This is a genomic window from Pontibacter roseus DSM 17521 (genome assembly GCF_000373265.1).
GTDB lineage: Bacteria > Bacteroidota > Bacteroidia > Cytophagales > Hymenobacteraceae > Pontibacter > Pontibacter roseus.
On the sequence record NZ_KB890767.1, the window covers coordinates 1 to 115343 of the forward strand.

A 115343-nucleotide genomic window follows, 5' to 3' on the forward strand; every position below is an offset into this window, starting at 1 on the left:
TGAAAGTAGTTGATTTATTTGCGGGATGCGGTGGAATGTCGTTGGGTTTTCAGAATGCAGGATACACTATAGAGGCGGCATTTGACAACTGGGCTCCCGCCATAGAGGTATACAAGCAGAATTTTACTCATCCCATCTACAACAGGGACTTAGGAAGCAGGGAAGTTATAGAAGAAATAGCCAACTATAGCCCCGACATGATTATTGGTGGGCCTCCATGCCAAGACTTTTCAATAGCAGGAAAAAGAGAGGATAAGGGAATGAGAGCAAACCTAACAATGTCATTTGCAGATATTGTAGAGGAAGTAAGGCCGGAATGGGTAGTAATGGAAAATGTTTACAACATTACAAAGAGTAAAGTCTTACCAAGAGCTTTAAATATTTTGAAGAGTTGTGGTTATGGAATAACTAGTATGGTATTGGATGCTAGTTATTTGGGTGTACCTCAAGCAAGGAAGAGGTTTTTCTTGATAGGTCACCTGCATTCAATGGATGGTTTTATGCATGATGAACTGCTTCGAAACCAGTCTAGTATGCAAATGACGCTGCACGATTATTTGGGTGATAGCTTGGGCACAGATTTTTATTACATGCATCCCAGAAGTTATAATAGAAGAGCTGTGTTTTCGGTATATGAACCAAGTTCTACAATTAGAGGAGTTAATCGTCCTATACCTGATAATTACAAAAAGCATCCGGCAGACAAATCAGAGATTAATAATAATGTAAGAGCTTTAACAACAAAAGAAAGAAGTCTGATACAGACTTTCCCAGATTGGTTCCAATTCAATGGTAGTAAAACTGCGATGGAACAAGTGATAGGCAATGCAGTTCCTGTGAAGATGGCGGAATATGTTGCAAAAGCAATCACAAACTATTCAAGTAGAAGCTTTATAGAGAATACAAACAATCAATGTCTGATAAATTCTGATGTTTGAAGAAACAAGAAGTAAGCTAAAATCAATTGACGTTGGCAGCTCAAATGCAGAATTTCTGTATAGCTTCTTAAGAGCATTCAATTTCCCTAAGGCAACAATTTCTAAGCTACAGCTACATAATAACAGTAACAGCTTTTTATTAAAAAATAAACTCCTGTTCGTAGCAACAGAGAAAGCGAATCCTTTTGCAGAACTTGAAGCTCTAAAGCTAAATGGCTTAGCTAAAATAAAAGCTAGAATAATCCTTATTGCGAACAAAGATTATATCTTAAGCTTTGATAAGTCTACTGAAGACACCTTAAGTGTTAGCAAAAAAGAGCTTTATAACTACTTCGATTTTTTCTTACCTATCGTTGGTATAGAAAAGAAAAATCTCAAAAATGCTAAAACTGCTAATTTAAAGTCAGCAGAAAAGTTTGCCGAACTTTATAATTCCTTAGTCCAAAGTGGGGAATGCAGAAGTGAAGCGGACCGTCGTAGTTTGAATATCATGATGGCTCGTCTATTATTCTGTTTTCTTGCTGAAAGTATAGACGCTATTGAAAAAGGAGCTATTTATAACTTAATTTCTACCTACACTTCTGCCTCTGGTGCAAACTTAAATGTACTGCTCAAAAATATTTTTAATGTAATATCTGGTAGAGATAGAGCAGACTTACCGGACTATTTAGCAAGGTTACCTATTTTAAATATATCCTTGTTTGAAGAAGAAATAGAAGTTCCTAAATTCAATAACCAGTCAAGAAAGTTATTATTAGACATTAGCTCGATTGATTGGACAACTGTAAATCCAGATATACTTGGTTCTTTAGTCCAATCTACTTTTGTACCTGATAATTCCCTAGGACTGTGTAATCATTATACTTCTGTCTCGAATATAATGAAGGTTCTTGGGCCTTTATTTTTGGATGAGCTATATGAAATATTCGAAGCAAAACGAAATGACGTTTATGGTTTACAATGCCTTCTAGCCCGCATTTCCTCAGTTAATGTTTTTGACCCTACCTGTAAAGCGGGCAACTTCTTAATAGTTGCACTCAAAGAACTTAGAAAATTAGAATCCAATATTCATTCTGCTTTACAAATATTATCGGGTGAAATAACCAAGCCCAAGTCCATAATCAATGTATGTCAATTTTATGGTGTTGAACCAAATTACTTCAACACTTTAATAACTAGGATTGGGCTATGGATAACGGATTTTCAAACTAATGACAGTGAACATATAAATCCACTCGACTCGATTGACTCCTTTGATGCTTCAAACATACTCTTTGCAAACCCAACGAGGATTGATTGGAGTAGATTCTGTACTGATAAGGAGGAATCATATATAATCTGTAATCCAACTTATAAAGGTGCGACAAAGCAAACTCCTCAACAGAAGGCTGATGTAGCTTACGTTTTCCGCAATCACACCAATACAAGTAGCTTAGATTATGCTTCATGCTGGGTATATCTTTCTGCACAATACATTAAAAACACCAAGTCACGAGCAGCTTTGGTTGCAACTAATTCGATAACTCAGGGGCAGCAGGTGGGATTGTTATGGCCAAAAATATTTGCGCAAGACGTAGAAATATTTTTTGCACATACATCCTTCAAATGGAAAAACAGTTCTAAAGACAATACAGGTGTAACCGTAGTCATTATAGGTCTAGCCTCTGATGGTGTTGTCAATGTTAAGAGGTTGTACAGTCAATCAACAACAGACGAAACCTCAAACATTAGCCCATATTTAACAACTGGAGATAAGACAATTGTTAAGCGAAGGAGGACACCTTTGAGTAGCTTGCCTCCTATGCCAAAAGGCAACATGCCATATGATGATGGAAACTTAATATTGTCACGCCAGGAGAAGTTAGAGTTAGTCAATGAAAATCCAGCAGCCAAAATCTTTCTAAAAAGATTAATGGGATCTAAAGAGTTTATACATGATATTGAAAGGTGGTGTTTATGGATAACGGATGACAATTTAAGCGAAGCAAATCAGATCCAGCCTATTAAGCACAGGATTGACAAGACAAGAGAGAGTAGGCTTAGTAAAGCGGATCGTGCTGCCAAAAAATTGGCAAATCGCCCCCACCAATTTAGAGAAACAAATATTACAATCACTCAATCTATACTAGTACCTTCCGTCTCTTCCGAAAGGCGGAAATATATTCCTATTGATTTTGTGTTCAGTAAAACTATCATATCCAATCTAGCTTTCGCAGTTTATAATTGCGAACCTTGGATTTTTGGGGTGCTAACCTCAAAAATGCACCTATTATGGATAAAAGCTGTTTGCGGCAGTTTGGAAACCAGGATAAGATACTCTTCAGAACTAGGGTATAACACATTTCCTTTTCCAAATATTACGGAAGAGCAGAAAGAGATGATCACAGCCTGTGTTTATAGTATAATTCAGGAAAGGGAGAAGCATGCGGAGAAATCTTTGGCTCAAATGTATGACCCAACCAATATGAGTGGTGAATTATTACACTCACATGAAGTGATGGATTCTGTAATTGAAAGTTGCTACCGGAAAGAACCTTTTTTGTCAGACCAGCAAAGGCTTGAACATTTGTTCTCAGCCTATAGAGATAAGTTGATTTGTAAATAATGACAAACCTAATAGAAGTAAACTACGATACGAACGGTAATAGCATCAGGCCGAACAATAGTGGAATGAGGGAAATGCAAGCACGCGCTTTTTCTGCACGTGAAGCTCAATACCTTTTATTAAAGGCACCACCTGCTTCTGGTAAATCTAGAGCATTGATGTTTATTGCTCTAGATAAACTTGCAAATCAAGGGATAAAGAAAGTAATAGTTGCTGTGCCCGAAAGATCAATCGCGAGCTCTTTCTGTTCCACAGATTTAAAATCAGGAGGGTTTCACTCAGATTGGAATCCAAATCCAAGATATGATCTCTGTGCTCCAGGAGGAGAGCCGAGAAAAGTGAATACCTTCAAAGAATTCATTGATTCAGAAGACAACATTCTAATTTGTACACATGCAACATTAAGGTTCGCATTTAATGAGTTAGATGTAAATAAATTCAATCAATGCTTGATTGCGATAGATGAGTTCCATCACGTTTCGGCTGATTATGAGAGTAAGCTTGGGGAACTGATAAGAGCGTTAATGAATAGCTCTAATGCCCACATAATAGCCATGACTGGTTCCTATTTTAGAGGAGATTCAGTTCCTGTCCTCATGCCGGAGGACGAAGCAAAGTTCTTCAAGATTACATATAACTATTACGAGCAATTGAATGGGTATAAATATCTGAAATCTCTAGGTATTGGATACCATTTCTATCAAGGAAGGTATACCAATGCTAATGCAATAGGCAAAGTTTTAGATACGGATAAAAAGACAATCCTTCATATACCTAACGTAAATTCAGGTGAGGCACTAAGAGACAAATATCGTGAGGTTGATGCCATAATAGATATAGTAGGCACATATGTGAACACTGACCCTAATACCAAAATAATATCAGTTGAGCGTTCTGATGGTAAAATAATAAAAGTTGCAAATCTAGTAGAAGATGATCCAACACATAGAGAAAAAACGATAACATATTTACGTAATATTTCCTCCGCAGATGATGTGGACCTGATAATCGCTTTAGGTATGGCTAAAGAAGGTTTTGATTGGCCGTACTGCGAGCATGCATTGACAGTCGGTTACAGAGGATCACTGACAGAGATTGTGCAAATTATCGGCAGGTGCACTAGGGATAGCATCAACAAGACACATGCACAGTTTACTAATTTGATTGCGGAGCCAGACGCTGAAAACGAGGAAGTGATTCAATGTGTGAACAATATGTTGAAGGCAATAACTGCTTCTTTATTAATGGAACAGGTCCTAGCTCCTACTTTCAAGTTTAAGTCTAAAAAGTCTTCGGATGATCCCTTAGATAAAAATGAAGTTGTGATTAAAGGCTTAAGGGAGTCTGATTCGGCGCGAGTAAAACATATCTTGGAATCAGATTTAACTGATTTGAAAGCTTCTATTTTGCAAGATTCTGATATTGTAAAAGCGATGCCTGGGAATGTTGATCCAGAAGTCATTAATAAAGTAATGATTCCTAAGGTAGTTAAGTTAAGATATCCTCATTTGAATGATGAGGAGATTGAGGAAGTAAGCCAACATGTTGTGGCGGACTCAGTTATCAAGCATGCCAAAATAAAGCAGGAGGGTAATAGGAGATTCATCCAGCTTGCTAATGACTTTATAAACATAGAAGACATTAACATTGACTTAATAAATCAAGTCAACCCGTTTCAAAACGCATTCGAGGTTCTTTCTAAGGCACTGACTCCTAGAGTACTAAAAGCTGTTCAACAATGTATCGCTGCGTTCAAGATACGTATGACAGACGATGAGGCAATTCAACTTTGGCATAAGATAAATAATTTCGTAAGAGCAACCGGAAGGAAACCAAGTTTAGACGCCCTAGATCCTACTGAGAGAAGAATGGCTGAAGCGATTATTTATCTGCAAAATGCAAGAAGGCAGCAATCAAAAGACGATCATGAATAGGCTCGAGGATATATTTAAAGATGACCCTTTTGGTCTCTTAAAAGTTGATTATATCCAAGCTTCGGGAAGGACATCTGACGAACAAAGATTGATTCAATCCTTTGAAGAAATATCAACTTTTTTTGAAGAGAACGGTAGAGAACCATCTTCAAGCGGTATTTATGAATTCAAACTATATGCAAGATTAAAAGCTATACGAGAGACTCCGGCTAAGGTGAAAGTTCTTCTTCCATTCGATTATTATAGCCTGCTGGATCCTCAAAAATATAAATCAGTAGGAATTGAGGACATTCTTAATGACGATCCGTTCGGTTTATTGGCCGTTGAAGATTTTGATCAAAGCATTTTTAAACTTGAGCATGTCCCTAAGTCCAACCGAATTAGACCTGATTATTTAGCTCGTAGAAAGATATGCAAAGACTTTGATAAATATCAAGAGATATTCGACTGCCTGCATGATGAACTGGCAAGTGGTAAAAGAAAGCTAGCAGAGTTCAATGGAGTAGATGTTGAAGTAGGTAAATTCTATGTTCTAAATGGGGTAGTCCTTTACTTAGAGGACTCCAAGGCTGAAGCAAGACAAAATGACTTTGATAGTGGGGGAAGAGTTCGTCTAGATGGTAGAACGCGTTGTATCTTTGATAACGGAACAGAGTCAACAATGCTTTTTAGATCACTTGTAAAAGCATTAGCTATTGATGGCTTTGAAATTAGTGAATCGATACAATATCATGATGCTGATTCAGTAGTTGATGAGAATGATGAGGAAAACGGGTATATATATATTTTAAAAAGTAAAAGCAACCAGCCTGAGATAACATCAATTAACAATCTTTACAAGATTGGCTATTCAAAGGGGGACGTCACTAAGAGAATTAAAAAAGCTAAACAAGAACCAACTTATTTAATGGCTGATGTTGAATTGATATCTGCATTTAGATGCTTCAACATGAGTACTAAGAAGTTGGAAACAACTATTCATGCATTCTTTGATGAGGTTCGCTTAGATGTGGAGATACTGGACAACTATGGTAAAAAGTGCCGGCCAAAAGAGTGGTTTGTAGCTCCTATCGAAGTAATTGAAGAAGCAGTGCGTCATATTGTTGATGACAACATTGACAAATTTATCTATAATTCTAAAACAGAAAGTATAATATTTAAGAGTAGTAATTAAAATAATCAAGTTATGGCCAAACCATATTCTTGTACTTTGCAGAACCTTAGTATGATCTACCCTACCGTATGATTTAGGTAATTCTTGATAACCACTATAGTTATTTACTATCGGCCACAACAATTTTTGTACTTCTTACCGCTCTTGCATGGACATAAATCGTTACGTCCGATTTCCTTACCAAATTTCTTTTGTACTAATCTTTTTCTACTTATTTCTTTCTGTTCTTTTATAATTACATTTAGTTTATCAGATAGTATATCATCAAGGAAGAAATTTGGGTGCCACCCTTTTAACACTTTATCTAATAAAAAGCTGTCGACAACTGAAACTATAGTACCTGAGATAGGCTCAACCATACCAACAATATTTGGATAGGCCCATCTGATGATCTTAGTTAAAGTTGCATCAGTGATGTTTCTTGTTCTAGATAGTAATTGTCTATATACTTCAGCTTTATTGTAGTTTATACTCTCTAACCAAGTTCTAAATTTTTTACCTGATATATTATCTCTCATTGATAATACATCATCGATAAGCAAATGCTTATCGATATACAAATTTGTTAAATCTGGAATTGCTTTGTCTGTGAGAATTCTATCAAAAAGCTCTATAGGCTGACTCGTCTTCGCACTCAAAAAAGGTCTAATTTTAATATTCACTAGTCCTTGAATAGATGCTTCAGTAGACAAATTATCAATATTTAACTCATTTTGATATACCAAACTTCTATTTGCTTGTAAGAGTCTGGATATTGGGAGAATATCTTCATCTTTTACAATAACATTACTATATGAATTCTGAAATTGTAAAAAGTCTGTAACATTCCGATTTCTCAAATCCAAAAGGGATTCTTGTTCAGCAACATGTCCCAACCATGCTCCGTCAATTTCAACTCTTAATACCTCCGCTTTAAAAAGTATAGCTTTTAAAAGATTGCGGTCGGAATAACTTTGATAATAATCAAAAAGCCTTTTCTGTATTGCATCAATTTGTAGCGAGGAAACAGAGCTAAAATTTAGAAGCAAGTTGCTATCTCCATTCGGCAAGAAAGCCACACTTGTTCCTCCATCATCTATGATTACAATGGTATCAGATACTAAAAGCTTATGAGCATCTACAACCCCAAACAAACCAATAAACTCTTCGATGTGTTGGATCTTGAGGTAGATCTTATCGAAAAGAAGAAGTGAAATCAAGAACTGTCTTAAATATAAAGCTTTTTCATCTGCATGAAAATGGTAAAACTTGTGCCTGCCCTCAGTCCCAAAGTAAAAATATCCATCTTCATACCTCCATCTGTAACTAAGGGTGTCAATTAATATTGAACTCATCTATTTTTGTCTGCTATTGTGTGTGCTACCAATCTTCAGATTGATTATAATTTGATTTAAGCATAATAGCAAAATTAATTAGTCGATGTTTAAATCAGCATCAGGACCTCCATCAAGTACATCATCTATGAAATCGTCACTCAAGCCCTCACATACAATGCAATTGAGTGCATTACTCAGCTAATCGGCGGACAACCCCAGAAGCATTACCATGCTTTTGTTCTTAGTAACTCTGCAATGATATCTGTTGAAGGCAATGTAGTTAAGTTAAGCTCATTCTTAAGATTAAAGAACTTTGTCCCCTGCAAAGGGTATTTTGTCTGCTTTTTGAAATCAGTAGGATGGAATTTTTCCACACAGAAGAAATTGTGCGCTAAGCTTATATCCCAATTATTGTTTTTCTTGGCTGCTACAATTACATCTTTAATATTTTGCTCTTGTTCAGAAGTAATTGAAGCTGTAGAATTCTTTATTTGAAGTTGCCCGTTTATATAATCCGCCTCGATTATGTTCTCAAGCTTACCAATGCCTCTAATGCTCTTGTTTTTATAGATGCCTATATAAGAATGCTCTGAATAGCCATCTTCGACTTTATCGTAATATAGATTATACTGAAAATTTTCAGATAAAGTCCACCCACACGTAACGGCACGCATTCTATATTCATCATCCGTTATCAACCTATCATGAATGCAGTAGTCTTCATAATCATCTATTAGTGAAATCAGCTCAAAATCATAATCTTGGAGAGTACTTTTAAACTTCTCTACAATCTGAGAAAATGTAGTTGGAATGTATTTAATGCTTGTATTATAAGTGATATTAAAAGTTTGTATCTCTGACTCTATTTGATTGAATAGCGCAGGTCTAGGAAGTCTAGGACTTAGAGAAAGTAAAATTTTATGCTCTTCGTTATCAAAGCTCTTAAGATGACTTTTTAGCTGCCTAATGGAGAAGTGCTGATGTAGTTTTGTTTCCACTACTACTTTGAAGCTTGCTTGGCTCAAATGTCCATCTGGAATAGAACCATTTCCTCTCCTCTGCTGATTAAAGGAAACGCCTGCTTCTAAATCATTATCGCCTAACAGCTCATTAAGAAAACCTTTAAATTTATTTGGAGAGTGTTGGTACAGACGTGATAACAGAAGTAAGGTGTTATTAGTAGCTACGTTCTCAGGTTGGGAATACCGTTGGAAATAGTGTATAGAGCTCATTATTAACTATAGTGGGATAATGGTTTCTAGTAAATGATAACTACTAACAACTATACTTGACATACATACTAGTCAAAGATGTTGCCGCAAAAGCCATTGTCATTTTTAGTAAAAATTAAATATTTATCTCTGCTAATATATACATCTTTTCTAGGTATCATAAAATAAACGAATTATTTAATTTATAATACCTTACACTAATTCCTAGGCTTCAGTACTGTTTTTGGGCTAATCCCCGTTTTCAATAATATGAATCTTTACGAATTTAACCTGATGCCATTGTCTAAGCGCGTTGCAGCAATATGGGAGCGTGGCTTATTTTTGGCTGTAAGAAGTGAGGCTCCCTATAGTATCGTGTTATACCACATGGGAAAGTTTTTTGTAGAAGTCTATTATACTCCCAGTAGCAACCAAATAGAGCGCACCAGAAGCTTTAAAAGCAAAAACTGCTTGGAGCCATATTTGAACCTGATCGATATATCAGAACTGCGATAAAAGTAATCAATCCCTTGATTGGTGACTTAAGCTGCCTCTTTTAAACTCTTACTAAAAGAATGCTTTCCGGATAGTAACCAAACTCCCTTTCATATACCTTACAGGCTGACTTAAAAGACTCCATTGGATCCAATCCATTTCTGTTGTTTGGTTCTAAATAGTTAAGGTATCCAAAACCTGCATAGCTTCCAACTTTAGGAGCTGGGCTTACCCATAGTTTAGCCTGGAACGGCTTCACACGCCTAACTGGCCCATCATAAACGAACTCAAAAGGCCTACATGCCATTGCCAGCTTTATTTGTTTCTTCTTTGGGTACATATCCTCAGAGGCCTTACCGCCAATCATAAATAGCCTTGTTGTATTGCTCAGCAAGTATTCCCGTAGTTTTAGCTTATCCATCCTAGTCTATAGCTGTTACTTCCAACGCTTCTTTCTCCTACGAGGTGGGCTATACCCATGCAGGCTACGGCCTATGAACTTCTTTTGCTTATCTAACAGCCACCAACCAGCAACAATTGCCGGCAGAGACAAAATCATATGATACCATTCCATGCAAGGAATACAAAATTAAAGGGCTTGGAGTTCTACATGAAAAGCCCTATCGAACCCACCTTAAAACACTGGCACTTTACCCTATCAATAGATTTCAATCTGTTAGTTATAGTAATTACAATATATTTGCACCTAATCCTAACTAAGCACAACAGATGCAGAGAATTCTACTAACCACTATAATTACATTGTTTCTTGTTGTAACATATGCAGAAGTATCAGCACAGGAATTTCAATGGCTTAAGCAAGCAAATTCAACAGATGGTGAATCCTCAAGCTATATTGGTGGAATAGCTGTCGACAATGTTGGAAATTCATACACGGTGGGTGCCTATAGGGGGAATGCAACTTTCGGAAATACTATCTTAAACAGTGGCAGCTCTGGGAAAGTCTTTATAGCAAAACATGATCAGTATGGAAATGCTATTTGGGCTAAAACAATAATTGATACTAATTATGACGCAAGAAGCTTTGATGTGGCAGTCGACAATAGTGGCAATAGTTATTTTGTCGGAAACTTTAAAGGAACAGTTTCAATAGGTTCATTCACTTTGACAAGTTATGGTGGCTGGGATATTATCATTGTAAAATTTAACCCAGAGGGAAATATCGTGTGGGCAAAACACGCTGGCGGGCCAAAGAATGATGCGCCCTCAGGGGTTGTGATAGATAGCCGTGGCAATCCTATAGTTACTGGCTACTTCTCTGAAAATGCAAACTTTGGGTCAACTACCTTACAAACTGACCGGGACAACGCCAAGCTTTTCGTTGCTAAGTACTCCGGCTCTGGAGACTTAATTTGGGCCAAGCAAGCCTACGGCACTGGAAGAAGCTATGGGAACGGTATTGCCACTGACAAATTTGACAACATTTTTATAACGGGATATTTCTCTAACAATTTAACAATTGGCTCAAAAACAGTAACAAAAACTGGCACCTGGAGCAATGACTTTTTTCTTGCAAAGCTTGATGCAGCAGGTAATACCCAATGGCTGGTGCATAATTCGGGAGATCAATCTAAAGCAGTAGGACATTCTGTAGCAGTTGACGCAAGAGGAAACGTTATGGTAGTAGGGAGCTTTGGCGGTACTCCTACCTTTGGAAATACAACAACTTTGACTGCTAATGGTCTTGATTCCGGATTTATAGCTAAATATCTCCCTGATGGCGGTTTCTCATGGGCTAAAGGTTTTGTCGCTGCCGTAAATAGTCATTCGAGAATGTTAAGCGTGGCTGCTGACAACTTTGGAAATATCTATGCAACCGGCGAGTTTTCCCGTGAGATATTATATGGCACGTCTACTCTAAGAACTGAGGATCTTTCTGGCATCATATTTTGCAGAATAGATACCGATGGCAATTTAATTTGGCTATTAAATCCTGAAAGGGATGGCTGGGGAGGTGGATATGATATAGCAATAGATGCACAGGGTAGTATCTATTTCACGGGATACTTTGGCAGTAAGATGCCCATTGGAAACATATCTATATCAAGTATTGGTCATTCTGACTCTTACATAGCAAAAATCTTAGCAGCTACACCCACTGGAATAAAAGACAATCCGCTCGGGTCTGCCTTTTCAGTATACCCGGTACCTGCACATCGTTATGTATATATGGATCTTTCCTTAAATAGCCTAAAGGATGTTAAAGTCCAAGTTATTGATTTACAAGGGAAAGTTATTTATGAGAAGTTATATGGTCAAATACTGTCCCTAAGCCGGGATCCTTTGAATTTGAGTGAATTGCCCCCAAGTGTTTATTTGCTTCGAATACATATTGGAGATAAAGTGGCATATAAACAGTTGATTTTACAGTAGGATTACATACACCACAAGTAGGGGTTTAACTACCTTGTTACATTTTTCAGGTTTTACTAAACCTAATTTAACAGCTATTAAGTATCCTTCCTGAATCCAATGCCTAAACATAAGCCACTCTACTAAATGTCACTGCTATTAACTTTAATCATCTTCTCCGGGTATTGGATCTCCTAATCGACGGGCTTTTTCTGGCACGATAACATGCGAACACCCCTTTACCCTTTCATTAACCTGCTCCATTGTCTGGTGGCGTTCGTCATCGATCAAATAAGAACCATCATCCTGTACATAGACAACGATAAGATCAAAGCCCCCTTTAGTTCTATTGAGTAGATTAGCCGCTTCCTTACCGGACACACGGCCATTTGCTATTTGCTTGAGTATACTGCGTTTCTGGTCTTTCATATTTGATAAGCCTTACTTTCTTAACTTGTTTAACAGGTCTTCAATAAGCTGATCCAGTCTTTCCGGTGGCAGCTTGTCAATAATATCTGAGGCCGTCACATAGCCGCCCAAATGCTTCATCAGCATATCGATGGCGGACAGCTTAGAATGCAGCTTCACCTTTAGCTTGCCATTGCCCTCACTGATCTCCTGTATTGCGGCCCGTTGCGACTCTGTCAACTCGCTAAGATCCTTTATCTCCATTGTCTTAGGGTTTATCAGGTCAGGCATACTGGCGAAGGCAACTTTGGCAAGTTCCTGCACCAACTGTTTGACCTGTATTCCAGCGGCTTCCGCTATCTCGCCCTGCAGCCTCCTCACCTCCTGCATTACTGAAGTTTTCTGAAGCAGCTGATAGCCCTGCTCCATGGCTGTTTTCTCCGAATAGCCCGCTCTAATGGCAGCTGCCGTAGCGTTGCTATCCTTTATATACTCAAGGCAGAACCTCTGTTGCTTGGGTGTTAAAGTATTGGTTTCCATTTTCTAAATTATTTGTGTTGTTGTCGGTAAGTCATCAATAATGGACAGGTGTGCAGAATGAAGCTTTTACAGCTCTTGTTCTGATCCGCCAAATCCTGATAGTAATTAATCTTCTCCACAGCCCTCGCTCTCCCCAAAGCCGCCTCAAGTTCGCTGTAGGTGTGCAAATAGAATTCTTTCTGCAGTTCTGGCTTAGGCAACTCAGTACTTTCGGGCTCCGTCCCTAACAGCTCCTTGTAGCGTATGCCGTAGACATTGCAGCGGGCAAAGAATGTCCTTAGATCCCCCGGCCCTCCGCAATTCTTCAGGCATTTGTCATATTGCTGATTAGTTTCGTGCTGGTTATATCCTGGATGAAATTGGCTAACCTGATGGAAGTAATTGCGCCCACTCTCGCCAAAGGTGGCGGCAAAGTTGCTCCCTATCGGCAACCAGTCCTGCAGGTATGATGTCGTGATATCTACTCCTCGCCTTACAATTTCGTCAATGCAGGCCTCTACCATGTTTTGGTCACTAGTAGGATCGGCGGCTTTGATCAAACATTGCACCTTTTTGCCCGGTTCGTACTTCGACAATGGCTCGGCTTGGTGATTGAAGTGAGCAACGGGATCGTAGCTGTACCCTCGTAGGCTCGCCACATTCTTTGGTGCAGGATCTATTATTATCCCGTACTGTTTAAAACACCCCTCAACGTAGTCAAAGTGCTGCCTGTGTCTTTCCGGATATGCGATGGGAATCAAGCCCCAGTATCCCGTTCCGCTTACGCTCAGGCCGCAATAGGCCACGTTAGGAATGTTTGCTATCTGCTCTTTCAGCTCGTTATAATTAGCAATGTGTGTGTTCTGTTTGAAGTCTATATCAAACTGTATGAATCCGCTGTGGCTGATCAGGCTTGACTCCGAGCGGTAACTGAATACGCCAGATGGTGTAATGGCAGGCAGTGTCGGCTTGAGCCCCTTTTGCCCGGCTCTAATAGCCTGAACCTTTTTTGCATGCTTGTCTGACTTAAGCCACTTCAAAAGGATTATCTCCTTCGGTTTACTGGCTGTATTGTAATCTCTGAAGCACGAAACCAGAACATTTAGTATACTCTCCATAGGATAGGGGAAAAAATTATCATAATTCATGCTGCACTTTCTACACTTCCTACACCGATGCTAACTGCCCCGTGTAGGAAGTGTAGAAAGTGCAGGTACATAAGAAGTTTTTTTTTCGATCCAGATGACGTTGCCTGTGTTCTGTCTTTCCTTGTGGTAACCTGCGCCTTTGAGTCTGTCGCTAAACACCCTCATTCCGCATTTTATGTATCCGTTGTCTAAACAGAAATCCTTGTATTCGCTGTAAATCTCCTTGAGTGGTCTTGTATTGTTGGCAGATGGAGAATACTGCTCTTCCTGGAGAAACAACTTAACCGTATCGGACTCCAGTTTATAGCATTCCCGCATCTCATCGACTGCACTGCATTCGGAGAACCTACGTTGTGTCAGCAGTCTATCCAAGCCTTGCAGAACCCAGTTGAAAACCCCGGATAATTCGCTGTTGATAATCTTGGTATGCAGCTCCCTATCCTGTTCGGCCTCCGGAATGGTAACATCAAACGGGACAATCAAGAACCGCCTGAAGAAAGCGTTGGTCTGCTCCGTATCCTTTGGAAGTTCGTTGATGTTAAATATCAACCTGGCATAGTTTGTTATCTCAATAGGATCTCTTCTTGGCAGTCTTGCAGATACCGTCTCGCCTGATACCAGTTGTTTAAACATGCCTGACTGAAGCCGCCCACTGATCTCCGAGGCATAGTTTACCAATACATCCGCAATCATAGCCCTATGATAGCCGTTTTCATTGGTGAGGTCTTGGAGGGTGTAGTTGGTTGTATTTTCCTTGCCCAACAGGGCCTGCACAATCTCATAAAACACGGACTTACCGTTTGCGCCTGTACCGTACAGAAATAGAGCTGCCTCAAGTTTTAGGGTATGGTTTCTCACAAAGACGTATCCCAAGTACTCCGATAGAACATACTGTCTTGTTCTGTCAGGCAACACCTTATCCAGATAGCTAGCGAATAGTGGTGACTTTGCTTGAGTGTCGTACTCGAATTGCAGCTGATAGGTCAGGAAATCAGATGGTGAAAACTCCCGTAGCCTTGTGCCTCTCGGAGTGATCTCAAAAGTGCCGTTCTTCAGGTTGATCAACACCATATCCTTGGGCTGTTCCGGCTTTGGCAGATAGGCCGTTGCCATAAATTGCTTAAACAGGTTGTCCCGGAACTTGTGGTCTTCCGCCTTGATGGGATTCACCCCTAACTTGGCGGCAGCTTTGCCCAAAAACACCTTCAGTTTCTCATCCTCAAGCCTCCTCCAGAATGCACCATTGTACAGGTAAACAAATCCCTGATTCCTGCACAGATTCCATTTAAACCGCTTTGCCTGTGCCAAAACAAGACTCACTGTTAGTACATAGTAATGTGTGGTATTGGGTTGCTTCTCCGGATCCTTTATACCTGCGAGCTCCTTGAAGTTTACCTCCTGCAGTGTGTTTAATAAACTTCTAAGTATTTCGTTGTGTGGCTTAATAGAGAGGCCCAATCCGTTTCCATTAAGATTCGTGCCCTTTGGGATGATCACAGTGGATTTATCCATTGTGCCGACCCTCCTTTGCCTGAAATTCTGCAATATGATTTTGCAGTTCTTCTACTGTTATATTGAAGCGTTTGGCAATATTACTTAGACCTTTATCTGTAAAATCCAGATATGGGACTGCTTGCAGGAAGTGGTTTAGTTTAGTATCTTTATCCTGGGTAGAGTATTTGGGGTTGCTTGTGTTAAGCATGGCAACCCCCTTTCTTTTTACGTTTCGCTGAGGCTGCCAGTGCTAGTATACTATCGTTGGAGCTCTTCTCTACTGTTTGCTCCTCTACCCAGTTCGCTAGCTCTTTTCTGCTAAATATAAGCCTGTTCCCATATCTCTTGTGCGGGACTTCTTTCGATGCAGTCAGCTTGTAGAGTTTTGATTTGCTAAGCCCTGTAATTTCTAATGCCTCGTCAAACGAGCAGCGGTCAGGTTTAGGTGGGGTTTGGTTGTTGATGTGTTTAATGTCAAGCAATAAACTCTCGATATTGCTCAATCTTGCGCTGATGTTTTCAAATGGGTTATTCATTTGTATTACTTAATTGATGTAATACAAATGAAACCCATTGCAAGAGGTATAAGGGGGGTTAAGGGGTTACGTAAGGGGCTTACATCTTTAGTTCTACTATTTTCAACTCGTCTTCTGCCAACTTCTTTGCTTCAGGGTATTGCTCCAGCATAGAAATAACTGCTTTTATGTTATGGTAATGCTTAGGTGCTAGACGATCTTTTCTCCTAGTTCCACTTACTTTATTATAGTGTTGCACAAAGCTATTTGGGCTCAAGTTTAAAGGTTTGGTTTTCTCGATTATAGCCTGCTTTTTACTTATTGGGTGCTTTTCGAAATCATCTTCATACCCTGTTTCCTGTAAGTAGCAGAAGTATAATGCATACATTGCTTGTGTGGGCGATGCAACTTCCTTAAACTTCGCCTCTTTACTTTCTGTCTGCTCTATACCTAATATTCCTTTCAACTGCTTTATAGTGCCTCCAACATTATTTGATTTAAACATCAAAGCATCCTCAAAATCATTGATAAACTCTTGGGTTATTATTCCCCATTTATTTTCATCTTCTTTACTGATGATGAAATAGGGGTAGACATATTGTTGAAGGTCTACATGGGTTAACTCTCCCTCCCTGAACTTCCGTAATACCTCCACCAGTTGATTGTAGAGGTGAATAAATTTGTGTTCAACTTGGTTCAATTGATTTAGGAACAGCTTAGCGGTTTCAACCCCACCCAAAAGCACATCGCTTATTGCTTTCTGTTGAAGTGCTTTCAGTATTGCTTCATAGTCACTAACGTCCTGATCGTACTTTGCCAACCATAAAAAATCGGCTTTAGGATAATCTAAATTGGGTGCATCTACGGGCGTAATGTCACTCCAATACCCTTCATCAACTAAATAAAACTCTTTAAGCTCGACTTGTAGGCTTTGCACCTCTTCAAGGTAGGTTTTATAGTCCTGCATAAGTTTTAGAAGTTAGTGAGCAAAGCTGCGTTTTTAACCCGTTCCTCTTGCTCAAAAGAGGCTAAATAGTTTTCTGTTGTCTTCAGGTCATTATGCCCTAGGCTCTCCGATATGAATGCAATATTTGCACCTGATCGCTTCAATACGGTAGCATAACTGTGTCGTGCCGTGTAGGTGCTTATATTAGGAATTCCAAGCTTTTTGCTGATTACCTTCATCTTGGTATTCATAAGCTTTGTGATATTCTTGATCTTTGTACGCTCCAATTCTGGACTCTCTCCACCCTGTAGGAATGGAAATATAAAGGTGTCGGGACTCTCCATTGCATTGCCCCAACGATCAATGATTGTCTGCATTTCAGGCAACAATTGAGCGTGGATTAGCTTCTTCTTCTTTGCCTTAGCCAAAGTCTTCTGTCGATAAAAACAGATCTCTCCATTCCGGATACTGGAGTACCTTAACTTGCAGATGTCAGTAATATTTGCTCCGTTGCACAAGTAAGAAAAAAACCAAAGATCCCGACACATTTCAATAGTATCGGTCTCACATTCATACCTTACAATTTCTCCGATATCTTTGATATTCAGAGCTATGCTACGGCCTTCATGCTGTGGTATTTCGTATTTACCCTTTCCAAATGGGTGTTGGGCTTGCTTGATGACCCCTGAACTTTTAGCTTCATTAACTATTACTTGCAAGGCTCGCATGTACATGGACACGGTAGTATAGCTCTTACCTTCATCAAGCAGGTACTGCTCGTATCGCCTTAGCCAATCAACTGTGATTTGTTTGAACTCAACACTGGTACTAGTCGACTTCTCTTTTGCAAACAGCTCAATGCTCCTCAGAGTGTATTTATACCAATCTGCAGTGCTTACCTTACCCATTTCTTTAAAGTTATCTATTCGAGCCGTGAATGCTGCATTCAGTGTACCGTTAATGTCGGTAGCCTTACCTAATCGCTTATTAAGCTCATTGAATGAAAAAATTTCCTGATCGGCAAGCTCCTCAACATGCTTCTTAATATAGTCTGTAGCCTTTTGCAGATCTTCTTTAAGCCTAGTCATTTTCTGGGCCTTAGCCGTTGGCAGCTTATCCCAGTCTGATACGGACAGTCTTCTATTTGTTGAGTAGTATTTCTGGACTCGTTTATAGGTTATCCTTATCCGGATCGGAAAAGTACCGTCTGCGTTGGGTTTACGGGTATCAAGCAGTGTGGCGAGCTTGATACCACCAATGGCTGTATAATCAAACATGCTGTATGAATCTAAATGTATGTACCCTCAAATGGTACATACAAAGTACATACAAATGTATAAAATAAATGATAATACAGGAAAATATATGTTAAGATAATTTTGCCGTTACGGAGTCATAACCAGCTATTTATGAAACATATACTAAAACATGAATACTAAAGAAAACACCATTCTTTTGCATGGCATGCAAGAGGTCATCGGTTCGACTCCGATATTCTCCACGAAAGGCAACCTATTCAGGTTGCCTTTTTGTTTACCGCCCCTCCTTCTGGTGCCATTGCCGGCAAATCCCCTCCATTCCCAGATATACATAACATGCCTCCGGTACAGCCGTACCTTATAGTTCAACCATTAAAGAAGGAGGGACAGTATGGCATTCAACTTTGAGGACAACAAGAAGGACGCGATTGTGCTATTGCAGACAGTGGCCCAGGAGCTCGGCACCGAGGACATGAACAAGGCGGGTCGCATCTTCAGGGCGGTGTTACAGTCCATACGCGACAGACTGCCTGTAATCGATGCCGTTCAATTCGCGGCACAACTGCCCATCTTCTGGAAGGGCATCTACTTTGACCAGTACGACGTGAGTAAGGTGCCCGTCGAGATTCGGGATGCGCAGGAATGGATAAACTACATCCGAAACAAGAACGCCTTTGCCGCCAACAACGACTTCCAGCAGGACGAAGAGATTTCAGCTGCCTTCCGCAGCGTAGTGCATGCCTTGCAACAACACATGACCGACGGTCAGTTGCAGCAGGTGATAAATTCCCTGAACCAGGATATACAGGAACTCCTGGTTGTTTAACTTATTCAACAAGCGGCCTGTCTCAGAAGAGGCAGGCCGCTTGTTGATTTGGCCCACTTATGAGAAGCTATACAAACAAACCCTCCACAGATAGGTAGCGCTCCCCAGTATCATAGCAGAAGGTGAGAATCCGAGCTCCTTCTTTTATCCCCTCATCCAGCTTCTGTTGCACAGCCGCCAATGAGCCTCCTGACGATATACCTACAAATATACCTTCCTCGGTGGCTGCCCGGCGCGCAAAATCATAGGCATCGTCTGCGTTCACCTGCACCACCCCATCCAGCAAGCTGGTATCCATGATGCTGGGTATGAAACCAGCGCCCACCCCTTGTATAGGATGTGGCCCCGGTTGTCCGCCGCTCAGCACAGGCGATGCGGATGGTTCCACCGCGTATACCTTCAGATTAGGGAAATGCCGCTTCAGTACACGGGCCACCCCGGTGATGTGCCCGCCAGTGCCCACACCTGTTATCATGTAGTCGAAACCTTCCGGAAAGTCGTTGAGTATCTCCTGCGCCGTGGTCTCCATGTGCACCTGGGTATTGGCTTCGTTGTCAAACTGCATGGGCATCCAGGAATGCTGGTGCTCCTCGAGCATCTCCCGGGCACGCTCTATGGCCCCTTTCATTCCCTTCTCACGGGGTGTGAGTTCCAACTTGGCACCGTAGGCAGCCATGAGGCGGCGGCGCTCAATAGACATGGACTCAGGCATGACGAGAACCAGATTGTAGCCTTTCACGGCCGCCACCATCGCCAGGCCCACGCCGGTGTTGCCGGAGGTTGGCTCAATGATGACACTGCCCTTTTTCAGGATGCCTTTGCTCTCAGCGTCCTCCACCATGGCGAGTGCTATCCGGTCTTTGATGCTTCCGGCCGGGTTGGCCCGTTCCAATTTCATCCACACTTCCGCCTTGTTTTGGAACAGCCTGTTGATGCGTACGGCTGGGGTTTTTCCTATTGTTTCTAGTATAGAATGCGCCTTCATGATTATGGTATGTAGTTTAAATAGAGAAATTCAGTATATCTACGGGGTCGTCATAATAGCTCACCTTTATCTGCGGCCGGTGATAGACCCGCGCATAGGGCGGCACGCTTTCGGTCAGCCACACGTTACCGCCAATGATACTGCGCCTGCCCACTACGGTGTTGCCTCCTAAGATGGTAGCTCCTGCATAGATGACCACGCTGTCCTCTATGGTTGGGTGTCTTTTTATGTTCGCCATGGCTTTGTCTACGCTTAAGGCGCCCAATGTCACGCCCTGGTATATCTTCACATCGTTGCCTATAACGGCGGTCTGTCCGATGACCACGCCGGTGCCATGGTCGATACAGAAGCGGGCGCCAATCTGTGCGCCGGGGTGTATGTCTATACCTGTCCGGGTGTGGGCGTAGGCCGACAGCACCCGGGGCAGCAGCGGCACTCCCATTTGGCAGAACTGGTGCGCCAGCCTGTATACCGCCACCGCAAAAAAACCTGGATAGGTACGGATGACCTCATCCACATTCACAGCGGCAGGGTCCCCGGCCTCAATGGCGGCGGCATCGTCCATGAGCTGGCGCTGCAACTGTGGCAAAGCCTCAAAGAAATCCGCCGCCAAGGCGCCTGGCTCTCCGGGAAGCCGCTCCTGAATCCGGATGAGTATGCGTTCCAGGTCTTCCTGCAACTGTATCAGGGAGCGTTCTATCTCCAGGCGGCTGCTGAAAGAGCGCTCCGAGAGGGAGGGGAAAAGAAGCTGCAGTGCACCATCCAAAAACGCGCAACTCATGGAGTGCGGCACCACATGCCGCGCCTGCTGGTGTACAGACGCCAGATGTTCCACAAATGCTTGGTTTACGTACGCCATTTATGTTCTTGAACCAGTTGGTGTATGATAAAGTTTTAACAGCGGACGCCGCCAAGCCGCATCCACAGACCAGATTATCTATACGTGTCAGCGCTGTTCCGTGTGCAGCAGCGCCAAACAATTATACCTCAGCGTCTCTCAGAGCCATGAATTAATACAAAGCTATACCTAAGTGTCGTGCAATCTTCTTATTAGGCATCTGGAAACAAATCCTATACCTGTGCTATACCTGCAAATGCAAAAGGCTCCTTCGGTTGAGGGAGCCTTTTGCATTTGTATAGTAATATTGTCTGTAGTAGCAGCTGTACCGGTTAGTCGCGGCAGAACTCTATGACGTCGATGGCGCCATCACCGGACTTCTTTTTCTTGCCGGTAAAGGTCACGACCAGCTTGTGTACGCCCGGTGTATCGATGCGCAGACGGGTGGCGCCGTTACCGCCCGTTACAGGAAGCGGCATGGTTTTGATGAGCTGCCCCGATTGGCTGTAAAGGGCCAGGGTAGAACCGGCCTCGTCCTCTTCAATGTCGAGCACATGTATGCCTTTGAGGGTGATGCTGCCCATGGCAGAGAAGTCCATCTCGATGCGGCCTCCCTCGCCGTAGAAGTTGGTCTCACCCGCTTCGGCCTGGTTCACCAATAGGATGTTGCCCATAGGGCGCATGGCGTTGTTATTTGGGGTTCTGAAATCCTGAAGGGCGCCAGATGGACTGCTGGTGTCAAACAGCCTCGCTACGTTTTCAGTTCTGTAGGTCCCGTTCGGCAGGCGGCGCTGTGCCGATACTCCCACGGGTGTGCCCTGGCTGTAGGCCATGGCAATGGTACCGCCTGTGCTGTATTCCTGTTCGTCGAATTCAATTATCTCACAGCTGGTGGGGTCGGTGCCGTATCTTTTCACTTCCGACAAAGCCATTGGCTCTGTCATTTGCTCTTCCTTTTCACATCCCATTGATACTATACCCAGCATGGCGAGTGCAATCATGTTCCCAATCATCTTCATTATACCTTTGGCTCCAGTTAAAAATTTACCGCTGTCTGCTTATACCTTTCCCTGATGCCACGTGCTAAGGTTACTGAAGCGAGCATTGAAACAATGCGTGCCTGAGGGACAGAAGCCAGGTTGTTGCAGGAATGAGATAAGTGAAGAACAGCTTTAGAGGCTTTTACGGAGATGTCTTGTTATGGATTGGTCGAAAGCAAGAAAATCAGAATATTATCTTAAATATTAGTGCAATTCAGAATATAACTCCTTGTCTGTCAATGCTAAATAAATCAATAATATTTTTGCCTGAATAGCACTATATTGCTATTGTTCATTTTTAACAAAGAACAACAAGTACAAAAAAGCCACCGCGGCGCAAGCGCCTCCGGTCCAGAAGACGAGCGGGAACCTAGACGGGTCGTTGCTATAAATCCAACCCGAGGAAAGGGCTCCCAATCCTATACCTGCCTCCATGGCAATGTACATGGTGGCCATGGCCCTGCCCCGGCGCTCCGGATGGCTCAGGTCGATGGTCCAGGCGAAGACGGTGGGTGAGTTCATGCCCACGGCTACCCCAAAAACGGCCGCCGCCACCAGCAGGCCTGTGGCAGAGGTGGCAAAGCCTATCATGCCCATCGCCACGACCAGCAGCGCCGAACTCACCCGAAGCACTTTGATGCGGCCATACCTGTCTGACACGCGGCCGGCCAGAAAGCGGATGGCCAGTGAGGAGAGCGTGAAGCTGGAGAAGAAAAGCCCCTTGTTCTGTATACCCAGGTACTCGCTGAAGTCTGGTATGATGGTGAGAATGCCCCCGAAGGAAATGACGGTGAGCAGCATCACCACCGACGGCGACACCACACGAGGTTCAAATATCTCGCTGCGCGATATCTTGAGCAGGCCCATCCGGAAACGGTTCGGGTTGTCCAGCGTCTCGTGCATGCGCGCCACTACGGCCACCGACAGGAAAGCCGCCAACGACGAGGAGTAGAACATGGTGTCGAGCGAGAAGTTGTTGGCGATGGCTGCCCCAAGCGCCGGTCCCGCCGCCATACCCAGGCTTCCGGACAGGCCCAGCAAACCGGTGGCCTCTCCCCTTCGGTCCATCGGGATGATATCAGCCACATAGGCGGCGGTGCCCGTAGGTGTGAAACCAGTCGAGAAGCCATGCACCAGCCGCAGCAGCAGAAACGCCGCCACCGAGCCCGTGACCGGGTAAAGGAACCCGCAGATGATGCAGACTGCACCGCCCACCAACATCACCGGCACACGCCCCACCTTGTCAGCCAGCTGCCCGCTGAACGGCCGCGACAAGCCAGCTGTCAGCGTGAAAAGCGCGATAATCAGACCCTTATATTCGGCGCCGCCCAGCTTGGTGATGTAGTTGGGCAGCTCCGGGATAATCATGTTGAAACTGGAAAAGAACAAAAAGGAGCTTAAACACAGCAATCCGAATTGAAGCCCATACACACGCGTTTTCTGCTCAGCCATAAAATGTAATCAGGCTGCAAATTTGGGGAAACCTTCGCTCCCAAACCAGAGCCAATGCCAATTCTTATAAAGGCTGTTGGCAGATTGAGGCAAAGCGGCATAGCTGACCGAATTAGCTTGATTGACTATAAGGATTGTCCTGCGAAGCAAAGGACTGTGACAGGTATAGGCGCCCTTTGCCGACGCTACAGGTATGGCGTGAAGGCATGGAGAGCGTGTCCAGGCAGGATTAACCGGTGCAGACGCAGGAAGAGGGTGAGGTGAATTTGAACAGTCAGGCGGCTCCGCCAGGAGACTGAGTGAATATGCGCATGCCTGTGAGTTTGACATGGTGCTCAGCGGCCGCCATCTGCACGTGCATGGCCAATTGACTGGCTGCGCTGGGGCTTTGAATCAGTCCCAGGCGCATCAGCACCTGCCTGCCACCATTTAAATCGAACAGGATGTACCGCTCCGACACCTGCACGCTGTGCACCTGCTGCCAGTAGATTTGCCGCTCGCTGCTAAAGAGGCTCAGTTTGTAGCTTATCATGGCTGGAGTCATCGAGAAATAAGCCTCTTTGAGCTGTACTCTGCCTGTGCCTACCGCCACTAATAGTACCCCTGTCACGCAAATCAAAGCAGCAGCCAGTGCCCAGTACCACCGGGTCTCCTCCCGGATAAACACATCGTTGAGGAAAGCAGCCATACCTCCGCTGAAAAAGAACAGCCCCAGCCAAAGCATGTTCCGCTTGATTTGCTCAAGTTGCTTGGCAGAGAAAAGGCTGATGTACATAAAGTCTTACCTATAAATTGTTCACTATATTAGCTTCCGGCGGCAGGGTAAGCGGCCAGTAGCAGTGAGATGCTATACCTTGGTTCTTATCGCGTAACTAATCATACCTGCAACGGCATTGAGTCCCTCAGTTCAGGGTATAGCTGAAGCCGCCATAGCAGTGCCCTAAGCCTGTAGCAGGAATCTTAAATTGCAAAAAACTATTAATAAAATATTATTTTTAATTGTATACGCGCTACCCTCTAATCTGTTTATGAAGTTTCGACTTATTTAAATGCAATATTTTTATTGAGACGGATAGCTGGCAGCAAGAAAAAGAGGGGTCACAGCAAGTAAGGCAGCTAGTTCCTAGGAACAGCACAAAGTCCTTGTTTGCTACTTAGAAATTGAAAGCCTTGGGGAGAAAGTCAGGCGATTTTCTGAGCGTTTGCAGGCACCTTGTTCACCTCCACGTTCTGCTCGATGGCCGCCAGCTGCAGACTCACGCTCACATGATTGGCGGTCCGGCTGCACTGGATATTCCCCAGGCGCATCACGGCCTGTGAGCCATCCTTCAATTCAATCAGCACCGTGTGCTCCGACGCCTGGATGCTGTCGATGCTCTGCCATTGTATTTCGCGTTCCGGCCCGAACAGGCGCAGACGGTATTTGATTCTTTCCGGCGTCATGGAGAAATAGGCATCCCGGAGGGGTATCCTGTCGAGCCCAATGGCGGCGCACACCGCACCAGCCCCCAGCACCAGCCCGGCCGCGATAACCCGTCCCCAATGTGTCGGTTCCTCCAAGGCCACTTCATGCAGCACGGCCAATACGCCCCCGCAAAGCAGGAACACGCCGCTCCAGAGCAGCACGCGCTTCGTGCGCTTCAGTTGTTGAGCCGGGTATAAGTTCACGTACATAGCTAGTGGGTTAGAGTTGCGGGTGTATGATTTCAATCTCTTTTTCAGCGGCAATGTCTAAAATTCCGCTCCTTACCCGATGCAGCACCTCCTCGCTCCGGATGGCCTGCAGGCTCACCTCATGCTGTTCCTCGTTCTTGAGCAAGAAAACCACCTGTCGCGGCTCCAGCCGGATGCTATCCACCTCCTCCCAGTCAAACTCGTGCTCGGGCTGCATAAAGCCTTTGCGGTAGCGCACGCCAGTGGTCAGCAAAGTCAGGTGCCTGTTGTAACCGGGGTTCTTGTCCAGCCACATAGACGCCAGAAACAGGCAGACAGGCAGCAGACTGAACAGGTATAGGAAGGTCATGGCCGAGTGGAAATCCTTGACGGCGATGAGTTGGTAGAGCAGCCAACCGTGCAACGCGATGGAGAGCAGGGCCATCAGGAGCAGAACGCGCTCCAGCCTAGACCTCACACTGTAGGCGCTGGAAAACAAGCGTATGCTGATTTCTTGCATGGATTTCTGTTTATTAAGGATTCAATATACTGAATAAAGCGGATTTCCAAAAGCAGAATCTAGCATAGTCCCAAAAAACCTGCGGCACAGGGGGCTCCTTCTGCCGGCTTTTAGTATATTCAAACTTCCATATCTGATGTACATGAGAAAGCGCTATACCTTGATTTTCGCCTTGGCGGCTCTGGCGGCCTGTCAGCAACAGCCGCAGCAAAGCCAGGCTCCGGAGATCCCGCAGGGCATCAACAAATTTGCAGATGCCACCCTGCAGCAGCTGTATACCTTGCAGGATGAGCGCAAGACGGCTGAGCTGCTCCCCTTCCTGAGCCACCCCAAGGCTCAGTACCGGCAGGAGGCAGCCATCGCTTTTGCCTCTGTGCAGGACACGCTGGCTATTCCGCAGCTGCTCAGCACCCTCTCTGATACAGCCACAGATGTCAGGATAGCGGTGGCCTATGCCCTCGGGCAGACGGGTCACAAAAAAGCACAGAGCGCTATCATCCAGCACTTGAACCAGGAGCGGCGGCCGGAGGTGCAGGCTGAGCTGCTGAAGGCATTGGGAAAGCTGGCAGATGCGGCAGGCGTAGCCTACTTGGCTAATTACCAAGCGTCTAATCCAACGGCGCTGGCTGGTCAGGCCTGGGGCATCTACCGGGCCGGTATGCGGCAGCAACACAGCAGACAGGGCATTGACAGGGCGGTGCAGTGGCTTTCGCCGGACACGCCCTTAGAGGCTCGTCTGGCCGCTGCCCATTTTTTGGCTCGCACCCCAAAGCTGGACCTGTCGGCTTACAGACAGCAGCTCACCACCTCCGCCACCTCCGACGAGTCGGCGGTGGTACGCATGGCGGTGGCTCAGGCATTCGGCAAGGTGGGCGCCCGCGACAAAGCCACTGTGCTGTCAGGTATAGCCCAGAGCGACCCTGATTACCGCGTGCGCCTCAGTGCCATACGCGCCATGACAGGTCTGGAGTTTGAGGAGATTGACGAAGCGATACGCGCCGGATTGACGGACAAGAACATCAACACCGCGGTCGCCACGGCGGAGTTCCTGCAGGCGAACGCCAAAGACATTCCAGCACAGCCCATGCAATCTGCCTTGGAGCAGGTGAAGGATGGGCGCGTTCGGGCTGGGCTCATCTGGGTGATATTGCGCAAGAGCCAGGACAAGGCCCAGTTGAGCAAACAGTACCAGCAGCTCTACCAGAACACCCAGAACCCCTACGACAAGGCCCACCTCCTGAAGGCACTCTCCGCGGATTTCGACAACTACAAGTTCATAGCAGAACAGACCTTTGCCGCTCCGCAGCCCGTTATCGCCACGTATGGCATGGAAGCGCTGGTGGGCATGCGCCAGCAGCCTGATTTCCCGAAGGCACTGGAGCAGGATTTCGCAGCTATATTCAAGCAAGGTATAGGCTCCGGCGATGTGGCCCTGGTGGGAATGGCGGCCGGCGTCATTCGCGACCCGAAACTCAACTACCGCGATTTGTATAAAGACTATACCTTCATTACGCAGGCCCAGCAGAAACTCGTGCTGCCCCGTGACATGGAGACCAACATCGAGCTGCAGAAGACCATTGACTACCTGAGCGGCAACAACAATGTCACTACACCGGAGAACCCGTTCACGCACCCCATTGACTGGGCACTGGTGCAGACCATCGCCCCAGACCAGCAAGTGCGCATCCAGACGGAGAAGGGAGACATTGTGCTGGAATTGTTCGTGGAAGATGCCCCGGGCTCAGTGGCCAACTTTGTGGAGCTGACCAAGAAGCAGTTCTTTGACGGCCTGTACTTCCACCGGGTGGTGCCTAACTTTGTGGCCCAGGGCGGCGACAAGCGCGGCGATGGCTGGGGCAGCTCCGACTATTCCATCCGCTCTGAGTTCGCGCCGTTGCAATACCATGAGGGTTATGTGGGTATGGCCTCCGCCGGAAAGGACACCGAAAGCAACCAATGGTTCATTACGCACTCCCCCGCCCCGCACCTCGATGGCCGCTATACCATCTTCGCGAAGGTAGTGCAGGGTATGGACGTGGTGCATCAACTGGAGGTAGGCGACAAGATAGTTTCGGTGCAGCTGCTTTAAAGCCATACCTTGTAGGCTAGTATAGAATAAGAAGAGGCGGCTCTGGTGAGCCGCCTCTTTCTGGTTTATGCCATTTTCCTAAAGGCGCTCCATTGGCTGTTCCTCGGGGCTCTGCAGGCGTGACCAATTACGAATGAGTTGCTTGAACTCCTCGAGCAGGGTGCGGCTTCGGTCTTTGCCATACCAGCCGTGCAGCTGCTCTACAAACTGTTGGTACGGCACCTCCTGCGCCTTCATCTCATTGAAGAGCTGCTGGGCCGCTGCAGGGCGCGGCCCCCAGGTGCCTATCTCCTCCAAGGTATCGGCGTCCAGCACAATCAGTTTCGGGATGGAGCGGCCCCCGTTAGTCAGGTAGGCATCCATCACATCCAGGTTCTCATCGCGCAGCAGCAGTTTCACCTCAATCAGGGGCGAAGCTTCTGCAATCTTGACCATGGCAGGCACCGTTTGGGCAGCATCGCCGCACCAGGCCTCCGTCAGGATTACCCAAATCATCTTGTTCTGCACGCTCAGCATCAACTCCACAAGCTCATCGTCCAGCACGGTGGTTTTCTCGACGCGCCGCATGCGCTGGGCGTTCATGCGGGTATACTCCACCATGGCCTCAGCATGGTTGGTACCCGTGGTTTTGTTCTCAGCGAGCAACTGGTCGATGAGTTCTCTGTAGTGTGTGTAGGTTATGGCTTTCGCCAGGTGTTCTCTTGTGATTACTGTATCAGACATAGTCTCTTTATTCTTCGTGTATCAAACAATCTGTTGAACGTAAATCCATATAATGTCACTTCCACCCTTATCAATATGGCTGTTTTCCTTCTCTTGGTGCCATGGTTAGCCCCTGTCTATACTACCTTGTTTCTCCTGAATGGTTCTCATTTTATTAGAGCGGGCTGCAGCAGTCTTAGCTAAAAGCCGCCGCACGCCTGCCTTTGTGCTAAGGCAAAATTGGAGCCGTGGCCCATCCTTTTTGAGAATCGTAGGGAGGCGCTTTGGGTAGGGCGCTCTGCAATCATCTGCTACTACAAAGGTAGGCATTAACAGACAGAGGAGCTAAAACAGCATTTCTGAGTAAATGTTTTGCATTTTCAGATTATATTTAGATATTTACCTAAATACCTAAGCGTACCCGTGAACAAAGTCTTCAAAGCGCTCAACGACCAGACCCGCCGGGAGATTCTGAACCTATTGAAGGAGAAGGACCTGACGGCCGGTGAGATTGCGGAGGCTTTCAACATCACCAAACCCAGCATATCGCACCACCTCGACATCCTGAGTCAGGCAGAGCTGGTGACGTCGGAAAAGCAGGGGCAGTTTGTCATCTACTCCCTCAACACCACCGTGCTGGACGACATCATGAAATGGATTATCAACCTGAAAGATGCATAAGATGAAACCGAACAGCCTTCCCAAAGAAATCCTCCTATGGGTAATCGCCCTCCTCCCCTTCCTATACCTGGCGCTGGTATGGAACGAGCTGCCGGAACAGGTGCCAGTGCACTTCAACCTCAAAGGCGAGGCAGACGGCTGGGCGGGAAAGACAGCCCTTATCGGCATCATCTTCTTCACGACGGTTGTCCTTAACATGTTGCTGCTCCTCATCCCCCGCATCGACCCGAAGCGGAAACTGGAGTACATGGGCAGCAAGTATACCCAGTTGCGCTACATCCTGGTGGTGTTCATGGCGGCGCTTTCAGTGTTCCTCATCTACAACGCCACCCACCCCGCCACCTTCCAGTTCAACATCCTGTTCCTGCTGCTGGGTGGGCTATTCGTGGCACTAGGTAACTATTTTCAGGCCATCAAGCCCAACTACTTCATCGGCATCAAAACGCCCTGGACGCTGGAGAGCGAGCAGGTATGGCGCAAGACGCACCGCTTGGGCGGCCGCATCTGGATGGCAGGCGGATTGCTGATGCTTGTGCTGGCCCTGTTCCCGGGCTCCGGTATGCGCCAAGTACTATTCCTGGCTACGGTGGGCGTGATGGTCCTGGTGCCGGTCGTGTACTCGTACCTTGAGTCGCGCAGGGAGCAGCAGCTGGGGCAACAGTCATAGCAGCCAATTCCACGACAGGTGTAGCTTCTTTCAGCATCTCATAAAAAGCAAACATGACACGACCAATCCTTACTCTCCTCTTGGCCCTACTCGCCCCGATAGTAGTTGCTGCGCAACAGACTGTTAAACCAGAGCAAATCAAAGGCACCTGGAACGGTGCCCTGAGCATTGGCGGCACCAGCCTGCCCCTGGTCATCCACCTGACATCTGACGAGAGCGGCTCCCTGACCGCCACCATGGACAGTCCGCAGCAGGGTGCTAAAGGGATACCGGTGCAGGAGGTGAAACTGACGCAGGACAGCCTCTACCTGAACATCCGCGCCATTGGCGGCGTGTATGCCGGCAAAATAACCAACGCTGAAACGATAGACGGTCACTGGAAACAAAGCGGGCAGGCATTCCCGATGCAACTCAAAAAAGGAGCGGCAGAAGCCCCCCGCCGTCCTCAGGAACCGGTAAAGCCCTACCCCTACCAGGAGCAGGAAGTCACCGTAGAGAACAAGGAGGCAGGTATAACGCTGGCCGGAACGCTGACCGTACCGCAGGGCAAGGGCAACCACCCGGCCGTGATTCTCTTTACCGGCTCCGGCCTGCAGGACCGGGACATGACGGTGCTGGGGCACAAGCCTTTCCTGGTTCTGGCCGACCACCTGACCCGTCAGGGCTTTGCCGTGTTGCGCCTCGATGACCGGGGCGCGGGCAAATCGGGAGGCAACCCGGCCACCGCCACTACCGCTGACTTCGCCTCCGATGCCCAGGCCGCCTATACCTTCCTCAAAAGCCGCCAAGAAGTCAACCCAAAAAAGATTGGCCTGCTTGGCCTAAGTGAAGGCGCGTTGATTGCCTCCAAAGTGGCCGCAGCCAACCCGGACGTGGCCTTTGTGGTGCTGATGGCGGGCAATGCCGTACCTGGAACGGAGCTGCTGGTGGCCCAAAACGAAGCCATTTTCAAGGCAGGCGGCGTACCCGATGCTACCTTGCACAAGCTACTGAAGCTGCGCCGCGCCCAGTTTGAGGTAGCCGCCTCAGAGGCCAACGTGCAGACGGCTGCAATTAAAATAAAGGCGCTGGAACAAGAGGCCAAAGCACAGATGACGGAACAGGAGCAGAAGCAACTGGGACTCACACCGCAGAGCGAACAGGCCATCGTGGCCCAACTCAGCAGCCCCTGGATGCGCTACTACCTGGCCTACGACCCGGCTCCTACTTTGCAGAAGCTCCAGATGCCGGTGCTCGCCCTCAATGGCAGCAAGGACTTGCAGGTGCCCGCTCCCCAAAACCTGACCGCCACCGGGAGAGCCCTGAAAGCGGGCGGCAACACGCGCTCCACCTTCAAAATCATGCGTGACCTCAACCACCTCTTCCAGACCGCCAAGACAGGCTTGCACACTGAGTATGGCAGCATAGAAGAGACCATGTCTCCGCTGGCGCTGGAAACCATCAGCACCTGGATGAAGAGTGTGGTGAAATAACGCAGCGTATGGTAATAACTTTGAGAAAAATAACAGAACAGGATGCAGCCGCCATCGCCAGGCTCTCCGGTCAGCTTGGGTATAGCGCATCTGTTGCGGCCACGGCGCAGCGCATCCAGGCAGTCCTAGAAAACCGGGACCACTGTGGCTATGTGGCGGTGGCCGATGAGAAGTTGATAGGCTGGATTCATGGCTTCCATACCTTCCGGCTGGAGTCTGATGCCTTTGTTGAGGTTGGGGGACTGGTGGTGGATGCCGATTACCGTAGCAAAGGCATCGGGTTAATGCTGGTGGAGCAGGTGAAGGCATGGGCCCTGGAAAGGGGCGTGCACAAAATCAGGGTGCGCTGCAACAGCAGCAGAATGGAAGCACATGCCTTCTACAGGCGCATCGGCTTTAGTGAAAGCAAGGAGCAGAAGGTGTTTGATGGGATTTCGTAAACGTTCCGTCTGAACTGAGGAAAGCCAACCCACACTAGATAAAACCTGGGCCAACAGACGCTCCTCGGCAAAATCGTGCTATGCAGCCTGACTCTCCGTTCTACTTTGCCAGCACCAACAAGCTTCTCGTTGCGCCGCTCGTACTGCGCCTGCCTCGGGAAGGCGGGCTTCGGCTTGACGAACAGCATCCTGGCATACCTGTCGGCTGACCTGGTATGTGGCCTGCATCAACTAGTGCTCTGCTTTTTGAGTAATCAGAGTATGAAAGCAATCATTTTACTCGGTACACTCAAAAAAGAAGGCCTCTCCAATACAGAGACTTTATCAGAATTTCTGGCTGAACACTTGCGCAAACAGGATGTTGAGTGCTCTATCATCAAACTGGCGGAGCACCATATTCTTCCGGGCACCTATAGCGACATGGGCGAAGGGGATGATTGGCCAGACATCCTCCGGCAGCTGCTCCATGCAGACATCATCATCATGGCGACCCCTATCTGGTGGAATAATCAGTCGTCAGAGATACAGCGTGTGATTGAGCGGCTCGATGAGCTGCACGACGAGATAATGAAAGGCCAGCAGTCCAGGCTGGAAGGAAAAGTGGGTGGCATTGTGATAACCGGCGACTCGGATGGAGCGCAGCACGTGATTGCTAACCTGAGCAATTTTTACAACGCCATTGGGCTTGCCCTGCCACCTTATGCGACCCTATCTGTGCTGTGGGAAAAGCAGGCGAAGGGAAAAAAACCTACACGCGAAGAGCTCATGGAAAAGTATGAGAAAGATTACGCCAGCACCGCAACAACCATGGTGAAGCAGATGCTCCGGTACACCGCGAGCAAATAGATGCCAAAAGACAGTCTTGGTACTGGCATGATTGAGAAGTACTAAACAAATGCGCCACAACAGAAACTTTGTCTGAATGATGCAAGCCAGAAAATCTACAGCGTTTCTGACTCAAAGAAGCTTGCAGAGGTATGGCTACAGCAAGGCAGCGGGCGCGGCCTGCGGGAATAGCTCAACCGATGCCTCCACAGCCGGTACTCTTCCGGTGTGTTCCTTCTCAAGGAGAGAACAAAGCACCTTCCCGGCCCGCTCCATATTACAGGGGCACCGGTAATTGAAAAGTAGAAAATGTTCTCCTCCCCCGTTTTTCACATACAGGTATAGGTTATAAGCCTGCTTCCCGAAATAACTCAGTGTGTGCGTCTCTACACGATCAATGTCATGGAGAGAAACGGTATGGCTGGTAGAGCCGTCAGGCTCCTTGATTGTAATAAGCATAGCCTACGTTAATTAGCTTTGAAAAACCTAGGCTGCGGCTGAATGCCGGACAGACTGCAGTTTAACGAAATATTGGCAGAAAGCGAAGTTAATCTTCCTAATTCAGGTGTAGCTTCAATCAACCAATGCCTGGTCAGGTATAGGTACGGTTTTCTACGGCACCGGGTCATACCCACTCCCTCCCCAAGGGTGGCAGCGGCCAATGCGCCTGAGCGCCATCCAGCCTCCTTTGAAGGGCCCGTACTTGTTCACGGCTCCCAGAGCATAGGCTGAGCAGGTGGGCGTATAGCGACAGGTGGCTGGCTTGAGGGGCGATAGCATGTTGCGGTATACCCAGATGAGCGCGAGCAGCAGTTTCTTGAAGAGCCAGGTCATGGTATGGTTATGGTACGCATTTATTTGCCGAACAACTGTTAGCTAACGCAATTTTTAGGTAATTTTGACACAGTTTAACTAATCTAAACATAATTTCATGTTAAAAAGAATCCTTTCACTCCTTCTTTTAGTCTCGCTGAGCGCGCCCTTCGCCAAAGCGGACGAAGGCATGTGGCTGCCGATGCTCATCAAGCGCCTGAACCACGCGGATATGCAGAAGAAAGGCCTGCAGCTGACTGCCGAAGAAATCTACAACGTGAACAACTCCAGCCTCAAGGACGCCATTGTACAATTCGGTGGTTTCTGCACAGGCGAGTTCATCTCTGCTGAAGGTCTGCTGCTCACCAACCACCACTGTGGTTACGGCCAGATTCAGTCACACTCCACCCCCGAGAACGATTACCTGACTGACGGCTTCTGGGCCATGGACCGCAAACAGGAGCTTCCAAACGAAGGTCTGTTCGTGGACATCCTAGTGCGCATGGACGATGTAACAGGCAAAGTTTTGGAAGGCATCAACAACAACACGCCGGAGCAGGAGCGCATGCAGCTGACTGCACAGCGTATGCAGGCGATTGCCAAAGAAGCCAGCAGCAATGGCCAGTATGTGACCTATGTGCGCGACTTCTTCAACGGCAACGAATTCTACCTGTTCGTGTACGAGCGCTTCAACGACGTGCGCTTGGTAGGCACGCCTCCGTCTGCGGTTGGCAAGTTTGGTGGCGACACCGACAACTGGATGTGGCCGCGCCACACCGGCGACTTCTCTATGTTCCGCGTGTACATGAGCCCGGACGGAAAGCCTGCCGCCTACTCTGACAAAAACGTACCCTACAAGCCAAAGCACCACCTGCCTATCAACATCGGCGGCGTGGAGCAGGACGACTTCGCGATGGTGTTCGGTTTCCCGGGCCGCACCAAGCGCTTCATGACTTCTGAAGGTCTGAAACTCGACGTGAACCAACTGAACAAATCCCGTATCAAGCTGCGCGACAAGAAGCTGGCCCTGTGGAAAGAAGACATGGACAAGAGCGATGCCACCCGCATCAAGTATGCCTCCAAACATGCTTCCACGGCTAACTACTACAAGTACTCCATCGGCCAGAACGACGGCATCAAGCGCATGAAGACCGTAGAAGGCAAACAGGCGGACGAGAAGAAATTCCAGACCTGGGCAGATGCCAACGCGGAACGCAAAGCGCTTTACGGCACTTCGCTGAAGGAGATGAACGAGGCTTATGCCGAGATAGAGAAGTATAACCTGGGCAGCGTATACCTGAACGAGGCTGTTTTGGGGACTGAGGCCCTGCTTTTCGCTTACCGCATGTCGGCTTTGAACAACGCCCTGAAGTCAGGCAACGCAGAAGCCGCCAAAAAGGCCGCTGAGGACCTGCAGCCAAGAGCCGATGCCTTCTTCAAAGACTACAGCATGCCGACTGACAAGAAGGTGTTCGCCTCTATGATGAAGTTCTACCACGAGGACATCGCCAAAGACCAGCAGCCGGAGGCTTTCAAGCAACTGGTGGCCAAGTACAAAGGCGACTTCAACAAGCTGGCTGACTACATCTACAGCAACTCCTTCGTGGTTGACAAGCAGAAGGTAGACAAGTTCCTGGCCAACCCGACGCAGAAGCAACTGGCCAACGACCCGGCTTTCGCTTTGGTGAACTCCATCATGGAGAACTACCAGACGAACATCGCACCTAAGCTGGCTGCAGCCAACGCCAAACTGGCTAAGGCGAACCGCCTGTACGTGGCTGGTCTGCGCCAGATGAACCCAGACAAGGTATACTACCCTGATGCGAACTCTACCATCCGGTTGAGCTACGGCTCTGTGAAGAACTACAAGCCAGTCGACGGTGTGACGTACGAGACCTTCACCACCATGGAAGGTGTGATGCAGAAAGAGGACCCTAGCAACGAGGAATTCATCGTGCCTGCCAAGCTGAAGCAACTGTACGAGGCGAAGGATTACGGCCGCTATGCCAACAAGGACGGCGACCTGATTGTGAACTTCATCACCGACAACGACATCACAGGCGGTAACTCCGGTTCTCCGGTTATCAACGGCAAAGGAGAACTGATTGGCCTTGCTTTCGACGGCAACTGGGAAGCCATGACCGGTGACCTGGTATACGACCCGGATTACAAGCGTTGCATCAACGTGAGCGCCAACTACGTGCTGTTCATGGTGGACAAATACGCCGGTGCCTCTAACCTCATCAATGAGATGACCATTGTGAGCACCGACAGCCCAGGCGCAACGGAAGCTGGCACCGCGACAGCCGCTACCCCTGCCGATAGTTCTGCTGAACTGCTCAACGCTGCCGTGAAAGAGGCGAAAGCTGATTTGGCCGCTGGCAAGTCAAGCGTGAAAGTGAAGAAAAAGGACGGCAAGAAGTCAGTGAAGCTCGAAGTGAAGAACTAAGCTGCTGCTTTAAGTCATAGCAAAAGGCGCTGGGGATTTCCCCAGCGCCTTTTTTGTTTTGCCGGAATCCTGATTCTGACAACCTACCTCCTACGCCCTCGTAGATAGCATTTTAGCTATAAAACAGGACTCCATGGGATAACGCTACTTCTACGAAACAAACTTACTTTCTTACTCTTCTTCCTGCCATGCATTGCACTGGCACAGGCCGATGTGCCTATGGGTGCGCGGGCAGCGGCACTAGGCAATGCCTCCGTCACCATACCCGACCTGTGGGCGCTCAGCAACAATGTGGCAGGTATAGCAGGACTCAAGCAGCCGCAGGTGGGGGCTTACGTGGAGAACAGGTTTGGCGTGCGGGCCTTCACAACGGTAGCACTCCAGGCGGTATACCCTACGAGCAAGTACGGAAACTATGGCCTCAGCCTGAGTCGGTTCGGTGATGAATTGTACAGTCAGCAGCACATTGGTTTGGGTATAGCGCACAAGCTGGGGCAATTCAGCCTGGGGGCCAAGGCCGATGTATGGCAGGTGTCGGCGCAAGGGTATGGCAGCCATAAAGCGGTTGCCCTCTCGGTGGGCGGGCGGGCTGAAGTGGTACCTGGCCTGTTCTTCGGGGCCAACGCCTACAACATCAACCAGGCTAGGCTGGCGGCCTTCGACGACGAGCGGCTACCTACCATCATGAAGGCTGGCTTAGGCTATCGCCCTTACCAGAAACTCCTGTTGCTCGTGGAGACCGAAAAGCACATCGACTTTCCCGCTGATTTCAAGGCAGGTATAGAGTACCAACTGCTGCAGGACAAACTCGCGATTCGCTCCGGTTTCAGCACCGAGACCAACAGCATCACCTTTGGCCTTGGCTTCCGGGCACGACACCTGCACGTGGACTATGCCTTCGGGTCCACCACGCTGCTGGGCATCAGCAACCACTTTTCCGTCTCCTATACCTTCCAAAGCAGCAGCCGATGATGCGAATTATACGCCTGCTCCTGCTTCTGCTTTGCCTCCAGGTGCCGCTGCAGGCGCAGGATTACCCACGCCAGACCTTCGACTTTGACCTGTTCGTGCAGGAGCTGTTCGCGCAGCAGGAGGACGACGATGTGCCTTATGAAGACTTTTACGAGACGTTGTTCCAGTATTTCCAGCGGCCCATTGACCTGAACCATACCACGCCGGAGGAGCTGGCTTCGCTGTTTATCCTATCACGCCCGCAAATCGCATCCTTTTTCAAGTACACCCAAGAGAATGGTAAATTGCTCAGCATCTACGAGCTGCAGGCTATACCTGATTTCGACCTCCTCACCATCCAGAAGCTGGTATACTTTGTCAGGGTAGACGATGCCGGACTGAACGCGGACCAGCGCCCCTTGTGGCAACGGATTGTGGGTGAAGACAACAACGCGCTCATACTGCGTTACGAGCGCACGCTGCAGGAGCGCCGCGGCTATACCGACATCGACACCTCCAGCCGCTCAAACACCCGCTACCTGGGTTCGCCCGAGAAGCTATACCTGCGCTACCGCGTCAGCCACACCCGCGACTACAGCATGGGCATCACCGCTGAGAAAGACGCCGGCGAGCAGTTCACCTGGGACAACGAAACCCGCCGCTACGGCTTCGATTTTTACTCGGCGCACCTGCAGCTCTACAACAAAGGCAGGTTTAAAACGATTGCCTTAGGCGATTACCAGCTGCAGTTCGGACAGGGACTCTTGCTATCGTCGGGCTACGCCGTGGGCAAAGGCAGCGAGACCATCACGACCGTCAGCCGTGCCAATCTGGGTATAAGGCCTTACAGCTCTGTGCTGGAATACGCCTATTACCGAGGAGCGGCCGCCACCTATACCTTGGGGCGGGTGGACGTGACGGGTTTCTACTCGAACAAACGCGTGGACGCCAACCTGCAGACCCAACTCGACACACTTGACACCTTCGGCGAATCCTTCACCGGCATTCAGACCTCCGGCTTCCACCGCACACCCACCGAGCTGGCCAACAAGGGACAGGCGCGGGAGCAACTGATGGGGGGAAACGTCACCTACCAAAGCCGTGACCGCACCCTGTTGGCAGGTATAACGGCCATGTCCACCATTTACAGCTCCCCCATCCGGAAAGCCGGCGCTCCTTACCAGCGCTTTGAGTTTGGCGGCACCCGCAATTTCAACATGAGCGCGAACTACAGCTATACCTTCCAGAACGTGTACCTGTTCGGCGAGACAGCTCTCTCCAGAAGCGGCGGACTGGGTACGGTGAATGGCGTGATTGCGAACCTATCGAACAAGGTGGAGCTAGCCATGCTCTACCGCTACTACGCCCGCGACTTCCATAGCTTCTATGGCAACGCGTTCGGCGAAGGCACCCGCAACATCAATGAGCGGGGATTCTACACTGGCATCAAACTAAAACCATTTGCCAAGTGGGAACTTACGGCCTACTACGACCGCTTCCGGTTTCCGTGGCTCCGCTACCGCGTGGATGCACCCTCCCATGGCGATGAGTACCTGCTGCGCCTCTACTTCAAGCCCAACCGGCAGACCTCGCTCTACGCACAGTTCCGTGCCGAAAGCAAAGGGCGCAATGTGGCAAACAATAGCACCAGTCTGGACTACGTGGGGCAGGCCGATCGCAAGAATTACCTGCTTTACTATGAGTTCTCACCAACGCCGATTGTCAACCTGCGCTCCCGGGTGCAGTTCAGCAGCTTTGACTTGGAGTCGCCGCAAACTACAGGCTACTTCATTGCGCAGGATGTCAATCTTAATTTCAACCGAGTCCGCCTGAGCACCCGCTACGCAATTTTTGACACCGATGACTATGAAACCCGGCAGTATGCGTTTGAGCGGGATGTGCTGTATGCTTTTTCTGTACCTGCCTTCAGCGGCAGAGGCACCCGGATGTACGTGCTGCTACAGCTGCGCCCCATGCGAAAACTGGATGTGTGGGTGAAATACAGCCTGACGCACTACCGCAATCAGGACACCGTCGGCTCCGGCCTAGAGACGATTGAAGGGCCAAGGCGGTCGGATGTGAAGGCGCAGGTCAGGTATAGGTTCTAAGGTGTTATCTCCTTGTCGTTTTGAGACAGTTAAATTACGAAACGTTATGGGGTTTTCATGAAGCACAGGCCCTGGTCCAATTGCTCTTCCTTGTCTTGTGAACAGGGCATCTACCTCCATGAGGGAAGTCGGTCACTACTGATGTTCAGGTATGGGCAGTGCAGTAGCTGATGCAGCGTGAGCACCAGTCACTGCTGGACACACCCCTGCCCCTCTCAGGAGGGGAATCAGGAACGATTGAACATCCCCCTGCCCCCTTCGAGGGGGACTTTCTGCCATAGCTTTTTCTCAGTTATAGGCGCTGTAGCACAGAACACTGGCAGGTATAGCCTTAACACCCCTCTGACTCCCCTCAAGGGGAGAGTTTTCACGGCAGCCATGGATTGATGGCATCAGCCAGGTGGACCGCTGACGATTTTTTGTTCGAGCGGTCAGCGAGTTCAAAATCGTCTTGATTCTTTTGCCTACTTTGGGGGTAGGGGCCCTCGATTTTCATCAAGGAAAAAAGCAGGTGCCCGCCGCACAGGCGAAGCAATGAAACAACTCAGGTATAGGTATAGAAAAGCCGCAGCCATAAATCAAAAACAGCAGCTACTGAAGCTATTCCGTCTCTCTCCCCAACTGCACCTGCAGCGGTTTGCAGCTCTCTTTGGCGGTGGCGCTGACCAGCCGCCCCTGGTGGTCCAGTTCCAGGTGACAGCACTCCAGGAAGAGTTCTTTGAGTTTCTCGCGGCCGCGCTGCACCCGTGACTTGGCACCCGAATAGGACATACCCAGTCTTTCGGCTATCTCTTTCTGGCTGATGCCTTCCAACTCGCTCAGGCGGAGGGGTTCGGCGTATTCAACGGGCAGTAAGTTAAGGAGGGGCAGCACGAGGTTCTCCATTTCCTGCCTCTCCGACTCCTGGTGCAGTGGCTCCTCCAAGTCGGCCTCGTCCGCGATGGGCACGTTACGGCCCTGCTCCCGATAGTAGTCATAGACGGCGTTCCGTGCAATCTGGTAGAGCCAGGCGCTTACGTTCTGTACCCCCTGCAGCTGCTCGCAGCTTTTGTAGAGCTTGACATACAGCTGTTGCAAAATGTCATGGGCCTCATCCTTGACTTTGATACGCTTTATCACGAAGCTCCTCAGCTTCGCTTCGTATTGCAGAAAAACCGGCGCTACGGCAGCGCAGGTCTCCACGGGCGTGGCAACAGGGGCACCCAAGCAGGTATGGCAGCTTTTGTTTTCCATGGCAGTTTCAATAAGGAAGTGACAAATCAATTACAGCAGTCGCCTCACTCTAAATTTACAAAAAATCTGTCATCAAATTATACCTTGAGAATCTACTTCCAGAAACAGCCAGTCCGCCGCAGGTAAGTAGCATACCTGCAGCGGACTGGCTTTGTGTTTTATTTTGTACTAAATGGCGGCGGGCTGATGTGTTTGGTTCTGACGGGCATTCGTGCCTTCACCATATACAGTGGACTCCCCGAAGGTATAGAAAGCCTCCCAATCCACCCCCTGCGGGTCCGTAATCCAAGACTTCTCTGACTTGGCGTAGCAGCAGGTGCATTTGCCTTCTTCCCGGATGGCGCCTTTGGCCTGCTTGAGCCGTCCGTATACCTCGGCCAGTTCCTCTTCGCTTTCAGCCTGAATGCCCAGATGCTCTATACCTGCGTTTTCCGAGTGCAGCGAGATGGCGAAGTTGATGCGCGGGTCCTCCAGCATCCATTTGGCATAGTCCTCTTTCACAACGGTAGGCTTGGCACCGAACAGGGCGGTGTAGAATGCCAGTGATTCGTGCAGGCTCTTGACGCGTACGTTTACGTGAAATCTTTTCATGGTTAGCTCCTTTTAGGTGTTTCTGTTGATTTACACCCTGATGACGGTGAGCTACCCAAAAAGACGCAGCCATATGAAATTATTTTTCCGAAGGGCTGCAATTACTCTGGCAGCAAAGTTCACTGTACGCTTTTTTGCAGAAGTACATGCCTTTATAGGGAACTGAAGAATATTAACTTAAGATGAATGACGAAAAATAGATGATGCATTGGAAAACTCACTAGGAACAGCAGTGGTTAGTACAAGCGCTACAACAAACCGTTTTATAAATTAAAACATTCAGCTCTATATAGTCAACTACCTATTAAAATATAAACAAGAAACAAATGAATTCTGTGCAACCACAGATACTTATTCCTCTCAAAATCGTTAAAATAATAGCTTGAGCATCCTCTTTGTGCACCGGTGCCTGCCAGCACCCGTGAGCAGTAATTTGAAGTTTGATACGGGTATGTAGGGAAGAACCACTGTTTTGAAGGGTATGAGAAAATCTATTCTTGTGTTGATGTTCCTCCTCTTTCATGCTGTGTTATACGCGCAGCACACAGAGGCAGAAGACAAGGGCGAAACCATCCGAAAAAAGATGGCCTTGGCGTTTGGAGGAGAAAAGAATATCAATAAGCTAAGGCTGCTGGATTATACCGTCATTGACCATACCTTCGTGAGGGGTTCCAGTTACCCCACCCGGACCCACTATAGACTAGACCTCCAGAAAAGGCACATCATCGAGACCACCCACCACGAAGGCGGGACCTCCATCAGGGCGATTGATGATTCAGGTGCCTGGAAAGAAGTGGATGGGGCAAGAGAGCCGTTGGCAGTGGAGGAAAAAGTGCAACTGGAGCACGTTCTCTTCTACAACTTCCTGGCCATGCTCCAAAACAGGGATTTGAAGTTCAGGCACCTCCTGACCTGTCACTACAAAGGCGAGGAGGCAGAGATTGTACAGGTCACCAACCCGCATACCCTGCAAGACATCCATTTAATTATATCCAAGTCCACTTTCACTGTGCTGGCATCCAGCCAGCAGCAGTCGGGCAGCAAGCAGGAAACCATGTCTTACCGGGACGAGAAAGAGTATAGGCGTGTCGGGCGAGGACTCATCTTTCCGCTAGCCTACCACCTGTACGTAGACGGCGAACTAGCCTCGGAAGGAAGGGTGGTGGATATGAAACTGCGGGATAAGTAAAGAAGCGGGCCCAGGGAAAGCGGGCGGACCCGCCTCTTTACACTAGTTATAGGAAGGACGAAAAATTCTTGCTGTCTTGCCAGAACTCACGGCAGGTCTGGCGCTGCTCTTCCAGGAACTCCTGGTTGCGCTTCAAGCTTTTCCAGTCACCGTAGCCTAGTCGCTCACATAGTTTAAAGAAGCTGTCGCCCTGGTTCTGGCGCCCTTTCACGCGCACCAACGCGCTCAGCAGCGGCCTGCCTGCGGCATGCTCTGCTTCTGATATTTCATCTATTACTTCGTTGAGCTGGGATTTTTCGTAGGTGTTCTCCAGGTTCAAGCCGAGTTCGGCCTCCAGAACCAGGTTTTGGAAGGACATCAGGTGCGCTCGTCCACGAGCTACTTGAATCAATTTCTTTCGTACGCGTGTGTTCATCGTTTTTCAAAAAGGTAATTGCAGCAAGTACCACCATACCGACTGTCAATGGTTAGGGGCCTGCTGCAGGTTTCTTCAAAAGCATTACTATATAGATGTTATACTCCAAAAAGGCCATTCGGGTTACCCTGTGTTGCGACCTCAGACTGGAAGCAACAGCTATGCTGCACCCCTTGTTACAGCGGAAAAGCTGAGGCACAATAAGTTAATCAGGATAAATTCTTCAGCTGGCGCGGCTGCTTTTCGGAAAGGTATTTCCAGTAACGCCTGGGGATGTGGCGCAGGTGGAGCTTCGGGTTCTTGCGCTCGGGTATGTTTACGTGGTCGAAGTATACCTGCCACAGCTGCTGGTACTTCGCCTCTTCTGCATCATATTGGTCAGCGGTCAGCACCCCATACCGCTTCGGCGACACCGCCTGCGTCTCCAGGTTGATGAAGGCAGTAGACACCAAATTATAATAGGCGCCATACCTGCGACGGGTATCGTAGATAGCCCAACGCTGGTCGGCATACCGCCTCTCAAAGTGCCGGATGATGAGGGGCAGCACATTGAAGTCTGGTGTGATGGTGGCATAAAACAGGCCATCCGCTGACTTCTGGAAGCGCACGAAGGCCTCCATGCGGTGCTTCTCGCGGTGCACCTGCTTGTGTATCTGCTGCACTTGCAGCACGCAGGTGGCGGTGTAGTTTCCTTCTATACTCTCCTCTGACTCAAAGGCTAGGCGGGCATAGTCAAACACGAGCTGCTCAAAACCGGACTGCTCCCACAAATAGGTATAGTAGAGCGCCTCTAATGCACCCTTTGACAGCCGGCGCTGCAGCCCCTGCCATACCCGGCCTGACTTCTGCTCATCCGTCACCACCCGGATGGTGTCGCCGAACATAGAAGGCTGGGCCACCTGCTCCTGCTCAATGGCAGTAGGCCAGGCTTTGCGCTCGAAGGCTTCGAACACCACAGTCAGGAGGCCCTCGAACGAGCCGTCATAGGTATACAGGTGCATCTGTGTCAAGCTCTTCTATTGGTTGGCGCTGTAGCTCACACGGCCTTTGTCGCGCTTACCATCGGCCTGCATGCGGGAGGAAAGGCTCTTCAGGTGGGGCACCAGCATGTGGAGTTTGCAGCAGCAGGAAACACGGGCGACTTTGGTTGAATTTCTCATCTTTTTTTGAATAGGTTGAAAGGGTGTATGATTGGGTTGGTTACACAAATCTTCTGAATGCTTCTCTCTCGCCTCTTCCATCGTATTGTCTTGTTTTTAGCCTACCTGCCGGAACAGGTCCAACTGCTGCGTGAGCAGGGCGCTGCGGGCCGAGCCATCGCCGAACAGTATCTTGCGCCGCAACTGGTCCGACTCGTAGTCCTGCCGCTGCAGGCTCTTGGTCTGGCAGGTGATGAAGTACTTCGCCCGCTTCAGCACCACGCCCATCTGGCGCAGGTGCTCAAACTGCAGCGGCGCGAACCGCCTGGCCGACACTATCTTCTTCGCTGACTTCACGCCTATACCTGGCACGCGCAGAATCATCTCATAATCTGCTGTGTTCATCTCCACCGGGAAGGCATGCCTGTTACGCAGCGCCCACGACAGCTTTGGGTCTATGTCCAGGTCCAGGTTAGGGTGCTGCTCATCCACTATCTCCTTCACGTCAAAACCATAGAAGCGCATGAGCCAGTCGGCCTGGTAAATGCGGTTCTCCCGGATGATGGGCGGCTCTGTGATAATGGGTAACCTATTATCGGCACTCACTGGCACGTAACCGGAGTAGTAGACGCGCTTCAGACTATACCCTTTGTAGAGCTGGTCCGACAGCTGCAGTATCTGCTGGTCGCTCTCGGCGGAGGCCCCCACGATGAGCTGTGTGCTCTGCCCCGCCGGCGCAAAGACAGGCGCTGACTTGAACAGCTTGCTCTCCTCCTTGGCCTGCACCAGTTGCTGCTTGATGGAGCCCATCGGCACCAGTATCTCAGAATAGTTCTTCTCAGGGGCTAAAGCCTGCAGGCTCTTCTCCGAAGGCAGCTCGATGTTCACACTCAGCCGGTCAGCGTATAGCCCCGCTTCCTTTATCAACTCATCGCTCGCCCCAGGTATGGTCTTGAGGTGGATGTAGCCGTTGAACTTGTGCTCCTGCCGCAGCTTCTTGGCCACCCGCACCAGTCGCTCCATGGTATAGTCGGCGTCTTTGAAAATGCCCGAACTCAGGAACAACCCCTCGATGTAGTTGCGGCGGTAGAAGTTGATGGTCAGGTCCACCACCTCCTGCACCGTGAAGGCAGCCCGCTTGATGTCGTTGCTCTTGCGGGTGACACAGTAGGCGCAGTCGTAAATACAGAAGTTGGTCAGCAGAATCTTGAGCAGGGAAACGCAACGGCCGTCTTCGGTGTAGCTGTGGCAGATGCCCATACCTTCTGCGTTGCCTAAGCCTTTGTTGTCGTTCTTGCGCTTGCCACCGCTGGAGGAGCAGGAAACGTCATACTTGGCTGCATCTGCTAATATCTTTAGCTTATCGTTTATCTTGCTGTCCATCTGCTGCTTTTACTCTCTGTAGTGGATTTAAAATTAGCAACATCTTAGCAAAATACCCAATATATTTAGCATCTTTATTTATCAACAACCTTTCCACACCTTTGTTAACTAATATTATTAGCAACATAAAAAAAGAGGAATATCAGGATGCGTAAATAAAAATGGCTGTTTTGCATCAAAAAAAACAGAATGCACTATATTAGGAGGTTCTACCGTAAACTGGCAGGGGAAGCCCCTGTTAGCGCCCAAACCTCCATGACCTTTCTGCACCCACTCTGCCTGCGTTTGACAATGGTATGCCTCTTGGGGCTGCTATTGCAGGCCAATGTGTGCCAGGCGCAGGAGGTGCCCATTCGGCAGGACTCCGCAGCCGCCCCCATCGACACTATCGTAAAGAAGTTTGATGAGCGCGTCATCAGCAACCTGCGTGAGATGTCGGAGCGCAAGACCATCATGGGCAAGCTGCTCAAGGCTATCTTGGTTTTTGACCGCGAAGACGAAGAGGTGATTGGGCTGGACGCGGAGCTGATTCAGCGGGAGTATGAGCGGCATAATTACAAAGTGGTGCGCCGCATCGACATCATCACCCTCGATGCCCTCGGCTACTCCATCCACGACTCTACCCGGGTGCCGCGCAACTTCCTGGAGAAGGCGGGCAACTCCCTGCATGTCAAGACACGTCGCCACCTGGTGCGCAACAAGCTGCTCTTCGAGAGCATGGAACCGCTGGAGCCGCTGGCGCTGGTCGAGTCGGAGCGTCTGCTGCGCCAGACTGACTATTTGCTGGATGCCCGCATCATTGTGGATGAACGCACCACGTCCGAAGACAGCGTAGATGTGTTCGTTATCACCAAGGACCTCTTCAGCCTAGGAGGTTCCGGCTCCTACTCTCCTTCTTCGGGCGCAGGGCGCGTGGCGCTGCGCGAACTCAACTTCCTGGGCTTCGGACACCAGGTGCGCGGCTCCTACCGCTTCAACATGGACCGGCCTCGTCCCTGGGAAGTGGCCGCCGGGTATAGCATCGAGAACATCAGCAACTCCTATGTGTCGGCAGACCTGACATACATCGACGAGAATTACTACAAGGAAAAAAGCGCCTTCCTCCGCCGCGACTTCTTCTCTACCAACACCAAATATGCCGGTGCCTTCGGGGTGAGCCACGTGGAGGAGCGTCTGCTGTTACCACCTGTACCCGAAGATACGGTGCAGCGTTTCACCGACCTCAGCTATAAGCGCCAGGATTTCTGGCTCGGCCGTTCCTTCAAGTTCAAGAGCTACAACCTAGGGTATGAGCCGCGTGGGCGGGTTATCACGGCGCTGCGCGTCATCAACACCAATTACGATGTGAAGCCCACCGAAACTTACCAGGACAACATACTGGTGATGGGCAGCCTGGGCTACAGCGTGCGCCGTTACTACAAAGACCGTTACCTGTTTGGCTTCGGCCGAACAGAGGACATACCAGCCGGCACCCTCTTTTCCGCCACCTACGGCTATGAGAAAGGCGACCTCTACGACCGGCGCTATCTGGGGCTGGATTTGTCTGTTGCCAAGTACAATACCACGTTCGGGTACCTCTACGGCCGGGCCGGGTATGGCTCCTTTATCCGGGGGAGTAAATGGGAACAGGGTATGCTGCTGCTCGAGTCGCTTTACTTCACCCGGCTGTATGAGCGGGGCAACTGGAAGCTGCGGCATTTCGGGATTGTGCGCAGCACGATTGGCCTGAACCGCAATCCAGAGGAGTTGCTCACCATCAACAATGAGGAGGGGCTACGCGGCTTCCGCTCCGGGCTGCTGCGGGGTAACCGCCGCATCGTGCTCAATTACGAAGCTAACCTCTATACTCCGTTCTCCCTGTTCGGCTTCCGATTGGCCACCGTGGCTTTCGTGGATGTGGGCTGGCTCTCGTACGGAAACAGGAGTTCCCCGCTCCGCAACTCCCCTTACCGGGGCTATGGGGTAGGCGTGCGCTTCCGCAACGAGTACCTCTCTTTCAGCACCATCCAGATACTGGTGGGCTATTATCCGAAAATCCCGAACAACGAGGACTTCAGCAATTTCCGCATCTACGAGTCGTCCCGGCCGTTCTATGACTTCGCCGACTTTCGGTTCGAGCGCCCCGGCGTGGCGGAGTTCCGCTAAATAGTTGTATCCTTTTAGGCTTATTCCGGTAAAAAGGCAGAATACTTTACAAACACCGACATGGAAAAGCTAAGAGAAAAATCAGAATATGAAGGCAACCCGGTAGGCTTGTCTAAAAACACAGCGACAGCCATCGCCACGGAACTGGACCGTCACCTGTCCTCCTTCATCACGCTATACAACCAGTACCACAAGCACCACTGGATGGTGGAGGGCCCTCAGTTCCGGGACCTGCACCTGTTCTTCGAGGAGCACTATACCCAGATACACGAGCAGTATGACGCCATAGCCGAGCGCCTCACCGTGATGGGCTACTGCCCTACCTGCCACCCCGCCCAGCAGCTGGAGCTATCCTACATCCAGCACGAGGAGGAAGGCGTGTTCCGAATCCGGGAGATGCTGCAGAAGGACATGGAAGATGAGAAGACGATAGCCGTAGAGTTACGGAAGTCCATCAAAGTGGCTTTGCAACACGACGACTTCGCCACCAAATCACTTCTGGAAGGCATCCTGCTCCAGACAGAGGACCGCTGCCACCACATCGAGCACTTCCTGGGAGAGGACAGCCTGTCCATCGGACTCATCGCCCGTCCTGAAGACATCATGGAAGGAGAAGACGAGAAGGCAAATGGACAGCAAGCAAAGTCATCGGCTAAGAAGACAAAGGCGAAAGCCTGATAAACGGCAGCGTTTAATTTTTAAAGGCAGCCTGCTCCGGCTGCCTTTCTTTTTGCTCCTATAGTCTGCTAGAGGTATAGACTGCTCTCTTTTCCAGGGGAAGGTGTATCCTTTCAGGCTGATTTTGGTTTATAAGGAGAAAGCACAAACCGAAACCAATAGAACAAGTATAGCAGGCAATTCAGGTATAGCACCTGCATCGCATATACCATTTTAGGTTTCGCTATATTTGCAGCATACTATACTTACAGCACATACGACACATGGTAGACTTAGGCAATTACAACGAACTGGAGATAGCGCGGGAAGTTGATTTTGGTATGTACCTCACCTCTGAGGACGGCGACATCCTGCTGCCCCGCAAGTACATTCCGGAAGGCGCGCGCGTAGGCGACAAGGTGCGCGTGTTCGTGTACCGCGACTCCGAGGACCGTGTGATTGCCACTAACCTGACGCCATACGCCACCGTGCGCGAGTTCGCCTGCCTCACCTGCACCGACAGCACCTCGTTCGGTGCCTTCCTGGACTGGGGACTGGAGAAAGACCTGCTCGTGCCCCTGCACAACCAGAAGGACAAAATGAAGCCGGGCCGCAAGTACTGTGTGTACGTGTACCTTGACGAGACCTCTGACCGCATTGTGGGCACCACCAAATTGGGCAAGTACCTGCACAACGAAGAGGCAGCCACAGACCTGACTGAGAACCAGGAAGTAGACCTGCTGGTGGCGGGCTTCACCGACATCGGCATCAAGGTCATCATCAACAACCGCTACATGGGCATGCTCTACCGCAACGAGGTGTTCCAGGAGCTGGATTTGGGCACGAAACTAAAAGGCTACATCAAAGCTCTGCGTCCGGACGACAAGATAGACGTGACACTGCGCAAACCCGGCACCACCGGCCAGGCGGAGTCATCAGAGGCGGCCGACAGAATACTCGAAGTACTTCAGCAGGCCAAAGGCTACCTGCCCCTGTCCGACAGCAGCAGCCCTGATGAGATTTACCGCCTGATGGGCATGAGCAAAAAGACGTTCAAGAGAGCGATTGGCGGCCTGTACAAGGCGGGCAAAATCGAGATTGGCGACGACAGCATCCGTCTTCCATCTGACGAGGAACAGGTATAGCACCCGGTCTTAGCCATCCCACCGCTATACCTGACTATACAAACGACAAGGGCAACAACGTCGTCTTTTCACTGCTCTGCACTGGCTGTATGTTTTTCACTTCAAAACTGTATATTTTTTAGACTATATAGCAGGTATACTCGTACTCTGAGCGTAACGTATTGTACATGCAAAAGACCCGTACCGCACTCATCGCAGGGGCAAGCGGCCTGGTAGGCAGTCACCTGCTTCGTATACTTCTTCAGAGCAACCGCTATAGCCAGGTCATCTCCATTGGTCGACGGGAACTGCCCATCATCCATCCGAAGCTGGACCAGCAGGTGGTAGACTTCGATGATTTGAAAAAATACAAGGCTGAGCTGGTGGCGGATGATGTTTTCTGCTGCCTGGGCACCACCATCAAGAAGGCGGGCAGCAAGGAGGCTTTCCACAAAGTGGACTATACCTACGTGACAAAACTGGCAGAGGTCACGCTGGAGAAGAAGGCCACGCAGTTCCTCGTCATCACAGCCATGGGCGCCGACGCCGGCTCCATGATTTTCTACAACAAGGTAAAAGGGGAAGTGGAGCGGGATGTACAGCAACTGGGTTTCCCGGCCGTGCATATTTTCAGGCCGTCGCTCCTGCTGGGCAACCGCGAAGAGCACCGGGCGGGCGAGGAGTTCGGTGCCAAAATCATGCGCCCGCTCTCCGGACTGATGCTTGGCCCCCTGCGCAAGTACAGGCCCATACAGGCTGAAACCGTGGCCAAAGCCATGCTGCAGGCTGCCTCCAAGGACCAGGTGGGCGTGCACATCTACCCATCGGACCAAATAGAGCGCCTGGGCAGCTAACTATACCTCCTGTCCCCTCGTAAGCTGCAAGGCATCTTTAGCTATACCTATGCCGAAACAGAGCTTACACCACGCCTTCCCGAAGGCTTCGCAATATGACCCGGAGTGGGTCCGCAAACACTCCATGGGCGAAAATGTCCTGTTCAACCTGGAGAGCCTGACCAAATCTTTGAATCTCAAGCCTGGCATGCGGGTGCTGGACCTGGGCTGCGGCAAAGCCATCAGTTCCATCTTCCTGGCCATGGAATTTGGCGTCACCGTGTGGGCTGTGGACGAAGCCGTATCCGCTAGCGACAACTACCAGCGCATTCTGGATGAGGGCTGCGAAGACAAGGTGTTTCCGCTTGAGATGGAGGCCCGCTCCCTCCCCTTTCCCGAAGAGTACTTCGATGCCGTGATTGTGGTGGACTCCTATACCTATTTCGGCACCGACGAGAAGTACCTGCCTTACATTGCCCGTTTCATCAAGCCCAAGGGGCACATCGCCATTGTGGATGTGTGCTTCACCAAAGAGATAGAGAGCCCGGAGCAGGCACCGGAATTCCTTCAAGAAGATTATCAGAACTATTGGTACTTTATCCATACCATTGAGTGGTGGCGCAAGCTGTGGGAGAAGACGGGGCTTGTACACATAGAAGCGGCAGAGGAACTGGAGGAGGCTCTGCTGGTACGGGAGCACTACATCAAGGACTACAAGGAAGAGGAGGAGCCGGACGCCTTCGCACGGGCGCTGGAGCATGACCATCAAGGATTTATCACTTTTTTCAAGCTCATTGGCCAACGCACCCGCAAGTCCGCGTACCTGCAATCCTACAAGCAGTGAGCTTAAAAGTTTATACCAAACCGTAATATTAGTTTTTTCGAACGCTAGAAGTTATAATTTTGCACCCTGTCGGCAGGATGTACCTCTCGGCATAGTGCATGTTTAATTTTTAACGATTCAATGAAAACACTTCTTCGCGTTGGTTTCGCCATGGCATTGGTGATGACGCTGGCTTTTGGTGCCCAGGCACAGCAGTACAAGACTGGCATTGGCTTTAGAGGAGGCGTTGCTTCCGGCCTCACCATTAAGCATTTTATCAAGAGTGATGCCGCCATCGAAGGCATCCTGAGCACCAGCTTCCGGCACAGGGGCGGTGTTATCACAGTGCTGTATGAGAAGCACGCGCCAGCCTTCAACGCCACAGGCCTGCAGTGGTACTACGGCCTGGGTGGCCACGTGGGGTTCCATGAAGGACGCCATTACTATGACCGCCACCACAAGCACTACGACGAACACTACCACGATACGGTTGTAGGCTTTGGCATTGACGGCGTTCTGGGTCTGGAGTACTATATCCGCGACATTCCGTTCACCATCGGCGCTGACATCAAGCCATACTTCAACATACCACGCGGCGGCGGCTACTGGGATTCTGCCCTGCACGTACGATACGTTTTCTAATCCAAGAATCAAACCGGTTCAAACAGGAAGGGCCTGCTATTGTCATAGCAGGCCCTTCCTGTTTGAACCGGTCTCGTTTAGCTATACCTGCTGAGTTAGAATTGCTCTACCCTTTCTTACTCCTTCAGGAACTCCGATACCAGGAAGGTATTAAATAGCCCGTTGCTGGAGTGCTCGTTCAGGAACAGGCAGTATAAGGTGAGTGCATCTCCATTTCTCACCTCCTCCACGAAAGGCTCTTCCAACTGTCGCTGCAAGGGTGCCCAAAAGCGCGTCTCCCCTACCTCGAACAGATACTCATGCTCTACCAGCCCCTCCAGTTGTGCCGCGCTTCCAACGGAATAACTCAGCACGTTGCGCATGGACTGCAGCACCTTGGGGTCCAGCCTACGCTTCAGCCCTTTGTACGTGGCTGAAAACCTGTATTTGGCTGCCCTAAAGTAATACTCGTCTTTCCCCAAGGATGCTTCGATGCTGTCGGCATACCGTTGCTCATACCGGAGCAGTTCGTTCAGCTCTATAATCGGGTAGTTTTCGTCCCACTCCTCCAAGCCAGACTGCGCCGCGGCGGTACCACCAAGCAGAAGGGTGAACAACAGGGTTCCCAGGAGATATATGAACAGCTTCTTCAAAGACCTATACCTGTCAGAAGGCGATATGCAGCAACGCGTCTCCCTGGTTCACTACGGGCATGTTGTTGAGCCCAACTACATAGCCGGCGGCTGGGGCGTTGAGCCGTACATCCATCTCTCCGTAAGGGTCTGTGATGCTTCCTATGTTCTGGTTCTTTTTCACGTACTCCCCTTCCTTCACCAGACTGCGGAACAGGCCGGCGTTCTTGGCCCGCAGCCAGATGTCCTTCATGCAGACGGTGGTGGGCTCAGAGGCGGGCGTACAGCTAGTGGACATACCCAGGTGGTGCAACAGCCGGCAGGTGCCTTCTATCCCCACCTTGATGCCCCGCTCATCGAAGCGCAGCGACTCACCGGTTTCGTACACCAGGATGCGCTTGCCTAGCTTGGCCGCCTCTTTGCGAAGCGAGCCCTGCCGAAAAGGGGCATTCAGCGTGAAGGGAGCCGCAAAGGCCTCTGCCAACTCCTGATTTCGGGTATCGGACAACACACAGCGTATCTGCGGGTAGTTGCCCCGGCTTGAGCCCCCGGTATGGAAATCCACGCCATAGTCTACGTAAGGCATCACCTCCTTCATGAAGCGGTGCGCCACCCTGCTGGCCAGAGACCCCTCCTTGTTGCCTGGGAAGCTGCGGTTCACATCCTTACCGTCAGGCACGTCGCGGGAGAAGTTGAGGAAGCCGTAGATGTTGAGCACCGGTACGGCGATGATGGTGCCTTTGAGCGGGTACAGCATCTTTTTGGTGAGCATGCGGCGGATGATTTCCGTGCCGTTCACCTCGTCGCCGTGCATACCTGCCATCAGCAGCAGCACCGGCCCATCGTGCACCGACCGGAACACATATACCGGTATGTCAATCACGGTGCCGCTCGGCAGCTTGGAAATGACCAGTTTGGTCAGTACTTTCTCACCACGGTCTATGGATACACCGTTGATTTTGATGGTTTCGGGCATGCTACTCTTTTACTTTCTTGGCGGGCTTCTTCTGTACGAGCCCTTCCACGTACTCTATTATTTTACCGGCTATGTCTTTCTGCGTGGCTTTCTCTATACCCTGCAGGCCTGGCGAGGAATTCACCTCCAGTATGAGCGGCCCGCGCTTGGACTGCAGCATGTCCACGCCGGCTATACCTAGGCCCAACGACTTGGCCGCCAGCAGAGCAGCCGCCTTTTCCTGGCGGTTGAGTTTGATGAGCGTAGCGTTGCCACCCCGGTGCAGGTTGGAGCGGAACTCGCCTTCCTTGCCCTGGCGTTTCATGGCGCCTACCACTTCGCCGTTCACCACGAAGGCACGGATGTCAGCGCCGGCAGCCTCTGAGATGAACTCCTGCACAATGATGCGGGCCTTCAGGTTGTGGAAAGCCTCAATCACTGACTCAGCAGCTTTTTTCGTCTCGGCCAGTACCACGCCCAATCCCTGCGTGCCTTCCAGCAACTTGATGACCAGCGGCGCGCCGCCTACTTCCTTCACCAGCATGGATGTCTCCTTGGAATAATTGGTGAAGGCGGTTTTGGGCATACCCAGTCCAGCCCTTGAGAGAATCTGGCTGCTGCGCAGTTTGTCGCGGGAGCGCACGATGCTTTGTGAGTCCACGGCGCTCTTCACCTTCATCATCTCAAACTGGCGCACCACGGCTGTGCCGTAAAACGTAACCGAGGCCCCGATACGCGGGATGATGGCATCCACCCCGGTCAATCGCTCTCCTTTGTAGAGTATATGCGGGTCGCCCTGTTCTATCACCAGGTCGCAGCGCAGGTGGTCCAGCACCAGGGTTTCGTGTCCGCGTTGCTGCGCCGCCTCCACCAGGCGTTGGGTAGAGTACAGCTTGGGGTTGCGGGAGAGTATCGCTATCTTCATAAGGGTTATGTGTTCTTCTGCTTTTGCTTCTTGTTGAATTTCTGGGAAACGTTTTTACGGGAAACGTCCACAATAAACCGGCCTTTGAGCAGCTTTCTTCCAATCAGCACCGGGTATTTCATATCGCTGCGGTCCGAAAGGGAAAACTCAGCCTCTATCAGTTCATCGAACAGCTGGATTCTGGTCTTAATGACGTAGCGCTCCTGCACATCCCCGAACGAGTTCCGGATGTCGCGGAGCGAGTAATCCGTGAACACCAGTTTTTTGTGGTTGTACTGGGGGTGCGAGGGGTCCAGCAAATCGAGTGCGATGACGGTAGTTCCGTCCGGACGGGTCTCTTCGTGTATATCGGAGCAGTGTATGGCCGAGGTATAGGCGCCGGTGTCTATCTTGGCCTCTATCTCGTCGATGTCCAGTTCCGGGAAGGCCACCATTTCGCGCCTGCCAATCGTCTTCTTCTCTGATTTGGGCTTTTTACGTTTTTCCTCTTTCATCAAAGGCCAATTTAAGCATTCTGCTTTACGTACGACGCACCAAAGATGAGGAATAGCGGTTAATTTTTATTTCGCCTGAAACAAGGTATGGCCACGTAAGTCCTTTACTTTTTACTCGGTGGCGGGGGCCGCCGGAGGTATGGCACCGGTCTTTTTCTGGTGCAGCAGCTCCGCCACTTCCTGCAGCAGGTGCGAGTGCCCAGTCCTCAGTATGACGAGCTCCCCCTTTTGCAGCGCCTTCACGAACACGCTCACCCGCTTGGGGGAGATAATCTGGTCGAACTCACCCAGGAACATCGTCACCGGCACCTGTTGCCCGTTGAGCAGGCGCACAATCTGGCGTATGTCAAAGTTGAGCTCCCGAAAACCAATCCAGCTGCGGTATACGCGCAGGCGCTTTTCGGTACTGTCCATCTGGAAACGGGCAAACCGGACGAGGCTCTTGTGAATCATGTTGTACCGGTTGAGCACCTTGAGCAGCCGGAAGAAGGGCTCGGGTTTGAGTACCGTGCGCTTGAAGAGCTGCTGCAGCCAACCGGGGTAGGTGGCTATGTTGTACCAGAAGCTGGTCTTGATGCCGTCGGGGGCGATTAAAAAGAGCTCCTTCACCCGTTCCGGAAACCGCTCCACCAGCGTCAGCGCGAACTTGCCTCCCATGCTGAAACCCATCAGGGAGAACTCCTGCAGTTTTTCCTTCTGGAGGAACAGCGTAATGAGCTCCTGCAGAAAATCCTTCTGGAGCGGCATGTTGGACTTGTGCAGGGTGCTCTGCCCGTGGAAGAACAGGTCGAAGGCGTAAATGGTATAGTCCCCGTCCAGGGCACGTCCCATAGACAGGTAGTAGCCGCTGCTCTGCCCATAGCCATGGAAAGCGAGCAGCGCCTGGCTCCCGTTGCCCAGCACGCGGTAGTGTAGTTTGGTCCCTTCGTGGATGATGTAAGGCATTCTGCTTGATGGTGGTTACCTTGTCTTTCAGGTATAGGCGGAAGCTCCTAAGGTATAGCAAGCGGCTATTTGCCCGCTTCAGGCCCTCATAACTTATTCGGCATGCATACAAATAGGTTCTGCCTGGCGGCGTATTTTTAGTGAAGGTATAGCTTTTTGTGCATGCCTATCCTAAAGCTTTGACACGCCGCCCGATACGATGAACTTCATCACATCGCTGCTGGGCAAATCCAGGTATACCACGTTTTTTGTCGGCACCACGAAAAGCTCTCCCGAAAAGTTGTAGGAGTGCGGGAAGTAAACAGCCACCCGTTCTTCCACGTTCAGGGCGTTGAATACATCCTGCGTCACAAAGCCGAATTTCAGGTTATCCGAGTCATCCGACATCTTCACCATCACCGGCTTGTTGAACTTCTGGTTGTCTCCCACAAAAGCGTCGAACAGGTCCTTTATGCTGGAATACACGATACCGACCAAGGGCACTTTGTTGAACCAGCGCCCGGTGATGACAATGAACGGCTTCACGAAGAAGGAGGAACTGATGAAACCCACCAGCGTGAGCAGGATGAACATCAGCAGGATGCCTAGGCCAGGTATACCTAGGTCGAACATACTGTCCAGCCAGTCTATGATGGCCACCACAATCCATACGGTGATGGTGAAAGGGGCTATGATGAGGAGCCCGTTCAGGAAATAGCGTAATATGCGTCTCATGCTGGATGGTTCATAAAAAAAGGCCTTGCCGAAGCAAAGCCTAAAATTAGCAAAAATGCAACTGGTTTATAGTACAATGGCTATACCTCCTGCAGACTCATGCTATTGATGCTGTCAGCTACCTGCTGCATCAGCCACATGGGGGTGGATGTGGCACCGCATATCCCTACGCTTTGTGCATTCTCAAACCACTCCTTCTGCAGTTCCTCCTCGTTTTCCACGAAGTAGCTGTTGGGGTTGTGCTGCTTGCACACGCTGTACAGCGCCTTGCCATTGGAACTCTTCTTGCCGCTCACAAACACAATCACATCGTGCTCCGCGGAGAATTTCATGAGTTGCGGCTCTCGGTTAGACACCTGACGGCAGATGCTGTCGTTGGCATTGAAGGCGGTGCTGTCCTGGTTGGCCTGCTTGATGCGCTCCTCAATCAGCGACTTGATGTGGTAGAAACCCTTTGTGCTTTTGGTCGTCTGGCTGAAAAGCGTCACCGGACGCGTGAAATCGATTTTGTCCAGGTCCTCCTCGGTGGTCACGATTATGGCCTCGTCGCCTGTCTGGCCGGCCAAGCCGATTACCTCGGCATGCCCTACTTGGCCGTAAATCACAATCTGCCCGCCCTTGGCTTTGTCGGTGTCAAAGGCGTGCTTCACGCGGTTCTGCAGCTTGAGCACCACCGGGCACGAGGCGTCTATCAATTCTATGTTGTTCTCTAAAGCGATTTGGTATGTCTCCGGTGGCTCGCCATGCGCTCGGATGAGTACTTTGGAATCACGGAGTTCCTTGAGCTGCTCCCGGTCAATAATGCGAAGGCCTTTGTTGTAGAGCCGCTTCACCTCCATGCTGTTGTGCACGATGTCGCCGAGGCAGTAGAGCTCCTCGCAGTTCTCCATCTCGTCTTCCGCCATTTGTATGGCGAACTCCACGCCGAAGCAGTAACCGGAGTTCTTGTCTATCGTTACGTTCATCTCTATATCCCTCTATTCCTGTAAACTATACTCGCTGTTAAAGATACGCGAGGTCACCTTGTTGAGTACGAACTCCACCTGCTCATCAATGGTCATGTGCGAAGTATCGAGCAAAAAAGCATCCTCGGCGCGGCGCAGCGGGCTTTCCTGGCGGGTAGAGTCTATTAAGTCGCGCTTGAGCAGGTTCTCCCTGATTTCACCCAGGTTGATAAGCTGCTTCTTGGCCAACAATTCGTCCTGGCGGCGCTTGGCACGCGTGTCCACGTCGGCGGTCATGAACACCTTCACCTCCGCATCCGGGAAAACAGCCGTCCCGATGTCGCGTCCATCCATCACCACGCCCCGCTTGCGGCCCATCTTCTGCTGTTGCGCCACCATGGCGCGGCGTACCTCTTTCACCACACTCACTTCGCTCACCTGATTGGAGATGTACATTTTGCGTATCTCATCCTCCACGTTGAGGCCGTTGAGGAACACCTCGTTCCGTTTTGACTTCGGGTTGTAATGAAAAGCGATGTCTATTTTATCCAGCGCGTCCCGCACCTCCTTCGGGTTGGTCAGGCTGACGTGGTGATTCAGGAAGTAAAGTGTAACCGCTCTGTACATGGCGCCCGTGTCGATGTAGGCGTACCCCAGTTCAGCAGCCACCAGCTTAGCAGTTGTACTTTTACCGCATGAGGAGTAGCCGTCAATGGCAATTACGATTTTTTTCATGGTAAGCTGTTCGGGATTAGTTGGAGTCGCATGGGCATGGAACGTTGCCACGCTTGCTCTTTTTCATGTATGAGGCCGTCTTTTTCTGTTGCGGTGATTTAGCAGTGCAGCCCGCCAGCGTGCCGGTGGCCAAAAATCCTGCGAGTACCAAATAGGAAATTATCTTTCTCAAAACGACTGATTTTAATGCAAATATAAAGTAATTTACGCGTTCAAACCTTATCCAAGGGCAATTTAAATCACCATACCCATCCTGCCATGCATACCTCGTTTTCTGTCAGCGGACGCATCATAGACCTGCACCAGCAAGAGATTTTTGAGGGCACAGTCCATGTGTCAAACGGGCGCATTTCCAAAATAGTTCGTGAGCCCTCGGCCTCAACCCATTATATTCTGCCGGGCTTTGTGGATGCCCACGTGCACGTGGAAAGCTCCATGCTAGTGCCCTCTGAATTCGCCCGGCTGGCCGTGCCGCACGGTACCGTGGCCACTGTCTCGGACCCGCACGAGATTGGCAATGTGCTGGGCCTGAAAGGCGTGGAGTACATGGTGGAAAACGGAAAGAAGGTGCCGTTCAAGTTCTACTTCGGCGCCCCCTCCTGCGTACCGGCCACCCCTTTCGAAACGGCCGGCGCCGAGATTACGGCTGCTGACATAGAGGCCTTGTTCCAGCGCGACGAAATCAAGTACCTGGCCGAGATGATGAACTGGCCTGGCACCTTACACCGTGACCCGCAGGTGATGGAGAAGATAGAACTGGCCAAGAAGTATGGCAAGGCCGTGGACGGACACGCCCCCGGACTGCGCGGCGAGCAGGCGGCGCTGTATGCCTCCGCCGGCATCACCACCGACCACGAGTGCTTCACCGCCGAGGAAGCCCTGGATAAGCTGGCTGTAGGCATGAAGATACTCATACGCGAAGGCAGCGCCGCCAAGAACTTTGAGGCACTCATCGGTCTGCTCAAAGACCACCCAGACCACATCATGTTCTGCTCTGATGATAAGCACCCCGACAACTTGGTGGAAGGTCACCTGAACCTGCTGGTGAAGCGGGCGTTGGCCAAAGGCTATGACCTGTTTCATGTGCTGCGGGCAGCCTGCCTCAACCCGGTGCTGCACTACAAACTTGAAGTAGGCTTGCTCCGAGAAAATGACCCAGCCGATTTCATTGTGGTGGATGACCTGGAGAACTTCAACGTGAAGGCGACCTACATCAACGGACAACTGGTGGCAGAGAATGGCAAGACCAACATCGCATTCACACTCAGCGAAGAAATCAATAACTTCAACACAGAGCCCAAGCGACCGGAGCAGTTCCGGCTGGCGGCAGACAGTGCCACTAAAATCCGGGTAATCGAGGCGTATGACGGACAGCTCATCACGCATCAGGTATGGGCCACTCCAAAAGTGGAGGACGGATATATCGTTTCGGATGTGGAGCAAGATGTGCTGAAGATAACCGTGGTGAACCGCTACCAGAACGCCGAGCCTGCCGTGGCTTTCATCAAGAACGTAGGTATAGCCCGTGGTGCCATCGCCTCCTCAGTCGGGCACGACTCGCACAACATCATTGCGGTGGGTGTGGATGACGACAGCATCGCGCGTGCCGTGAACCTGATTATCAGCGCCAAAGGGGGTGTGGCGGCCGTGGACGGCGCGAAGGAGCAACTGTTGCCCTTGCCCGTGGCGGGCATCATGTCAGCCGCCGATGGATACGAGGTAGCCAAGGCCTACTCGGCCATTGACCGCATGAGCAAGGAGATGGGCAGCCGGCTGGCCTCCCCTTTCATGACGCTCTCGTTCATGGCTTTGCTCGTGATTCCGTCGCTCAAGCTAAGCGACAAGGGATTGTTTAACGGTGATGACTTTAAATTCGTACCTGTAGCAGAATAGTACGCTTGCATACAAGACCAAAGGTATAGATGGTAGCCCTGTGAGGCTATAGCGAATGGAGGAATTCATCATTTTTGTTGTGGGTGCGCTCGTGAGCGGGTTTGGCACCATCATCGGGTTTGGGGGTGGTGTGTTCATGGTGCCCATCCTGATTATCTTCTTCGGCTACAACATCGAAATCGCTATTGGTGCTACCATGTCGGCCTTGGTGCCGGCTTCCATCATCGCCTCCGTGTTCAACCTCCGCGACAGAAGCATCGACTACCTGGTGGGTTCGCTTATACAGTTTCCGGCGGTGGCTGGCACCGTACTGGGCGCTTTTATGGTGGCCTTTCTGCCGGTCTCGGAGTTGCAGGTGATTTTCGCCCTGTTTGTGGTGACGGTGGGTTTGTTCATGGTGGCCCCTGCCAAAAAGAAGAAGCGCATACGACACTCCGGCATGATGTACCGCATACGCCGGGCTCCCACTTCGTTTATCCGTAAGAATAGAGCCAAGCACCTGGCTTACCGGCTTAACGGAGGGTTGGTCTCCGTATTTGGCTTCGCCTCTGGTATCATTGCGGGGCTCTTTGGCATAGGGGGTGGTTTCCTGCAGACGCCCATGATGATTAAGCTGTTCCGGATGCCTTCCCAGATTGCCACCTCCACCTCTCTGTTCATCCTGGTCATCACAAGCTTCACCGGCTTTATCAGCCATTACCTGCTGGGCAACGTGCTCTGGAGCCGCAGCCTGCCGCTCATGGCAGCCTTTGCGCTGGGAGCCCTAGGGGGCAACATCATGAAGAAGCACCGCCCGCCCGCCCAGAACATCGAAAAACTGATTGGCATCGGACTGCTGCTGGCAGGTATAGGCGTCATCACAAACCTGCTGATAAAGTCGAACTTCGGGTTCTCCTTTTAAACAAAATGGCGTGTCAGGTATATTGAACCTGACACGCCCAAGATTTATACCCGCGGGAAGCCGCTACTGGTTTTCCTGTTGCACGCTGAAGTGTTTGTCAATAAGGCCTTTGACTTTGTCGCTTGTCAAGGGCTTGGTGAGGTACTCGGCCGAATACTTTTTGGCGGCCTCCGTGTCCTGCGGATGCGTGGAGGTGGTCAGCACCGCCAGGACGATGCTCTTCCTGAAGTCCTCGTCCAGCCGCTCATACAAATCCAGCATCTCAAACCCGTCCATCACCGGCATGTTGATGTCCAGGAAGATGATTTCCGGCTGAAAATAGTTCTGATCGGTATGCTCGTAATTGTTGTTACTCACATTGTATAGGTAGTCAAAGGCCTGCTTCCCGTTGACAAAGGTGCGCACGTTGTCCGTTACCTGCATGCGCTCGAGCAGCCGCTGGTTCAGGAAATTGGTTGTGTCGTCGTCGTCTATTAGCAGGATGCCTGATAATTTCCTCATAGTATCACGTGAAAATCAGCCAGTAAGCCTAATTGTGCGGAATTATGCACATCAGGTATTCAGCTTATGAAAGCAGGTATAGCGGGTCACCGCCAGCACAGCTCGATTCTCCTAAAGCTGCGCCTTGCTTCTATCCCGATAGGGGTATTTGCTCCTGAGCAGGAGACGATGCGCTTCGGCGCCGCCCTGCTCAACACAAATCTATATAATATTGAGCAACTTTAGTACTAAAATTTGAAACTGTTTTAAAGCCAGGTTGCTATACCTCTCCTGCACCGCACTATTCGAGTAAACCTCGGCATGCACCTACAGGGGGGCAGACTGCACGAAAAAGCCCGAAGCACTCGCTCCGGGCTTTTGGTATATTGAGATGAACTGGGGCAGCGGCTAGTCGATGTAGCCTTGCGCGCGCATCCAGTCGTCGTTGTAGATTTTGCCCAGGTAACGCGTACCGTGGTCCGGCAGCAGCACTACGATTACGTCGTCTTCGGTCAGGTTGTTCTCGCGGGCATATTCCAGCGCTCCGTGTACAGCCGTCCCGCAGGACCAGCCCACGAACAGGCCTTCTTCCTTAGCCAACCTTCTGGTCATCACGGCTCCGTCCTTGTCTGTCACCTTGAGGAACAGGTCAATCACGTCGAAGTCCACGTTCTTTGGCAGGATGTCCTCGCCTATACCTTCGGTGGCGTAGGAATAGATTTCGTTCTCGTCGAAAATGCCAGTCTCCTTGTACTTCTTGAAAACAGAGCCATAGGTATCGATGCCCACTGTGATGAGCTCCGGGTTCTGCTCCTTCAGATAGCGCGATATGCCCGTCACGGTGCCGCCTGTGCCCACACCTGTGATAAAGTGCGTCACTTTGCCCTCCGTCTGCTCCCAGATTTCAGGGCCGGTGGACTCATAATGGGCAGCCCAGTTAGACATGTTGTCGTACTGGTTTGGGTAGAAGGAATTGGGAATCTCCTCGTTCAGGCGCTTGGCCACCGAGTAGTAGGAGTCCGGATGGTCAGGCGACACGTTGGTCGGGCATACCACCACCTCGGCTCCCACGGCACGCAGGATGTCCATTTTCTCTTTGCTCTGCTTGTCGGCCAGCGTGAAGATGCACTTGTAGCCCTTGGCGATGGCGGCCAACGCCAGGCCCATACCTGTGTTACCGGAGGTACCCTCAATGATGGTGCCGCCCGGCTTCAGGACGCCGGCTTTCTCGGCGTCCTCTATCATTTTGACGGCCATGCGGTCCTTCACGGAGTTGCCAGGGTTCAGGTACTCCACTTTGGCCAGTATGGTCGGCTTTATGCCTTTTGTCACATTGTTGAGCTTCACCAGGGGAGTGTTACCGATAGCTTCGGTAATATGGTTCAGATACTTCATTTGAATGCTTTTTGGATTCGGGTGCAAAGGTAAGTAATTAAAGTCATAGTCATAGCGCCGGGCCTGCCTGTGCAGGTATACGGGCCGTTCTTTCTCTGCCTGTGCAACAGCGCAGGTGGCCTCTCCCGTTCCTTTTGCAGCCTTCTGGAAGCTATATTAGGTATAACTATTTTTTGGAAGGGCCACAAAAAAGCCTATTTTTGCGTGACCTTACAGTTAGACCGTCATACATCAACTAAAATAAGATACACATGAGTGTTTTAGTAAATAAAGATTCGAAGGTAATCGTACAGGGCTTCACAGGCTCAGAGGGTTCTTTCCACGCCTCTCAGATGATTGAGTACGGCACCAACGTGGTAGGTGGTGTAACGCCAGGCAAAGGTGGCAACAATCACCTGGACCTCCCGGTTTTCAACACTGTGGAAGAAGCCGTCAAAAGAACCGGAGCTGATGTTTCTATCATCTTCGTGCCACCGGCCTTCGCCGCTGACGCCATCATGGAAGCCGCTGATGCGGGCATCAAGGTAATCGTAGCCATCACGGAGGGTATCCCGGTGAAAGACATGGTGACGGCGAAAAACTACCTGAAAGGCAAAGACGTGACGCTTATCGGACCAAACTGCCCAGGTGTCATCACGCCAGGCGAAGCGAAAGTGGGTATCATGCCAGGCTTCGTATTCAAGCCAGGTCGTATCGGCATCGTGTCTAAATCCGGTACGTTAACCTATGAGGCGGCTGACCAGATTGTGAAAGCTGGACTGGGTATCTCTACGGCTATCGGTATCGGTGGTGACCCTATCATTGGCACGCCTACCAAAGACGCGGTACAACTGCTGATGGAAGACCCAGAGACAGACGCTATCGTGATGATTGGCGAGATTGGTGGTAACTACGAGGCGATGGCTGCGCAGTACATCAGCGAAACTGGCAACAGAAAGCCGGTTGTAGGTTTCATCGCAGGCCAGACGGCTCCAGCGGGTCGTCGTATGGGCCACGCAGGCGCCATTGTAGGTGGTGCTGACGACACAGCCGCTGCCAAGATGAAAATCATGCGTGAGAACGGCATCCATGTGGTAGAGTCTCCTGCTGAGATTGGTGCAACTATGCTACGCGTGCTGCAAGACGCTGGCATGGTAAACGCTTAATTTGATTTGCTATACCTCACAAGGTATACCTTATAAAAACGGGCTGCTTCGGAAGAGGCAGCCCGTTTTGTTTTCATCTTTTCTAAGGTCACAGCGTGTGCTGCTCCCGCATGTGTCCATTCGTAGAGAGTAGCCAACAGCCCAAACTATTTCTGGCTTGTCCGCACCAGTAGTCGGCTATACCTGCTTCGGCACCGGCGCGGCGTTGGCATCAGACCCTCGCAGGAGCTGCACACGCTGCGAGGACTTCCTAGCAAACTGCCGTTCCTTTTTGCGCCTCCTATACCTTCCTAACTTCTCAAATTCTTAAATACTTAAACTCCCACCACGCGTTGCTTTTCCCGGCTTCTGATGGTATCAGGTATACCTGCCAGTATCTCCTGTCGCAGAGCCTCTATTAGTTTCTTTTTCAGGAAGCTGCGATGCACCACCAGGCTGACCTCGCGCTGTGGCTGCGGCTCTTCGAAGTAATGTACCATCGTCCGCTTTTCTGGGGGCATGTCCAGCACCGACAGCTCCGGCAACAGCGTGAGTCCGCGCTGCGTCTCCACGATGCGCTTGAGCGTCTCCAGAGAGCCGCTCTTGTAGTCGAAATGGGCTGACCCGGCCGCCGCTCCTCCCCTGTTGCAGATGTTCAGCACTTGGCTCCGGAAACAGTGGCCTTCGTTCAGCACCCACAGCTCATCCGTATCGAGTTGTTCTGGGGTTATAACCTTATGCTTTGCCAGCGGATGCGACGGGTTGATATAGCCCACGAACGACTCATAGAACAGAGGCAGCTCCTTGATACTCTTGTCCTCCAGCGGCGTCACCAGCAGGCCCACGTCCAGCAACTCATGGTTCAGCCGCTGCACTATCTCCTCGGTCAATAGTTCCTGCACCACCACGCGCACCTCCGGGTATTTGTTCATGAAGCTGGTGATGAACAGCGGAATGAGGTATGGGGCCAGCGTAGGTATGATGCCTATCCGTAGTTCGCCTGCCAGCTCCTGCTTCTGGTTTTGGACCAGCTCCTTGATTTTCTTCGCCTCCGCCACTGCTATCCGTGCCTGCGCAATCACCTCCTTGCCTATCTCGGTGGGCCGCACCGGCACCCGGCTCCGGTCAAATAGCTGCACCCCCAGTTCCTCCTCCAGCTTCTGCAGCTGCATGCTCAGCGTGGGTTGCGTCACGAAACAGTGTTCCGCTGCCGTGGCAAAATGCCGGTGCGTGTCTACGGCTAGCAAGTATTCTAATTGTACCAGTGTCATTTATAAAACCTATTGCTGTGACTGACGTGAAATAAAAGTGTGCTATACCTGAACCTACACCTATTTCCAAACGCAGATTATAGACGAACCCTATTAACGCATAGATTAAATTGATTTGATTGATGATGTAAAATAAGCGATATTTGTGTAGACAACAAAATAAGAGGGACAACAAACGCAAAGACTATGGAAAAGCTGACGAATATAGGATTAGAGAAAAAAGACTCCGTTGAGATTGCTGACAAGTTGAACGAACTGCTGGCAAATTACCACATCTATTACCAAAACCTGCGCGGCTTCCACTGGAACATCAAGGGCATCCATTTTTTCCAGTTGCATGCCAAGTATGAGGAGCTCTATAACAATGCCCTTACCAAAATTGATGCTCTGGCGGAGCGTATCTTGACCATCGGGCAGAAGCCGCTCCATACCTTCTCCGATTATGTACGAGCCTCCACCATACAGGAGGTCTCCAACCTGAGTGGCGACCGGGAAACCGTGGAAGCCACACACCAGAACCTGTCGGTGCTCGTGGGCCTGGAACGAGACATACTGAGTCTGGCCGCTGAGCGGGAGGATGAGGGAACAGTGGCCCTGATTAGCGAGGACATCAACGAGAACGAGAAAACGCTCTGGATGCTCAAAGCCTTCCTGAGCTAAATCATAAAGTTTTGTTTGTGTGAGTGTGTAATAAAAAAAGCCGCCTGCTAGGTATAGCAGGCGGCTTTTTATCTTAATCAGGTATAGCTATACCTTACTTGGCGTAGCTTATGGCGCGCATCTCCCGGATAACCGTGATTTTTATCTGGCCTGGGTACTGCATCTCTTTCTCAATCTTCTGCGAGATGTCAAAAGAAAGCTGTGCTGCCTTTTCATCCGTCACGTTGTCGGCATCCACCATGATGCGGAGCTCACGGCCAGCCTGTATGGCGTAGCACTGGTTCACCCCGTCAAACGACACGGCAGCTGCCTCCAAATCCTTCAGGCGCTTGATGTAGGACTCCATGATTTCGCGGCGGGCTCCTGGTCTTGAACCAGAAATGGCGTCACAGGCCTGAATCAGCGGAGAAATCATCGCGGTCATCTCGACTTCGTCGTGGTGAGCGCCTATGGCGTTGCAGATATCCGGATGCTCCTTGTATTTCTTGGCCAGCTCCATACCGATGATGGCATGTGGCAGTTCTGGTTCATCCGGCGTTACCTTACCAATGTCGTGCAGCAGACCGGCGCGCTTAGCGTGCTTCACGTTCAGGCCGAGTTCTGCGGCCATCGTGGCGCACAGGTTGGCTACCTCGCGTGAGTGCTGCAGCAGGTTCTGTCCGTAGGAAGAACGGAAACGCATGCGGCCCACCATCTTAATCAGTTCCGGGTGCAGCCCGTGTATACCTAAATCGATGGCGGTACGCTCCCCAATCTCCACAATCTCTTCTTCGATGTTCTTGCGGGTCTTGGTCACCACCTCTTCAATGCGGGCCGGGTGGATACGGCCGTCAGCCACCAGGCGGTGCAGGGAAAGACGGGCAATCTCACGGCGAACCGGGTCGAAGCCGGAGATGATGATGGCCTCTGGCGTGTCGTCTACGATGATTTCAACACCGGTGGCAGCCTCTAAGGCGCGGATGTTACGGCCTTCACGACCGATAATCTTGCCTTTGATGTCGTCGCTCTCGATGTTGAAGACGGACACGCAGTTCTCGATGGCATGCTCCGCGGCGGTGCGCTGGATGGTCTCCACCACAATCTTCTTGGCTTCTTTCGTAGCGGTCAGCTTGGCTTGGGCCACGATGTCCTTCACATAAGAGGAGGCGTGCGATTGGGCTTCGCTCTTCAGCGCCTCCACCATCTGCTCGCGGGCCTCGGCGGCAGTCAAGCCAGCGATTTTCTCCAGCTGGGCCACTACTTCGTGGTGCTGCTGCTCCACTTCCTCTTTGCGCTTCTTGAGCAACTCCATCTGGTGGTCAAGGGCCTCTTTCTCCTTGTCGAGTTCGGTTTCGCGGCGCTTGGTCTGCTCCATCTGCTTAGCGACGTGCTGCTCGCGCTGCTTCACCTTGTTCTCATTCTGGATGATGATGTTCTTCTTCTTGTTCGACTCTTCCTCGAACTCAGACTTCATCTTCAGGAATTTCTCCTTGGCCTCCAGCATGCGGTCTTTCTTGATGCTCTCGGCATCCAGCTCCGCCTCGCGGATGATGTTCTTCGCCTTTTGGCGGGCGGCTTCCTCCTGCTGCTTGTATACCTTCTGCAGCATGACGCGCCCTATGTACACGCCCACTCCGAGCGCAACAATGGCGGTGATTAAAATGGATAAAATATCGGGCATAACTATACGCTTTTAGGGTTGATAAAAACTATAGCAGCACCTGCAGCAGGACAGTGAAGTGGCCTTGCGGGCCACACTGTTGTTAAAGAGGCCGCCTGGGAAGCAGCCTCGGAATATGTTACTTATTTGATGATAAGAGCTCGTCCAGTACGCTTAGCTGTTCTCCAATTTTGGTCTGATGGCTGTTCTGCTCATCTTCCAGTTTAAGCTTGTCGACCATGGTCTCAAAGGCGACCATCGCCAGCAAATCCTGCTTATCCTGTATACCGAACTGGTCCTTGAAAAAGCGCAGACGCTCGTTCAAGATTTTTCCTACTACTCTAAGCCTCTCTTCTTCTTCTTCCTTCACCCGCATCGGATACTCGCGTTCTGCGATGCGAATCTTAATTGCTAATTCACCCATCCGTTGCGTTGGTATAGTTTAGGGCCACCTGTGTGTCTGGCTGCTGCAACAAGCGACGTTCCCCGTCTTCTTGCCTAGGCTACAGCCACTTACTAGTCACGCAAGTAGGCGATACACTTATCAATTTCCCTGATATATTCGTTTAACTTCAGCTTTAACTCTGTCGAATTTGCAGTGTTTCCTGCTATCGTGTCTACAATTTTAACAATATTCTCCTGATTTTGAAAATTTTTTATTTGCTGCTCCTTTTCCTCCAACAGCGCTTCTATGAATTTAATTTCTTCCTGCGCGGCCAGAAGCCGCTGCTGCACGTCGGCGTGCTTGCTCAGGAGTTTACGCACCTTGTCCTCGATGGACTGAAGCTGTTGCAGTTGTTTTTCCTTTGGCATGGCTATTTCCGGATAATGGCTCCCAACTGTTTCTCGAATTGCTGCATCAGGCGGTTCATCACGCCCTCTATGACTTTGTCGGTCAGCGTCTGCTGCCGGTCAAGCAAGGTGAAGCTCAGGGCATAGGCTTTTTTGCCGGTCTCCACCTTGTCGCCTTCGTACACGTCGAACACGTTCACATTTTGCAGCAGCTTGCGCTCGGTGCGAATGGCCACCTGCTTCAGCTGCTCAAACGTGACGGCTCTGTCCAGCACCAGCGACAGGTCGCGGCGCACCTCCGGGAACTTCGGAAGCTCCTCGGCTACGAGTTTGTCTTTGTACTTCTTGAGCAGGTAGTCCCAGTTCAGTTCGGCATACCATACCTGCTCCTTCACGTCCATGAAACGCGTCACGCCCGCATCCAGCAAACCTACTTCGGCGATGACAGTGCCGTTCTTCACATAGGCTACACCTTGGCGCATGTAGCGGTTCCCTTCCAGCGGCTGCACCTCATAGTCGGCAGCGTTGAGCTTCTGCAGCACGTTCTGCACCACACCAGCCAGGTCGTGGAAAGAGGCCTTCACACCAGGCTGCTTCCAGCTCTCGGCGGTCGTGTTGCCGGCAATGAACAGGGCCAGCTTGCGGGTCTCTCTGAAGCCCTCCTCCAACTGCTCGTATACCTTGCCCAGCTCGTATACCTTGAGGTCGCGCTGGCGGCGGTTGATGTTGTAGCGCAGCACCTCCAGTCCAGAGAACACCATGGTCTTGCGCAGCACGTCCAAATCCTCGCTGTTGTAGTTGAGTACGCGTACCAGCCCCGCCATCTCCTGCTCGCCTGCCGGCGTATAGTAGTTGGAGTTGGTAATGGAGTTGGTGATGATTTCGTGGAAACCGTTAGCCGAGACGTAATCCAAGATGGTGCCGGTGATGTGCTCCGGGTCAGGCTTGGGGAAACTGGCCATGTAGGATGTGCCCATGTGCTCGCTCACCTCGATGTTGTTGAAGCCGTAGATGCGCAGGATTTCCTCCACCACGTCGGCCTCGCGTGTCACGTCCACCTTGAACGGCGGCACCGACAAATGCAGGTGCGTTTCCGTCTCGCCTGTTATGGCTATACCTAAATCTGTCAGAATGGCTTTGATGCGTTCCGCGCCGATGTACTGTCCGATGAGCATGTGCGCCCGTTCAATGTCCAGTGTCAGTTCCAGGTCTTGGATAGGCTGCGGGTATACGTCCACGATTTCGGAGCTTACTGCGCCGCCGGCTATTTCCTGTATAAGCAGAGCAGCACGCTTCAGCGCCAGAATCACCATGTTCGGGTCGGTTCCACGCTCAAACCGGAAAGACGCGTCGGTTTTCAAGCCATGCGCCATACCTGTGCGGCGAATATAATCTGATGAGAAATAAGCGCTTTCAATGAAAATGCTCATCGTTTCTTCTGTCACGCCAGATGCCTTGCCTCCGAACACGCCGCCGATGGCCATGGGCTCCTCGGCATTGCAAATCATGAGGTCGTTGGCTCTCATCTTGCGTTCCACGCCGTCCAACGTCACAAAGGTGCTGCCTTCGTCCGCTGTCTTCACCACGATTTTATCGCCCTTGATTTTGTCGGCGTCGAAGGCATGTAGTGGCTGCCCCAACTCGTGCAGCACGTAGTTGGTGACATCCACGATGTTGTTGATGGGAGACAGGTCAATGGCGCGGAGGCGCTTCTGCAGCCACTCCGGCGATGGGCCCACTTTCACGCCGCTCACAGTCACGCCGGCATACCTGGGGCAGGCTTCGGTGTTCTCAATCTCCACGTCGATGGAGCGGGAGGTGTTGCTTACGGTAAAGTCCTCCACAGAGGGCAAGGTATAGGATACCTGCGTCAGCGCCTTCAGGTCACGGGCTACTCCGAGATGGGAGGCGGCGTCGGCACGGTTAGGCGTCAGGCCAATCTCGAACACCCTGTCGGAGCCCAGACCGAAGTACTCGGCCGCTGGCGTACCGTTCGGCAAGTCCGTGTCGAGCACCATGATGCCGGCGTGGGACGTTCCCACCCCAATCTCGTCCTCGGCGCAAATCATGCCCTCCGAAGCTGCGCCCCGTATCTTGGATTTCTTTATTTTGAAAGGCTCGCCTCCGGTTGGGTATAGTGTGCTGTTCACGGTGGCTACCACTACCTTCTGGCCGGCGGCCACGTTAGGCGCGCCGCACACAATCTGGCTCGGCTCACCAGTGCCGATGTCCACGGTGGTCACGCTCAGGCGGTCCGCATCCGGGTGGCGCTCGCAGGTGAGCACCTCTCCTATCACGATGCCCTCCAGGCCACCTTTCACCTGGTCGAAGGTATGGATGGCCTCCACCTCCAGGCCAGCGCCCGTCAGCAAAGCGCCCACTTCCTCAGCCGGTTTGTCTATATGAATCAGTTGTTTCAGCCAGTCGAATGAAATCAGCATGGTTATCTCTGTTGTTCTGTAAGGTATAGCCTCAGTTGCCCAAGGCCAATTTCCCAAAATTAAGGATTATTTTCTTGTGAAAACGCGTTTGTGTTTCGACTTCCTGACAAAAGGCCAGCAGGCACTTGGCGCAAATACCCTGTACTTGTAGAACCAGCCGCGAACACTTCTATTCTCCTTTTCGAAGGGGTGTTGCCGCTTAGTCCTGCTCCGGAACATTCTTGTTCCCCACGAACTTCTTCTCGTAAGTCTTCTCGCCAGCAGGTATAGCCAGTGCCAGGCGGTTGTCTTTGGGAGGCACCGGGCACACATACTCGGGGTTATAGGCACAGAAGGGGCTGTAGGCGCGGTTGAAATCCAGGGTTACGGTTTTGTCGCCCTCCTCAAACGGCACATCCAGGTAACGGCCGCCGCCATAGGTGTCGAAGCCGTTCGTCTTGTCGGTGAAGGGCACAAAAAGCTCCTCCTTCTCCTCTTTCACTTTTTTGTAGAGCGTCAGGCGCTGGGGCTGTCCTTCCAGCTCAAAATGCGCCAGGGCATAGCGAATGTAGGGCTCGGTGCTGCCGTTGGTCATGGGCATGTGCAGCGTGTCCTTCTGAGCCAGTTCCTCCACCTTCGCCTTCACCCGGTAGTCCAGGTTGGGTTCGTAGTACACCAGGTTGCTGAAGCTGATGCGCTCCACCTCCTCAAAAGGGCTGTTGGTCCGGCTCCGGAACGTCAAATCCTTCTCCTCGCGCTCCTTCCGGAGGGGAATCAGGTAGTTGTCGTCGCTGAGGAAGGACTCGCGCACAAAGTAGAAGAGCACCAGCGCGATGCCGGCCAGTATAATCAGCTTGATAGGTCGTTGCATGGCTTTCGTGGCTAATTTTGCTGCAATTTCGGAAAATTTCGGGGAGGAAGCCTTGATTGCGGAAAAACTTGTTCCCAGTTAGCCGGAACAGCAGGTTTTCACCCGAAAAATGGCTAACATTGGCTTCTTGCTTACCTACTACCATGCATACCCAATTCCGCTTCAGCCTGCCGCTACTTACCCTGGTTGCCCTCTCCCTTTCGTTCCTGCTTTCCTGCGCATTCACTGACGACCAGCCTGAAGTACGGCTTTCTGTAGAGACTGCACCACCTGTGACAGCGGTTTCAGATGTAGCTCCTGCTGTCGCGGCACTGGATTATGGTGCAGCTATACCTGCAGCTTATACCGCGCCGCCCTCTTCCGAGCCGACTACCAAGATGGCCGATGCTGCCACCATCCTGGCACGCAGGCAGGTGCCCATTCTTTGCTACCACCAGGTGCGGGACTGGCGCGAGAAGGATTCAAAATCGGCCAAGGACTACATTGTGCCGGTGGAGCGGTTCCGGGAGCAGATGCAGATGCTGGCCGACAGCGGCTACCAGACGGTGCTGCCCGAGCAGCTACTCGCCTACCTCACCACCGGCGCACCGCTCCCCAAGAAGCCGGTGATGCTCACCTTCGATGACACCAACCTGGACCAATACACCGTGGCGGCGCCTGAATTGGAGACACACGGCTTCAAGGGTGTGTTCTTTGTCATGACCGTTTCGTTGGGCCGCCCCAACTACATGAGCAAGGCACAGGTGAAGGAGCTATCCGACAGAGGGCACGCCATCGGCTCCCATACCTGGGACCACCACAACGTGAAAAAATACCAGGGGCAGGACTGGGTAAAACAAATCGAGAAGCCCTCTAAACAGCTGGAGGCAATCATTGGAGAGCCTGTGGAATTTTTCGCTTATCCTTTCGGCCTCTGGAATCCGGAGGCTATACCTGAGCTCAAGCAGCGCGGCATTACCGCCGCCTTCCAACTCGCCGCCCAACCTCACCCGCAGGACCCGCTCCACAGCATACGCCGCATCATTGCCAGTGGCTACTGGAGCCCGCAGTCCCTGAACAAGGCCATGCGCAACAGCTTCTAACCCAAAAGCATCTGTAGGCAGCTGCGTGGCTATACCTTCTCGGTTCAGCCACGCAACTGCACCCTCGATAACTGTTGCCATTGCGTACGCCAAAGACCTCTTTTCCTCTCTCCGCGGTAACCTCAGGCTTGCTACTGCAGTTTGATAGTATGGCCAACCAAGCAACTGACATGCAACCAGACGAAAAACACCTGAGAGGGCTCATTGAACAAATAGATAGACTGTACCAGGAAGCCCTGGACCTGGAGAAGCGGTATGCCAGTGCCATCAAACAAGTCCATCCCTCTTTCAGGAAAAGCGCCCGAAACCTGTTACACTACCTTTCGCTGCGGCAGCATGATATCCGGGAGTTGCAGGAAAACCTGGCGCAGCTGGGCCTCTCGTCGTTGGGCCGGGCGGAGGGGCATGTGACGGCTAGCCTTCAAGCTGTGCGCGACCTGCTCTGCCACCTGCTGGAGTGCGAACCCACTAAGCACCAAACGCCTGTCTCCTTCGCTGAGAGCAGCCAACTGCTGGCCACCCACAACGAGGACTTGTTGGGTCCCGTGCCTGCCAACCGCAACACCCGCATCATGGTCACCTTCTCCACCGACCTGGCTACTGACCACGAGTTGATAGTACGCATGATGCGTGCCGGCATGGACTGCGCCCGCATCAACTGCGCCCACGATGACGAGGAGGTATGGGGCAGCATGGTTGAGTCCATTAAGCGGGCCGAGAAGGAGACAGGATTGCCCTGTAAAATCCTGATGGACCTGATGGGGCCCAAACTGCGAACCGGCCCTCTGAAGCCGGGCCCAGCCCTCATTTCCATTCGCCCTATACAAAATTCGCTGGGCCAGTTGGTCTCTCCTGCCAAGGTATGGCTGGCTCCACCCCACACCCCCTGTGAAGTGCCGGTCGATGCCGCCTTACCCCTGGACGCAAAGTGGCTATCGCAGCTGCAGCAAGGCGACAAGCTGAAGTTCACCGACACCCGCGGCCGCAAGCGCTCCTTCACCGTGATTCAACGGAAAAGCAAAGGCGTGATAGCACACCTGTTCAAAACCTCCTACATCAGCGCCGGCACGCGCCTCACCATCAACACAGCCAACGCGCCGCTAAGGACCACGCAGGTAGGCGACCTGCCAGCCAGCGAAGTGCCCCTCGTGCTCCGCAAGGATGACCTCCTGGTTTTGAACAAGGAGCACATTCCTGGTGAACCGGCCCTGTATGATGCGGAGGGGCACGTCGTGAGGCCCGCCCATATCAGCTGCACCCTGTCCGATATTTTCAGCCAAGTGAAGGCGGGCCAGCCCATCCTCTTTGACGATGGGAAAATAGAGGGCATCATCCTGGAAGTGAATGAGAACTCATTGCTCATCAAAATCACGCAGGCCAAAGAGACCGGCAGCAAACTGCGCTCCGACAAGGGCATCAACCTGCCCGAGAGCAAGCTGCACCTGGAAAGCCTCACCCAGCAGGACCGGCAACACCTGGCTTTCGTGGCCAAACACGCCGATGCGGTCAGCCTGTCGTTCGTGAACCACCCCGAGATGGTAGAAAAGCTGCTGGGCGAACTGAAGCGGCTCAAGGCGAAGCAGATGGGCATCATGCTCAAGATTGAGACCAAGGAAGGATTCCGGAACCTGCCACACCTGCTGCTCACCGTCATGCGGAACCAGGTGGCCGGCGTGATGATAGCCCGCGGTGACCTGGCCGTGGAGTGTGGCTGGGAGCGGCTGGCGGAGGTGCAGGAAGAGATTCTGTGGCTCAGTGAGGCCGCGCACATACCGGTTGTCTGGGCTACGCAGGTGTTGGAGTCGCTCTCGAAGAAAGGCAGGCCATCGCGCGCCGAGATTACGGATGCGGCCATGTCGCAACGGGCAGACTGCGTGATGCTCAACAAAGGCGTCTTCGTGCTGCAGGCCATCGAGCTGCTCGACGACATCCTGAAGCGCATGCAGCAGCACCAGCACAAGAAGACCTCCATGCTGCGCATGCTCCACATTTCGGAGTTGCAGCTGCCCAGGGCCGAGGAGGCGACCCAGTAGCATGCACGTTACACGTTCTATACCTACAACTCTTGTGATGCCCCGACTTTTCGCCTTGCTGATTGCCCTGCTCCAGTTGCTGCTGTGCGAGCATGCCCTCGCCGATACCTACTACATCAGTGCCAAGGGCAGCGACACGCGTTCCGGCACGTCTCCTGCCGAAGCCTGGCGGAGCATAGGGAAAGCCAACAGCCACCTTTATAGCCCCAGCGATACCCTTCTGTTTGAAGGAAGACACACTTTTCAGGGCAGTCTGTACTTTGAGGCGCCAGCCACCCCGCCCAGTTACATCAGCTCCTTCGGGGAGGGCAGGGCCACCATCTATGCCGACAGCAGCTTCGGCTTCTACGCCCACAACCTAGCCGGCATAACCCTGAAGAAGCTGCACTTCAAAGGCAGCGGCTATACCTCCAACCGCGACCACGGCATCCTGTTCTACAACGATTTGCCCGGCGTTGTGAAGTTGTCGCAGGTGGTGGTGGACCAGGTGGAGGTGAGCGGGTTTCGGAAATCAGGTATAACGGTAGGCAGCTGGAACGGCAACAGCGGGTATAGCGACGTCAGTATCACCAACGCAGTCATCTACGACATCGGTTCGGAAGGCATCACCACCTGGGGGGAATTTAATCAAAACAAAAAAGGCTATGCGCACCAGAATGTGTATGTAGGTCACAGCCATGTGTACCAGATACACGGCCTGCCCCTCCCCGACAAACACAGCGGCAGTGGCATCGTGCTATCCGATGTGGACGGCGGCACGGTGGAACACAGCGTGGTGCATACCTCCGGCATGAACAACCTGCACTGTGGCGGGCCTGTAGGCATTTGGGCCTGGGATGCCAACGCGATAACCATACAATACAATGAGGCCTACAACATGAGCGCTGGCAAAGGCTGCGACGGCGGCGGCTTTGACCTGGACGGCGGTGTGACCAACTCGGTGATGCAGTACAACTACTCCCATGACAACGACGGAGCCGGTTTCCTGATAGCCCAGTTCGAGTGGGCCAGGCCGATGCACAACAACGTCATCCGGTACAACATCTCGGAGAACGACGGCCGGCGCAACGGCTACAAAGGCATCACGCTGTGGGTGGCGGACCGGCACAACAACGGCGGCAACCGCAGCCTGCTCGTCTACAACAACACTGTCTTCGCTGACAAGGCCGTCGCGCCCTCCAGTGGAGGGGTGTTCTTCAAAAGCGGCGGGCACCACGGTGTGCGATTTTTCAACAACATCTTCTATACCCGGAACAGAGCCCCTATGGTCGTTGCTGCTACCGATACGGCGCTGGATGTTTCTTTCCGGCACAACACGTACTACAGCGAGGGCAATCTCCCCACCTATACCTGGGGAACGGCCAGCTATACCTCCCTGGCGGCTTTTCGAGAAGCTACCGACCAGGAAATTCTGAACGGCACCCCTAGCGGCAGCGAAGACAACCCAGAACTTACCGCACCGGGAACCGCAGGCACCCTAGGTTATCCTATTGATTGGCAGGAGCTTCAGGCCAGGTATAGCCCACGCCGGAAATCGCCTGTGGTGGAGGCAGGTATAGCCACCGCTGTCCCCTCCCCTTTCCAGGTGGCCACACACGACCTGGCTGGGCAATCCCTCCGACAAGAGACTGCCCCTGATAAGGGTGCCATTACCTATCCCAAGCCGAAGCGTCTGAGGTGGCTGCGGGAGCTATTCAGCTGGTAAGCCAGTTTTTCTGTATAGGCCAATACCCTATATTTTCAAATTAATATGTATATTTCCTGAGGCTTCACTTTCCGACTTACTTAATCCGTGTCTATTGGCCTACACGTACAGCAATATGAAATACAAAAGAATACAGAACCTGATAAGCTTGGTTGCCGTGCTGCTCACGGTGGCGGGCCTTGTGATAAGCATCGGCCACTACATGGACGACAGCAGCGTTGGGAAAATCTTGGTAGTGTCTGGCTTGGGCTTGCTGCTGCTCATGCGCCTGGTGGATGCACGCTACATTGAGTAATAGGAACACTTCCATCAAGCAAAGCCAAAGAAAACCGCTATGAAGACACTCATATCAACCATACTCCTCACCTGCTGCGGCCTTACAGCCTTCGCGCAGCAGGAACTCATCCACCCGAAGGAACGGGCCAAACAGGTGATGGTGAGCAGCGACCACACTCAGCCTTACGTGCTGGTGAACGACCAGGAGACTAAACAAGGGGCGCTGGTGATTTCTCCCCAGTCCATTGAAAGCGTGAACGTGTACAAGGATGCGAATGCCACCGCCAGGTTCGGCGACAAGGCAAAAGATGGCGCCATCGTGCTTCATACGAAACCGGGTGTTCAACTGGCCAGACTCGCTGACATCTATACCTACTTTGAGGTGCCCGTGGCACAGCAGCACCTGAAGGTGGTCATCGGCAATCAACTCATTAAGAATACAGACCTGATTCTCGCCGAATTAGAAGAAATAGAACGCGTGGAAGTGGTGAAACAGGACATTGTGGCACCCGTACGCTGGAGCCTGAACGAGGAAGAAGAATTCCTGAAAATCACACCCAAGCAACCAGCCAAGCAATAGCCATGGACGGGACAAAGCGAAGCAACATCAAACCTGGCCTGCATGTGAACATCGTGCTGAAAGAAGACCAGCGCACCGGCGACCTCACCGAAGGGTATGTCAAAGACATCCTCACCAACTCACCCACTCATCCCCACGGCATCAAAGTGCGCCTGGAGACGGGAGAGGTAGGTCGTGTGAAGGAAATATTGGAAGAAGAATAGCTACAACAATCCTTCATCCGCGAAGCTGTAGTAATCGTTGTCGGTGAAGATGATGTGGTCGAGCACGGGGAGGTCGAGGAATTGGCCGGCTTCTTTCATTTTCTTGGTCAGGGCGATGTCGGCGGCGCTGGGCTTGGTGTTGCCGCTCGGGTGGTTGTGCACCAGGATGATGGAACTGGCCAGCTGCTCTATCGCCTTCTTGAAAATCATCTTCGGGTCAGCCACGGTGCCGGCCACGCCCCCGCTGCTGATGCTTTCCTTCTTCATCACCACATTGGCGCGGTTGAGCAGAATAATCCAAAACTCCTCGTGCGGCAGGTCCAGGAGCTGGGGTTTGATGTAGTTGTATATGTCGGTGGAGCATGTGATGCGGGTCTTGGCCGCAACGGCCGACTCCTTGCGCCGGCGCCCCAGTTCCAGCGCGCTCACAATAGAGATGGCCTTAGCCTCGCCTATACCTGGGTGCTTCGTCAGGTCCTTCACCGACAGCTTCGCTAACTCGTTCAAATCGTTTCCCACAGCCGACAGAATAATCTTCCCCACATCCACCGCCGTCAGTTTTGTGGTACCGGAGCCAATCAGAATGGCAATCAGCTCCGCATCAGTCAGGGCAGCCCTTCCCTTTAGAAGCAGCTTTTCACGCGGTCGGTCCTCCTCGGCCCATGTCTTGATGTTGAGCGATGCGCTGTAGTATGACATTTCTGCAGCAGCTGACTTTTTTTCCACAACGGTATAGATTTTGTTAGAGAATAGGCATGAAAGGTGAATCTGTTTCTCCTTAAAATAGTTCATAGAAAGCGGTCTGTCCGCTTACTTTATTCACTTTATATCCAAATTCGAACTTAAGCTGCCTGAAAGTGTTCTCATGCAGCATCAAGAACATACTATGCAAAGATTTTTTTCAATAGGAGTGGTTCTCTTCATACTGTTCCTGGTAGACTTTTATGTATTCCAAGCTATCAAGACGGTTACACAGGGTTTATCTGAAACAGCACAGCGAGTTATCTACTTCCTATATTGGGCGGTGTTTGCCATTACGGCAGGCACGTTCGCATTGGCCTCCCTCACCCGGGGCACGCCTCCTGACACTTTCAAGACGTACCTGGCCAGCACCCTTTTCATCATTTTCGCTTCCAAACTGGTGGTGGTGCTATTCCTGTTCCTTGACGATGTGCTGCGCCTGGGCAAGATTGTCCTCAACAACGCCAGCAGCAGTGAACCTAGCTTTGACCCGTCCCGCAGCAAGTTCCTCAATCAAATGGGACTACTGGTTGCCGCCGTGCCTTTCTCGGCCTTCATATACGGTATGGTGAAGGGCGCCTATGACTACCGGGTGAAGCGGGTGACGTTGCGTTTCCCGAACCTGCCCAAGGCTTTCGATGGTTTTAAGATGCTCCAGATTTCGGATTTGCACACCGGTAGTTTCACCTCCACCGATCCACTCAAAGAAGCGGTACGGCTGATTAACCAACAGGAGGCGGACCTGGTGTTCTTCACTGGTGACCTGGTGAACAACGTAGCCACTGAGCTGACGGCCCATGTCGATACCCTGAAGGAGATAAAGGCTCGCAATGGCGTGTTCTCCGTGTTGGGCAATCACGACTACGGTGACTATGTATCCTGGGAGAGCCGCGAGTCTAAAAGCCGCAACCTGCAGACGCTCATTGAGACTCATGGCAAAATGGGCTGGCAGATACTCCTCAACGAAAACCGCCTCATCGAGAAAGACGGCGAGCACATTGCCATACTGGGTGTTGAGAACTGGGGCAACCGGGCCGGCTTCCCGAAATACGGCGATTTGGGTAAGGCCTACAGCGGAGCAGAGAACAGTCCGTTCAAGGTGCTGCTCTCACATGACCCATCGCACTGGGATGGCGAAATCAACAAGAAGTTCCCGGACATTGACCTGACGCTGTCTGGCCATACCCATGGCATGCAGTTTGGCGTGAACATACCTGGCCTCAAGTGGAGCCCGGTGCAGTATGTGTACGACCAGTGGGCCGGCCTCTACAACCGGGGTAAACAATACCTGTACGTGAACACTGGCCTTGGATTTATAGGCTATCCGGGTCGTGTGGGCTTCCTGCCGGAGATTACGGTCTTTGAACTGAAGCAGGCCTGATAGCAATCATTTCTATCATTTCATAAGGAGCCGGCAGAACTGCCGGCTCTTCTTTTTTCACACTATCACAATATATATTTTATCATATTCTATACCTGCCATTCAGTTTCACTGGATTTCTCTTTACCAATAAACTAAATTCAGTAAGTCATCTGCTTTTCAAGCCAATAATTAGGTTTTAAAGCTTACCACAGTTGTTTCTATTAATCTTCGGGCAAATCTGAGGTATAAACAAAACCTACTCCATACCGTAAAGACCTAAAGCGGCCTGCATAAATTTTATACTATTTCAAGTATATCAGGCTGCTCATTTTAAGAATCAACTTAAGGTATTTGAACTATGAAAAAGGTATTTTATTCTATAGGATTAGTAAGTGTGATGCTCTTCTCTGCCTGTTCCGAAGACAGGGGCACGACCCGTGAGGTAGCAGACGCAAATAAGGACGAAAACGTGGACCCTGACCAGATAAGGGGCTATGGCGAAGAACTCACCTCGGCCGCTGACATGGGCACAGAGAATGAATGGCGCCAGCATGCTGAGCAGACGTCAAACCAGATGGCCACGGACTTGAAGTTGAGCACAGACGCACAGACGCGTGTGCAGCAGGCATTGTATGAGCGCGAGCGCCGTCTGGCTGAGCTGCATGACGAGTACAACTACACCGAGACGAACCGCATGGGCGGTCAGGCCAAGAACGACACCCGCAATGACATGGGCAACAACCCGGCTAACGACCTGGATGCGGAGCGCTCCAACAACCAAGGCAATGCCTATGAGGGCAACAGCAACGTGAACGATGCCGAAAACCCTAACCTGAGCATGCGGGAGTCCGACATGAATTCCGAAAGGGAGCTCATCATGGCCGACACCGACCGGGATTTGAAGGCAGCCCTCACTCCGGAGCAATACAAGCAGTATGAGCAGAACCGTGACAAGTACAAGAGCATGAACGCCGCCACGGGCATCAAGAGCAATTCCGGAAGCAGCAGCACAAACACGACCGGCAACAACCAGAGCAATATGGGTACAACCAACCAGAACACCAATGGCGATACCAATATGAACAACAGCAACCAGAACAAGTCCGGCATAGGGAATAAAACAAACAAAAACTAACGTTACTCCTTGACGTATAACATATTAGTACCGAAAGCCTGTAGCGCCCGTAGCTACGGGCTTTCGCATTTCCGGCCCTTCGGGTTTCCATCAAATTTTCGTAACTTTATAACCAGACAGGCGACTGCCCACAAAACTTTCAGGCTGGCATACTTTTTGGCCGTTTTCGGCGTACTGAATAAACCCGTTGCCACCGCTAGAGTGGCCCAATGCAGCAACATGCTCCGACACCCATTGCTTTTTCTGGTTACCTTTCTCCTTCTGGTGTGCATGCTCCCGGCACAGGCGCAGCGTACCATTCGGGTGAGTGGCACGGTGCTGCAACCCGACAAGGTGACACCGGTACCGGGTGCGGGCATTATCAAATACGGTACAAACACAGCCGTAGTGTCTGACGAACAAGGAAAATTTCTGATTGACATTGAGGAGAACGACACCTTGCTGGTGCGTGCAGTAGGGTACAAGCCGCTGCTATACCTACCCAAGAAACTCCCGGTGTCTGAACTGCGCGTGAACATCGTGCTGCAGGAAGACAGTGTGATGCTGGGCGAGGTGGAAGTCACCAGCCGCCCCTCCGAAGAGATGATACAGCGGGCCCTCCGCAACATGAAGCGCGAAGACCCGGAATACGTCAAACGGCCCGGCTACCGCCCGGAGCTGGAGCCTGGACCACCTGCCCCGCCCCCGCCTCCTACCATCCTCAACCCGATGACGTTTCTCTATGATATGTTCTCCAAGGAGGGAAAGCAGAACCAGAAGCTCCAGCAACTGCTGCTCATTGAGGAAATGAAGCGCCGGCGGCAGGAAAAGGAGAACTACAACCGCTTTTTCAAGGACAATACCGGCTACGAGTAAAGTTGGATTAGCTGAAACATTCGTCTTCTGCGTAGGTTAGGTATACCTATACCTGACACACGTATGAAAATCGGCTACCCCTGCATCAACCAGACCTTAGACTGCTCCTCTTCCAGAACCTTCCGCCTTGCCTCCTATTCCGAGGAACGGCTCATCGAGACGGTGGAGCAAAACTTGGCTTGCCTGCGCCGCATACTGGAGTTCAATGTGCAGCACGGGCTGCTGTTCTTCCGGCTTACATCCGATTTGGTGCCCTTCGCCTCCCATCCCATCAACACCTACGACTGGCAGGAACATTTTAAAATGACGTTCCGTCGCCTGGGCAATTACATCAAGAGCAACAACATGCGCATCTCCATGCACCCGGACCAGTTCGTGGTGCTCAACTCCCCCAATCCCGACACGGTGAAAAACTCTATTGCCGAACTGGTATACCAGGGAAGCGTGCTGGATTTGATGGGCTTGGATAGCACAGCCAAGCTGCAGATACACGGCGGTGGTGCTTACGGAGATAAGGAATCGGCTCTTAACCGCTTTGCAGAGGTATACCACACCCTACTGCCTGAGGAGGTGAAGGCGCGACTGTGCGTAGAGAACGATGACCGTACCTACAGCCTCACCGACTGCCTGATACTGCATGAACTGACAGGTATGCCTATCATTTTCGATAACCTGCACCACGAGTGCATCAACAACGGGGAACCGATGCGGGAGGCGGCGCTACTGGCTGCGCAGACCTGGCATCCTGAGAAAGACGGAATCCTGATGGTAGACTACAGCGCGCAATCGCCGGGGGAGCGCAAGGGAAAGCATATACAGAGCATAAGCGAAGAGCCCTTCCACGACTTCCTGGTAGAGACGGAAGGCATAGACATGGACATCATGCTGGAGATAAAGGACAAGGAAGAGAGTGCGCTGAAGGCCATCGAGATAGCCAGGTCGCTTGAAAGGGTGTAGGAGCCGCTATACCTAGCCGGCTATCAATTGGTATACGTACTCCCCCATTTCCCAAAGGGCCCATACGAGCAGCGCAAACACGACCGCTAGTCCAACCATCACACCTACGATGATGCCTTTGCCACTGCCTTGGTAGCGGCCCTCCTCATAATACGCCCGCAGGAGGCGCACGTTTCGGTCATTGGCCTTGAACGCAAAGTCAAAGATATTTCCCAGTATAGGTATACTGCCGAACAAGGCATCAACGGCCACATTCAGCAGCATGAGCGTGACGAGTTTGCCGCTGGCACCGTGGCGGGCCATGGTGAGTATGAGCATGGCAGACACACTGAAGGAAGCCAAGTCACCGACCACTGGTAACAACCCCAGGATAGGGTCCATGCCGAAGCGCCAGTTGGTGCCCGGGAAGCGGAATTGGTTATCCATCAACTTCGTAACCCGGTCCACCCACTTCAAGCTCTCGCTGCGGGGCGTGCGGGTATAGTGCGTGTAGTGTTCTGCCATAGCATCCTATACGCAGGCAATTACCAAAGGTAGCGCGGACGAAACCCTGTAATGCAGAGGCACTGCTACCAGTTGGAATAGTTGCGCTTGGCCATCTTGTTCTTCTTAGGTTTATACGCACTGCCTTTCCACTTCTTGCTCACTCTGTCTGGCTTCCCCTTTATGTGGCGCATGCTGCCATAGTCATCTACCACAATGGCGTTTCTGCTGCGATGCAGGGGTGAACAGGAGGAAAGGGATGCCGCCATAGTCATGACAGCCAGGAACAGGGTGAGTCCAAAGAGCTTCATATGATGCGCCTTTATAAGTGGAAGTATTAAAGATTATATATTTACTATATACAGGTTCTGAGACATATAAGTTAAATAAAATTTAATTAATTTATATATAGAAGTATATAAAATAAAAAAAGTGCAGTATGCGGCTGGTTTGCACCTAGCCGCAGACTGCACTTCAATCTGTGCTTCGTTGCTCTGGCTTATTGCGCCGGCTCTGGGTTCATCACCACTTTGATGTAGTTGTTCATCTTCAGGTAGCTTTTAGCTGCCTTGCTGATGTCTTTGGAGCTAAGCTTCTCTACCAGGGCCAGCTTTTCGTTCAGGGCCGTTGGCTGCTCGCCGTAGTAATAGGCGTTCTCCAGTGAGCTGAGCCAGGCACGGTTCTCGCGCATGTTCGTCTCAATGGCGCGTCTGTCCGCTTCCTTCACCTTGTTCAGGTCTGCCTCCAGGGCACCACTCTTCTGCAGCTTCTTGATTTCCTCAAAGGTCGCATTCACAAGCTTGTCCACGTTCTCAGGGGCGCAGGTAAAGCTGATATTGAAGGCGTAGCTCTGGTTCGGGAAACGGTTGGCTCCTGCAGAAACGCTGGTGCCGTACACGCCGCCAATCTCCTCGCGCAGCTTCTCCGTCAGCCTGATTTTCATCACCTCGGACAGGGCCGCCAGGTGATAGCTGTTCTCTTTGCTATACTTGGCCTCGTCGCGGAAGCTGATGACCACGTTGCTCTTTTGGTCTGAGCCCTTCACCAGTTCCTTGGTGACCACCCCCTTTGGGGCACGCACGCCCACGTCTTTGAAGGTTTCCTTGCGGTTGGTGGCCGGCAGGCTGCCTAAATAAGTCTGCAGCATCGGCTTCATCTGCTCAACATCAAAATTACCCACGAACACGAAGGTAAAATCGCTGGCATCGGCAAAGCGGTCTTTGTAAATCGCATAGGCTCTGTCCAGGCTCACTTGGTTCAGGTCCTCTACCGTTGGAATGCTGCCGCCGCGCAGGTGGTTCTGCGACTGTATGCGGGCCACCTGGTCAGCGAAGTAGTTCTGCGGGCTGGCCAGCAGGTTCGGCAATATGCCTTTGTACTGGTTCAGGAAAGCCTGGAAATCCTGCTCGCTCTTGCGTGGGGCTGTGAACTTCAGGTGCACCAGCTGCAGCATCGTCTCCAGGTCTTTTGGTGTGGTGTTGCCCGACACACCTTCACGCAGCGAGGAAATAGAAGCGTTCACATTGGCGTTCTTTCCAGCCAGCACCTTGCGCAGGTCTACTGCCGACATGTCCTTCACACCGCTGCGTGACATGATTTCAGACGTGAACGAAGCTGTATGGAAATCAGAGTCGCTGTAGAGCGAGTGGCCGCCGTGGCTGTAGGCCGTCATCAGGATTTCATCATCCTTAAAATCAGTCGGCTTCAGCACCACGCGCACCCCGTTAGAGAGGGTCAGCTCTGTCACGCCCAGCTTCTCTATTTTGTTCTCTTTGGTGATGGTACCTGCCTTGGGAGCGGCATCCATGAGCGTTGAGGCAGTCACTTTATCCTCGTAAGGCTGCAGGTCTGCCAAGGAGGCTTCCTTCAGAATGCTGAGAATCTCAGCCTCAGTCGGAAGCTTCAGGGACTCTTTATCCGGCGCCGTGATGACCACCACGCGGTTATCGTCGGTTATCCACTGGCCTGCCAGTTGGTTCACCTCCGCCAGCGTGATGCCGTCTAGGTGCTTCTTCAGGAACTCAAACTGAAACTCAATGCCGGTTGCTGGAGATTCGTCGAGGAAGTTGGCCACGTACTGGTTCACGTATACCCCCGAGTTGGTCTTGCTGCGTTCGTTGTAGGCCTTCTCGTAGGCTGCCAACACCTGCGTCTTGTAGCGGCTCAACTCTGACTGGGTGAAGCCATGGCGTTTCACGCGCTCATTTTCTTCAGCTACGGTTTTCAAGCCGCGTACCACGCCGCCTTCGTTGGTGGTCACGTAGGAGGAGTAGGCGTCTTTGGAGCTAAGCCCCTGCAGGGAGGTATAGGCGGTGGTGGCGAACAGGAAGGGCGCATCGGCTTGCTGCTGCAACTCGCTCAGGCGCTGGTTCAGCATGCCGTTGTACATGTCGCGGGCCAACTTGCTGCGCATATCCCCAAGCGTTTTCAGCTGCAGTGCGTCCTTTTTGTAGTGCAGTTGCACACCAGGCATGGTGGCCTCTTTGTCGCGGACAATAGACACCAGGGTTTCCTTGTGGTTTGGGACGTCAAACGTCTTGCGCTCCTTCGGGTTGGCGGCTGCCTTGTACTTGCCGAAGTTCGCCTTGATTTTCTTTTCCATGGCGTCCACATCGATGTCGCCTACAACTACCACGGCCATCATATCAGGGCGGTACCAGTCTTTGTAGAAGCGGCGTATTTCTTCGTGCTTGAAGTTCTTCAGCACCTCATCGGTACCGATGGGCAGGCGCTGTGCGTATTTGGAGTCTTTGAAGAGCACCGGGAAATACTGGTAGGCCATACGCATACCTGCTTCCTGACGTGAACGCTTCTCCTCCACTATCACACCACGCTCCTTATCAATCTCCTCACCCTCAAAGGCCACATTGAAAGCCCAATCTTCCAGGATGAGCAGACTCTTGTCCACAATCTCCTCTTTGTCAGTAGGTACTGGAAGGATGTACACTGTCTCATCGAAACCGGTATAAGCGTTCAGGTGCGCCCCGAACTTCACCCCTACTGACTGCAGGTAGTTGATGAGCTCATTCTTCTTGAAGTTCTTGGTGCCGTTGAAAGCCATGTGCTCTGTGAAGTGCGCCAGGCCCTGCTGGCTATCGTCTTCCAGAATGGAGCCGGCATTCACGGCCAGGCGCAGCTCTGCACGCTTCTCCGGGGTGCTGTTCTTCTGAATGTAATACGTCAGACCGTTGGCCAGTTTGCCAGTACGCACGTTCGGGTTCAGCGGGATAGGCTGGTTCAACTCTGATACGGCCGTAGTGACCGGCTTCTGGGCGAGTGCCACCTGCTCCACCGACGTACCCAACAGGATAGCCGTCAGAGCCAGGGTGTAAAACTTCTTGTTCATGAAATGGGATTTAAGGTTTTGTTTGTTCTTCATTGCCTGGAAAGGACTTCGCACGAATCATCCCCACACCTCAGGCGGCAGGATATATAGGTTAAAAATAGGGCTATTTTATTTCATAACACAGGTTAATTATACCTATTCCGACTTTCTATATACAAAACCAGCTATTCTCACGACCAAATTACCGGGATGCTGCTGGACGGCATGAAAAAAGGCAGACCCTATGGGCCTGCCTATACCTTGTGTTAATGCTGCTGTATCAGCGCTGTCTACTTCTTCCCTTTGCCACCCTTGCCGTTTCCGCCTTTACCAGGGTGCCCTTTGCCGGAGTGCCCTTTACCGGGTCCGCCTTTGTGCTGAGGCCCATGACCAGGCTTGCCCTTCGGAGCCACTGATTTCACGGTTGTGTTGTTATTGTTCACTATCACCACTGTGTTGCCGCTTTTGCCCTTCTTGTGCTTCGTGTGGCCGGGGTTGGTGGTGCGTGGGTGGTGCGGGTTGTTCGGGTTCTTGGTCCAGCCTTTTTTGTAGCCAGCGTGGCGAGAGGCCTTGCTGTCTTTGATGATGATAACCTGTCCGGTGTTGCTGTTTTTCTTGCGTGAGCTGGTACAGGATGCCATTGTGGCTACAGACAGCACGAGCAGTAGAAGGAGTCGAAGGCTTCGCATGGTGAAATAGCTGATGAGTTTTGTTTTAGATTAGGTTTGTCTCCTGCAAAAGTATACAATTCTGTTTTATCCAAATAAAAAATCTCCTCTAGAAATGTGCAATTCCCGTAGACCAAGCCCCAATTGCACACGTAGTTGCTTCGAATACCCAACCACTAGCCTTAAAAAGGCGTACTATCACCCGTGCTTGCACTTCAGATAGCACTAAAATTCTAACATTTTACTTCCTATGCTTAATAGATTTTCAGGAATTATACTATTACTATTATTAATTGCAGGACTGTTGACTTCGTGTGAGCAGAGCGATGATACCATTGAGCCCGAGTTGGAGAAGACAGAGGAAGCAGTGGACGTCCACGTCATCATGGGGCAATCCAATGCGCAGGGTTTTGGCAGTAATGCCACTGAACTTCCAGCCGATGTGCAGGGTCCTATCAAAGGGGCCTATATCTTCAATGCGGCTAAGGGACAGTTTGAGCCCCTGCAGGCCGGCGTAAACACGCAGGCCGCCGAAGGGGAATTCGGATTGGTAGTCAAGGCCGCCCAGCTTCTGCAGCAACACAAGAAGCAGGATGTTTACTTTATCGTGACAGCCCAGAGCGGCACCCAACTCTACAAGTCCGGCACAAGCGATGTACAGGACTGGCACCCGGAATCGGGGGAGCTGCTCGCGCAGTCGAAACGGACGATTGACAGAGCCCGAATGGCTTTGATTGCCAGCGGTAAAACCCCTGTTGTCAAATCGATTGCATGGTGGCAGGGAGAAAAGGACGCCACAGAAGAAGCCATGGCAAGCGCCTATCAGCAGAACGAACAGGCCCTTTTCGAATCCTTGGACCAAGTGGAGTACCTGAAGAACACCAAAAGGGTAGTGTATAAGATATTCTCCGACATTCCGGAGATGCCTTTCGCCAGCGGGGTGAACGCAGCGAAAGCTAGGCGTGCCGCAGCCGACCCCCGTACCATCAAGGTCATCGAAACAGATGGCTATGAGCGCATCCCGGAGGATAGAATCCATGCCAATGCCGCAGGCCAGGTGCAGGCCGGCACTGACTTGTTCAATGCCATTAAGGAATTATAGCCTTAAACTATACCTGAAACAGAAACAGGAGCCCCCGCAAGAGGGCTCCTGTTTCTGTTTCAGGTATAGGCTATGTCTTTCTACTTGGTGCGCACCTTGTGCCCGGCCATGGCATAGTACAGGATGAACAGGTAGCAAGGTACCATAATCCAGTAGGCCTGCTGCGCGTTGAAGGCATCGGACAGCGCACCGTATACCAGTGGCAGGATGGCGCCACCGGCTATACCCATCACCAACATAGAAGAGGCGGCTTTGGTGAATCGACCCAGGTTGGCGAGTGCCAGCGGCCAAATCGCTGGCCACACCAGCGAGTTTGCCAAACCCAGCAGAGCGATAAAGCCCACGGAAACGTATCCAGTGGTGAAAATGGCTCCTAGGGAGAACACGACACCTAATATGGCGCAGAACTTCAGCGCATTCTCCTGCTTGATGTATTTGGGTATGGCTATTATACCGATGATGTACCCCACTACCATCGCCACCATGGTAGCACTCGCGAAGTATTGCGCTGTCGTCAGTGCAATGTCATACGACAAGCCGTAGCCTATGATGGAATCCACTGCAATCACCTCCACACCAACATACAGGAAGAGCGCAAAAACACCCAGCAGCAGGTGAGGGAAGGCAAACACGCTCTTTTTGCTGGTGTTTGCAGCCGCGACTGCTTCATCCTCCACTTCAGTATCTACTTCGGGAAGGCTGGAACGGTATATCCAAAACCCAAGAATCAAGAGCACGACAACGATGCCTATGTAAGGTGGTATCACCTGCAGAGCCATCTCATCCAGGGCAGCCTCACGGGCGGCGGCCGTCATACCCAACACCTCAGACTTCAGTTTATCTGCATTCTCCAGATTCAGGAAGAGGCCCAGGATAACAGGGGCAGCTGCACCGGCCATCTTATTACAGATACCCATGATGCTGATTCGCTTGGCAGCACTTTCTGCCGGACCAAGAATCGTGATATAGGGGTTTGAAGCCGTCTGCAGAATGGCCAGTCCACAACCAATGATGAACAATCCTGCCAGGAACATGATGTAGATACGGGTCATCGCTGCAGGTATAAACAACGCTGCCCCAAACGCCATCACCACCAGGGCAACAGACATACCATTCTTAAAGCCAAACTTCGTCAGCACTCTGGTTGACAGAGGGGCCATGACCAGGTAGGCTATGTAGAAGGCGAAGGTGACGAAGAAGGATTGAAACCTAGTCAGCTCACAGGCGATTTCCAGGTATGGAATCAGCAGGGAGTTCAGCCAGGTAACGAAGCCGAAGATGAAGAACAGGGACCCGATGATGATAATCGAGCGCATGTATCCGCCCGAAGCATTCACCTGCCCGGTCTTGTCATTTGTGGAAGAGGCTACTTTTGTCATTGTGGTTAAGGTATAAATAAGGTGCAAACGTTACATCCGGCATACTTCAGGGGCTATACCTGTGCGCAACCAGCCGCTATGCTGTGTTATGGTTCGGAATGAGGGTACAATATAAAATTTATCTCGCTTAGTTTCAGGATAGCGCCGGGTTAATTTGTGCATTTGCCTCTCCAAGGGCAGGCTCCGGCGCCACTTGTCGGGTTTCGCCGGGGCCTCACTTGCCCAGTACTGGCCTACTCTACCACTATCTCATCCACCATGAGCCAGGTCTTCTGCCCTGCCGACGGATATTTCGCCGGGCTCTGCCCCACGTTTTTGGCCTTCACCTTCACGTAACGGGCCCTTGTCACCGGTATGGTGGAGGCGACCTCGTGCGTCATGATGCCTTCCGCGTCCAGTGGGTTGGCGTTCGTGATGACATCCACCGTCTTGTAGTCCTTTCCATCCTCTGACACGGAATACTCTACCTGCGCTGGCAGGAAAATGCGGTAGCCGATGTTCTGCATGAAGTTGGTGCTCAGCCGTATAATCGGCTGCACTTTCTGCAAATCGATGACAGCTTCCATATCGGTGCCCAGAAAACCGGTCCAGTGGCCGTCGTACTGGTCAGTGGAGCCTTTGACGCCATTCACCAGCTTGGCTTTCGGAGCGAAGTTCTGGTGCGCCGGTATCACAAGGTCTATGGATTTGGAAAAGCCTTTGTGTGCCTCAAACGTCTTTGTGCTCACCTTCCCAATCAGTTTGCCGTCTACAAAAGAACCGGCTTTGATGGTGGCCGTTTTGTTCAAGGTGAAAGGTTGAGTATACTCTTTGGAAGTGGTGGAGGGCTCGGTGCCGTCCAGCGTATAGTGAAGCTTCGCATTGGCTGCATCTGTCTTGAACATCACTTTTGCAGCGCCTCTTACGGAATCTATCTCCAGTTGCTGCTGCACGTTGAAGGCGCTTCTGGAGTAGTTGATGCCCAGGGCGTCGTAGCGCTTGTATTGCTCCTGCATGCGGTTCTGGAAACCCTTCCAGTTCTTCTGTTTGGCCGGCGTCCACTGTACCTCTGACAAGGCTGATATACGGGGAAACACCATGTACTCTATATGCTCGGTGGTGGGGATATACTCTGTCCAGAGGTTGGCCTGTATGCCTAGGATGTACTTTTTCTCGTCGGCTGCCAACTCTGCCGGGGTCGGCTCGAAGTTGTAGACGTGCTGCAATGAATTATACCCATGAATGGCAATCGGCTCCAGGCTTCGCTCGCCCTGATAGTAGTCAAAGTACAGGGGAATGCCCGGAGACATCACCACGTAGTGCTTCTGCTTGGCGGCGGCTATACCTCCCTTGGTGCCGCGCCACGACATCACGTACGCGTTGGGGGCCAGGCCACCCTCCAGAATCTCGTCCCAGCCAATGATGATGCGGCCGTGCTTGTTCACGAACTTCTCCATGCGCTGCACAAAATAGCTCTGCAACTCGTGTTCGTCCTTCAGTTTTTCGTCAGCGATGCGCTTCTGGCACTTCGGGCAGACCTTCCAGCGGGTTTTAGGCGCTTCGTCGCCACCGACGTGGATAACCTTGCTTGGGAACAGCGCCATCACCTCTGTCAGAACGTCCTCCAGGAAAGCAAACGTCTGCTCGTTACCGGCACAGAAGATATCCGGGAAAATGCCCCACTTGGCCTCTACTTTGTGAGGGCCGCCGGTGCACGAAAGCTCGGGATAGGCTGCCAGCGCCGCCAACGCGTGACCTGGCATCTCAATCTCCGGCACCACGTTGATGAAGCGGTCCTGGGCATACTTTACCACGTCTTTTATCTGCTCCTGGGTATAGTAGCCGCCATGGCGCTCTTTCTTGTAGTGCTGTGGCAGGTCCCAGTAGTGCCCAATCAGGGTGCTGTCGCGGTAAGCGCCTACCTCAGTTAGCCTTGGGTGCTTCTTGATTTCGATACGCCAGCCCTGGTCATCGGTGAGGTGCCAGTGGAAGGAGTTCATCTTGTGCATGGCCAGGTAATCGATGTATTGCTTCACGAACTCCACCGGGAAGAAGTGGCGTGTTACATCGAGGTGCATACCGCGCCAGGTATAGCGGGGCTTGTCCACAATCTGCAGGGCAGGTATAGCCACGGGTGCAGCGGTCTTCTGAGTCGGCAGCAATTGCTTTAGCGTCTGCATGCCCAGGAAGGCACCATGCGCCTCTTTGGCCCCAAGGGTTATGCGGGATGGCGTCACGCTCAAGGTATAGCCTTCGGCACCCAGGGTGTCATTGGCCACTTCCAGTGTCAGGTGTACCAGGTTAGTGGCTTTCTTCTTCGGCTTCTGTTGCAGCACTTCCGGTTTTATACCCGATGCCTGCTCGATGTTCTGCGCCAGGAACTGGCCTACGCGCAGCAAATCCTCGTTTTTCGGGTCTACGTAAATTTTAGTGGAGGCCTGCAGCGGGAAGCTCCCCTGCTGTGTCGTCAGTTTAACAGGCTGCGGTATCAGCGCCAGCGACTCCGGCTTTACCTGCGCCAGTACAGGCGTCAGTCCGGCTATACCTGCGGCGCAGGCCATGGTGAGGGCAAGGGTGAGTATCTTTTTTCTGAAGTCCATACCTAAGCGGATTGAGTTTGCAGATTGTGTTGGTTCTTGAGTTCGAAAAGGGCTGCCGCGCCTAAAATAGCGGCATTGTCCAGGTCCGACACACCGATGTGCAGCTGGCTCCTCACGGCCTTGAACGGGAAGGTTTCCAAGCTTTTTCGCATCGCTGCTTGAAACAGCGGGAAACACTTGCTCACGGAGCCTCCCAGAAAGATGGCCTGCGGCGAGAGGATGTACAGCACGATTTTGATGGCATTGCCCAGGTGCTTTCCGTACTCGGCATAGGCTTCCAGCGCGCGGGCATCTCCTTGCTGCGCCTGCGCATACAATTTTTCACCTGGCACGCCGTAGGTATCCTGGAAGAACTTGCCGCTGCAATAGTCTTCTATGGTCTTGTCGAGGTAGGGTATGCCGCCCAGCTCCCCGGCGCTGGACAGGGTACCTGAGTAAAGGCTGTTGTGGATGATGATGCCTGCGCCCAATCCACTGCCCAGTGTTATGCCCACCAGGTTGCTGAATGACTTGCCCTGCCCGTACATTTTCTCGCCGGCGGCAAAGGAGTTGGCATCATTGCTCAGGTATACCGGTAACCGGAAACGGTCTTCGAGGTAGGCCTTCAGATGCACTTCCTTCCAAGAAGGGATATTCTGCACATCGCATACCACGCCCCGGCGCTCGTCCACCAAACCAGGCACTCCTATACCTATACCCTTTACTTCGGCGTCTATCAGCGGGGCTATACCTTCCGCCAGTTCTGCCAGCACCTGCTCCTGTGGCGCCTGCGCCGGCGTATGGAGCCTCACCTCCTGCAACACATTACCATCCTGCACCACACCTGCATGCATTTTGGTGGCGCCTATGTCAATACCTAGTATTTTAAAATTACTCATCTAAAGCGGTTAATCGTATTAAAACGAAACGGCTACAACAAAGCTAGTGATTTGCTTTGTTGTAGCCGTCATTATCCATTTAGAACTTCCACCTCACGAAGGCCTCCATGGCCTCGTAGTTAGCCAGGCCCAGGTTGTCGTAGCTCTTGGCGGTTTCGCGGTTGCGTTCCTCGGCCCGTACCCAGAACTCGCGCGCGTCGTCGCCTGGGAAAACCGGGCGGTCCTTCTGGGACTGGTGCTTGAAGATGGCGTTGCGCTTGCGCTCCACTTCCTGTGGCGACAGCGGAACAGCCATCTCAATCTCGTGTGTGGCGAATTCGTGCCAGGCGCCGCGGTACATCCATAGCCAGCAGTCCTTGGCCCAGTCCTCGGTCTCACGCAGGCGCGACAGGGCCGCCAACACGATATTGAAGCACACGATGTGCGTACCGTGCGGGTCGGCGAAGTCGCCGGCGGCGAATACCTGGTGCGGCTTCACCTGCTGCAGCAGCTCCATCGTCAGCTCCACGTCTATGTCCGTTACCGGCTTCTTCACGGTCTTGCCCGTCTCGTAAAACGGCAGCGCCATGAAGTGGATGTTATCGTCTTCCAGACCGGCATAACGGGCGCCTGCAATGGCCTCGCTCTTGCGGATAAAGCCCTTCACGTTTCGAATCTCCTGGGAGTCGAGCTGGTTGGGTTGCTTGTTCTCCAGGAAGCCGCGCATGTCTTCGTAGGTGTTCTCCAGAAAACTGGTATCCTGCCCCATGCTCTTGTTGAAGTCAATGGTGAACTCCATGTAGCGCAGTACGTCATCGTCCCAAACGGCCGTGTTGCCGGAGGTCTGGTAGGCCACGTGCACGTCGTGCCCCTGGTCTACGAGGCGTATGAACGTACCACCCATAGAAATCACGTCATCATCGGGGTGCGGCGAGAAAATCACTACGCGCTTGCGAGCCGGCTCGGCACGCTCCGGACGACGTTTGTCATCGGCGTTTGGCTTGCCACCTGGCCAGCCGGTGATGGTGCTCTGCAGCTTGTTGAAGATGTCGATGTTGATGTTGTAGGCCGGACCTTTCTCAGTGGCTAGCTGCGCCATGCCGTTGTTGTTGTAGTCCTCGTCGGTCAGCTTCAGAATCGGCTTTCTCACCTCTTCCGACAGCCAGATGACAGCCTTTTTGATGAGCGCCTCATCCCATACGCAGTCTTTCACGAGCCATGGCGTGTTGAAACGCGTCAGCTCCGAAGCCGCATCCATATCTAGCACAAACTCTACGTTATCGGACAGCTGCAGGTAGGTGGCCGGCACCTCGCTTGATATCTCGCCTTCCACAGCCTTCTTGATGATGGACGCTTTCTTGCCGCTCCAGGCCATCAGGATGATTTCGCGGGCTTTGAAGATGGTGCCTATGCCCATGGTAATGGCTTTGCGTGGCACGTTCTCCTTGCCACCGAAGTCGCGCGAGGCGTCACGGCGGGTCAGGTCGTCCAGCGTCACAAGGCGCGTACCAGAATTTGGCGCTGAGCCCGGCTCGTTGAAACCGATGTGACCCGTACGGCCTATACCCAACAGCTGCAAATCCAGCCCTCCCAGCGACTCTATCTTGCGCTCATACTCCAGGCAGTAAGCATGGATTTCCTCCTGCGGCAGAGTGCCATCCGGAATGTGCACGTTCTTCTTCTCAATGTCGATGTGGTCGAACAGGTTCTCGTTCATGAACGTCACGTAGCTCTGCACGGCCGTCGGCTGCATCGGGTAATATTCGTCCAGGTTGAACGTGATGACGTTGCGGAAGCTGAGTCCTTGCTCGCGGTGCAGTCGCACCAGTTCGGCGTATACCTTCACGGGCGTGGCGCCGGTGGCAAGCCCCAGCACGGCCTTCTCGTTTCGGCCTTGCTTGTACCGGATGAGCTCCGCTATACGCTGGGCCACTTTGACAGAGGCGATGTACTCATCGGGGTAAATGGTAACCGGAAGCTTCTCAAAACGGGTTTCTTCCAGAAGATTTAATCGAGCCATGTTTCTGATGTGCTATATTGTAATGTTGTGATTCGTTATTTAGATGATTCCATGCGGTGCTCAAAAATGCGCTCCATCACGGTGGCCACCGGCCCCAGTATACCTGCCTGCGCGCCCAACTGCGACAGCGCCACCTCGGTGCGCTCGCGCAGCTGCGTCATGCAGTAAGTGTTGATGGATTGCTGTATGGGCGTGGTGATGTACTGCCGGGCCTCGGCCATTTTGCCCCCAATGATGATGAGCTCCGGGTTGAACAGTTGGATGAGCATGGCAATTCCACGGCCCAGGTTGCGGCCCGTCTCGGCCAGCAGCTGGATGGCGTATTGGTCACCCTCGTTGGCGGCCTGCAGGATGGCGTGCGGCTCCAGCTTCTCCAGCTCACTGCCTGTCAACTGGCTCAGCAGGGTATGCTGCCCGGCTTGCATGCCTTCGCGGGCTATCCGCGCCAGGGCGCTTCCGGAGGCCACCGTCTCCAGGCAGCCCCGCTTGCCGCAGTGGCACAGCACGCCGCCGTCAATAAAGGGGATGTGCCCAAACTCTCCTGCGAAACCGGAAGTACCCACACGCAGTTTGCCGTCCATGATGACGCCCAAACCAATACCCCAATCCAGCGTGAGCACCAGCACGTCGCGCCTGCCCTGCGCAGCCCCAAAGCGGTATTCGGCCAGCGTGGCGCTTTTCACATCGTTCTGAATGTACACGGGCTTGTTAAACTTGAGGGCCAGTAAATCCTGCAGCGGTGTCTCGTGCTGACCGGTGAGCAGGTAGGTATAGCTGTCGCCTTCGCGCGAGGAGACAAGTCCCGGCAGGCTCAACCCAATGCCCATGAGCTTGTCAGCGTCTATACCTGCCGACAGCACCAGGCCATTGGCGTGTTGGTGCAGCTCTTCCAAAGCGCTCAGGTCTTTGGAAAGGCGTATGGGAAAGGTATGGGTGCCCGTGATGTTGTTGTTATTGTTGTCGAAGATGGCCATGCGGGTGCTGAACTTCTCCATATCGATGCTCAATACGAAGAGGGAGTTGTTGCGCAGCCCGTACAATTCCGGTTTGCGGCCTCCTACTGACTCACCCCTGCCTTGTTTCTCCACCAGCCCTTCCGTCATCAACTCATTAAGCAGCGCCATCGAAGTAGGCGAACTGATATTGAAGCGGTTGCAAATCTCAGCGTTGGAACGAGCCCCTTTCACGTAGAGGTGCCGAACGATTTTAATCTTCTGCAGGTGCTTCTTCCGCTCCACGTGGTTGAGCTTCTCCAGATGTTCTTCTTCCCATGTTAGGAATGCACTCATGCTACTGGTTTTGGTGTAATAGCATAAAGATGCAGAAGTTTAGAAGCAATAGCAAATACTTTTATAAAATTTTTATAAAAGTTAAAGACGATGTTTTATATTTTTTATGAATTAAAAAGTGATAAACTATTTTTTGTTAGCTATTTGCCTGCAACTTTTGTCTTTCCAATCTTCTGTCATTCCGACGGAAGGAGGAATCTCATACCTTTCTTGCCGCACATCCAGAGCCAGCGCAGATGTGGCTTTTATGAGGACGGCGGGGAAGAGAGGGAATAGAGGAACAACCCAAGTGCAGTCCAGCCCCCATCTCTCACCGCCGGTTCCCGCTGCGCTCGCACCGGCGGTGGTTATGGTAACAGATTCCTCCTTTCGTCGGAATGACAGAACGTGTATGGGGATGACAGGAGAAGGTATTTGTGGTAGGTTCGTTTGGATAACCGCAATGACAAAGGAGGGAATGACGGCAGAAGGGAGGGTATAGCAGAGAGTGAGGTCATCCATCAGAGCGACATGCAACAAAAAAAGGCAGTAGCTTTCGCTACTGCCTTTTTTGCTATCAATAATTGTTTAACCTATACCCTACTCATATAGCGGTTTCTCGCGCAAATCCACCAGCGTGGCTTCAGGCGAAATACGCTTGGCTCGCAGGAAACGGCCTAACTCAAAGGCGTCGTGGTTGGCTGCGTTTGGATTCATGCTGTTGATGCGGACGCGGCCGGCAGAGTGGATGAACTCCTGGTTTCCGCCAATCCACATGCCGACATGCACCACACGCTCCGATTTTCCGTCTTTGGCAGGCACCCCAAAAAACAGCAGGTCGCCCGGGCGCAATTCATCCCAGCCCTTATCTGTGTTAACCAACTCGCCGATGTGAATTTGCTGGGAAGCATCGCGCGGAAGCACTAGACCGTTCATGAAGAATATGGTTTTGGTGAACCCGCTGCAGTCCATGCCCTTCACAGAGGTACCACCCCACAGGTAGGGCATACCAAGCATCTCTTTGCCGGAGGCTACCAGATTCTCCTCAGTTGGTTTACGGGTAGCTACCCACTCCTTGAAATCCATCGCTTCGGCAGTAGACACAAAACCGGTGCGTCCGTCCGGGAAGGCTACTTCGTAGTAATCTTTTGTCTTATTCTTCAACACCATCACGTCGCCGTATACCATGTCTGATACAGTCGTGGCATTTTTGTCTGCTGAGGCGTGGGCGAAGCCGTAAGTTTTGGTATAGATAAGCTTTTTGCCCTGCTGCCAGTTGTTGAAAGCGGTCTCGTCCATCAAAGCGATACCGCCATAGTCCACCCAAGCCAAATATTTGTCCGGAGTCTGTACCAGGTACCAGCCGTCATCCTTCTTCCATACCTGGAGCGGCGTGCCCATGGTGGCCTGGGTGGCCAGCTCAGCAGAGTGTTTCGGCTGCGAGCGCAGGTTGGCCACAGAGATAGTCACAATGGCCTGATGCTTTCCGTCAAGCGCAGCTTCCGGTAGCACCTGAATACTATCCACAAAAGCAATGTTAGCGGCCTGCAGGCGCTGCATCAAATCAGTTTTTGCCTCCGGCATGTTGGTCTCTCCGCGCAGCACATCGCCGTTGGGTTTCACATCGAACAGAGCAACCCGTTTGTCCGGTGCATACTGCTGACGCACCGCGTCAACGTGCGTTTGGGCAGGAGATACTGCAGCTTTAGCATCTGCCGCCGCGGCTGTTTCAGAGGAGGTGCTTTGCGTGCCGGCGCAGGAAGACAGGACCAACAACAGCAACAGCACGAAAGGATTTTTCTTAATCATAGCATGGATTTTAAATCATCTGCCAGCACAGGAACCAGGTGACAGCATTATTCACTAAACGTTTTTCTCTTTATAATAATTCGCTACTGGGGTGCTACCAACTGCATGAGTATGGCTGAGATGTACGCACCATAGGTGCCCACGGCATAACCGAGTATAGCGAGGAGGACGCCCACTGGCGCCAGTGCCGGATGAAAGGCAGCTGCTACAATAGGCGCTGAGGCCGCCCCGCCCACATTGGCCTGACTGCCTACTGCCAGGAAAAAGAATGGTGCCTTGACCAATTTACCTACTAGCAACAGCAACAGCATGTGAATCGAAATCCAAATGATGCCAACTAGAAACAGACCGGGTTGGCTGAAGATGGCACCTACGTCCATCTGCATACCGATGGTTGCCACCAGGATATAGAGGAATGCACTCGCAATGCGGGAAGCGCCAGCCCCCTCCAGGTTACGAACCTTGGTAGTGGACAGGAGCATCCCAAATGTGGTAGCCAGCACCACGAGCCAAAAGAAGCCAGATGTCAGGCTGAATTGGGCAAGATAAGGGGCGTTAGCTTCAATCCATGGGGCTATAATATCGGCAAAAAAGTGCGCCAGACCAGTCAGGCCGAAGCCTACACCGGCTATCAACATGATGTCGGGCAGCGTAGGGACCTTCATGATGCTCTGGCGGTAGCTCTCAATCTTGTTCTTTAAGTCATTCACAGCCGAGCTGTCTGCCTTGAAAAAAGCATCTATCCTCTCCGACCTTCCGGCACCGTACAGCAGCACCGCCATCCAAATATTAGCGACAATCACGTCGACGGCAATCACGGCTGAGAACAGGTTCGGGTTAGGCTTGAACACCTCGAACATGGCCAGCTGATTTGCGCCGCCGCCAATCCAACTACCGGCTATGGTAGAAAGTCCGCGCCATACGGCATCAGGCCCCTGTCCGCCTACAATATCGGGTGCAAAGGTTGACACTACAAGTATGGCAATGGGTCCGCCAATGATAATTCCAACCGTGCCTGTGATGAACATAAGCCCCGCTTTGTGACGCAGTTTCCAAATCTCTTTGAGGTCGAGGCTGATGGTGAAGAGCACCAAACTAGCCGGCAACAAGTAGCGCGACGCCATTCCGTACAGCCCTGACGTTTCACCGGAAATGATGTTGAGTGAGTTGAGCAAACTAGGTATGAGATAGCACAGCAAGAGCGAGGGCACAACCGAGTAGAACTTCTTGAACACGGTGCGCTCACTGGAGGCTGTTTTGAAGATGATGGCCAGTATAACGACGAGTATACCCAGCACAACGGCATCGTTGGTGATAAGGGGTGCTGTAGCGGTGGTGGTTTCTTCCATGAAATTTGGTTTTCCTCTAAAGGATTGATGTTGTATTTATTTTCGCTGTTTAATCTACCTTTGGATTATGGCTGTTGCTGCACCCTAGCGAGTTTTCGCTGCAAGTCTTTGGTCGTTCCGGTGCCCTTGTGCCAACAGCTGCGTTGCTCTGTTTTGAGCCCTCATGCTACGTGGTCTACGCACCTGGACTGGTCCAGACACTTCTTGGTTCCACCCCTGACCATGCGACTATACCTGATTACCCTCTCAAAAGAAAAATCCCGCGGCCGATTAACATCCCCCTGCCCCCTTTGAAGGGGGACTTCCTGCCACAGCTTTTTCTAAGGTATAGACACTGTAGCACTTGTACACTGGCAGGTATAGCAAGGCATACTTACAACCTTAGCCACAAAGCAGCGGCCTAAGACAGGTGCACCGATGACGATTTTTTGTTCGAGCGGTCAGCGAGTTCAAAATCGTCTTGACTTTTATGCCTACTTTTTGTGTCAAGACAAAAAGTAGGTGCCCGCCGCACAGGCGAAGGTATGAAACAGCAAAGTTACAGGTATAGAACAACTGCAGCTATAAGACTTCAAATCATTAGCTTATAAAGCTACTCTCCTGAAAACTGATGTATCAACTCCGTCAAGCGCTGCAAATCCGCCTCAGTGTGCGCACTGTTCAAGATGACCCTTGTTATCGGCTCATCGGCAGGCGTTGGGTAGCGGAAGCTGGAGATAATAACCCCGTGCTCCTGCAGGAAGGCGGCCAAGCCAGGTTGATGCACCCCAAACACAGGGTATCTGTCAAAGTAACTGAATTGCTCCGGACGCTCCAAATGCTTCAGAAAGTAAGCGATGTTTGCATACAGCTTCACACGCGCCTCCCGAAAGACAGATTCGCAACGCAGGAAAGCATACAGGTAAGCAGGTATAGCCGGTGACGCCCCACCGAAATAGTGGCTGCGCCGCAGCTGGTCTACCAATTCTTTATCGCCTAAAACCACGCCGGCAGGTATCCCCAGCGCCTTTCCCATGGAGCTCGCCACCACCAAGCGCATATTCGGCAGCAGGCGCGCGCTCAGCTGTGCGTAAATTCCTGCCCCATCCTCTCCTGTCACCCCGAAGCCATGCGAATCATCGACAATCAGGGTGATTTGCTTGTCAGTAGGCAAGGCGCTTAACCAACTGAAACCGTGGTTGCGCGCCTTGAGCGGGTCAAGGGAGTTGCAGACCAAAATAATGTGCGTCTTCCCCGAGGCCTGCACATTCCGCAGCATAGGGCCCACCCAGGCGTCGTAGTCGCCGGTGACCTCATCGGCGGTGCTGCGCCAGAGGGCGGGGTGCGTGTTGGGCGCGTAAATGAAATGCCCGCTCCCCTGCAGGGTCTGCACCAGCGCCTGCCCCGCCAGGTAGCCCGACGACATCGTGAAGGCCGCCTCGGCTCCGGTATACCTGGCCAGGTACTCCTCCACCTCCTCGAACACCTGCAGCTGCAGATTGGAGTTGCGGGAACTGGAGTAGTTGGTGCCGTAGCGGGCCATACCTTCCAGCAGGTGTTGCCTGAATTCAGAATTCACCGGTATACCCAGGTAAGAGGTCCCGCTGAAAAACAGGAACTCCTCTTCGTTTACCACCAGGGTACGGCCCGGCAGTTGGTCTGTGTATACCTTATTGGCCATTAAGCTGTCAGGGTAACGCCGGTGCCGTTCACGTTGCTGAACTTCACTTGGCCGTAGTTGATGGTGACGCCGGTGGCGATGTCCTTGCTCAGCAGCAGGGCGCCGTCCATGTCCACGTAGTCGAGCATGGGCAGTAGCTGCGCGATGGCCGATATACCCACACTGGATTCGGTCATGCAGCCTACCATCACCTTCATCCCCAGACTCTTGGCTTCGGCAATCATACGGCGGGCGGGCGTGAGGCCTCCGCATTTGGTCAGCTTGATGTTCACCCCATGAAAATGTCCGTTGCACTTGGCTACGTCGCTTTCGGTGATGCAGCTCTCATCGGCAATCAGGGGCAGCTCAGACCGCTCGAATACGGCCTTCATGCCTTCCATATCATCGGCGCGCATGGGTTGCTCGATAAACTCCACACCCAGTTGCTTCAAGTGCTTCGAGTTCTCGATGGTCTCTTCCACGCTCCAGGCGCAGTTGGCATCTACACGGAAAACGGCATCGGTATGCTTGCGCAGCTCCTGAATAATGGCCACATCTTCCTTCGTACCGAGCTTGATTTTGTAGAGCGGCCACGGCATTTCCTGCAGCTTCTTCACCATGTTATCGATGGTGTCGATGCCGATGGTATAATCCGTCAGCGGCATGTTCTCCGCCTCCAGGCCCCACATTTTGTAAAGCGGCTGGCCGTGCATTTTGCCGAACAGGTCGTTGGCAGCCAAATCCAGGGCGCACAGGGCAAAAGGGTTGTCAGCCAGGTGTGGCTGCATCTGCGCCCAAAACTCCTCCGGCGAGGTCAGCTCCGTCGACTCAATCTTCTCGCGGATGCTTTCCAGCGCATTGGTCATGTTCTCGATGGTGAAGCCGTAATATGGGTTACTCGTCGCCTCGCCATATCCCTTGTGCTCGCCATGCTGCAGCTCCACAATCAGGGTTTCCTGCACGTCGCGGGAGTCGTAGGAGATGGTGAAGGTATGCCGCAGCGGCAGCTCGAAAGAGCGTATCGTTAGTTTCAACATAGTTGGTTGGTTTGTGTAGTATAAACTAGCTTGTTCATTCTTTTAATACTTCTCGTGCACCTCGGTCATGATGCGCTCCATGGCGCTTCGTATCTCTGACGAAGACGATTTAAAGTTGTTGTTCATGAAGCTGTAGAGCAGCAGTTTGCCGCTCTTGGTAATGATGTAGCCGCTCTGGTTATGCACATGCGCCAGCGTACCGGACTTACCGAAAACAAACGGAACCTCGGCTTTGTAGATGTTGCGGAAGGTGCCTGGCCTGCCTCCTACAGCCAGCATGGGCAGCAACTTCTCTTTCGGGCGCTCGGCCTGCATTTTCTGCAACAGCGCGATGATGCTGCGCGGCGTGAACATGTTCATACTGGACAAACCTGATCCGTCAATCCATATAGGAGCGTCAGGTAAATCAGATAGGTAGGTGCTCACGGCATGTTTGATGGCCCGCTCCACTGACAGCGTATCCGACAGTGTACCAGAACTCAGTATCATCAGTTGCTCGGCCATCAGGTTATCGCTCACCTGCAGCATGCGTTTGAACACGGTGTCTGCGGGCAGGCCGTAGAGCGTCTGGGCATTGGCAGGTATAGCGCGTTTCACCAGTTTCACGGGACGCTTCAGGGTATCGGCCAGGAGCTGCACCGTCAGTTCGGGTGACGTGATGAAGGGCACTTCCTGAGAGAAGGCAATAGCCGCGCGTTTCGGGTTGTAGGCGATGTCGTTGGTGCGCCAGGCCCTGCGGAAGGTGTCGCGGTGGGCGTTTTTGGATGTATCAGGCTTTACGTGCTTCTCAAAAAAAGCTGGTGTGGTGGTATAGGCGGTGGTGCTGTCCTTCTTGAATTTGACGACGTTGCCGTGTATCGGGAAAGCGTTGCGCTCCGGCTGGTAATAGTAGTTGTAGTCGTCCCAACCCCAGTTGGTGGCGAAGGGCGTGCTGGTCATGGGCGCCTCGATGTAGTAGAGCTTTTCCTTGCGGTTTTTCAGGAAATCGTAGGCGATGTTGTTCTGCAGGTCCATGTGCGTGAAGGTCGGGTCACCGGTGCCCCAGAAAATCAGCGAGTCGCCTTTGGCCACGTACTTGAGGGCAGGTATGGAGTCGCCTAGCATTTTAGAGGCAGCATAGAACGTGAAAAGCTTGGTGTTGGAAGCCGGCACGAAGTACTTGTCGGCGTTGTGCTCTACCACCGCCTTGCCCAGTTCCGGGTCATACAACACAAAGCCCACGAAGCTTTGCTGCAGCAGGCCCACTGCCGACACGCGCTGCTGTATCTCGGCAGGCCCGTAGGGGGCGGGCGCTTCGGTCTTGGGTTTGGCCGCGCTACAGCCCAGCAGGAAGAATAAGCCGAGGCAAGGTAGAAGCCGCCAGGTATAGCGAGTGAGTAGAGGTTTGGTCATGGAAGAGTTACTATTACTTTTTTATGTACCTAGACAATCAATAAGTACTCATATGCGGGAGCATTTGGAGCATGAGATGATTACCCCCAATTTACAAATACTTCTGATACAGGTTATACAGAATCAATTTCTCGTCCTCTGTCAGCGGCGCCTCCACATCGGTCTGGATGAAGTGGATTTTGAAGGCGCGAACGGCAGCCTCTGGGTTGCGCACATCATACCCAATGATACGCAGGGCGTCGTGCGGGTTGAAGTTGTTGGGCAGCACATGTTTCGGCACCGTCTCCATCACCAGCAACGGCGACGCATCCTTCTCGCCGCCTACCGGCACTTCGCGCAGCACCTGCTCCTTTGCCAGCACGTCCTCATCAAACCACAATCCGAAACCGTTGTCGGCCAAAGTCTTCCAAGGGAACAGCGGGCTTGGGTCCACCTTACGTACCGGGGCGATGTCGGCGTGGCCTATAAAGTTCTCGGTAGGTATACCGTGTTGTTTTTTGAGTTTACCCAGTACGGCAATGAGGCTGGTAATCATCTCCTCCGGGAAGGGCTCGGAGCCGTTGTTGTCGAGCTCAATTCCGATGGAGCTGGAGTTGAGGTCGGTGTTGTTACCCCACTTGCCTGCCCCGCCATGCCAGGCGCGCATGTGGTCGTGTAACATCTGATATACCTTGCCGTCGCGCCCAATTACGTAATGCGAACTCACCTGGGTGGAGGGTATGGTGAAGGTCTTCAGGGTCTGCTCGGTGGAGTTCTGCGCCGTGTGGTGGATGACCACGTAGTTGGGCTTGCGCAGGTTGAAGTTGGTGGTGCCCACCCAATAGTCCCCTTGCGGGTAGGTATGCTCCCCATCTGGTGCGGCAGGTATAGCCCGCAGCGATTTGGCATAGGCCTTGGCCTGTTTTTTATACGACTTATTGGTAGCGGCATAAGGGTTTGTGGCGCAGCTCGCCAGTAGGCTGCAGCCTAGCAACAGACTAAGTGCTTGCGTCAGAATACGTTTCATTTGGTGTCTACTTATTCAGTAAATATAAAAAATCAATTTGGCTATACCTGCCAGATTGTTATTTAGAAAGTTAGCCTATGCATAATCTGTTACTGTGCATGACGCCAGTTTGTAACTAGTGTTGCAGCTTTTAAGGTATAGCAATAGGCCTTGTTTCATAGCTTCGCCTGTGCGGCGGGCACCTCCTTTTTTCCTTGATGAAAAAAGGAGGCAAAAAAATTAAGACGCTCCTTCCTCGGGGGCCCTTACCCCCACTCGCTGAACGCTCTTAAAGAGGGTTCCTACCCCCACAGTGGAGCGTCAAGTAGTGCACCTGATAGATGGCTCTCTTCGTTGCTGCTGTTATAAAATATGCTTTGCTATACCTGCCAACTTGTGTGCTATAACGAATCCTTGTGACCAACAGTAGCGTCAGAAAGACCCCCTTCGAAGGGGGCGGGGGGATGTCAAGCGTTCCCAAACTCCCCTCCTAAATCAAGGAAGTACACTTATTAAGTGTCAAACCCCGCCTCTAGGTATACCCGCCGCAACATCGTATCTTTGGCTACTGATTGCTTACTTACTTTGCGTTCCCAATATTGCTTTTATTTGCAGGATTTGAAAAAATTCCCGCAAATAAAAATGCATTCGCCCGAAATCTGTTAAATTGCAGTGTATCTGATATCCTATTAACACTTATCACTTTGAAACCACACCATTACCTCTCGCTGGCCGTTGCGCTGCTGCTGACTTTTGGCACCAGTAACCTGCAGGGCCAGACCAACAAGGCAAAATCCGGCAAGGCTGCCGCCAAGAAAGCAACGGCTGCCACTTTCACCCCGGGCCGCGACGCCGACTTCCTGCAGCACACCAACAGCCGCTGGGTTGATTCCGTCATGAAAACCCTGACTCCCGAGGAGCGCATCGCCCAGCTCATCATGATTCCAGTGTACTCCAACAAGAACCAGGCACACATTGACTCGGTGAGCAACATCCTGAAAACCTACAAAGTGGGCGGTATGATTTTCTTCCAGGGTGGTCCGGTGCGACAGGCCAAAATGACCAACCGCTACCAACAGGAGAGCAAGGTGCCGCTGATGATTTCGATTGACGGTGAATGGGGACTGGCCATGCGCCTCGACAGCACCATCCGTTTCCCGTACCAGATGGCTTTGGGTGGTATCGACAATGAGCGCCTGATTTACGAAATGGGTGCCGAGATTGCCCGCCAGTGCCAGCGACTGGGGGTGCACGTGAACTTCGCTCCTACCGTGGACATCAACAACAACGCCAACAACCCAGTTATCGGCTTCCGCTCTTTTGGCGAAGACAAGTATAACGTGGCCAGCAAGTCGCTGGCTTACATGAAGGGCATGCAGGACAACCACGTGTTGGCCAGCGCCAAGCACTTCCCGGGACACGGCGACACCAACGTGGATTCACATTACGGCCTGCCGCTCATCAACTTCTCCCGCATCCGCCTCGACTCCACGGAGCTGCACCCTTTCCGCGCCCTCATGGACAAAGGACTGGGCAGCGTGATGGTGGCACACATGAACATCCCGGTACTGGACAACACACCGAACCTCGCCTCTACCCTCTCGAAACCGATTGTAACAGACTTGCTCAAGAATGAGCTGAAATACAAAGGACTGGTGTTTACCGACGCCCTCAACATGCAGGGTGTAGCCAAGTTCTACCCTCCAGGCGTAGTGGACGTGAAAGCTCTCTTGGCCGGTAACGACGTGATGCTGAACACGATGGATGTGAAGACAACCATTGAAGAAGTGAAGAAAGCCATCGCCAACAAGGAAATCACTCAGGCCGATATTGACGCCCGTGTCCGCAAAGTGCTGGCCGCCAAGCAATGGGTAGGCCTGGACAAGTGGGAGCCCATCGAGACGAAAAACCTGATTGCCGACCTCAACAATCCGCACGCGCAGTACCTGAACCGTCAGCTGACCGAAGCGTCGCTCACGCTGTTGCGTAACAAAAACAACATCCTGCCGATTCAAACGCTTGACACGTTGAAAGTGGCGGCACTGGCGATTGGCACGAAAAAGCAGACCGCTTTCCAGCGTGACCTCGCCCGCTATACCCAGGTAGACACGTTCTTCCTGCAGCCGACCAACTCCATTGAGGAGCTGTGGGCGATGAAAGAAAAACTGAAAGACTACAACCTGATTATTGCAGGCGTACACGCGTTGCAGCTCAAGGCGGGCAGCAGCAATTTCGGTATCACTGCCGAGATGAACCTGTTCCTGAAGGAGCTTATCCGCAACAAGAAGACTATTGTGAGCGTGTTCGGCAACGTGTATAGCCTCGCCGAAATGGAGAGCCTTGACAAAGCAGATGCTGTGATTGCGGCCTATCAGGAAAACGCAGTTACCCAGGATTTGGCTTCGCAGATGATTTTCGGAGGTATAGGCGCTACAGGCAAACTGCCGGTTACGGTGAGCAACTCCTTCAAGATTGGCGATGGCCTGTTGACCCGCGGAGGCTGGCGCCTGGCTTATTCCATGCCGGAAGCGGTGGGCCTCAAGTCGCAGGACTTGGCAGGTATAGATTCGCTCGTGCACCAGGCCATTCGTGAAGAAGCGGCTCCAGGCGCGCAAGTGCTGGTAGCCAAAGACGGCAAGGTGATTTACCACAAAGCCTTCGGCCACCATACCTACGACAAGGAACAGCCGGTACGTGTGGACGACCTCTATGACTTGGCTTCGGTGACCAAAATCAGCACCTCCATGGCCGCGCTGATGCGCCTCAAAGGCGAAGGCCGCTTCGACGAGAACAAGACGCTGGGCACGTACCTACCCATGGCTGCCGGCACGAATAAAGCCGACTTAAGCTACCGCGACATCCTCACGCACCAGGCCCGCCTGAAATCTTGGATTCCATTCTGGAAGGAGACTGTGAAGGAGAGCGGCAAGTTCAAGTGGCGCACGTTCAAGGCAGATTCTTCGGCCCGCTTCCCTATCAAGGTGGCCGATAGCCTGTACATCCATCGCAAGTACGCTGACAAGATATACAAGGAAATCATGGAGTCGCCGCTGAATGAGAAGCCGGGCTATGTGTACAGCGACCTATCGTTCATTCTGGCTCCGAAAGTGGTGGAGAACATCACCGGCGTGGGATTTGAGACTTATCTGCAGAACTCCATCTACGAGCCAATCGGGGCGACTACCCTCACGTTCAACCCATACAAGCAGTATCCTCTGTCACGCATTGTGCCTACGGAATATGAGCCGCACTTCCGCAAGCAGCTGCTGCACGGCACCGTGCACGACGAAGGCGCTGCCATGCTGGGTGGCGTGAGCGGCCATGCCGGCCTGTTCGGTAACTCCAACGACGTGGCCAAACTGATGCAGCTATACCTGAACGACGGCCTGTATGCCAACAAGCGCTATATCGCCGAGAATGTGGTACGCGACTACAGCAAATGCCAGTTCTGCGACCAGGGCAACTACCGCGCCCTGGGATTCGACCGTCCAGCCAAGCCAGGCGCGCCGAACAGCAATGCGGCACCAAGCGCACCGGCAGAGAGCTTCGGCCACTCCGGCTTTACAGGCACCTATACCTGGATTGACCCCGTGAACAACCTGGTGTATGTGTTCTTGAGCAACCGCGTAAACCCGACCCGTGAAAACAGCAAATTGAGCAAGCTCAACACCCGCACCGGCGTACTGCAAGTGGTGTACGACGCCATGGGCAAGAGCAAGGAAAAACAGCCCGCTGAGGCTTCTGTAAAGTAACAAATCAAGGTATAGCCGTCCCGTGAAAATGGGGCGGCTATCTTTTTTACACAACGCTTCATCATCGCTATACCTTAAACGCACTTCGATGACTAAACTCTCTACTGCACCTCCCCTGACGGCTGACGGTCTGTTGCGGCCGCAAACGTACGAGCGCTACTTATCGCTGGATGTCCTCCGCGGCCTTACCATCGCGCTGATGGTCGTGGTAAACAACCCCGGCAGTTGGGGCAGCATCTATGCGCCTTTTAAGCACGCCGCCTGGCATGGCTTCACGCTCACCGATTTGGTGTTCCCGTCTTTCCTGTTCGTGGTGGGCAATGCCATGAGCTTCAGCATGCGCAAGTTTGCAACGCAGCCTGACAGCGTGTTTCTGCGCAAGGTATTCAAGCGCACCGCCCTTATTTTCCTGATTGGCCTGTTCCTGAACCTCTTCCCCTTTATCACACGCGACCCGGAAGGAGCCATTGTACTGAAGGATTTCACAGCCGTACGCATCATGGGTGTGCTGCAGCGTATAGCGCTTTGCTATTTCATTGCCTCACTGACGGTGCATTACCTCAAGTTCAAGGGAGCGGCTATTTTCAGTGTGGTGGTGCTGTTGGGTTACTGGGCGGTTATGTATTTCTTCGGTGATTCCGCTGACCCATACAGCCTTGCTGGCAACGCCGCCCGCAAGTTCGATGACCTGATTATACCTGAGACCAACCTCTACAAAGGCTTCGGCATCCCGTTTGACCCGGAAGGTTTGCTGAGCACGCTGCCCGCCACGGTGAACGTACTGGCGGGTTACTTCGCCGGACTCTTCATCCAGAAGAGCGGCAACAACCTGAGCACCGTCTTCAAGCTGATACTGGCAGGCGCTGCGCTGGTGGCCGTGGCGTTGGTTTGGAATATCTACTTCCCAATCAACAAGCCGATTTGGACAAGCTCTTACGTGCTGCACTCGGTTGGCTTGAGCGTGATGCTGATTGCCGGGCTGATGCTGGTCATCGAAGTGCTGGGCATTGTGAAGTGGTCTTACTTCTTCGAGGCGTTCGGCAAAAACCCGCTCTTCATTTTCGCTTTTGCCACACTGGTTATCAAGCTCCTCAACTTCATCCGGATAGACGACATGAGTCTGCAGAAGTGGCTCTACACCAAACTTTTCCTGAGTTGGTCCGAAGGGGAAGCTGCCTCACTTATGTTTGCCCTCGCCTATATGCTGGTGATGTGGCTGGTGGGCTTCTGGATGGACAAGAAAAAAATCTATGTGAAGGTATAGCCATACCTGCCGTCACTGAAAACGCCTGTTCCAGCACTGGAGCAGGCGTTTTTGTTTGTGCCAACCAAGATATGGTTGGAAAGCGCTGTACTTACACAATCCTCTCTGACTCTTCAGGAGGTATAGGATTGTAGAAATCCCTCTAATCGCTCAGCCTACAAACCTGATTCGGACAAAATCAGTGTATATCCCTTTTATAATATTTCAAAAAATAATTTATATTTGGTTTTTAGCGATTAAAACAGGACAGGATGCTCAAGGAGGAACGGCAGGCTTTTATCATAAAGCAAATCAATCTGCACAACAAGGTGCTTTCATCGGATTTGAGTTTGAAGCTCAACGTGTCGGAAGATACGGTCAGAAGGGATTTGAACGAACTGGCTGAAAGCGGGCAGATTCTGAAGGTACACGGCGGCGCTCTCTCCAAATCCTTCCATTACCCGTTCAGCCAATCGGAGGTATACGCCAAGGAATCCAAAAAAGAGGTGGCCCGCAAGGTCATCAACCTGCTGAAAGATGGCATGAGCGTACTGGTGGGCGGCGGCACCACGATGATTGAGGTAGCCCGCATGATACCTGACACCCTGCGCAGCACCTTCTTCACCGTGAGCCCACTGGTGGCCCTGGAGTTGGCGGAGCGTTCCAACATCAACGTGATTCTGCTGGGCGGCCAGCTCTCCAAAAACTCCCACATCATGATTGGCGCGCAGGTGGTGAACCAACTCTCTGAAATCAAGGTAGACCTCTGCATCCTCGGCACCAACTCCCTCTCCGTGGAAGATGGCCTGACGGACTCCGATTGGGAAGTGGTGCAGGTGAAGAAAGCAATGATTCGCTCTGCCAAGAGAACCGCCATCATGAGCATCGCCGAGAAGCTAGGCTCTGACCAGAACATGAAGGTATGCGACCTGAACTCGATTCACTACCTGGTCACAGACCTGAACCCGAATGACGCAAGCCTGCGCGAGTATGCCTCTGCTATAACGGTGGTCTAAGAAGCCATTACGACATATAGCAAAGTAGCCGCGCCCGCTCTATTGGTAGAGCGGGCGCGGCTGCTTTATTTTATTCTTTTATAGGAGCGAGTAAATCAACCCAGTCTGACTAGATACACTCGTCTAGCATGTACACGATGGACTCGTAGTTCTTACCCACAGCCTCCGACATGGCCATTTCGCAGGTTCTGGCGGTGGAGTAGTAGCCGTCGTACTGGGTCTGTTTCACTTCCTGGGCTTCCGGCGCGGTAGCCGAGGCGGTGAGTTCTGGTACCAGGAAGCCGCGGTCGCCGGCCATGCCGCAGCAGCCCGCGTGCATGGGCACCGTCACCTGTTGTGCCAGTTGTTGGGCTATACCTACGAACTTCGCCTCCAGCCCCATCTTCTGCAGCGAGCAGACCGGGTGCACCACCACTTTGTTCTTCTTCTTCAGCACCTTCGCCTTGGGCAGTATGAAATCAGCAATGTAGTCGATGCTGTCTATGATGGTGATGGCGTCGAACTTCTCTCGGTTCTCCGGCGTGAGCACCGGCCGGCAGCTCTGCAGGGTATGCGTGCAGGACGTGATGTCGAGCACCAGCGGCAACCTGCCTCTGTCCGTCCACTCCCATACCTTCCGGATGGTCTCGTTGGCGGTGTGGGCGTAGGCTTTGCTATACCCTTTCGAGGAGAATATCTGGCCGCAGCAGGCGCTTTGCACATCCTGCGGTATCATGAACTTCACCCCCACTTTGTAAGAGATGCTCTTGAACGTCTCGATGATGTTCTTCTTCCCCTCCGTGGTAGTTCCCATGGTGCGGGAGATGCAGGTGGGGAAATACACTACGGCCGCTTCCTGTGGCGAATTGCTCACGCTGTTCATGGCTTCGGCTATACCTGGGGCGGGGGCCAGTTGGTTCGTCCAGAGCGGGAAGGCAGGTATGACTTCCTTCATGCCCTTGGTCAGGTTAGCCAATGTGTTGTCGCCAAAGAGCCTGTTCACCCCTGCTCCTGTTATCAAGCCAAACTTTACCGCTGATGTCACTGGCTTGAAGTTCTTGGCAACGAGCAGGGCCAGGTTATTAGCTAGGTCGCTGTGGCTTTCGCGCCGCAGGCGCTTCACCAGGTCACCGGTATTGATGTCCACGGGACAGGCGGTGGCGCACAGACCGTCCACGGCGCAGGTGTCCAGCCCATCGTATTGGTACTGGTGGAGGAGCTCGTTGTGCTGTTTCTTCTGCCCTTTTCGTTTCAGGTTGAGCAGCTCGCGGCGCACCACAATCCGTTGGCGGGGCGTAAGCGTGAGGTTGCGGCTTGGGCACTTGTGCTCACAGAAACCGCACTCCATGCAACGGTCCACCTCTTCCTCTACCTTAGGCAGCTCCTTCAGGTTCTGGATGTGGGCCTGTTTGTCGTGGTTGATGATAACGCCCGGGTTAAGCAGATTCCTTGGGTCCACCACCTCCTTCAGCGTTTTCATCACCTGGTATAGCTCCGGTCCCCACTCCGTCTCTACGAACGGGGCCATGTTGCGCCCGGTGCCGTGCTCTGCTTTCAGGGCTCCATTGTATTGATGCACCACCAGTTCCACCACCTCCCGCAGGAAGCGGTCGTATCGCTCAATCTCAGCAGGCGACTCAAATGCCTGCGTCACCACAAAGTGGATGTTGCCGTCTTTGGCATGTCCGAAAATGATGGCATTGGCGTAGCCGTGCTTCCGGAAAAGCTTCTGCAGGTCCAGAATGGCGTCGCCCAGTTTGTCTACCGGAAAAGCAATGTCTTCCAGGATAACAGTGGTTCCGCTGGCTCGCACCGCGCCTACGGCCGGGAACATGCCTTTGCGCACCTTCCACAGGAAAGCCTGTTCTATTGGGTCCGTGGTAAACACCGGTTGCTCCAGTATGGCCAGTTCTGTGGACAAATCCATAAAGGTCAGTATCTTCTCCTGCACCTCTCCCGCACTGTTCCCTTGGAACTCCACCAGCAGGGCCGCCGCCGTATCGGGCAATGTCTTGATAATGGCCGGTACGCCCACCATGTGCTCAATGGAGTGCAGCGAGGCCCGGTCCATGAGTTCTACGGCTTCAGCGCCAGCTACCGCAAGTGGCGCAATGGCCTGGCAGGCGGCGTAGATATCAGGGAAGTACAGCAGCGCCGTGGATTTGGACGGATAATCGGGTACCGTCTGCAGCACCGCCTCCGCTATGAAACCCAGCGTTCCTTCCGCTCCAATGAGCAGGTGCGCCATGATGTCGAGCGGATGCTCGTAGTCGATGAATGCGTTGACGGAGTAGCCGACCGTGTTCTTGGTCTTGTACTTGTGCCGGATGAGGTCGTGCAGCTGCGGGTTGCTCCGTATCTGCTGCTTCAGTTGCTGCAGCGTGTGGTATAGCTCCGGACACTCCTCACTGAAACGCAGGTAGTCAATCTCCGACTCCGTGGTGAAGGCCTTGCCGTTGGGCAACATAAAGCGAATGTACTTGGTGGTATGGTAGGAGTTTTTGCTCACGCCGCAGCACATGCCGCTGGCGTTGTTCGATAAGATTCCTCCTACCATGGCTGAATTGATGCTGGCTGGGTCCGGACCGATTTTCCGCTTATACCTGCGCAGGTGTGCATTCACGATGGCACCAATCACGCCTGGCTGCACCCGCACCTGCTTCCCTTCTCCCTCTACCTGCACCTGGTTCCAGTACTGGCTCAGGTCCACGAGTATGCCATCTGTTATGGATTGCCCCGAGAGGCTGGTCCCGGCCGTGCGGAAGGTGAGCGGGATGCCATGCTCCCGCGAAAAGGCGAAAAGTTTCTGTACTTCTTCCTCTGAAACGGGCTGCACCACGGCCTTCGGCCTGAGGTAATAAAAGCCCGCATCAGAAGCGTAGGACACGACATCAATCAGGCGTGCCCGTATGCGCGCTTTTGGCAATACTGCTTCCAAAAGCCTTTCAATTGTCATAGGGGGTATTGGCTTAGTAGGTTGTCTGCTTTACCTGAGGGCCTCTTTCTGCCTCTTTCAGTGCATCCATCATCTCTCCTCCGCCCGGTCTGCTGGTAACGAGCAGCAGCAGGAAGGTGATGGCCGCGTTGAATATAATCAGCTCAAAGCCCATCGCATAACCTGTCCACGCCACTGAGTTTGAATCCAGGAGGTAGGTCAGGAGCGGAGATACGATGCAGATGTAAGGCACCAGTTTGTCGGCAACGGCGCGTTTGTTGGCCATCCCGAAGGCGAACAAGCCCAGCAGCGGGCCATAGGTATAGCCAGCGGCCTTGAAGATGGCGTTCACCACAGAGTCGTCGTTGATGAGGCGGAACACGAGAATCACCAGCAGCATGACTACCGAGAAACCCACGTGCACCAGGTGGCGCGTACGAATCAGCTTGACGTCATCGTGATTCTCCTTCTTGGTGAAGTTCAGGAAGTCTACGCAGAAGGAGGTGGTCAGGGCGGTCAGGGCCGAGTCGGTGGTGGCGAACGTAGCCGCCGTCAGACCCAGCATGAAGATAACGGCCGGTATCAGGGCCATGTGGTTCAGAGCGATTTCCGGAAACAGGTGGTCCGGTGTGGCCAGGGCTGCTACGTCAATGCCGTTGGCCTCGGCATACATGTACAGCAGGGCACCCACGCTCAGGAAGAAGATGTTGATAGAGACGAAAACAGCCGTAAAGGAGAGCATGTTTTTCTGCGCCTCACCTATGTTCTTGCAGCTCAGGTTCTTTTGCATCAAATCCTGGTCCAGGCCCGTCATAGCGATGGTCACAAAGATACCACCAATGAAGTGCTTCAGAAAGTGGCTCTTGGACCCCAGGAAATCTTCCCAGAAGAAAATCTTGGAGTAAGAACTATTCTTGACGGCCTCAAAGGTCTGCACTACGTTCAGGTCCAGGCTGTTGGCGATAAAGATGATAGAAAAGATAACCGACCCAATGATGAACACGGTCTGCAAAGTATCGGTGATGACGATGGTCTTCAGACCGCCTTTGTGGGTATAGAGCCAAATCAGGATAAGGCAAATAGCCACTGTCGCCACGAAGGGCACGTTCCATGCATCAAAGATGAAGCGCTGCAGCACGATGGCCACCAGGTATAGCCTGAACGCGGAGCCGATGGTGCGGGAAACCAGGAAAATCATGGCGCCCGTCTTGTAACTCCAGTAGCCGAAGCGCTTCTCCAGGTAGGTATAGATGGAGATGAGGTTCATGCGGTAGTAGAGCGGCAGCAGCACGAATGCTATCAGGATGAAGCCCACCGTATTTCCCAGCACAAACTGGAAGTAGCCGAAACTGCTGTTGACCACCGCGCCCGGCACCGAAATGAACGTAACCCCCGAGAGGGCGGTGCCAATCATGCCAAAGGCCACAAAGTACCACTTGGAGTTGCGGTTGGCAATGAAAAAACTAGAGTTGTCCGAAGCGCCCCTGGAGGTATAGTACGATATACCGATGAGTACCGCGAAATAGCCTATCAGGAAGGATAGAAGGATGATTGGAGACATAATACAGTTAATTAATCAACTCAGAGACGAAAGAGAAAACAGCTTCTGCCCCACCCTTCGCCACCGAACATGATTGTAAGTTACTAAGTTTTGCCGACAAATAGGCAACGTTGCCAGCTCAAGAACCTTGTGCAGGTTTGTCATCCCCGTCAAAGGAGGACATGCCGCACAAGATTTGCCCTGTTGCTGTAATCAGGGTATAGTAAGAAGTCTAAAGTATATGCAGATAGACGTCGAACAGCCTATACCTCCCACCCAGCAGCTCCTGCAAATTTCTCATTTGAAGGGCGCAGGGAGATGTTGCACGCTATGCTGACAGCTGTTATTTCGACACCAGTACACTAGCCACGGCTCTGCGCACGCTGCCATGCTTCTCCAACAGGGTGGCGGCTGTCTGCTCGTCTGTGCCGGTCTCGGCCATCACCATGCGTACGCCCCGGTTATAAAGTTTGTGGTTGGTCAGTTGCATGTCCACCATCTTGTTGCCTTTCACCCTTCCAAGCTGAATCATGACGGCGGTGCTGAGCATGTTCAGCACGAGTTTCTGAGCCGTTCCGGCCTTCATGCGAGTGCTGCCCGTCACAAACTCAGGTCCGACCACTACCTCTACAGGGAACTGTGCCTCTGCCGCCACCGGGCTTCCGGTGTTGCACACGATGCAGCCCGTTGCCAAGCCATGCTCATTGGCCGTGCGCAGCCCGCCTATCACGTAAGGGGTCGTGCCCGATGCGGCCAGGCCCACCACTACGTCATGCTCATCCGGCCCATACTCCAGCAGGTCTTTCCAGGCCTGTTCGGCATCGTCTTCGGCAAACTCCACGGCTTTGCGTATAGCGGCGTCGCCACCGGCAATCAGACCTACCACCATATCAAACGGTACCCCGAAGGTAGGAGGACACTCCGAGGCATCCACTACGCCCAGGCGGCCGCTGGTTCCCGCTCCAATGTAAAACAGCCTTCCTCCTAGTTTCATGCGCTCAGCCACTGTCGCGGCCAGCTTCTCTATCTGTGGGAGGGCCTTCTCAACGGCTAGGGGCACGGTTTTATCTTCCCGGTTGATGTTCTCCAGCACTTCCCTCACGGACATCTTCTCCAGGTTGTTGTAGTTCGAGTCTTTCTCGGTTGTAATCTCCATTATGTTGCTTTAAAAAATTCTAACTGATTGCTATGCTCCCGCTATACCTTATCTCTGCTCCGGCTTGAACTCCAGGCAGGCAATCTTTCCATCCATTGTGCTCACAATCAC

Annotated in this window: 103 protein-coding genes and 1 pseudogene (1 of these 104 running past the window's edge); 42 read left to right on the forward strand and 62 right to left on the reverse strand. The window is 51.8% G+C overall.

Features of this window, described 5'->3' with window-relative positions; genetic code table 11:
• The 4 genes from B051_RS21535 to B051_RS0116630 all read left to right on the forward strand — a co-directional run.
• On the forward strand, positions 1 to 938 hold a 938-nt coding region (locus B051_RS21535; protein ID WP_018479347.1), incomplete at its 5' end, for a DNA cytosine methyltransferase.
• Complete coding sequence (locus B051_RS21540) at positions 931 to 3543, forward strand: class I SAM-dependent DNA methyltransferase (RefSeq protein ID WP_018479348.1); 2613 nt, start codon at positions 931 to 933, stop codon at positions 3541 to 3543. The genes B051_RS21535 and B051_RS21540, both read left to right, overlap by 8 nt.
• Positions 3543 to 5477 (forward strand): DEAD/DEAH box helicase, encoded by a 1935-nt coding sequence (locus B051_RS0116625; protein ID WP_018479349.1) that lies wholly within the window; start codon positions 3543 to 3545, stop codon positions 5475 to 5477. The genes B051_RS21540 and B051_RS0116625 overlap by 1 nt, the downstream gene beginning before the upstream one ends.
• Positions 5470 to 6651, forward strand: a complete 1182-nt coding sequence (locus tag B051_RS0116630) for a GIY-YIG nuclease family protein (protein WP_026236471.1) — start codon at positions 5470 to 5472, stop codon at positions 6649 to 6651. The genes B051_RS0116625 and B051_RS0116630 overlap by 8 nt, the downstream gene beginning before the upstream one ends.
• Before the next feature lie 107 nt (positions 6652 to 6758).
• On the opposite strand, the gene B051_RS22510 is transcribed toward B051_RS0116630, so the two are convergent.
• From B051_RS22510 to B051_RS0116650, 3 genes are all read right to left on the reverse strand, one after another.
• Positions 6759 to 7985 carry an SEC-C metal-binding domain-containing protein gene (locus tag B051_RS22510; protein ID WP_018479351.1) on the reverse strand — a complete coding sequence of 409 codons (1227 nt, stop codon included), beginning with the start codon at positions 7983 to 7985 and terminating at the stop codon, positions 6759 to 6761.
• Positions 7986 to 8191: 206 nt separating this feature from the next.
• The gene (locus B051_RS0116640) at positions 8192 to 9199 is read right to left on the reverse strand and encodes a hypothetical protein (protein WP_018479352.1); all 1008 of its coding nucleotides are present in this window, start codon (positions 9197 to 9199) and stop codon (positions 8192 to 8194) included.
• A gap of 535 nt (positions 9200 to 9734) precedes the next feature.
• Positions 9735 to 10094 carry a hypothetical protein gene (locus B051_RS0116650; RefSeq protein ID WP_018479354.1) on the reverse strand — a complete coding sequence of 120 codons (360 nt, stop codon included), beginning with the start codon at positions 10092 to 10094 and terminating at the stop codon, positions 9735 to 9737.
• Positions 10095 to 10402: 308 nt separating this feature from the next.
• On the opposite strand from B051_RS0116650, the gene B051_RS0116655 reads away from it, so the two are divergent.
• Positions 10403 to 12067 carry an SBBP repeat-containing protein gene (locus B051_RS0116655; RefSeq protein ID WP_018479355.1) on the forward strand — a complete coding sequence of 555 codons (1665 nt, stop codon included), beginning with the start codon at positions 10403 to 10405 and terminating at the stop codon, positions 12065 to 12067.
• Between the two features lie 144 nt (positions 12068 to 12211).
• Here the strand turns inward: B051_RS0116655 and B051_RS0116660 are convergent, their stop codons facing one another.
• The 7 genes from B051_RS0116660 to B051_RS0116695 all read right to left on the reverse strand — a co-directional run bounded on the left by B051_RS0116660 (position 12212) and on the right by B051_RS0116695 (position 18353).
• Positions 12212 to 12475, reverse strand: coding sequence for a hypothetical protein (locus B051_RS0116660; protein ID WP_018479356.1), 264 nt, complete (start codon positions 12473 to 12475; stop codon positions 12212 to 12214).
• Between the two features lie 12 nt (positions 12476 to 12487).
• Positions 12488 to 12994 (reverse strand): terminase small subunit, encoded by a 507-nt coding sequence (locus B051_RS0116665; protein ID WP_018479357.1) that lies wholly within the window; start codon positions 12992 to 12994, stop codon positions 12488 to 12490.
• 8 nt (positions 12995 to 13002) lie between these two features.
• On the reverse strand, positions 13003 to 14121 hold the full coding sequence (locus B051_RS0116670) for a BT4734/BF3469 family protein (RefSeq protein WP_018479358.1): 1119 nt from the start codon (positions 14119 to 14121) through the stop codon (positions 13003 to 13005).
• Between the two features lie 30 nt (positions 14122 to 14151).
• Positions 14152 to 15633, reverse strand: a complete 1482-nt coding sequence (locus B051_RS0116675) for a DNA primase family protein (RefSeq protein WP_018479359.1) — start codon at positions 15631 to 15633, stop codon at positions 14152 to 14154.
• Positions 15634 to 15815: 182 nt separating this feature from the next.
• Positions 15816 to 16151 (reverse strand): helix-turn-helix domain-containing protein, encoded by a 336-nt coding sequence (locus tag B051_RS22080; protein ID WP_018479361.1) that lies wholly within the window; start codon positions 16149 to 16151, stop codon positions 15816 to 15818.
• A gap of 79 nt (positions 16152 to 16230) precedes the next feature.
• Positions 16231 to 17097 (reverse strand): hypothetical protein, encoded by an 867-nt coding sequence (locus B051_RS0116690; protein ID WP_018479362.1) that lies wholly within the window; start codon positions 17095 to 17097, stop codon positions 16231 to 16233.
• Between the two features lie 5 nt (positions 17098 to 17102).
• The gene (locus tag B051_RS0116695; RefSeq protein WP_018479363.1) at positions 17103 to 18353 is read right to left on the reverse strand and encodes a site-specific integrase; all 1251 of its coding nucleotides are present in this window, start codon (positions 18351 to 18353) and stop codon (positions 17103 to 17105) included.
• Positions 18354 to 18726: 373 nt separating this feature from the next.
• Here B051_RS0116695 and B051_RS0116700 point away from each other — a divergent pair, with 373 nt between their 5' ends.
• Positions 18727 to 19161 carry a DUF2267 domain-containing protein gene (locus B051_RS0116700; RefSeq protein ID WP_018479364.1) on the forward strand — a complete coding sequence of 145 codons (435 nt, stop codon included), beginning with the start codon at positions 18727 to 18729 and terminating at the stop codon, positions 19159 to 19161.
• Positions 19162 to 19228: 67 nt separating this feature from the next.
• Here B051_RS0116700 and cysK read toward each other — a convergent pair whose 3' ends face one another.
• The 7 genes from cysK to B051_RS0116735 form a co-directional block, all read right to left on the reverse strand.
• Entirely contained in the window at positions 19229 to 20146 is a 918-nt protein-coding gene (cysK, locus tag B051_RS0116705; protein WP_018479365.1) for a cysteine synthase A, read from the reverse strand.
• 16 nt (positions 20147 to 20162) lie between these two features.
• Complete coding sequence (locus B051_RS0116710; RefSeq protein ID WP_018479366.1) at positions 20163 to 21005, reverse strand: serine O-acetyltransferase; 843 nt, start codon at positions 21003 to 21005, stop codon at positions 20163 to 20165.
• 311 nt (positions 21006 to 21316) lie between these two features.
• Complete coding sequence (locus B051_RS0116715; RefSeq protein ID WP_018479367.1) at positions 21317 to 22003, reverse strand: hypothetical protein; 687 nt, start codon at positions 22001 to 22003, stop codon at positions 21317 to 21319.
• 306 nt (positions 22004 to 22309) lie between these two features.
• The gene (locus tag B051_RS0116720; protein ID WP_026236472.1) at positions 22310 to 23476 is read right to left on the reverse strand and encodes an MFS transporter; all 1167 of its coding nucleotides are present in this window, start codon (positions 23474 to 23476) and stop codon (positions 22310 to 22312) included.
• Between the two features lie 274 nt (positions 23477 to 23750).
• Positions 23751 to 24251 carry a hypothetical protein gene (locus tag B051_RS0116725; RefSeq protein ID WP_018479369.1) on the reverse strand — a complete coding sequence of 167 codons (501 nt, stop codon included), beginning with the start codon at positions 24249 to 24251 and terminating at the stop codon, positions 23751 to 23753.
• A 407-nt stretch (positions 24252 to 24658) separates the two neighbouring features.
• Complete coding sequence (locus tag B051_RS0116730) at positions 24659 to 25150, reverse strand: hypothetical protein (RefSeq protein WP_018479370.1); 492 nt, start codon at positions 25148 to 25150, stop codon at positions 24659 to 24661.
• A 10-nt stretch (positions 25151 to 25160) separates the two neighbouring features.
• Positions 25161 to 25649 (reverse strand): hypothetical protein, encoded by a 489-nt coding sequence (locus B051_RS0116735; RefSeq protein WP_018479371.1) that lies wholly within the window; start codon positions 25647 to 25649, stop codon positions 25161 to 25163.
• A 142-nt stretch (positions 25650 to 25791) separates the two neighbouring features.
• On the opposite strand from B051_RS0116735, the gene B051_RS22305 reads away from it, so the two are divergent.
• Complete coding sequence (locus B051_RS22305) at positions 25792 to 27738, forward strand: peptidylprolyl isomerase (protein ID WP_211214354.1); 1947 nt, start codon at positions 25792 to 25794, stop codon at positions 27736 to 27738.
• A gap of 78 nt (positions 27739 to 27816) precedes the next feature.
• Here the strand turns inward: B051_RS22305 and B051_RS0116745 are convergent, their stop codons facing one another.
• Positions 27817 to 28461: a thioredoxin family protein gene (locus tag B051_RS0116745; RefSeq protein WP_018479373.1), complete on the reverse strand. Its 645-nt coding sequence runs from the start codon at positions 28459 to 28461 to the stop codon at positions 27817 to 27819.
• Positions 28462 to 28863: 402 nt separating this feature from the next.
• Between B051_RS0116745 and B051_RS0116750 the strand changes: the two genes are divergently transcribed.
• The 6 genes from B051_RS0116750 to B051_RS0116770 all read left to right on the forward strand — a co-directional run bounded on the left by B051_RS0116750 (position 28864) and on the right by B051_RS0116770 (position 32546).
• Positions 28864 to 29121, forward strand: a complete 258-nt coding sequence (locus B051_RS0116750) for an autorepressor SdpR family transcription factor (RefSeq protein ID WP_018479374.1) — start codon at positions 28864 to 28866, stop codon at positions 29119 to 29121.
• A 1-nt stretch (position 29122) separates the two neighbouring features.
• A complete protein-coding gene (locus B051_RS0116755) occupies positions 29123 to 29788 on the forward strand; it encodes an SdpI family protein (protein WP_018479375.1) in 666 nt (221 codons plus the stop codon).
• Positions 29789 to 29841: 53 nt separating this feature from the next.
• Positions 29842 to 31260 carry an alpha/beta hydrolase gene (locus tag B051_RS0116760; protein ID WP_026236475.1) on the forward strand — a complete coding sequence of 473 codons (1419 nt, stop codon included), beginning with the start codon at positions 29842 to 29844 and terminating at the stop codon, positions 31258 to 31260.
• A gap of 20 nt (positions 31261 to 31280) precedes the next feature.
• Positions 31281 to 31700, forward strand: coding sequence for a GNAT family N-acetyltransferase (locus B051_RS0116765; protein ID WP_245539651.1), 420 nt, complete (start codon positions 31281 to 31283; stop codon positions 31698 to 31700).
• Positions 31701 to 31780: 80 nt separating this feature from the next.
• On the forward strand, positions 31781 to 31909 hold the full coding sequence (locus B051_RS22515; protein WP_157579013.1) for a serine hydrolase: 129 nt from the start codon (positions 31781 to 31783) through the stop codon (positions 31907 to 31909).
• Between the two features lie 52 nt (positions 31910 to 31961).
• Positions 31962 to 32546 (forward strand): flavodoxin family protein, encoded by a 585-nt coding sequence (locus B051_RS0116770; protein WP_018479378.1) that lies wholly within the window; start codon positions 31962 to 31964, stop codon positions 32544 to 32546.
• A gap of 135 nt (positions 32547 to 32681) precedes the next feature.
• Here the strand turns inward: B051_RS0116770 and B051_RS0116775 are convergent, their stop codons facing one another.
• Positions 32682 to 32984, reverse strand: coding sequence for a hypothetical protein (locus B051_RS0116775; protein WP_018479379.1), 303 nt, complete (start codon positions 32982 to 32984; stop codon positions 32682 to 32684).
• A gap of 153 nt (positions 32985 to 33137) precedes the next feature.
• Positions 33138 to 33359, reverse strand: coding sequence for a membrane protein insertion efficiency factor YidD (gene yidD / locus B051_RS0116780; protein WP_018479380.1), 222 nt, complete (start codon positions 33357 to 33359; stop codon positions 33138 to 33140).
• A 97-nt stretch (positions 33360 to 33456) separates the two neighbouring features.
• Here yidD and B051_RS0116785 point away from each other — a divergent pair, with 97 nt between their 5' ends.
• The 3 genes from B051_RS0116785 to B051_RS0116795 all read left to right on the forward strand — a co-directional run bounded on the left by B051_RS0116785 (position 33457) and on the right by B051_RS0116795 (position 38846).
• The gene (locus B051_RS0116785) at positions 33457 to 35787 is read left to right on the forward strand and encodes a S46 family peptidase (protein ID WP_026236476.1); all 2331 of its coding nucleotides are present in this window, start codon (positions 33457 to 33459) and stop codon (positions 35785 to 35787) included.
• Between the two features lie 219 nt (positions 35788 to 36006).
• A complete protein-coding gene (locus tag B051_RS21550) occupies positions 36007 to 36759 on the forward strand; it encodes a PorV/PorQ family protein (RefSeq protein WP_018479382.1) in 753 nt (250 codons plus the stop codon).
• Positions 36756 to 38846, forward strand: a complete 2091-nt coding sequence (locus B051_RS0116795; protein ID WP_018479383.1) for a hypothetical protein — start codon at positions 36756 to 36758, stop codon at positions 38844 to 38846. The genes B051_RS21550 and B051_RS0116795 overlap by 4 nt, the downstream gene beginning before the upstream one ends.
• Before the next feature lie 600 nt (positions 38847 to 39446).
• Here the strand turns inward: B051_RS0116795 and sigZ are convergent.
• Together sigZ and B051_RS0116810 are read right to left on the reverse strand one after the other, a co-directional pair.
• A complete protein-coding gene (gene sigZ, locus B051_RS21555; protein WP_018479385.1) occupies positions 39447 to 40079 on the reverse strand; it encodes an RNA polymerase sigma factor SigZ in 633 nt (210 codons plus the stop codon).
• A 168-nt stretch (positions 40080 to 40247) separates the two neighbouring features.
• Positions 40248 to 40670 (reverse strand): ArsI/CadI family heavy metal resistance metalloenzyme, encoded by a 423-nt coding sequence (locus B051_RS0116810; protein WP_018479386.1) that lies wholly within the window; start codon positions 40668 to 40670, stop codon positions 40248 to 40250.
• A gap of 481 nt (positions 40671 to 41151) precedes the next feature.
• On the opposite strand from B051_RS0116810, the gene B051_RS0116815 reads away from it, so the two are divergent.
• The gene (locus B051_RS0116815) at positions 41152 to 41859 is read left to right on the forward strand and encodes a hypothetical protein (RefSeq protein WP_018479387.1); all 708 of its coding nucleotides are present in this window, start codon (positions 41152 to 41154) and stop codon (positions 41857 to 41859) included.
• Between the two features lie 46 nt (positions 41860 to 41905).
• On the opposite strand, the gene B051_RS0116820 is transcribed toward B051_RS0116815, so the two are convergent.
• From B051_RS0116820 to B051_RS0116835, 4 genes are all read right to left on the reverse strand, one after another.
• Positions 41906 to 42274, reverse strand: a complete 369-nt coding sequence (locus tag B051_RS0116820) for a hypothetical protein (RefSeq protein ID WP_026236477.1) — start codon at positions 42272 to 42274, stop codon at positions 41906 to 41908.
• Between the two features lie 209 nt (positions 42275 to 42483).
• The gene (locus B051_RS0116825; protein WP_018479389.1) at positions 42484 to 43275 is read right to left on the reverse strand and encodes a TIGR03915 family putative DNA repair protein; all 792 of its coding nucleotides are present in this window, start codon (positions 43273 to 43275) and stop codon (positions 42484 to 42486) included.
• Between the two features lie 15 nt (positions 43276 to 43290).
• Positions 43291 to 43434 carry a hypothetical protein gene (locus B051_RS22520; protein ID WP_157579016.1) on the reverse strand — a complete coding sequence of 48 codons (144 nt, stop codon included), beginning with the start codon at positions 43432 to 43434 and terminating at the stop codon, positions 43291 to 43293.
• A 96-nt stretch (positions 43435 to 43530) separates the two neighbouring features.
• The gene (locus tag B051_RS0116835) at positions 43531 to 44796 is read right to left on the reverse strand and encodes a putative DNA modification/repair radical SAM protein (RefSeq protein WP_018479391.1); all 1266 of its coding nucleotides are present in this window, start codon (positions 44794 to 44796) and stop codon (positions 43531 to 43533) included.
• Positions 44797 to 45051: 255 nt separating this feature from the next.
• On the opposite strand from B051_RS0116835, the gene B051_RS0116840 reads away from it, so the two are divergent.
• The 6 genes from B051_RS0116840 to B051_RS0116865 all read left to right on the forward strand — a co-directional run bounded on the left by B051_RS0116840 (position 45052) and on the right by B051_RS0116865 (position 51020).
• Positions 45052 to 46941: a BamA/TamA family outer membrane protein gene (locus tag B051_RS0116840; RefSeq protein WP_018479392.1), complete on the forward strand. Its 1890-nt coding sequence runs from the start codon at positions 45052 to 45054 to the stop codon at positions 46939 to 46941.
• 60 nt (positions 46942 to 47001) lie between these two features.
• On the forward strand, positions 47002 to 47619 hold the full coding sequence (locus tag B051_RS21560; protein WP_018479393.1) for a Dps family protein: 618 nt from the start codon (positions 47002 to 47004) through the stop codon (positions 47617 to 47619).
• A gap of 263 nt (positions 47620 to 47882) precedes the next feature.
• Positions 47883 to 48743: a CvfB family protein gene (locus tag B051_RS0116850; protein ID WP_018479394.1), complete on the forward strand. Its 861-nt coding sequence runs from the start codon at positions 47883 to 47885 to the stop codon at positions 48741 to 48743.
• Between the two features lie 167 nt (positions 48744 to 48910).
• On the forward strand, positions 48911 to 49576 hold the full coding sequence (locus B051_RS0116855) for an oxidoreductase (RefSeq protein WP_033317022.1): 666 nt from the start codon (positions 48911 to 48913) through the stop codon (positions 49574 to 49576).
• 49 nt (positions 49577 to 49625) lie between these two features.
• Positions 49626 to 50399, forward strand: coding sequence for an SAM-dependent methyltransferase (locus B051_RS21565; protein WP_018479396.1), 774 nt, complete (start codon positions 49626 to 49628; stop codon positions 50397 to 50399).
• A gap of 120 nt (positions 50400 to 50519) precedes the next feature.
• Positions 50520 to 51020 carry a hypothetical protein gene (locus tag B051_RS0116865; RefSeq protein WP_018479397.1) on the forward strand — a complete coding sequence of 167 codons (501 nt, stop codon included), beginning with the start codon at positions 50520 to 50522 and terminating at the stop codon, positions 51018 to 51020.
• A 116-nt stretch (positions 51021 to 51136) separates the two neighbouring features.
• On the opposite strand, the gene B051_RS0116870 is transcribed toward B051_RS0116865, so the two are convergent.
• The 8 genes from B051_RS0116870 to cmk all read right to left on the reverse strand — a co-directional run bounded on the left by B051_RS0116870 (position 51137) and on the right by cmk (position 57343).
• Entirely contained in the window at positions 51137 to 51652 is a 516-nt protein-coding gene (locus B051_RS0116870) for a hypothetical protein (RefSeq protein ID WP_018479398.1), read from the reverse strand.
• 13 nt (positions 51653 to 51665) lie between these two features.
• On the reverse strand, positions 51666 to 52607 hold the full coding sequence (locus tag B051_RS0116875; RefSeq protein ID WP_018479399.1) for a succinylglutamate desuccinylase/aspartoacylase family protein: 942 nt from the start codon (positions 52605 to 52607) through the stop codon (positions 51666 to 51668).
• Between the two features lies 1 nt (position 52608).
• Positions 52609 to 53511 (reverse strand): 30S ribosomal protein S6--L-glutamate ligase, encoded by a 903-nt coding sequence (rimK, locus tag B051_RS0116880; RefSeq protein WP_018479400.1) that lies wholly within the window; start codon positions 53509 to 53511, stop codon positions 52609 to 52611.
• Positions 53512 to 53516: 5 nt separating this feature from the next.
• Positions 53517 to 54005 carry an ATP-dependent zinc protease family protein gene (locus tag B051_RS0116885; protein WP_018479401.1) on the reverse strand — a complete coding sequence of 163 codons (489 nt, stop codon included), beginning with the start codon at positions 54003 to 54005 and terminating at the stop codon, positions 53517 to 53519.
• A gap of 111 nt (positions 54006 to 54116) precedes the next feature.
• Positions 54117 to 54950, reverse strand: coding sequence for an alpha/beta fold hydrolase (locus B051_RS0116890; RefSeq protein WP_018479402.1), 834 nt, complete (start codon positions 54948 to 54950; stop codon positions 54117 to 54119).
• A 171-nt stretch (positions 54951 to 55121) separates the two neighbouring features.
• A complete protein-coding gene (locus tag B051_RS0116895) occupies positions 55122 to 55664 on the reverse strand; it encodes a DUF502 domain-containing protein (RefSeq protein ID WP_018479403.1) in 543 nt (180 codons plus the stop codon).
• A gap of 80 nt (positions 55665 to 55744) precedes the next feature.
• Positions 55745 to 56629, reverse strand: a complete 885-nt coding sequence (locus B051_RS0116900; RefSeq protein ID WP_018479404.1) for a 4-hydroxy-3-methylbut-2-enyl diphosphate reductase — start codon at positions 56627 to 56629, stop codon at positions 55745 to 55747.
• Positions 56630 to 56641: 12 nt separating this feature from the next.
• The gene (gene cmk, locus B051_RS0116905; RefSeq protein ID WP_018479405.1) at positions 56642 to 57343 is read right to left on the reverse strand and encodes a (d)CMP kinase; all 702 of its coding nucleotides are present in this window, start codon (positions 57341 to 57343) and stop codon (positions 56642 to 56644) included.
• Positions 57344 to 57601: 258 nt separating this feature from the next.
• Between cmk and ade the strand changes: the two genes are divergently transcribed.
• Complete coding sequence (gene ade, locus B051_RS0116910; protein ID WP_018479406.1) at positions 57602 to 59236, forward strand: adenine deaminase; 1635 nt, start codon at positions 57602 to 57604, stop codon at positions 59234 to 59236.
• Between the two features lie 55 nt (positions 59237 to 59291).
• The gene (locus B051_RS0116915; protein ID WP_018479407.1) at positions 59292 to 60137 is read left to right on the forward strand and encodes a sulfite exporter TauE/SafE family protein; all 846 of its coding nucleotides are present in this window, start codon (positions 59292 to 59294) and stop codon (positions 60135 to 60137) included.
• Positions 60138 to 60200: 63 nt separating this feature from the next.
• Here the strand turns inward: B051_RS0116915 and B051_RS0116920 are convergent, their stop codons facing one another.
• On the reverse strand, positions 60201 to 60638 hold the full coding sequence (locus tag B051_RS0116920) for a response regulator (protein ID WP_018479408.1): 438 nt from the start codon (positions 60636 to 60638) through the stop codon (positions 60201 to 60203).
• Positions 60639 to 60704: 66 nt separating this feature from the next.
• On the opposite strand from B051_RS0116920, the gene B051_RS22525 reads away from it, so the two are divergent.
• A complete protein-coding gene (locus tag B051_RS22525) occupies positions 60705 to 60863 on the forward strand; it encodes a hypothetical protein (RefSeq protein ID WP_018479409.1) in 159 nt (52 codons plus the stop codon).
• Positions 60864 to 61028: 165 nt separating this feature from the next.
• Here B051_RS22525 and B051_RS0116930 read toward each other — a convergent pair.
• Positions 61029 to 62012, reverse strand: a pseudogene (locus B051_RS0116930) (PLP-dependent cysteine synthase family protein); the annotation flags it as partial.
• A gap of 251 nt (positions 62013 to 62263) precedes the next feature.
• On the opposite strand from B051_RS0116930, the gene sucD reads away from it, so the two are divergent.
• Positions 62264 to 63157: a succinate--CoA ligase subunit alpha gene (gene sucD / locus B051_RS0116935; protein WP_018479411.1), complete on the forward strand. Its 894-nt coding sequence runs from the start codon at positions 62264 to 62266 to the stop codon at positions 63155 to 63157.
• A 314-nt stretch (positions 63158 to 63471) separates the two neighbouring features.
• Here the strand turns inward: sucD and B051_RS0116940 are convergent, their stop codons facing one another.
• Complete coding sequence (locus tag B051_RS0116940; protein WP_018479412.1) at positions 63472 to 64407, reverse strand: hydrogen peroxide-inducible genes activator; 936 nt, start codon at positions 64405 to 64407, stop codon at positions 63472 to 63474.
• Between the two features lie 186 nt (positions 64408 to 64593).
• Here B051_RS0116940 and B051_RS0116945 point away from each other — a divergent pair, with 186 nt between their 5' ends.
• A complete protein-coding gene (locus B051_RS0116945; protein ID WP_018479413.1) occupies positions 64594 to 65067 on the forward strand; it encodes a Dps family protein in 474 nt (157 codons plus the stop codon).
• Between the two features lie 94 nt (positions 65068 to 65161).
• On the opposite strand, the gene rny is transcribed toward B051_RS0116945, so the two are convergent.
• The 5 genes from rny to B051_RS0116970 all read right to left on the reverse strand — a co-directional run bounded on the left by rny (position 65162) and on the right by B051_RS0116970 (position 70789).
• Positions 65162 to 66727 carry a ribonuclease Y gene (gene rny, locus B051_RS0116950; RefSeq protein ID WP_018479414.1) on the reverse strand — a complete coding sequence of 522 codons (1566 nt, stop codon included), beginning with the start codon at positions 66725 to 66727 and terminating at the stop codon, positions 65162 to 65164.
• 118 nt (positions 66728 to 66845) lie between these two features.
• Positions 66846 to 67130: a cell division protein ZapA gene (locus B051_RS0116955; protein ID WP_018479415.1), complete on the reverse strand. Its 285-nt coding sequence runs from the start codon at positions 67128 to 67130 to the stop codon at positions 66846 to 66848.
• Between the two features lie 92 nt (positions 67131 to 67222).
• On the reverse strand, positions 67223 to 67519 hold the full coding sequence (locus B051_RS0116960; RefSeq protein ID WP_018479416.1) for a hypothetical protein: 297 nt from the start codon (positions 67517 to 67519) through the stop codon (positions 67223 to 67225).
• A gap of 2 nt (positions 67520 to 67521) precedes the next feature.
• Entirely contained in the window at positions 67522 to 69939 is a 2418-nt protein-coding gene (gene pheT / locus B051_RS0116965; protein WP_018479417.1) for a phenylalanine--tRNA ligase subunit beta, read from the reverse strand.
• Between the two features lie 199 nt (positions 69940 to 70138).
• Positions 70139 to 70789: a DUF1684 domain-containing protein gene (locus tag B051_RS0116970; protein WP_018479418.1), complete on the reverse strand. Its 651-nt coding sequence runs from the start codon at positions 70787 to 70789 to the stop codon at positions 70139 to 70141.
• Between the two features lie 143 nt (positions 70790 to 70932).
• Here B051_RS0116970 and B051_RS0116975 point away from each other — a divergent pair, with 143 nt between their 5' ends.
• From B051_RS0116975 to B051_RS0117000, 6 genes are all read left to right on the forward strand, one after another.
• Positions 70933 to 71871, forward strand: a complete 939-nt coding sequence (locus tag B051_RS0116975) for a polysaccharide deacetylase family protein (RefSeq protein WP_018479419.1) — start codon at positions 70933 to 70935, stop codon at positions 71869 to 71871.
• Positions 71872 to 72041: 170 nt separating this feature from the next.
• Positions 72042 to 73904, forward strand: coding sequence for a pyruvate kinase (locus tag B051_RS21570; RefSeq protein WP_033317025.1), 1863 nt, complete (start codon positions 72042 to 72044; stop codon positions 73902 to 73904).
• Positions 73905 to 73941: 37 nt separating this feature from the next.
• The gene (locus tag B051_RS0116985) at positions 73942 to 75609 is read left to right on the forward strand and encodes a right-handed parallel beta-helix repeat-containing protein (protein WP_018479421.1); all 1668 of its coding nucleotides are present in this window, start codon (positions 73942 to 73944) and stop codon (positions 75607 to 75609) included.
• 115 nt (positions 75610 to 75724) lie between these two features.
• Positions 75725 to 75904 carry a hypothetical protein gene (locus B051_RS0116990; protein ID WP_018479422.1) on the forward strand — a complete coding sequence of 60 codons (180 nt, stop codon included), beginning with the start codon at positions 75725 to 75727 and terminating at the stop codon, positions 75902 to 75904.
• 39 nt (positions 75905 to 75943) lie between these two features.
• On the forward strand, positions 75944 to 76465 hold the full coding sequence (locus B051_RS0116995; protein ID WP_018479423.1) for a hypothetical protein: 522 nt from the start codon (positions 75944 to 75946) through the stop codon (positions 76463 to 76465).
• 2 nt (positions 76466 to 76467) lie between these two features.
• Positions 76468 to 76668 (forward strand): YwbE family protein, encoded by a 201-nt coding sequence (locus B051_RS0117000; RefSeq protein WP_018479424.1) that lies wholly within the window; start codon positions 76468 to 76470, stop codon positions 76666 to 76668.
• Here the strand turns inward: B051_RS0117000 and radC are convergent, their stop codons facing one another.
• Positions 76669 to 77367 carry a RadC family protein gene (gene radC / locus B051_RS0117005; RefSeq protein ID WP_026236478.1) on the reverse strand — a complete coding sequence of 233 codons (699 nt, stop codon included), beginning with the start codon at positions 77365 to 77367 and terminating at the stop codon, positions 76669 to 76671.
• A 187-nt stretch (positions 77368 to 77554) separates the two neighbouring features.
• Here radC and B051_RS0117010 point away from each other — a divergent pair, with 187 nt between their 5' ends.
• From B051_RS0117010 to uvsE, 4 genes are all read left to right on the forward strand, one after another.
• The gene (locus B051_RS0117010) at positions 77555 to 78790 is read left to right on the forward strand and encodes a metallophosphoesterase (RefSeq protein ID WP_018479426.1); all 1236 of its coding nucleotides are present in this window, start codon (positions 77555 to 77557) and stop codon (positions 78788 to 78790) included.
• A gap of 340 nt (positions 78791 to 79130) precedes the next feature.
• Positions 79131 to 79907: a hypothetical protein gene (locus tag B051_RS0117015; protein ID WP_157579022.1), complete on the forward strand. Its 777-nt coding sequence runs from the start codon at positions 79131 to 79133 to the stop codon at positions 79905 to 79907.
• A gap of 219 nt (positions 79908 to 80126) precedes the next feature.
• A complete protein-coding gene (locus tag B051_RS0117025) occupies positions 80127 to 80762 on the forward strand; it encodes a carboxypeptidase-like regulatory domain-containing protein (RefSeq protein ID WP_018479429.1) in 636 nt (211 codons plus the stop codon).
• A gap of 63 nt (positions 80763 to 80825) precedes the next feature.
• A complete protein-coding gene (uvsE, locus tag B051_RS0117030) occupies positions 80826 to 81719 on the forward strand; it encodes a UV DNA damage repair endonuclease UvsE (RefSeq protein WP_018479430.1) in 894 nt (297 codons plus the stop codon).
• A 12-nt stretch (positions 81720 to 81731) separates the two neighbouring features.
• Here the strand turns inward: uvsE and B051_RS0117035 are convergent, their stop codons facing one another.
• The 4 genes from B051_RS0117035 to B051_RS0117050 all read right to left on the reverse strand — a co-directional run bounded on the left by B051_RS0117035 (position 81732) and on the right by B051_RS0117050 (position 86216).
• Positions 81732 to 82223 carry a DUF4112 domain-containing protein gene (locus tag B051_RS0117035; protein WP_018479431.1) on the reverse strand — a complete coding sequence of 164 codons (492 nt, stop codon included), beginning with the start codon at positions 82221 to 82223 and terminating at the stop codon, positions 81732 to 81734.
• A gap of 65 nt (positions 82224 to 82288) precedes the next feature.
• The gene (locus B051_RS0117040; RefSeq protein ID WP_018479432.1) at positions 82289 to 82513 is read right to left on the reverse strand and encodes a hypothetical protein; all 225 of its coding nucleotides are present in this window, start codon (positions 82511 to 82513) and stop codon (positions 82289 to 82291) included.
• Between the two features lie 188 nt (positions 82514 to 82701).
• Entirely contained in the window at positions 82702 to 85548 is a 2847-nt protein-coding gene (locus B051_RS0117045) for a M16 family metallopeptidase (RefSeq protein WP_018479433.1), read from the reverse strand.
• Between the two features lie 269 nt (positions 85549 to 85817).
• Positions 85818 to 86216 (reverse strand): hypothetical protein, encoded by a 399-nt coding sequence (locus B051_RS0117050; protein WP_033317005.1) that lies wholly within the window; start codon positions 86214 to 86216, stop codon positions 85818 to 85820.
• 283 nt (positions 86217 to 86499) lie between these two features.
• On the opposite strand from B051_RS0117050, the gene B051_RS0117055 reads away from it, so the two are divergent.
• Positions 86500 to 87297 (forward strand): sialate O-acetylesterase, encoded by a 798-nt coding sequence (locus tag B051_RS0117055; protein WP_026236479.1) that lies wholly within the window; start codon positions 86500 to 86502, stop codon positions 87295 to 87297.
• An 80-nt stretch (positions 87298 to 87377) separates the two neighbouring features.
• On the opposite strand, the gene B051_RS0117060 is transcribed toward B051_RS0117055, so the two are convergent.
• From B051_RS0117060 to B051_RS0117115, 11 genes are all read right to left on the reverse strand, one after another.
• Positions 87378 to 88676: a sugar MFS transporter gene (locus tag B051_RS0117060; RefSeq protein WP_018479436.1), complete on the reverse strand. Its 1299-nt coding sequence runs from the start codon at positions 88674 to 88676 to the stop codon at positions 87378 to 87380.
• Positions 88677 to 88909: 233 nt separating this feature from the next.
• Positions 88910 to 91255 carry a beta-N-acetylhexosaminidase gene (locus B051_RS0117065; protein WP_018479437.1) on the reverse strand — a complete coding sequence of 782 codons (2346 nt, stop codon included), beginning with the start codon at positions 91253 to 91255 and terminating at the stop codon, positions 88910 to 88912.
• Positions 91256 to 91257: 2 nt separating this feature from the next.
• Entirely contained in the window at positions 91258 to 92133 is an 876-nt protein-coding gene (locus B051_RS0117070) for an ROK family protein (RefSeq protein WP_018479438.1), read from the reverse strand.
• A 79-nt stretch (positions 92134 to 92212) separates the two neighbouring features.
• On the reverse strand, positions 92213 to 94132 hold the full coding sequence (gene nagB, locus B051_RS0117075; RefSeq protein WP_018479439.1) for a glucosamine-6-phosphate deaminase: 1920 nt from the start codon (positions 94130 to 94132) through the stop codon (positions 92213 to 92215).
• Between the two features lie 35 nt (positions 94133 to 94167).
• Positions 94168 to 95421 carry an ROK family transcriptional regulator gene (locus tag B051_RS0117080; RefSeq protein WP_018479440.1) on the reverse strand — a complete coding sequence of 418 codons (1254 nt, stop codon included), beginning with the start codon at positions 95419 to 95421 and terminating at the stop codon, positions 94168 to 94170.
• Positions 95422 to 96000: 579 nt separating this feature from the next.
• Positions 96001 to 97209: a C40 family peptidase gene (locus B051_RS0117090; RefSeq protein WP_018479442.1), complete on the reverse strand. Its 1209-nt coding sequence runs from the start codon at positions 97207 to 97209 to the stop codon at positions 96001 to 96003.
• 83 nt (positions 97210 to 97292) lie between these two features.
• Positions 97293 to 98558: a DUF819 family protein gene (locus tag B051_RS0117095; RefSeq protein ID WP_018479443.1), complete on the reverse strand. Its 1266-nt coding sequence runs from the start codon at positions 98556 to 98558 to the stop codon at positions 97293 to 97295.
• Positions 98559 to 99150: 592 nt separating this feature from the next.
• Positions 99151 to 100218 (reverse strand): aminotransferase class I/II-fold pyridoxal phosphate-dependent enzyme, encoded by a 1068-nt coding sequence (locus B051_RS0117100; protein WP_018479444.1) that lies wholly within the window; start codon positions 100216 to 100218, stop codon positions 99151 to 99153.
• Positions 100218 to 101234, reverse strand: coding sequence for a dipeptide epimerase (locus B051_RS0117105; protein ID WP_018479445.1), 1017 nt, complete (start codon positions 101232 to 101234; stop codon positions 100218 to 100220). The genes B051_RS0117100 and B051_RS0117105 overlap by 1 nt, the downstream gene beginning before the upstream one ends.
• Positions 101235 to 101276: 42 nt before the next feature.
• Complete coding sequence (locus B051_RS0117110) at positions 101277 to 102626, reverse strand: D-alanyl-D-alanine carboxypeptidase/D-alanyl-D-alanine-endopeptidase (RefSeq protein ID WP_018479446.1); 1350 nt, start codon at positions 102624 to 102626, stop codon at positions 101277 to 101279.
• Between the two features lie 91 nt (positions 102627 to 102717).
• On the reverse strand, positions 102718 to 103632 hold the full coding sequence (locus B051_RS0117115; RefSeq protein WP_026236481.1) for an N-acetylmuramoyl-L-alanine amidase: 915 nt from the start codon (positions 103630 to 103632) through the stop codon (positions 102718 to 102720).
• A gap of 683 nt (positions 103633 to 104315) precedes the next feature.
• On the opposite strand from B051_RS0117115, the gene B051_RS21575 reads away from it, so the two are divergent.
• The 3 genes from B051_RS21575 to B051_RS0117130 all read left to right on the forward strand — a co-directional run bounded on the left by B051_RS21575 (position 104316) and on the right by B051_RS0117130 (position 109622).
• On the forward strand, positions 104316 to 107363 hold the full coding sequence (locus B051_RS21575) for a glycoside hydrolase family 3 N-terminal domain-containing protein (RefSeq protein ID WP_018479448.1): 3048 nt from the start codon (positions 104316 to 104318) through the stop codon (positions 107361 to 107363).
• A gap of 88 nt (positions 107364 to 107451) precedes the next feature.
• Positions 107452 to 108627 (forward strand): acyltransferase family protein, encoded by a 1176-nt coding sequence (locus tag B051_RS0117125; protein ID WP_018479449.1) that lies wholly within the window; start codon positions 107452 to 107454, stop codon positions 108625 to 108627.
• A gap of 251 nt (positions 108628 to 108878) precedes the next feature.
• Positions 108879 to 109622: a DeoR/GlpR family DNA-binding transcription regulator gene (locus tag B051_RS0117130; RefSeq protein WP_018479450.1), complete on the forward strand. Its 744-nt coding sequence runs from the start codon at positions 108879 to 108881 to the stop codon at positions 109620 to 109622.
• A 109-nt stretch (positions 109623 to 109731) separates the two neighbouring features.
• On the opposite strand, the gene B051_RS0117135 is transcribed toward B051_RS0117130, so the two are convergent.
• The 4 genes from B051_RS0117135 to B051_RS0117150 all read right to left on the reverse strand — a co-directional run.
• On the reverse strand, positions 109732 to 112557 hold the full coding sequence (locus B051_RS0117135; protein ID WP_018479451.1) for an FAD-binding and (Fe-S)-binding domain-containing protein: 2826 nt from the start codon (positions 112555 to 112557) through the stop codon (positions 109732 to 109734).
• Positions 112558 to 112570: 13 nt separating this feature from the next.
• The gene (locus B051_RS0117140; RefSeq protein ID WP_018479452.1) at positions 112571 to 114097 is read right to left on the reverse strand and encodes a sodium:solute symporter; all 1527 of its coding nucleotides are present in this window, start codon (positions 114095 to 114097) and stop codon (positions 112571 to 112573) included.
• Positions 114098 to 114419: 322 nt separating this feature from the next.
• Positions 114420 to 115232, reverse strand: a complete 813-nt coding sequence (gene murQ / locus B051_RS0117145; protein WP_018479453.1) for an N-acetylmuramic acid 6-phosphate etherase — start codon at positions 115230 to 115232, stop codon at positions 114420 to 114422.
• Positions 115233 to 115280: 48 nt separating this feature from the next.
• A protein-coding gene (locus B051_RS0117150; protein ID WP_018479454.1) for an outer membrane protein assembly factor BamB family protein crosses the window boundary here: on the reverse strand, positions 115281 to 115343 show its 3' portion. It continues 1866 nt past the right edge of the window; only the last 63 of its 1929 coding nucleotides appear in the window; its start codon lies beyond the right edge, outside the window; the stop codon is at positions 115281 to 115283.

Bases quoted from the DNA above. Each gene is read 5' to 3' on its own strand.
- B051_RS0117105 (WP_018479445.1), bottom strand. From the start codon at position 101,234: ATGTTGAAACTAACGATACGCTCTTTCGAGCTGCCGCTGCGGCATACC.
- B051_RS22520 (WP_157579016.1), bottom strand. From the start codon at position 43,434: ATGAGAAATTCAACCAAAGTCGCCCGTGTTTCCTGCTGCTGCAAACTC.
- B051_RS0116945 (WP_018479413.1), top strand. From the start codon at position 64,594: ATGGAAAAGCTGACGAATATAGGATTAGAGAAAAAAGACTCCGTTGAG.
- B051_RS0116715 (WP_018479367.1), bottom strand. From the start codon at position 22,003: ATGAAGATGATTGGGAACATGATTGCACTCGCCATGCTGGGTATAGTA.
- B051_RS0116795 (WP_018479383.1), top strand. From the start codon at position 36,756: ATGATGCGAATTATACGCCTGCTCCTGCTTCTGCTTTGCCTCCAGGTG.
- B051_RS0116885 (WP_018479401.1), bottom strand. From the start codon at position 54,005: ATGAAAGAGGAAAAACGTAAAAAGCCCAAATCAGAGAAGAAGACGATT.
- B051_RS0116955 (WP_018479415.1), bottom strand. From the start codon at position 67,130: ATGGGTGAATTAGCAATTAAGATTCGCATCGCAGAACGCGAGTATCCG.
- B051_RS22515 (WP_157579013.1), top strand. From the start codon at position 31,781: ATGCAGCCTGACTCTCCGTTCTACTTTGCCAGCACCAACAAGCTTCTC.
- B051_RS0117080 (WP_018479440.1), bottom strand. From the start codon at position 95,421: ATGAGTGCATTCCTAACATGGGAAGAAGAACATCTGGAGAAGCTCAAC.
- B051_RS0116700 (WP_018479364.1), top strand. From the start codon at position 18,727: ATGGCATTCAACTTTGAGGACAACAAGAAGGACGCGATTGTGCTATTG.
- B051_RS0116650 (WP_018479354.1), bottom strand. From the start codon at position 10,094: ATGGATAAGCTAAAACTACGGGAATACTTGCTGAGCAATACAACAAGG.
- B051_RS0116895 (WP_018479403.1), bottom strand. From the start codon at position 55,664: ATGAGACGCATATTACGCTATTTCCTGAACGGGCTCCTCATCATAGCC.
- B051_RS0116690 (WP_018479362.1), bottom strand. From the start codon at position 17,097: ATGCAGGACTATAAAACCTACCTTGAAGAGGTGCAAAGCCTACAAGTC.
- B051_RS0116660 (WP_018479356.1), bottom strand. From the start codon at position 12,475: ATGAAAGACCAGAAACGCAGTATACTCAAGCAAATAGCAAATGGCCGT.
- uvsE (WP_018479430.1), top strand. From the start codon at position 80,826: ATGAAAATCGGCTACCCCTGCATCAACCAGACCTTAGACTGCTCCTCT.
- B051_RS0117110 (WP_018479446.1), bottom strand. From the start codon at position 102,626: ATGACCAAACCTCTACTCACTCGCTATACCTGGCGGCTTCTACCTTGC.
- B051_RS0116770 (WP_018479378.1), top strand. From the start codon at position 31,962: ATGAAAGCAATCATTTTACTCGGTACACTCAAAAAAGAAGGCCTCTCC.
- B051_RS0116960 (WP_018479416.1), bottom strand. From the start codon at position 67,519: ATGCCAAAGGAAAAACAACTGCAACAGCTTCAGTCCATCGAGGACAAG.
- B051_RS0116670 (WP_018479358.1), bottom strand. From the start codon at position 14,121: ATGAATTATGATAATTTTTTCCCCTATCCTATGGAGAGTATACTAAAT.
- B051_RS22080 (WP_018479361.1), bottom strand. From the start codon at position 16,151: ATGAATAACCCATTTGAAAACATCAGCGCAAGATTGAGCAATATCGAG.
- B051_RS0117000 (WP_018479424.1), top strand. From the start codon at position 76,468: ATGGACGGGACAAAGCGAAGCAACATCAAACCTGGCCTGCATGTGAAC.
- B051_RS0116775 (WP_018479379.1), bottom strand. From the start codon at position 32,984: ATGCTTATTACAATCAAGGAGCCTGACGGCTCTACCAGCCATACCGTT.
- B051_RS0116865 (WP_018479397.1), top strand. From the start codon at position 50,520: ATGAAAACACTTCTTCGCGTTGGTTTCGCCATGGCATTGGTGATGACG.
- B051_RS0116915 (WP_018479407.1), top strand. From the start codon at position 59,292: ATGGAGGAATTCATCATTTTTGTTGTGGGTGCGCTCGTGAGCGGGTTT.
- B051_RS22525 (WP_018479409.1), top strand. From the start codon at position 60,705: ATGAAAGCAGGTATAGCGGGTCACCGCCAGCACAGCTCGATTCTCCTA.
- B051_RS0116810 (WP_018479386.1), bottom strand. From the start codon at position 40,670: ATGAAAAGATTTCACGTAAACGTACGCGTCAAGAGCCTGCACGAATCA.
- B051_RS0116995 (WP_018479423.1), top strand. From the start codon at position 75,944: ATGAAGACACTCATATCAACCATACTCCTCACCTGCTGCGGCCTTACA.
- B051_RS0116725 (WP_018479369.1), bottom strand. From the start codon at position 24,251: ATGTACATCAGCCTTTTCTCTGCCAAGCAACTTGAGCAAATCAAGCGG.
- murQ (WP_018479453.1), bottom strand. From the start codon at position 115,232: ATGGAGATTACAACCGAGAAAGACTCGAACTACAACAACCTGGAGAAG.
- B051_RS0116755 (WP_018479375.1), top strand. From the start codon at position 29,123: ATGAAACCGAACAGCCTTCCCAAAGAAATCCTCCTATGGGTAATCGCC.
- radC (WP_026236478.1), bottom strand. From the start codon at position 77,367: ATGTCATACTACAGCGCATCGCTCAACATCAAGACATGGGCCGAGGAG.
- B051_RS0116985 (WP_018479421.1), top strand. From the start codon at position 73,942: ATGCCCCGACTTTTCGCCTTGCTGATTGCCCTGCTCCAGTTGCTGCTG.
- B051_RS0116855 (WP_033317022.1), top strand. From the start codon at position 48,911: ATGCAAAAGACCCGTACCGCACTCATCGCAGGGGCAAGCGGCCTGGTA.
- B051_RS0117115 (WP_026236481.1), bottom strand. From the start codon at position 103,632: ATGAAACGTATTCTGACGCAAGCACTTAGTCTGTTGCTAGGCTGCAGC.
- B051_RS0117045 (WP_018479433.1), bottom strand. From the start codon at position 85,548: ATGAACAAGAAGTTTTACACCCTGGCTCTGACGGCTATCCTGTTGGGT.
- B051_RS0116825 (WP_018479389.1), bottom strand. From the start codon at position 43,275: ATGCACCTGTATACCTATGACGGCTCGTTCGAGGGCCTCCTGACTGTG.
- B051_RS0116890 (WP_018479402.1), bottom strand. From the start codon at position 54,950: ATGCCTTACATCATCCACGAAGGGACCAAACTACACTACCGCGTGCTG.
- B051_RS0116735 (WP_018479371.1), bottom strand. From the start codon at position 25,649: ATGCAAGAAATCAGCATACGCTTGTTTTCCAGCGCCTACAGTGTGAGG.
- B051_RS0116665 (WP_018479357.1), bottom strand. From the start codon at position 12,994: ATGGAAACCAATACTTTAACACCCAAGCAACAGAGGTTCTGCCTTGAG.
- B051_RS0116720 (WP_026236472.1), bottom strand. From the start codon at position 23,476: ATGGCTGAGCAGAAAACGCGTGTGTATGGGCTTCAATTCGGATTGCTG.
- B051_RS0117070 (WP_018479438.1), bottom strand. From the start codon at position 92,133: ATGAGTAATTTTAAAATACTAGGTATTGACATAGGCGCCACCAAAATG.
- cmk (WP_018479405.1), bottom strand. From the start codon at position 57,343: ATGAAAAAAATCGTAATTGCCATTGACGGCTACTCCTCATGCGGTAAA.
- B051_RS22510 (WP_018479351.1), bottom strand. From the start codon at position 7,985: ATGAGTTCAATATTAATTGACACCCTTAGTTACAGATGGAGGTATGAA.
- B051_RS0116730 (WP_018479370.1), bottom strand. From the start codon at position 25,150: ATGTACGTGAACTTATACCCGGCTCAACAACTGAAGCGCACGAAGCGC.
- B051_RS0117060 (WP_018479436.1), bottom strand. From the start codon at position 88,676: ATGACAAAAGTAGCCTCTTCCACAAATGACAAGACCGGGCAGGTGAAT.
- B051_RS0116745 (WP_018479373.1), bottom strand. From the start codon at position 28,461: ATGTCTGATACAGTAATCACAAGAGAACACCTGGCGAAAGCCATAACC.
- B051_RS21565 (WP_018479396.1), top strand. From the start codon at position 49,626: ATGCCGAAACAGAGCTTACACCACGCCTTCCCGAAGGCTTCGCAATAT.
- B051_RS0116815 (WP_018479387.1), top strand. From the start codon at position 41,152: ATGAGAAAATCTATTCTTGTGTTGATGTTCCTCCTCTTTCATGCTGTG.
- B051_RS0117035 (WP_018479431.1), bottom strand. From the start codon at position 82,223: ATGGCAGAACACTACACGCACTATACCCGCACGCCCCGCAGCGAGAGC.
- B051_RS0117025 (WP_018479429.1), top strand. From the start codon at position 80,127: ATGCTCCGACACCCATTGCTTTTTCTGGTTACCTTTCTCCTTCTGGTG.
- pheT (WP_018479417.1), bottom strand. From the start codon at position 69,939: ATGCTGATTTCATTCGACTGGCTGAAACAACTGATTCATATAGACAAA.
- B051_RS0116785 (WP_026236476.1), top strand. From the start codon at position 33,457: ATGTTAAAAAGAATCCTTTCACTCCTTCTTTTAGTCTCGCTGAGCGCG.
- B051_RS0116975 (WP_018479419.1), top strand. From the start codon at position 70,933: ATGCATACCCAATTCCGCTTCAGCCTGCCGCTACTTACCCTGGTTGCC.
- B051_RS21560 (WP_018479393.1), top strand. From the start codon at position 47,002: ATGGAAAAGCTAAGAGAAAAATCAGAATATGAAGGCAACCCGGTAGGC.
- B051_RS0117130 (WP_018479450.1), top strand. From the start codon at position 108,879: ATGCTCAAGGAGGAACGGCAGGCTTTTATCATAAAGCAAATCAATCTG.
- B051_RS0117040 (WP_018479432.1), bottom strand. From the start codon at position 82,513: ATGAAGCTCTTTGGACTCACCCTGTTCCTGGCTGTCATGACTATGGCG.
- B051_RS0116695 (WP_018479363.1), bottom strand. From the start codon at position 18,353: ATGTTTGATTATACAGCCATTGGTGGTATCAAGCTCGCCACACTGCTT.
- yidD (WP_018479380.1), bottom strand. From the start codon at position 33,359: ATGACCTGGCTCTTCAAGAAACTGCTGCTCGCGCTCATCTGGGTATAC.
- B051_RS0116840 (WP_018479392.1), top strand. From the start codon at position 45,052: ATGACCTTTCTGCACCCACTCTGCCTGCGTTTGACAATGGTATGCCTC.
- B051_RS0117135 (WP_018479451.1), bottom strand. From the start codon at position 112,557: ATGACAATTGAAAGGCTTTTGGAAGCAGTATTGCCAAAAGCGCGCATA.
- sigZ (WP_018479385.1), bottom strand. From the start codon at position 40,079: ATGGAAAACAAAAGCTGCCATACCTGCTTGGGTGCCCCTGTTGCCACG.
- rimK (WP_018479400.1), bottom strand. From the start codon at position 53,511: ATGAAGATAGCGATACTCTCCCGCAACCCCAAGCTGTACTCTACCCAA.
- B051_RS0116970 (WP_018479418.1), bottom strand. From the start codon at position 70,789: ATGCAACGACCTATCAAGCTGATTATACTGGCCGGCATCGCGCTGGTG.
- B051_RS0117090 (WP_018479442.1), bottom strand. From the start codon at position 97,209: ATGATTAAGAAAAATCCTTTCGTGCTGTTGCTGTTGTTGGTCCTGTCT.
- B051_RS0117140 (WP_018479452.1), bottom strand. From the start codon at position 114,097: ATGTCTCCAATCATCCTTCTATCCTTCCTGATAGGCTATTTCGCGGTA.
- B051_RS0116640 (WP_018479352.1), bottom strand. From the start codon at position 9,199: ATGAGCTCTATACACTATTTCCAACGGTATTCCCAACCTGAGAACGTA.
- B051_RS0117100 (WP_018479444.1), bottom strand. From the start codon at position 100,218: ATGGCCAATAAGGTATACACAGACCAACTGCCGGGCCGTACCCTGGTG.
- B051_RS0116760 (WP_026236475.1), top strand. From the start codon at position 29,842: ATGACACGACCAATCCTTACTCTCCTCTTGGCCCTACTCGCCCCGATA.
- B051_RS21570 (WP_033317025.1), top strand. From the start codon at position 72,042: ATGCAACCAGACGAAAAACACCTGAGAGGGCTCATTGAACAAATAGAT.
- cysK (WP_018479365.1), bottom strand. From the start codon at position 20,146: ATGAAGGCGCATTCTATACTAGAAACAATAGGAAAAACCCCAGCCGTA.
- nagB (WP_018479439.1), bottom strand. From the start codon at position 94,132: ATGGCTCGATTAAATCTTCTGGAAGAAACCCGTTTTGAGAAGCTTCCG.
- B051_RS0117095 (WP_018479443.1), bottom strand. From the start codon at position 98,558: ATGGAAGAAACCACCACCGCTACAGCACCCCTTATCACCAACGATGCC.
- ade (WP_018479406.1), top strand. From the start codon at position 57,602: ATGCATACCTCGTTTTCTGTCAGCGGACGCATCATAGACCTGCACCAG.
- B051_RS0117010 (WP_018479426.1), top strand. From the start codon at position 77,555: ATGCAAAGATTTTTTTCAATAGGAGTGGTTCTCTTCATACTGTTCCTG.
- B051_RS0116655 (WP_018479355.1), top strand. From the start codon at position 10,403: ATGCAGAGAATTCTACTAACCACTATAATTACATTGTTTCTTGTTGTA.
- B051_RS0117065 (WP_018479437.1), bottom strand. From the start codon at position 91,255: ATGGACTTCAGAAAAAAGATACTCACCCTTGCCCTCACCATGGCCTGC.
- rny (WP_018479414.1), bottom strand. From the start codon at position 66,727: ATGCCCGATATTTTATCCATTTTAATCACCGCCATTGTTGCGCTCGGA.
- B051_RS21550 (WP_018479382.1), top strand. From the start codon at position 36,007: ATGGGTGCGCGGGCAGCGGCACTAGGCAATGCCTCCGTCACCATACCC.
- B051_RS0116920 (WP_018479408.1), bottom strand. From the start codon at position 60,638: ATGAGGAAATTATCAGGCATCCTGCTAATAGACGACGACGACACAACC.
- B051_RS0116875 (WP_018479399.1), bottom strand. From the start codon at position 52,607: ATGCCCGAAACCATCAAAATCAACGGTGTATCCATAGACCGTGGTGAG.
- B051_RS0116990 (WP_018479422.1), top strand. From the start codon at position 75,725: ATGAAATACAAAAGAATACAGAACCTGATAAGCTTGGTTGCCGTGCTG.
- B051_RS22305 (WP_211214354.1), top strand. From the start codon at position 25,792: ATGAGAAAGCGCTATACCTTGATTTTCGCCTTGGCGGCTCTGGCGGCC.
- B051_RS0116820 (WP_026236477.1), bottom strand. From the start codon at position 42,274: ATGAACACACGCGTACGAAAGAAATTGATTCAAGTAGCTCGTGGACGA.
- B051_RS0116835 (WP_018479391.1), bottom strand. From the start codon at position 44,796: ATGGACAGCAAGATAAACGATAAGCTAAAGATATTAGCAGATGCAGCC.
- B051_RS0117125 (WP_018479449.1), top strand. From the start codon at position 107,452: ATGACTAAACTCTCTACTGCACCTCCCCTGACGGCTGACGGTCTGTTG.
- B051_RS21540 (WP_018479348.1), top strand. From the start codon at position 931: ATGTTTGAAGAAACAAGAAGTAAGCTAAAATCAATTGACGTTGGCAGC.
- B051_RS0117050 (WP_033317005.1), bottom strand. From the start codon at position 86,216: ATGCGAAGCCTTCGACTCCTTCTACTGCTCGTGCTGTCTGTAGCCACA.
- B051_RS0116630 (WP_026236471.1), top strand. From the start codon at position 5,470: ATGAATAGGCTCGAGGATATATTTAAAGATGACCCTTTTGGTCTCTTA.
- B051_RS0116850 (WP_018479394.1), top strand. From the start codon at position 47,883: ATGGTAGACTTAGGCAATTACAACGAACTGGAGATAGCGCGGGAAGTT.
- B051_RS0116675 (WP_018479359.1), bottom strand. From the start codon at position 15,633: ATGGATAAATCCACTGTGATCATCCCAAAGGGCACGAATCTTAATGGA.
- B051_RS0116940 (WP_018479412.1), bottom strand. From the start codon at position 64,407: ATGACACTGGTACAATTAGAATACTTGCTAGCCGTAGACACGCACCGG.
- B051_RS0116710 (WP_018479366.1), bottom strand. From the start codon at position 21,005: ATGGCGTACGTAAACCAAGCATTTGTGGAACATCTGGCGTCTGTACAC.
- B051_RS0116900 (WP_018479404.1), bottom strand. From the start codon at position 56,629: ATGAACGTAACGATAGACAAGAACTCCGGTTACTGCTTCGGCGTGGAG.
- sucD (WP_018479411.1), top strand. From the start codon at position 62,264: ATGAGTGTTTTAGTAAATAAAGATTCGAAGGTAATCGTACAGGGCTTC.
- B051_RS0117015 (WP_157579022.1), top strand. From the start codon at position 79,131: ATGAAAAAGGTATTTTATTCTATAGGATTAGTAAGTGTGATGCTCTTC.
- B051_RS0116625 (WP_018479349.1), top strand. From the start codon at position 3,543: ATGACAAACCTAATAGAAGTAAACTACGATACGAACGGTAATAGCATC.